This is a genomic window from Marinomonas fungiae (assembly GCF_001418205.1).
In the GTDB taxonomy this organism is placed as follows: domain Bacteria; phylum Pseudomonadota; class Gammaproteobacteria; order Pseudomonadales; family Marinomonadaceae; genus Marinomonas; species Marinomonas fungiae.
In genome coordinates, this window is the sequence record NZ_LIQF01000008.1 from 1 (window position 1) to 114,946 (window position 114,946).

Sequence of the window (114,946 nt, forward strand, 5' to 3'; positions counted from 1 at the left end):
ACATCAGAACGAACGCAAACCCGTTTGCTTGACGATCATAGAGGCGTTGAACCACCTGATCCCATCCCGAACTCAGAAGTGAAAAGCGCCATCGCCGATGGTAGTGTGGGAGATCCCATGTGAGAGTAGGTCGTCGTCAAGCTTTTAATTAAGAAGCCCTGATTGCTGATGCAGTCAGGGCTTTTTTACGTCTATCGAAAATGCCCGGCCTGATCCCATCCCGAATTCAGAAGTGACTCTTTACACGCCGCAGGCGCTCGCCATTATGCAAGGGGGCAGATCCCCCCTATGCGCACATCAATTTCCAACCGCTGTATTCAGCTGAGGGATCTGCTTCTAATTGCCCAGCATCATTCGATAAGGGCCTCCTAACCTAGAGGGGCTAAGTGCTTACTAACTACTTGCAGCTAAAACTAGCGGCTAAGTTTGTGTCACCCTTACCATTGTATTTAGCAACCGTAGGGTAAGGGCATAAAGGACGCTCTAAGCCTTCGAGGAAACTCTCAGGAAGCTCTTCGTTGGCACCACCTGGGTTATTTTTGCCTCGAACTGAAGCGATCACTTGTTCAGGTTGCTGACCTTTTTCGACCCAGTTAACGAGAGGGGTAAGCATGTCAAATTGATCGGTTGATGAGCCGCCACGACAGTGTCCCATACCTGGTATTGGGTAGAATTGAGCAAATTGATTGGCATGCCCTTGGTTATTTTCATTAAGTTGATCATACCAAGTTTGGGTATCATCAACGGAGAAAATTGCATCAGACACGCCGTGGTAGACCATGATTTTCCCGCCACGATCTCTTAAGGTGTCTAAGGATGTGGGAGACGGAGGTGCCATAAAGCCCATTCCTGACTCAGTGTATTGCTCTGCGATAGCGTAAACTTTGGCGACTAGATCATCAATATTGGACTGCCATACAAACTTTGCACCATCAAAGTTGCGAATGTTGAAATCTTTTAACCCAACGGGTGGTGTTTGAAAAATCATGGCGACGGCACCAGAATCTCGTTGTAATGGAGCATTGTATTCCCATGAAATATGACCGTCGCTGGCGATGCCTGTATCGTATGGGAAAGAGGCGTAAAACACTTTGCCATCACTTGTTGTTACGCCTGAAAAAATTTTCCCAATAGCTGTCTTCTGATCTGTTGTTAAGCAATTACCGTCACGCCCACTTTCACATGTTGGAATATCATTCTGTAAGCTGAAAGCGGTTTGGCAGGAACGATAGTCCTGCACTAAGCCATCTTCTAAGCCATCCAAGGCATCACACTTTTTAAGGATTGTATTAGTTACCATTAATCGCTCTTGTTTGGTAAAAGCGCTTTCTAGATTATTACGATCGGTTCCCGGAATACTGGCATAGGTTTGCGCTCCCGCAATACTTGCTGTCGCGGCAAGCGGTAAACGATAGCCAGGCGCTCCTACTAAAATGCCATCGTACTGGTCGCCGTATCGAGCTGCAGCCACCATGGCATGGCGTCCTCCATTTGAGCATCCAGCAAAGTAGCTGCGATCGGGTTGCTTACCATAACTTTGTTGAAGAATTGATTTTGCCATTGGGGTAAGTTTTGCCACGGCTTGATAGCCATAATCTAAGCGGGCCTGTGGATCATAGCCAAATGTTGGTAATGGCTTACTATGCCCCGCATCTGAGCTGATAACGGCAAAGCCTTTGCTTAATGCACTGGTTGTCGGACCTCCACCAGTATCGCCAAGGGCCGTTTTGACTTTACCATCTAAGCCGCCATTTGCTTGATACAAAAATCGACCATTCCAGCTTTTTGGTAAACGCATTTCAAAGCCGATAGCGTAGCGTTGACCATCTATCTCGGAAGTACGCGGATACATTTCTCCGATCACTAAACAATGTTCAGCGACATCTTGTCCAGCTAGCCTAAGTTCTCCTGATTGAATGGTTGATACAGCTTTGATTGTGAGATGTTCATAGGAAAGGGATTGTCCTAAAGCCTCACATTGCTTAGATAAATGAGCACTGCTTGCTGGAGAGAGCTGCGGGGGAGTTGCTTGCATAACTGAACTACAGCCTTGCAATGTAATAGCGGAAACCGCTAAAGCTAGAATGGATTTTTTCATACTAACGTCCTTTTTATTATCCGTGTTTTAAAGATATCCTCCTTAACGAGACTGAGTGTATTCAAAATTTGATAAAGCTATTTTATAAAGGCATAGCGAGAAACTGCCACGCCTTTATAAACCCATTACTAAAACGTCATTGTATCTAGCACGTCCCAACAGGCTCCCAATGTGTGATAATCCACTTTGCCCATTGGTGATTTTTCCTTGGTGATTTTGCTACCATCGCGCGCAACAATTCGAAACCAAGCTCCGTATTGATGATCAATTAAATGGTCCCAGCTGTATTGCCAAAGCTTGTCGTACCAGACCAAGTATTGCTTGTCACCAGTGACGTTATATAAGCGATAAGCGGCAGCAATGGCTTCGGCTTGTACCCAGAAGTATTTTTGACCATCGGCGAACTCTCCCGTTTCAGGAGCAAAGCCGTAGACTAAGCCACCAAATTCATTATCCCAGCCCTTAGTTACGGCTTGGTCAAATAGTGATTTAGCTCGTTCAATATACCAAGACTCCGGGCTAAGCTGATGAAGTTGAAGTAGCAACTTTGTCCATTCGACTTGGTGACCAGGCTGAAAGCCCCAAGGCTTGAATAGGTCATCTGGTTTATCAATATTGTATTGCCAGTCGGGTAGCCAATTTTCATCGTAATGCTCCCAAATCATACCGCCAGCGAGATCACAGAGTTCTCCTGCAAAGCGTTTCGCGAGCTGCTTTGCGCGATTAAGAAAGCGTCTGTCTTGAGTCGCTCGGTAAGCCGCGATAAACGCCTCGCACATATGCATATTGGCGTTCTGTCCACGATAAGGATCGAGAGCTGACAAATCTCCTGATCGTTCATCGGCGTAAGCATGAAATTCTGATTGATAGAAATACTGCTCTAGCCAATCAAATCGTTTAATGAGTTGAGCCTTAGCATCACAAACGCCTGCTAAGTGAGCATGAGCGTAGGCAAGAACGACAAATGCTTGGCCATAAGCCATGGCCGTTTTATCAACAGATTCACCTAACATCCAAGCATAATGATTGGTTTCACTGAGGTAATGCTTTTGCTCTAGGTGTTCTAATCCATGCCGTACCCAATCCCGGTAATGTTCTCCATAACCTCGGCGATAGGCCTCAGCATAGTTAAAGATAAAGCGAGTTGACGACACAAGATGTTTGCTCTGACGATCGAAAACTGAGCCATCATCCAAAAAATTCTGAAAAAAGCCCCCTTGTGAATCAAACACATTAGGCTCATAAAAATTGAGAATATCGAGAGTCTGCTGCTTTAGAAAGGCTGGCTGCTGAAACTTATGTTGCATGGAAATCCCTTATCTGGCTAAGACGATGTACAGAATAATAGATAATTATGTTCAGGCACTGTTATATATATGCAAGACTGATAAAGTAGTGCGTTAATAATTAAATGCGGCACTTGGTGTCAAAAAATATGCAGAGCACTCTATGAACTGGCTAGATACACTTTTTGCTACCGAAGTCGATCCATCACTTCTTATTGTTGGGCAGTATGACTCTTTGTTAGTGATTCTGTCTATTTTGGTGGCAAGCAGCGCATCTTTTTTTGCTTTGCGTATGGCTGAAACCGCACGCCATATCGTGATTGAGAAATATCGCCACATCGCCACTATCACTGGTTCTAGTATTCTTGCTGGTGGTATTTGGAGTATGCATTTTGTTGGAATGTTGGCCTTTGAAATGCCTTACCAGCATAGCTACAGTGTTGGACTTACCATCGCTTCCCTGCTGCCGGCGTTTGTCGCGAGCTTTATTGTTTTACGCTCTTTAATTTATGTTCAAGAAAAGGATACGCTCTCTCTTACTTCGACTCTTAAAAACGGTGTCATTGTTGGAGCGGGAATTGGCGGGATGCATTATTTGGGTATGGCTGCGATGGAGAGTCATTTTACGATTAAATATAATCCTTACTTATTCGTCCTTTCTATTTTTGTTGCCGTGGGCTTGGCTTGCGTTGCGTTGCTAGCGCGACGAGCAATGAAGTTGTCGTTTCCAACTATACCGACTATTCGAATAAAGATAGTGATTGCTATTATTATGGGCCTAGCTATTTCTGGTATGCACTATACTGGCATGTCAGCGGCTTACTTCATTGAATACTCACCAGATATGCTTATGCCGGTCGCTCAACCGAGTGATGCACTTTTAGGCTATTCAGTCTCTATTTTCTCTTTTCTAATCTTTATCTTAGCGGTAAATGTCAGTTCGCAGTTGCGCTATCGCCAGCTTCTCATGGAAAAAACGGCAAGTGAGGCTCGGACTCAAGCGATATTAGAAACGGCTACTGATGCCGTGGTTACTATGAATGCCAAAGGTCAGATAGAGGCGTTGAATAGTGCTGCTCAAGAAATCTTTGGTTGGCAGGAGTCTCAAGTCAAAGGGTTATCCGTTGCGGTACTGTTCCCTGAGCGCGAGGATGAGAATTACGATGGTTTCTTAGTAGACTATTTTGAAAAGCCTGAATACAGCATTATTGGCACTAACCGAGAGCTAATGGCTCGAGATAGCTCTGGTCGACTATTTCCGATTGAGCTTGGGATTGGCCGCATAAACTTGCCTAATGGTGATCTTTTATACGTTGGCTTTGCATCCGATATTTCGCAGCGCAAAGAAATGGAAGATCGCATTCGTGCCAGCGAGGATCGGCTAAGTTCCCTGATTCGAAATATTCCTGGTGTGTCGTTTCGTTGTTTGCTCGATGATAACTGGACTCCCTTATTTCTATCGGAAGCTATCGAAAGTTTGAACGGCTATAAAGCAGAGGATTACCTCGAAGGACGCCGCAGTTTTGGTTCTTGGCTACATCCTGAGGATCAAGAACAGGTGACTAACTTCTTCTCAGCAGCCATTGGTAAGCAGGACAAATACGATCTGGAATATCGTGTTACCCATAAAAATGGACAAACCTTATGGGTCCTAGAGAGTGGCACTATCGTTTACGACGAAAATGGCAATGCCAAATGGATCGATGGTGTCATGCTCGACATTACTTCCCGTAAAACAATGGAAGATGAATTACGTGAAGCAAAGTCCAAAGCAGAGTACGCTGCTGAGGCAAAAGCTTCTTTCCTCGCGAATATGAGCCATGAAATCCGTACGCCGATGAATGCTATCATTGGTTTTAGCAGTATCTTGTTAGATTCCTCTTTGCCAACTGAGACGCGTCGACATTTACAAACCATTAGTCAGTCAGCTCAATCCTTGTTGCATTTGCTGAATGATATTCTCGACAGTGCTAAGCTCGATAAAAACAAACTTGAATTGGAAATGGTTCCATTTAGACTCAATAGTTGTGTTGATACGGTTATTTCGACTCTGTGGTTGCAAGCGAAGAACAAGAATTTATCCCTAGAGTTTGAAGTCAGTCCGAAACTGCCAAAAGTGGTATCTGGCGCGGAAGATCGGATTCGACAAATTCTGATGAACCTTGTAGGCAATGGCATTAAGTTCACGGAAAAAGGTTCCGTAACTCTTAAGGTTGAGCCACTGGCCGCTCGTCCAAATTGGGTCCGTTTTGCTGTTCGTGATACCGGAATCGGAATCTCCCAAGATCGTATCAGCACGATATTTGAGGCATTTACGCAAGCAGATGCTTCCATGAGCCGTCGTTTCGGTGGCACAGGGCTTGGCACGACTATTTCCAAACAATTGGTTGAATTGATGGGTGGAGAGATACACCTAGAAAGTCAGCTCGGTGAGGGGAGCTGCTTCTACTTTGATATTCCATTGCCAGAGTCTCATGCAGAACTAGTGCTTGATAGTCAGAAAATATTGCAGCTTCCTCCTCTGCGCATATTGGTTGCAGACGATATTGAAGAGAATCTAACGTTACTGAAAATCATGCTAGGTAAGCTTGGGCATAGCGTGTTTGTGGCAAGCGATGGTGTTGAAGCCATCGAACAATTCAAAATGTTCCAACCTGACATCGTGCTGATGGATATCCAAATGCCAAGACTAGATGGTTTAGGCGCTTGCCAAGCCATCCGAGAATATGAACAAGCCTCTGGGCTGAAGACAACACCAGTAGTGGCACTGACAGCAAGTGTGTTGCTGGAGGATCGACTACAAGCGCAAGAGGCGGGTATGAGTGGCTTTGCCAACAAACCAGTCGACTTACCGGCACTCACACAAGAAATCGCTTCTGTACTGAATATCGATCCTGAAATATTGGCCTCTGTTACGACCAATAGCTCTTCGCAAGCGCATAAGCTTACCGTGGTGCATGTGAACCGAGGGCTTGAGCTTTGGGGGGATTACGCGGTTTACGTGTCTGAGTTGGTCAAGTTTTACAAGAAGAATCAAGCATTAGTCAGTACGCTTAAAGCCCATCTAGAGCAGCAAGAATGGGTGTTGCTGGCTGAGCGAGCGCATGCATTAAAAGGCTTAACGGGCAATCTAGCGTTGTTATCTCTGTATCAACATTTTGCGACACTGGAAAAAGCCAGCGATCATCGTCGTTTAAGCGATGCGACATCCGCGTTAGAGCACATTGATGAAGTATGGCGTGCACTGGAAGAAGATGTTGTAACCTTAGAATCCAATCTTGAACCACTTGCAGATGAACACGCAAAAGAAGGTAAGCTGAGTAATCAAACCCTCATTGAGTTACTGACGCAATGGCTGCACACTACCGAGTCTGGCGAGCTAGATGATGATCTGTCGAAAACGATTGTTGATGGTGCTTGTGAGGACATTTCTTCCGTGGTTTATCAGGCTGCGCAAGCGATTGATGACTTCGATTTCAAAGAAGCCGCCGAGCTGATTCACCAAGCTCGATCTGTACTTCGTAAGTAAAGGAGTATTTATGTCATTACTCAATAAAACCCTTCCTCGCATTCTCATTGTGGACGATGAACCAGCGAATTTAAAAGTGCTGCGTCAGGTTCTGCAAGACAGCTATCGACTGACCTTTGCACGTTCAGGTGCAGATGCCTTAGAGCTTCTTGAAAAGGAAGAGGTAAGCCTTATTCTTCTGGATATCATGATGCCTGACATGACTGGCTTTGAGGTGTGCGAACAAGTGAAAGCTCAGCCTCATACCGCCCATATTCCAGTGATCTTTGTGACTGCTTTAAAAGATACCATTGATGAAGAGACAGGCTTTAACCTAGGGGCAGTCGACTACATTACTAAGCCGATTGTGCCTGCTATTGTGAGGGCGCGAGTAAAGACTCATTTATCGTTGGTGCAAGCGGATGTCTTAAAAGCAACCCAAGTCGACTTAATCCAGCGCTTGGGGCGTGCGGCAGAGTACAAAGACAATGAAACTGGTATGCATGTGTTACGCATGAGTCATTATGCGCATGTCTTGGCTTTGGCAGCAGGTATTGATGCTGAGGCAGCAAATGAGTTACTGCTGGCGTCGCAAATGCACGACCTTGGTAAAATCGCAATTCCAGATAACATTTTGCTGAAACCTGGTCGTCTTAATGATGATGAATTCAAGCAAATGAAGGCACATACACTAATCGGCGCCGATATTCTATCTAACCCGCGCTCTCAGCTGGTGGCGCTGGCTTACTCAATTGCCATGACGCATCACGAGAAATGGGATGGTAGTGGCTATCCTAAAGGCTTAAAAGGCCTTGAGATTCCACTAGAAGGGCGTATTGCCGCGATCGCGGATGTCTTTGATGCGCTGACTAGCGAGCGTCCTTATAAGGCGGCTTGGCCTGTGGAGGAGGCGGTTAACCTACTTCAGCAAGAGTCTGGCAAGCATTTTGACCCTGATCTGGTGGGGTTATTTGTACAAGAGCTTCCCAAAATTCTCGACATTAAGCACCAATTTGCTGAGCAAATTATTAATAAAAATTAAGTGCGCTTAATAGGCGTTAATAAGAGGCTTTTCCAGGTGATTGGATTTGCTCAGCCGTTTTAATCCCAAGGTGATCAACGTTAAATCAGGTTTTATTACTAAAAAGTCACTAGCTGGTATTGGCGGCTCAAGCCGCGCTTGAGTTCAGTAAGAGAAAATATCTAACTCTATGATATGCTTTTGGAAATGGTACGCCCGAAAGGATTTGAACCTTCGACCTTGCCCTCCGGAGGGGCACGCTCTATCCAGCTGAGCTACGGGCGCATTGTGTAGGCGGCGAATTATAAGGGGTTGTGTGCCATCACTCAAGGATGATTGTTAAGATCAGGTTAAAACTTCCAGAATGTGTTTGCAGGACTTGGCTGGGAAGTAGCTTTTTGTATAAATTAAGGTCAATGTCACCTAGATATCGTATCCTCTTGTGCAAACTATGCCAGATATCGTACCAAGGAGTGATCTTATGCCTTATAGCAGTAAAGTTTTGCATTTAGCAGTGTTGCTGAGCGCTGTGTTAACAACAACCGCTACTCTAGCGGCTCCTACCTTATCTAAAGCTCCGACATCCGTGTGGGCGGTGGACGATCAACATATTCTTTTTAACGTACATCCTGAGCGTCCTTCAGACGTTTTAAGCTCTTTCCCTGTTACCGGCTTGTTAGAAGCGGATCGTATAATTGGCATCGATTTTAGAGTAGCGCGTGGCGTACTGTATGCGTTGGCTAATAGCGGACGTCTCTATCGTCTTGATACCCAGTCTGGTCAAGCCGAACTGGTTGAGGGCTCTGAGTCAATTACAGAAATGGCGGTCGGGCCTTACGGCTTCGATTTTAATCCGGCGGCAGATAAGTTACGTGTGGTTGGCAACCACAATAAAAATATGCGTTTAGACCCAGATAGTGGAGCGAGAGTAGATTTTGATAAACAACAGGCTGGTGTACAGACAGATCCTGACTTAGCGTTTTCAGAAACGGATTCGCAAGCGCTTACTAATCCAGATATCGTGGCGGCGGCATACACTTATAACAGTTCCGATAGTAAAATGACGACCAACTATGCCATTGATCGACGAACCGGCATGCTGCTAATACAGGGAACAAAAGAAGGGGTATCGCCTTCTGTGTCGCCTAACTTAGGGGTGCTTTATACTGTGGGGGCACTAGGCACTGGTCCTATCAAAGATGCGTCGTTTGATATTAGTGATATCAGTAATACAGCATTAGCAGCAATCTGGCCGATCGAGGGCCGTCAAACACAATTAATGAAGGTTGACTTAGAAACTGGACATGCGACAGCCATCGGCGTCTTAGGTAATGGTGGGCATGTGTCAGGGTTGGCGATTGAGCCTTAACTTAGTAGGAGTAGTAATAGCGTATGTTGAAATACGTAAAAAACGTGGTGCTGGCCGTTTGTAGTATGTGGTCAGCACTGGTTTGGTCGGATGTTGTGATTAAAGTGACGGACTCGAATAGTCGCCCCCTAGCCAATGCGGTGGTTTTTCTAAAGTCACCTGATTTAATAGCAAGCTCTAAGCCTCTAAATAAAGCTGAGATTGCCCAAAGTGATCGTACTTTTATCCCAGGTGTTCAGGTGGTCACAGTGGGCACGGCGGTGGACTTTCCGAATCGTGACGATGTACGTCACCATGTGTATTCATTTTCTCCTGCGAAGACTTTCGAATTAAAACTGTATACTGGTAAGCCCGAAGCCCCAATTGTGTTTGATAAAGTTGGCATCGTCGAGCTGGGCTGTAACATACACGATAGTATGCTGGGATGGGTGTTAGTAAACGATACCCCTGTTTATGGGCGTACTGATGAAACAGGGTATGTTCGTTTTGATGGCAATCCTTCTGATTCCTACAAAGTAGATGTCTGGCATCGAAGCTTTCCTTATGGTGCACCCTATGAAAGTTTTCCCTTAAATGATCAGGACGATTCGTCGGCATATTCTATTTCGTTGCAAACGCCTGGAGTCTCCTTGTAATGGGCGCGCTATCACGCATGATTCGTGGACGATTGTCATTCCGCTTTATCGTTATGACGTTAGCGCTCTTGGTGCTTATCCAAGCCATTGGTTTTGGCATTGTTCAGGCCTCTGTAGATCGCTATGTGCGTGAAGAGGTCAAGCACTCCATGACAGTAGCGGAGCGAGTTTGGAATAAGCTACTGGTGCAAAACCATCAGCGCTTAGAGGAAGGCGCAGAGTTGCTGGCTGCGGACTTTGGCTTCCGTTCGGCAGTCGCCTCTCGAGATGCTAATACGATTTCTTCTGCTTTGCTTAATAGTGCCAATCGAATAGGCGCTTCAGTTGCCGTTTTAGTGGATTCTCAATGGCAGGTAAAAGCTTCTTCAGAAGAAAGAATCTTAAATACCTCTAGTATTCAAGCCTTGATTAAAGACCTTGCGCAAACTCGCTCTCAAAAGGGCAATGATGTCTTTTTGACGGCTATTTACGAAGGAAACCCGACCCAGTTTGTGATTGTGCCAATTCTTGCACCACGGGTGATTGGCTATATCTTAATGGGCTTTGCAATTGAGCCGGACATCATCGCTGAAGCAAAAGATTTATCCGGCGTTGAGTTAGTGCTGATGTCGCGGAGTGCGTCTGATGTCGTACATGTGAATGCCAGTTCAGAAGCTTTGAAGCAACATTTCTTAGCGTACATTCCAGGAGAGTATTTCTTAAATGATTTGACGTTGGATATGCCAATTCATGAGGACACATATGTCACCATGATCCACGGTCAAGAGGTAGTAGGTGGCTACATCAGCCTAGCCTTAATGAAATCATTAAATGAAGCCAAGCAGCAATTTACCGAATTATTTAATCAATATCTCGTCATCACAATTATCGGCCTAGTCATCTTTGCTATCACCATTACTTGGTTATCCCGCCGAGTGGCTCGACCGCTAGAAATTCTGACCACTGCTACAGGTGCACTGCAGCAGGGGGATTATGATGTCGACATCAGCGGCACCAGTCGAGAAGATGAAGTGGGTCTACTGGCGCGAAGTTTTGATGGCATGCGTAAAAGCATTAAACAACAGCAAGAGACCATCACCAAGTTAGCCTATTACGATCCACTGACAGGTTTGCCAAACCGCTTAAGTTTTCGTAATAAGGTCGCGGATTTGATAGGAACCGGCGACTATTCGTCTGTAAGTGTTATTACTATTAATTTAGACCGATTCAAACAAGTGAACGATGTACTGGGCTATGAGATGGGAGATGAAATCCTCAAAGCGACGGCATCGCGTCTCTTAGGGATTAGTTGCTGTGATCATGATAAGTTGGCTCGTGTAAGTGGTGATGAGTTTTCTGTTTTAGTGCTGCCTGACGGTCAAGCGGCCATCGATGTGGCTCAATCGTTACTTGAGAAGTTAAATGAGCCATTAGAAATCGATAACACACTGATCGATTTAAGCGCGAGTATTGGTGTTGCCAGCTGGCCTGCGGACGCTGAGAGCAGCGATTCATTGATCAACGCCTCTCAGGTTGCGATGTATGCGGCGAAGAATCGCACCGAAGACATTATTCAATATAAACATGAATTGATGACCTCGACGCCAGAAAGCTTAAGCTTGCTATCAGAGCTACGACAGGCTGTGATTAATGACGAGTTACGAGTGTATTTGCAACCTAAGGTCACCACTAAAGATCAGCAAGTGATTGCAGCGGAAGCGCTTGTACGCTGGCAACACCCTGAAAAAGGCTTAGTTCCCCCATTCAAATTTGTACCTTTTGCCGAACAAACGGGCTTTGTTCGAGAATTAACTAAATGGATTATTCGTGCCGTGGCAAAACAATGGCACGATTTGCAAATGGATGGACAGACATTCCGTGTTTCTATTAATTTATCGACACGCGATCTACTCGCAGCAAGCTTCCCTGAGTTCTTAGCAAAAACCTTAAAAGAGTACAATGTTCCTGCTTCGGGTCTATGTTTGGAAATTACTGAAAGTGCCATTATGGACGATCCAGGCTTTGCTGAGCAGACCTTAGCCAAGCTGTCTAATATGGGATTTCGTTTGTCGATTGATGACTTTGGTACAGGATATTCTTCACTAGGATACTTAAAGCGTCTGCCTGTGAATGAATTGAAAGTCGATCAGTCGTTTGTCTTTGGTATGATTGAGAACAACAGTGATCGCATGATTGTTCAATCGACCATCGATCTGGCTCATAACCTCGGACTAGATGTGGTCGCTGAGGGAGTAGAGACCGAAGCAATGTACCAAATGCTAGCTGAGTTAGGCTGTGAAGAGGTACAAGGGTATCTGATAGGCAAACCGATGCCATTGGATGCTTTTATCACTTGGCGTGAGGAATGGAATGCTCGTTACGGCTCAAATTGAGTCAAATATGACGGTTATCTTGCAAAATTATGTAAATCTTATGGATAAGATTGCGAAATCTTGAAGTTGATGAGTGCTCGTTATTATAGTGCTCGCAATTGAAAACCATTGGAGTTTATATGGCTACGGAATTTGAAAAGCAATTTGTCAATAACATACAACGTGCCCATGTGCATGTGGCGTGGGTAGGAGATGAATCTTCAAATGTTCACGTTGTTATTTGGCCAACTTGGAGTGGCCTAAGCGACTTTGAAAAAAGCTTTGCAGAAGAAGTGGTCAGCTGGGGGCACACGGCCACAGCTGTAGATTTGTATGGGGTTGGTAACAATCCAACCGAGCAGCAAGATAAGGCAGATACCATGATGGCCTTAGTCAAAGACAAGGACTCGTTAACTGCTTTACAATCTGCCATTTGTCGGGAAATCGCAGAAGCGCATCCAAATAAAAAATTGGTGCATGTTGGCTTTTGCTTAGGTGGTCGCTTGTCTATCGAGGCTGGGCTACATATACCGAGCAGTAAAGGTGCTGCCAGCTTCCATGGATTGATGAATTTCCATCGTGCAGCGAGCCATGATGAGGCTAACCAAGCGGCAAAATTTATCATCTTTAATGGTTATCAAGATCCGATGGTGGATCCTGATTCTGCATCACAAGCTCGAGCTTATTTTGATGAGCTGGGCCTCGATTGGCAATTTGTCGATTTTGGGCGTACCAAGCACTCCTTCATGTTACCAGGCTCGAATGCCCCGCAAGAGGGTCATGCATTCAGTGCAACAGCGAGTGCGCGAGGACGCAATGCATTGCGCTTCTTCTTAAATGAAATAGCTGAGTAATCTCCGACGCTGATCCGAGTTATTTAAAACGCCTAGCGCATTCATGCTTATCTAGGCGTTTTTTGTGCGTGAAAACAATCCAGTTGCTTTACTGAAACGTATCTACTGAAAAGCATCAAGGAGGTTATCATGCTGGTCTTACATCACCTCGAAAATTCCAGATCGCAGCGGATTGCTTGGGCACTAGAGCTATTAGGTCTAGAGTACGACATCAAAACGTATCTTCGTACGCCAGAACAAACCGCTCCAGAAACATTAAAACGAATCCATCCTCTAGGCCACGCACCGATTTTACAAGACGGTGACTTGACCATTGCTGAGTCGGGAGCCATCTTGGAGTATCTCGCAGATGAGTACGATTCAAATCAAAAGCTCAAACCTTTGAGTAAAGTCGAGCGACGAGATTATCAATACTGGCTTCATTTTGCCGAGGGCTCCTTTATGCCTTTGTTGGTGATGATGCTGCTGTTTCGTAAGATACCCTCTCAACCAATGCCTTTTTTCGTTCGTCCCGTTGCCAAGACAATTTCAAACAAAGTGATTGAAAGCTTTATCGATCCGCGACTACGTGATGTGTTAAATCTCATCGAAGATCATTTACGACAAAAGCATTGGTTTGCAGGCGAGCATTTGAGTGGCGCCGACATGCAAATGAGTTTTCCACTATTAGCGCTAAGCAGTACTACTTCGTTAGAGGATTTTCCTCATATAGAGCGCTGGTTAGGCAACGTGCGTAAAGATCCTGCTTATCAACGAGCAGTGGCTAAAGTCGGTGAGTTTCAGGTGTTCTAATGCTTTAATCCAATTGTCCTGAGTCAAGTATTGGCGTAGTGTCTGGGTTTTATATCTGAGTCTCTAAAGGATTAACCATGTCTCAGCCAGTACGCTTGTTAAGTATCGCTGTAGCATTTGCTTGTGTATTACTTGCCTTAAACTTTGGCTTACGTTCTTCAATGGGCTTTTTCATGGCTCCGATTTCCGGTGAGTTCGGTTACGGTCGTGAAGTGTTTGCCTTTTCTTTAGCATTACAGAATTTATGGTGGGGCTTGTCCCAGCCGATTGCTGGTGCCTTATCGGATCGCTTTGGTACACTCAAAACCGTACTCGTCGGAGCGGTGCTGTACGCTTTAGGTCTTTATGTGACCGCCAATGCTGATGGGGCGATGACCTTACATATTGGTTCCGGTTTCTTGATGGGCATGGGGATCTCAGCGACAGGTTTTGGGGTTGTTTTGCCTGCTATGGCGCGTATGGTCGCCCCCGAAAAACGTGCATTTGCTTTAGGTCTTGGTAGTGCCGCAGGCTCAGCGGGGCAGTTGTTAGTAGTACCGGTGGCGCAGCAATTTTTATCTGCTTATGGATGGAGCTCCGCGCTGTTATTGCTCGCTTTATGTGCCCTGCTGATGATGCTGTTTGCTCTACCGTTAAACCAAGGCAATGGCAACAGTTCAGGTAGCAATGAGCAAAAAGGTCAAACAGTAAAAGAAGCCCTCAAAGAAGCAAGTGCTTACTCTCATTATTGGCTTTTAGTCGCAGGCTTCTTTGTTTGTGGTTTCCAGCTCGCATTCATTACGGTTCACATGCCGGCCTTTCTCTCTGATAAAGGCTTTCAGCCTGAAGTCGCGGTGATGTGTCTTGCCTTGATTGGCCTATTCAATATTTTCGGCTGCTTGCTGTCGGGCTCTTGGTCGGGCAAGTATTCGAAGAAAATGCTGTTGTCTTATATTTATGCTTTGCGAGCGATCGCGATTGCCCTGTTTATGTGGTGGCCCATGAGCACTACCAGTGTCTATCTGTTTGCCATTGTCACAGGTCTTCTTTGGTTGGCAACCGTGCCACCCACGTCGGGGCTGGTAGGGCAAATGTTTGGCTTAAAGCATATGGGGATGCTGTATGGCATAGTTTTCTTAAGTCACCAAGTCGGATCATTTTGTGGCGTATGGATGGGGGGCTATTTGTACGACACCACGGGCTCCTATGACGTGGTTTGGTGGGCCGCTTCGATCATTGCTTTGGCAACCGCCGTTATCCATGTGTTCATTGATGAGCGTCCTGTGGCACGAATACGAGACATGATAACTGCCTAATCAGTTATGTGAATATAGCGTCGAGAAACCACTAATTTTTGGGTTTCCATAGAAACTTCAGTCGTAATTAGTAAGCGCTAACGGGATTGCTAATGCTATATTACGGCTTTGATTTTTAAGGTCTGAGCTTGAAACCAAGCAGCCTTAGCCTTGTTGAGGAGTGAGTATGTCTACGATTATGATCCTAAATGGCCCGAACTTAAACTTGTTGGGGCAACGTGAGCCAGAACAATATGGTCATGAGACTTTGGCGGATGTTGAGGCAATGTGTAAAGTCGAAGCGGCGAAGCACGGTTATGACATTGATTTTCGCCAGTCGAATCATGAAGGTGTATTAGTAGACGCTATCCACGAGGCAGGCCAGTTAATTAAAGCGGGCAAGCTGCTGGGTGTGGTTTTTAATCCTGGTGCGTACACGCATACGTCTATCGCACTACACGATGCAATCAAAGGTGCAGAAGTGCCAGTGGTAGAAGTACATATTTCTAACGTTCATGCCCGCGAAGCTTTCCGACATCATTCCTACATTTCCCCTTGTGCTGTGGGCATTGTGATTGGTATGGGCGTTCAAGGTTACGTGCTGGGTATGCAGGGGTTAATTAACAAAGTTGCTAAATAACTTACCTGCAACAAGACTGAAACGCCGAACATTGTTCGGCGTTTCAGTGATTAGGTTGGTACCATGTTTAATGGTCTTCAGCTTTGTTAACGAGGTCTCCAATACTCTGATAAGCCTTGTTAGCGCCGTCTAGAATCTGATTGATGATGGTCTCTGCCTCATTGACCATGGTTTCGTTTAGCTTCACTTGAGACGTAGCCTGCTGCATATTGCCACGTACCTCGCTGACTAATTGAGTGTTTTTCTTTACCATATTGTTTATTTCGCTTGTGGAAACACTGGTTCTCGCTGCTAATGTGCGCACTTCATCAGCGACCACCGCAAAGCCACGGCCATTTTCCCCAGCACGAGCCGCTTCGATAGCAGCATTCAACGCCAATAGGTTAGTTTGATCCGCAATTCCGCCAATCGTGATGACGATCTTATTAATTTCTTCTGATTGTTTATTGAGACTCTCTATAAGCGCCTCTGAATGCATGACTTGTTCAAGAATAAGCCCTGAGCTATCAACTGTTTTACGTAACAGTTCAGCTCCTTTAGCGGATTCTTGTGCCGTTTTCTCTGTGGTTTCATAGGCAAGACCAGCGGCATTTTGAATCGTTTTCTGACGCTCAATTTGAGCCGTTACATCGGAAGCCACTTTGGCAATACGGACAACTTTTCCTTCGCTATCGAATACAGGGTTGTAAGTCGCTTCGATCCAGATATCTTGGCCAGTTCGACTTTTGCGAAGAAACAGCCCCGATTTGACTTCTCCTGAGGCCAGTTCCTCCCAGAAGTTTGGATGCTTAGCATAAAAATCGTTATAGCAAAAAATCTTATGATGTTTCCCCGTGATTTCTCTTACCGAGTTATAACCGAGCACCTTGAGAAAATTCTGGTTTGCCGTAATGACAGTCCCATCTGGCTCAAATTCTATGGTCGCATTCGAGCGATCGATTGCAGTGATAAAGGCTAGATGTGCTTGAGATTGAATTTTTTCTTCAGAAATGTCGTGGGCAATTTTGAACACCTTGGTTACGCGACCATCATGCATGACCGGAAAATAGGTGGCTTGTAACCAAACGAAAGAACCATCTTTTCGTAGGCGTTTGAATTGACCCTGTTGTGACTCACCAGAGCCCAGCTTTTTCCAAAATGCAGCGTATTCTATGGCGTTTCTATCCTGCTCGGAACAGAGAATTCGATGGTGTTTGCCTTGCAGTTGATCAAGTGAGTAGCCTACCGTTTCTAGAAAAAGAGAATTGGCATCGAGAATGGTTCCATCAGGTGTAAAGCTAATGGTGGCGCAGAATTGGTTTAGGGAATTAATAAAGTCGGCTTGTTCATCCTGCAGAAAAGTGACACTTAAGTCATTCTTTGCTTTGTTAAATCCGAACATGTCATTTCTCCACAGGAACTAAGTATGCCTTTGAGAATAAGCCTGTTCGTCAATGTTTGTCGTAATGTTTTGTGTGATTTATAGGCGGTTTTCATTACTGTTCTTTAACCGCTTGTATTGATAAAGGTCAGTAGGATTGGCAGGGTCAAAAAGCAAGCGATTGTCGTAATGAGTAGTGTGCTGGCACAAAATGAGCGATAGCCATATTGGCTGCCGATGATCGGATAAATGCTCATCATGGGGACTGCGGCTAAAATCACAGCTCCGACACGAAGGTGGTCATCAATACCAGGAATCAGCCACATGAACAGCGCCATACAGGCTGGATGAACAATGAGTTTACCAAAGGTAATAACGCTAATGTCTGTGACATTGCCACGCATGCTCGTACCCACTAAAGACCCTCCTAAGACCATTAAGGCTAAGGTCGCCGAGGCGCCAGACAGCATCATCAAAACGCGGTCAGCTACATTGGGTAGGGTTAAGTGAAACTGAGAGAAAAACATGCCACAGACCACGGCAATCACTAATGGGTTTTTCGCTAGACGTTTCAAAGTACCGACCAGTGTCTGTGTCAGGCTTAAACCTTGATCCTTTGCCGAAAAATAACCGAGCAAGGCAAAAATAGTGGGAAGTACGATGGCATTTTCCCCCATCAAGGTCATGGCAAAGGCTGCGGTTGGTGGATCATCAAAAACCAGCAGCATGACTGGATAACCAAAGAATCCAGAGTTTGAACAAGACATTCCGGCGCCTTTTAAGGTCGCTTGAAGGTTGTCTTTTTTCAGAGCCCAAGCGATTAGGACTATGCCGATGGTGAGTGATAGTAAGGAAGCCAAACTGAATGCCAATAAATACTGAGGTACAAAGACCTCGCTCGGATCCATTTTTGCCAAGGTACTGAAAATCAATGCAGGTAAGGTGAAGTACAAGACAATCTTAGCCATACCAGAGATGCTTTCATCACTGACTAGGCGAGAGCGAACCGCACAGAAGCCAAGCGCCATCAAGATAAAGATGGGCGCGGTGGTAAACAACATTTCAAACATGAATTAGCATCGCAGGCACAAGTAAGATACGACAGATAGCTATATTTAGGCGTTATCTGGATTGTAATAGCTGTCTAGATTCGCAGCCGTTTCTGTGACTGCCTTACTGAACAGTTGTAGCGCCATAGACGCTTTTGTGTCGGCGCGCACACTTAAGCCCACCGCACTCAGCGTTTCTTTGGTGTTCACTGGTAATTCTGCTAATTCACCGTCTGCAATTTCGCGGGCCACAACGCCACGGGAAATAATCCAAATGGCATCCGTATGGCGAATAAATTCCTTACCAAAACTGTCTGATACGGTATCGATGCGATCACGGATGTTGCTCACGCCCTCTGCTAATAAAAAGCGATCTACTGTCGGGCCGGTAATGGATTCTTCTGGTGGGTAAAGCACCGTGTATTGTGTGATTTCGTTTAGCTGGAAATCTGCTTTAGTGAGCAAGGGGTGCCCAGGGCGAACAGCAAAAACGACTTGCTCTGAATATAAATGTTGGAAGGAAATACCAGCCATGGCTTCAGGTACTCCTAAGCGACCTACAACTAAATCCAATTCGCCAACCCGTAGCTGGCTCATCAATAAGGAGTTAGGGCCAGAAACTAGGTGTAAGCGCACATCGACATTATTAGATCGGAAGCGTTTAACGGCTTCAGGCAGGACGCTGGTGGCAACGGTTGGTAGTACACCTATGCTCAACTTCTGTTGACCAGTGACAAGCGCTTGATTCACCCGTTCTGCACCTTCGCGGAGGGCTGCAACACTAGTACTGGCATGTTCTAAAAATAGATTGCCGTAATGTGTTAGTTCAATGCCTTTTTTACTGCGTTCGAGCAGACGAACACCGAGAATTTCTTCAAGCTCTTTTAGCTTTTTTGAAACCGCTGGTTGTGTCAGTGATAACACATCTGCTGCACGAACCACGCTGCCTTGACGAATGACTTCCAGGAAACATTCCAAATGACGATACTTTATGCGGTTTTCCATCATGATATTTGGACCTTTAACTCGACGCTCAAAGAAGCTGAGTATTACAACTCGCTTTGCGGAACATTAAAAGAAAAATATACAATTTTCGATATGCTTTTTGAGCTCAATAAAGACAAAGAACAAAATATCTCCCAAAACTTGTCTTTTAGCGACAGGTTTTGGGGTAAATTAGCATGTTAAAAAAGTAACATGCCAAAAACGGTATCTAAGCGTATTTTGCAAAAGCTTCTCGGGTAAGATTACGAACGCCTTCCACCCCTACCACAATATTATCTTCGATTCTTATCCCGCCATAGGGCAGCAAACGCTCAAGCTTCGTTAGATTGCATCCATGCTGAGGTTGTTCGGCCTTCAATTTTTCTAACAACATCGGGATAAAATACAGGCCGGGCTCAATCGTCACGACCATATTTTCATTAAGATGACGTGTCAGACGTAGAAATGGATGATCTGCAGGTGGATCGATGATATGCCCTTGATGATTGCCTTGTCGGCCACCAGCATCGTGTACTTGCAGGCCTAATAAATGTCCTAGACCATGTGGATAGAAATGATGGGGAACATGTTTGGCAAGTTGTTCTTCGATACTTAGTGAGCAGATGTCGTGCTTTTTAAGCAGTTCTGCTACACCGATTAAAGACTGGTCATGCAACGCTACAAACGGCATTCCAGCAACGGCTTGAGCCGCAATTGCCTGCTGCAATGAATCCATATCATCGACCAGCTCACTGAACTCATCCTGCAATGTGGTGGTGGTCCGAGTAATGTCACTGGCGTAGCCATTGTACTGGGCACCCGCATCGACTAATAAGGTCAAAGGTCGAAATGGGCGATGGTGAGTTTTTTGCTCATAATGCAGTACCGCAGCATGTTCATTAATCCCAACAATATTAGGGTAGGGCGTATTGATGGCATCTTGTGCGCTGGCTTTAAGGTAAGCCAGGTGTACTTCAAATTCACTAGCGCCGCTTAGAAAGGCTGCTTGCGCAGCCAAATGCCCCCTCACAGAGATATCCGTCGCTTCGGTCATGCAAGCAATCTCGTAGTCGGTCTTCACCGCACGGTCATAGTTGAGCCAGTCAAGCAGGGTGTTGTTGTGTCGTAGAGAGCCCAGATGATCTGGTCCGATTAACGCCACATTTTCAGGCAAAGATTTTAGCCAGTCATCATTAAGTGCAGGAGCAATATGCCAATGGCTTTGCCATTCGCCCTCAGGGATTGGCTTATCCATGTGCCAAAAATCTTGTTGGGCTGGCCAGATCAATTCCGGTTTATCGCGCTTAATCACGATATAGCAGCCTTCGGGCAAGGTAAAAGGCAGCCACTGTTGAGCTGCGGCAAAGGCTTTGTAAGGATGGGTATTGTCGTCTTCAAAGTAATAGCTCGACTGACCCGATGCGACCACGATGGCATCCAGTTTAAAGGCTGACATGGCAGCACAATAGCGCTTTAATAACGTCTCTAAGTGACGAACATATAAAGAGTTTTGCATTATTATTCCACCCTAGTTAGTTGCTGTGCGGAGCACAACGGAATGTCTTTAGTTTAGGACACAGGTAGGGTCGGCGTAAATTTTAGCAAAGCCGTAAATTTGTCAGCAGGCACTGGCGCAGAGTAGTAATAGCCTTGACCATAATGACATCCCAATTTATTTAATAATGTGGCTTGCTCTAGGTTTTCCACGCCTTCAGCGACCACTGTGCAATTGAACGCTTTCGCTAAATTCAAGGCGCTTGTAACAATAGATAAGTTACTACTATTAGTTTCTATGTCGCTAATAAATGAACGGTCGATCTTAATAGTATCGACGTTTAGATTACTGATATAGGCCAACGAGCTCATGCCAGTGCCAAAGTCATCGATGGAGATGCTAACCCCTATTTCTTTAAAGCGATTTAGACTCGCTGAAATGGTGTGCAAATGTAAGCTGGTGGCTGTTTCGGTCAGCTCGATCTCTAGCATATTGGGCGGGATGTCGGCCTTTTCACATAATTCCTGTGTATAGCTGACGATATCCGGGTCAAGAAGGTTATAGGGCGACAGATTGACGGCCACAGGCACCATAATACCTTGGGTTTTCCAGATACTGAGTTGTTTGATGGCATGACGAATAACATAGCGCCCGAACTCACGCACCTTACCGCTTTGCTCAATCAGTGGAATAAATAGCAAAGGTGGCAGCATACCATCGACAGGATGTTGCCAGCGGGCTAAAGCTTCAGCGGCGACGATCTTACCACTGGTTAGATTTACCTTGGGTTGGTAAAATAGCTTAATTTGTTGCTCTGCTAAGGCTTCACTGAGCTCACTACGATAGCGCAAGGTTTGCTGGCCTTTTTCATCGTTTGCGTGAGATTTATTAAACAACGCCCACTTGCTGCGTAGTTTTTTAGCCTCATGCATGGCGATGTCAGCACTGATGAGCAAGGTGTCAATATCAGAGCTGTGTTCGGGGCAAAGGGCAATACCAATGCTCGCTTCAAGGTGAATCGGTAGCTCATTCATACAGATAGGCTGCTGGAGCGACTCAACAATTTGTGCGGCAAAGGCTTCACATCCCTCAGCAGATATGTCCGGTGCCCAGATAAGAAACTCGTCGCCGCTGGAACGAAATAGGGTTTGCTCAGGGCTGAGCACTTGTGCCAGATTTTGGGCAAAGATCACCAGCAATTTATCGCCAGCGCTATGGCCTAGCGTATCATTAATCTCTTTGAATTTGTCCAAGTCGATGGTGAGCAAAGTTCCTTTTACCGATTTCTCAGCATGCTTTTGCTGTGTTTGCAGTAAGTCGACGAGGTACAGACGGTTAGGTAAACCCGTTAGCGAATCATGGCTAGCGAGGCGACGCAGTGCCTCGTTTTTGTCTTCAACTCGTTTGGCAATCCATGACGATAATGTCAGCGCTAGCCAAACAGCAATCCAAAATACCACGGCGGATGTGATGGCCAAGCGTTTGGCAATATGGCTCATAGAGTCGTTGATGCTATTGGAAACAATCACCATCAAAATGGCGTTATTGTCTAGGTTCTGAGCGCTCCAGAGGAAGTATTCATCCTGATATTTTATAAAACCTGAGTTTTTGCCTGCGACTTGTTTCTGCTGGATCTCATTTTTGATTATATCGAGGGTCTGTCCGGGGATGTCCGTGTTTAATTGCCAGCGATCGTGATGTCCTAAAACCTCAACATAAATCGGCTGAGGACCATCGCCTTCCGCATGTTGCATCATCCGTATAAGCTCTTTGATACGAAGTTGTGCTGCGTCGCCTTCTTCTTCGATCTCAGCCAACAAAAATAACGAACGTTTTTCTAAATAGCTTATCTCGGTATTGATGCCCATTTCACTACTCAAACGAAAGGCAACGACACTATAAATGATGGATACAATCACGGCGACGCTTAAGCAAATCAGAATCAATTTACGTCGCAGGGATCGATCAAGTTGTAAATCAAATAGTGTCGACATGTATGTATCACTACTTCTCTTTTGGACGAGAGCTAATACCGGCTATGGAATAAACAGGGCACCAGCCAGTGGCTAGGGAAATCAAGTTAAGCACACCAAAAAAAATCAGTAATCCTGCAATAATGTCATCTTCAATCATTCCGTTGTTGAACAGAACAAATGAAATCACGAATATGCCAATCAATCCACGTGCTAAACGATCCCAAATATGTAGGTTTTTTTTGATCATAAGCGCCCTCAAATACCGTTATTTAATAAATTAGCTAAGGCTAAATTTACTGTATTGGCATGTAGAGTACAGTAACAAATTGCAATTCGTCAGAAGTTTCTTTGGGCGAAACTTCATAAACCTCAATACTGCAACGCTGCTTGGCCTGTTTTTGGTGGTGTAAACGAAGGTTAGTCTTTAATACATGCCATGCTAACCACAAATGTTGGTAACTTCCTTGGTATCTTAGCCCAGCGTAATTGCCTTTGAAGGTAATCCTTTCTGGCTTAGCTTCACAGGGGCTTAAGTTTTGAATCGGGATCCCTAGCTTGCCGGTAAAGTAATGTTGACTAAGATCGGCTGCTTCAAACAGAGCAAAGCTTGGTCCCGCTGGACGGTTGTCTGGGCCAAGACTGATAATAAGATCTCGAAATCCTTGCTCCATCTGCATCGACATAGAATGATCACTGACGAGAAACGGACGGGTAATGGCGTCCACGTTGGCTAACGTGCGACTGTTCTGTCGTTCAAATGAGGTAACATATACATTGTCAGACTGCAAACGAGCACACAAGCGAATCAGCATAAGTCTCATATCTGCATGAATTTGCTTTAGCAACTGTGTTTGTTTGTAGCGATGCCAAAAATTCAGCTCGCTTTTGGCTATTACGTTCATCACTACTTGGTGATCTTCGGTTTCACTGAGTTCGATAAGAACGTGAATAGGGCTGGGATAAAAGCGATCGGTTTGAACTTGGAAGGTTAATCGCTTACTCGCTTGCAGCGATTCAATGTGACAGGACACCTTACCAAGTAACGGGCCTTTTAATTGAACCAAAGCGCCTTCTAAAGAAAGATTGGAGCGTTGATTTACTAGAACGGATGCATCGTCATCAAATAACGTCCATGGCAACCAACTTGACCAATACTCCAGTTGATTTAGTTCTGAAAATATTTCATCCGCCGAAGACGACATTAAGGAAGTATGATGTATATAGATATACCTTTGCGTGAATAGGGTATAGCCAGCTACGCAAAGTAAAATAGAGATGAGTATTATTAGCCCAATGATCACAGTATTGCGCTCCTTACTGCTTCGTAACTGCGAGCAGAAGTAAATCCATTTAGGTAGATAATGTCCCAAAAATGGAGAAAAAGGCAAATCCTAAGGTCAGTATAGTAATGGTCGTCGGCTTGAGACAAAGATAACGTTATTCGTTTTTGAGGGGAAATGGAAGATGCAAAAGGTATTGGTGTGGGACTGGCCTATCAGAATGCTGCATTGGAGCATGGTGCTGCTGTTTACGGGGTTGATTATCACTGGAAAAGGCGACGGTGATAATATGAATTGGCATTTCTACATGGGCTACGGTTTATCTGCAGTCATTGTGGCGCGGATTTTATATGGCTTTCTTGGTTCCGACTTTGCCAAATTTAAGCAGTTTATTTATCACCCAATTGAAATTATTCAATACAGCAAAGCTTTGTTGCTGGGGCGCGGCAAAGCGTATCTAGGTCATAACCCTGTGGGGGGAATAATGGTCATTGTGTTGCTGTTAGCAATGACGGCACAGTGGGTAACAGGGTTATTTACCAGTGATGAGATTTTCTGGTTTGGTCCTTTCTATGGCTCTGTTTCTGAAGAGCTAAGTGCCACGTTGGGTTCTGTACACCATACTCTGCCAAATGTCTTGCTGGCGCTTGTAGCACTGCACATCTTGGCAGTGCTGTACCATGAATTACGTTTTAAAGAACGCTTGGTTGCCGCCATGCTGCACGGTAAGAAAAAGCATCCTACCAAGCTTGAAAAGCACGCGAGCACTCCACGTGTCGGCGTGTTGCTATCGCTTGGTGGCGCATTGGCGTGGTTGGTATGGCTTTGGAATATTCCTGTATAAAAGGAAACAAGTGCGAAAGTGAGGTCGCCTAGGCGGCATCACTTTCTCCGTAGATCTCGTCCTTGTTGTAATCGATACTATCGTCACTGCTATAGTCGTCTGACGACTCCTCTAAATAAGAGGTTTCGTCTGGCTCAATGATCAGGTCGTCGACGAGGTCGCCGTTGGCCTGAGTGGCTTTGCTGTTGGTCTTTGTATTAGCTTTCTCTGGTGCTTTCTTAGCCATTTTTTTGCGCTTATTACCAAGCGCTTCAAGTAGCTCTTCTTTGTTCTCAGCTAAATACATCGCCAGTTTTGACGTCAGCTGATCATCCTCCATCACGCCGCTGCTTTGCAGTAAATCCTCAAGGTTTTCTGCTGTTTCCAGCAGTTTGTCATAGTGGTCTGCTTCCGCTTTAGAGGAAAAAGTCATTTTCTCAACACCATTGCGTTCAACAACATATTTAATTACGACAGGCATAAATCGCACCTCATTTATAATACTGTATAAATATACAGTTATGATTTTGCTCCTGTCCAGTATTTTATTTGCTATTCGCGACCACCTTGGTAAAGTGGCGCGAAAAGTCAGCTTTTGGGTTAGTTATGTCTGAATTTGAATGGTCGCAACTTAACGCGGCATTTTTTATGGAAAACTTTGAATACATTGCCACAATCGTCTGGATCCTTGGCATTGTTTTAATCCGTCGTTATTCAAAACGACTGCTACGAGCGAATGAAAAGCTCGATATGGATCGTAAACGCCGTCGTTTGAATACGGCTGATAACGTTTTTAACTTAGTTATGTTTGTTGGTCTGGTGCTGATTTGGGCAACAGAGCTACAGAACATCGCCATTTCCATTGCCGCCTTCATGGTGGCCTTAGTGATTGCTACTAAGGAGTTTATTTCTTGCATCGTCGGTGCGTTTTACAAAGCCAGCACTCGGCCGTACCAAGTCGGCGACTGGGTGCGCATTGGTCAATTTGAGGGGGAGGTGACCGACAGTGACTGGTTGTCGACCACGTTATTTGAAGTTGACTTTAAAGGTGGTAGCTACGCTTATACCGGACGTACTACGATAGTGCCAAACAGTGTCTTGCTGACCAACTCAGTGCAAAACTTAAACTACATGCGTCGTTATGTTGAGCATTCCTTTTCGATTTCTAGACTGACAGATGACGTAAATTTGTTTGAAATAAAAGAGCCTATTTTGGCCAAAATCCGTGAATACAGTGAGCACTTTCACGAAGTGGCGATTCGTTATAATAGTCTGATTGAAAAGCGCTTGGATATCAAAATAGCTGGCCCTGAGCCGACCGTTCGGGTACAGACAACGATCGAAGGCTACAATGTCTTTACCGTCTCGCTGTTCTGTCCAACCCACGAGGCTGCGGAAATTGAGCAGAAGGTCACCGAAGACTTTATGCGTATTTGGTATGAGAAAAAGCGTCAGTCTTAGGAGGCGCAGTATCAATGTTTAGAGAGAAGCTATTGAAAAATAAAATAATGTGGTTTGCCGGTGCAGCGGTTGCTGTGCTGCTATCGGGTTGCTCGTCGGATATGAGTGTCAGTGAAACTGAGCTCAATGCGGAAGTGGCTAAGCGTTTAGCAACCAACCAACCGGATATCATCCAGTTGAGTTTAGAAGAGTCAACTTTGAACCTTGATCTACTGATTAAGGAAGCCAATATAGACCTGACTGAGCGAGATGGCGGCTTGGTGATGGTCGATATGAAAACCGATATTCGAGGCACCTTAAATGTGTTTGGTCAAGAAATGACCATGAAAGCGCAGCTTGATCCTTCGTTTGAATCAGGTCTGCGTATTGAAGAAGATCGTGTTTACTTAGTCGGCGCCAAGCTGACGCAGATTTCGGTGCAAGGTAATAGCATCAGCGATGAGATGTTCCGTAATACCTTGGGATCATTACATGGTGATTTTGAGAAAGCGCTAGCGGATTATTTTAATACCCATCCGGTCTATGTATTGAACCACTCGATGACTGAAAAAGCCGCCGCTAGGATGGTGAAAAACATCGTGATCACCGATGATAGCATCGAATTTATGATTTTTTAGACGTGTAGGGGCCTGTTAGGTTAGCATGGCCCCGATTATTGAAATGAGGACAACATATGTCTATTGCAGACAACACAGTGGTGCAATTCCACTACACACTTCGTGAAGACGATACACTAATCGAAACTTCTGCAGGCAACGAGCCATTGGCTTACCTACACGGTCACGGCAACATTATTCCAGGTCTTGAGAAAGCTATGCTTGGCAAGTCAGCAGGGGATGAGTTTGAAGTGACAGTACCTTGCTCAGAAGGATACGGCGAGCGCCAAGAAGACAAAACTCAGCAGATCCCAGTGAAGCACCTACATGGTTCAAAAAAATGGAAACCAGGTATGGTGGCGAACGTTCGTACAGACCACGGCGTACGTCAAGTGACCATCGTTAAAGCGGGTTTAAAGCACGCTACAGTGGATCTTAACCACCCACTAGCGGGCAAAGAACTAACCTTCTCTGTGCAAATCGTAGATACGCGTGATGCAACAGAAGAAGAAGTCGCGCACGGCCATGCGCACGGCGTGGGTGGTCACCACCACTAATCATCGCCTTAAGCAATACGAAAAATTGCCGTCGATTTTTGATCGATGGCAATTTTTTTGTCCTTTCTAAACTCCTCTCTACTCTTTTATATCTAGCTTAAATACGTCGAAACGTGCAAATTAACGCTCAATTTTCGTTAAATTCGGTTATCTCAATGCATTTTCAAGCATTGTGTCCCAAGATAAACGAGCGAAATTTAAAAAACACATGCTTGACAAAGTAGGTGCCTGATGATTAATTGATAATTATTATCATTTGCATCAATGAGGCCTGCGTCATGACTTATCACATTGTTCCGTTCTCTGTTATTGAGCAAACCATTAAACGTGGTGTGGCATCCGATTCACCTAAAGTGCTGCATCAATACTTGGATACCAGCGAGGCTTACGCTGAGCGATTAGGGATTTCTGAAGCGTATGATCTCTACAAACGTGTCTTTCAAGTACTGCTCGAAACCGTGTGCGATGCCGCAGTGCCTATGCATTGGCGTGAACTGTGTTTGGATTCGATTTACCGTCCACTGATGCAACTAAAACGCTTTGTGATTACCGATCAAGATGCAGTGGAGTATTACCGTTTTGAGCATGAACTGCGTGCCTTGAGTCATTACTTTATGTCGAGCAAAATAATGGGAGTCAGCCAATGAAGACCCGAACAGAAGCCGACAGTATGGGACAGCTAGAAGTCCCTGAAAACGCCTTATACGGTGCGCAAACTCAGCGTGCCATCAATAACTTCCCTGTGAGTGGGCAATCACTTCCTGAGCCGTTTATCCGTGCCTTGATTAGCCTGAAACAAGCGGCGGCAAGAGCGAATCTACGCTTAGATTGCCTTAGTGAGCCAATGGCTAATGCCATCGATCAAGCTTGTACCGAGCTGCTGGATGATCCAGCTCTGATGCAACATTTTCCGGTGGATGTTTTCCAAACCGGATCCGGCACCAGTTCCAATATGAACGCCAATGAGGTGATTGCGACGCTTGCCAGCCGTCGTTTGGGAGAGGCGGTTGGAGCAAATGACCATGTTAATTTTGGTCAAAGCAGCAACGACATCGTTCCAAGCGCGATTCACACCAGCGCAGCCATCGAGGTGAGTAAGCATTTACTTCCCGCTTTAGAGCATTTGAAAGTAACGATTCAAGAAAAAGGCCAAGCCTTAAAAGGGCACACCAAAACGGGCCGAACTCATTTAATGGACGCTATGCCGGTACGTTTTGATCAGACTTTTAATGGTTGGGCGGCACAGCTGCAAGACAACATTGATAACCTCAATAGCATACTTGTCAAAGTCACCAAGCTAGCGCAAGGGGGCACGGCGGTCGGAACGGGAATTAACGCCCATCCAGATTTCTCCCAATTTATCTGTGAAGAGTTGTCCACTCTGACTAAGGTGACGTTCAGCCCAGCGGATGACTACTTTGCTTTGATCGGCTCTCAAGATACCGCCGTTGCCTTGTCTGGTGTATTAAAAACCACTGCTGTGACTTATATGAAAATCGCCAACGATTTACGTTGGATGAATTCCGGCCCACTGGCGGGGCTTGGAGAGATTACGTTGGAAGCCTTACAGCCAGGCTCATCCATTATGCCGGGCAAGGTCAATCCAGTGATTCCTGAAGCCACCGCTATGGCCGCCGCACAAGTGATCGGTAATGACGCGGCGATTACCATTGGTGGACAATCGGGTAACTTTGAGCTCAATGTGATGCTGCCAATGATTGCCCAAAATCTCTTAAATAGTATCCACTTACTAACGACTACAGGCACACTGATGGCAGATAAAGCCATTGCGACGCTGACAGTGAATGCAGAAAAATTGAATGAAGCCTTGGGCAAAAACCCAATATTAGTCACGGCGTTAAATCCAATTATTGGCTATCTCAAAGCCGCTGAAATTGCTAAAAAAGCCTACCAAGAAAAACGCCCAGTCATTGATGTGGCGTTAGAGGAAACCGACCTGAGTCGTGAAGAACTAGAAGCCCACTTAGATCCGGCCAAGCTCACCAAAGGCGGGTTGTAAACGAATACGGTAACGTAAAAGCGTTAATGGTGTTTCATCAAGGACGATGAAACGGGCTGGGGATGCAAGCCCCCCAGCCCACTTTTAAATCAACTAAACCCTCGTGAGCACTAAGCCCAAACTTGGCGAAGTTTTGGTATAGACAGAAGGACTAACCAGTCCACAACTAATACAACCGCCATGCCGACAGTCGCCATAGGGAACAGCAACGAGATGGGCAATAGTAACCACACCACATGTTGCCAACGCTTTAAATCCTTTGGCATAGGTGGCGCAGCAAACGCATTGGCTGGGCGGCGTTTCCACCACATCACCACTCCCGAGACGCTTAGAAAGATCACCGCCAAGCAGAACAGCGTACAAGCGACTAAGTTCCACACCCCAAATTGCCCCATATGCAAGGCAATGCCAAATGCCATCGACTTAGCAAACCAGTTGTAATCCATAAAGCCCACATCAGCAATCACTGCGCCAGAGTGGCGATCATAATGTACCGTACGATCATCTAAGGCATTGTGGATATCGCGGCCCATGGTGCTGGCTGTGGCAGTAAATACCCCGGTTTCACCGCGCGGGAAGTGCACTTGGAAACGGGTAAAGCCCATGTTCTTTGCATCAGAGACCACACGATCTAATGTGATGGTGCCATCACCAAAAGCGCTCATTGATGACTCAGGTAAGGGCGCTTGCTCAAGGTTCCACGGGATTTGTTTCAAGCCTTTTGGATTTAGGTCTTCATGGGTTAGTGTGGAAGACACATTCTTAGCACTTTGCTCAACAGGGAAGGTACTCCAAGCTTGTACTAACTTACCGCCCCAAACACTTGCCCATGCCAAACCTGAAATACAGAAAAATAACAGAATGACCGCGACCCAAACGCCAGTGACACTGTGGGCATTACGCCAAAAAGTACGACCTTTACCGCTTAACTGCGTGGCAGCTTTCCATTTGGATTGTCCTTTGCTTGGCCACCACATGTATACGCCAGTCAGAATCAACAAAATGGTAAAGCTGATAGCAATTTCAATCAGCCAGTCCCCAGTGAGTCCCATCATAAAAGTACCGTGCGTATCGTCCGCCCAAGTATAAAGAGAGTGGCTGATACTGATATCGCCCAACACTTTGCCTTGGTAAGGATCAACGAAAACAGAGCGGGTGTCATCGCCAACTGCTACTTGAAAACGTGTCGCATCGGTCGCTGAATCCGACACATACAAGCGCTTGATTGGGCTATCTGGGTAGGCATTGGCAACCACTTGATATTGCTGCTCGTAGGTCAGCGGCGCAGACGATGACTGCTCCACATAATACAAATCTGAATGCAGAGTACGTTCGATGATAGGGTCAAAAATCATCATCAGGCCGGTAACAGCCAACATAATTAAAAACGGAACAACATATAAGCCAGCAAAGAAGTGCCAGCGCCAAACGGAACGGTAAAAGTCTTTTGTGCCAAACATTAGAAATCCTGCAACTAATCGGGCATAAAAATAAGATGCCCCGACAGTGGTCAGGGCATCATGCTAGTTTTTGATCTTCACTAAACGCTAGCGTTGCAGGTGGCGCACGGGCTTGAGCGGTACGTGGAGTAGCCGTCAGCAAATCATTGCTAGGCGTTAAAGAATGATCCAACGCCTTAGAAGGAGCATGGAACGCCATCGCGGAGACGGCAATGTCCATAAAGAAGTGAGTACAAGGACAAGAGTGGGAACCACTGTGCTGGCTGGCTTTATCCTTATCGGATGCGTCGCCGCTGTAGACGTAATAACTCTCTACACCCAGTGTGGTACAAATCTCGATTCGTTGCGCGCCCGTCTGACCAATGCCATTCACTAGCGGTACAGCAAAGTACGCTAGCCAGCAGAGGATCAAAAAGATATGAGAGCGGCGTTTCATCGTAAATAAGAATCGGATTCGTTTAAAAGTGGCGCAACTTTACGAAAGCTTCTTTAAATGAGCAAGGGAAAAATAGCAGACACTTGCCGCAAATCAGACAGGATCAGTCCATATCATCAAAGCGGATTTGTACTTTGGGCTGTTTGGGTTTCGGTGCTTCCGGCAGTTTTAACGGCTCAACAATCTTCTCAAGACCATTCACTTTGACTTCCAACGCCAACTGCAACCAACGACCTAACTTACCCTCTGGCCAACCTTTATGGTTAAACCACAACAAATACTCCTCGGGTAAATCCACAATCAAACGCCCCTCATACTTGCCAAACGGCATCTTCTGACGGGCAATATCCAGCAAGTCTTGTTTTTCAATCATAACCACAACCACTCCCTAACAAGCCCCGCATACTACCACACATCTCTTGTGGGACCTCGCTGTGCGAGGGAAAAGGTTTCGTACGAGCCGCCTCCGTCCGGCGATTGGCTCTTCCTTGTAGGACCTCGGTTTCCGAGGGATTAACCTGCAAACTCGGCAGTTTCTCTAGGATGCTATTCATCTGCTTTGGCGCTTATCATCTCTTATGCAGGCACTCTCCCATGCCATTCAATTCGCTTGCGCACATCTCCGGTCGTGCCTCCCTTCGACCGTCAGCGCGAATCAAACACATGGGATACTGCTAATAAGCCAGCAAACTCTCTCGTACGAGCGGCCATTGCTTTGGCTGCTAGCGTTAGCATTTGGATAGATCAGACTATAAAACAGCTCATATCATAAGGTCTGAGAGAGGCGCTTGCCTCTCTAGCCAAATCGCGTTACAAAAGACCAAATAAAGAACCCATATGGCGGCGATTAAAGGTGATCTGATACGTCACAAACGCAGCAGAGTAACGCGTCTGAGAAGGGAGTGGTGGTGAATATCGAAGTAAATTTGGTTAGTTCATTTACGATAGATGGAAATGGCGGAAACCCTGCTGGTGTTGTCCTAAATGCAGATCATCTTTCTGATGAGCAAAAATTAAAAATAGCTCAAGCTGTAGGTTATTCAGAGACGGCTTTTGTTTCCTTTTGCGAAGATGCTGATTTTGAAGTTTCCTTTTTCACTCCGGCAGCAGAAGTCGACTTTTGTGGTCATGCCACTTTAGCGGCATTTTCTACGATGTATCAAAAACAGATCATTACTGTTGGTTCATATGTGCAAAAGACAAAAGCAGGAATGCTGTCGGTACACATAGAACCAAATGGTAAAGTTGTGATGGAGCAAAGGTTACCCCACAAAACTGCCATATTTTCCTATCAAGAAATATCAAATCTTATTGGTATAGAGTCTAGTGTATTAAAAAGTACCAATTTACCTATTGAGGTCATTTCAACAGGATTGCCCGATGTAATTATCCCTGTTCCTAGTGGGTTTTTGGATAAAATCGATCCTGATGATCAGCTTATTGCAGAGTTTTGTGAAAAACATAAGGTTGTGGGGTTTCATGTTTTTGAGCTTTGCGAGCAAGAAAGTATGTTTACGGCTAGTTGTCGTAACTTTGCGCCATTGTTTGGTATATCTGAAGAATCAGCGACCGGTAGCTCAAGTGGCGCATTAGCGTGTTACTTAGCTGAACATCTTGAGTTAGGGCATGATTACATCTTTGAGCAAGGAAGAGCGATGAATTGTGCTTCAATGATCATGGCATCAGTGGAGTTAGAACACTCAAGGATCGCAAAGGTAAAAGTTGGTGGTTTTGCGAGCAGTATCGGTACTGTTGAAATTTATATATAACAAACCAATTTGTATAAAGTCACACTTTATCTGAGTGTCAAATGACAGAACGGCTTCGTATCATGCTGTATGGGACAATAGCAGTTAGCGCTTAGTGAGGTCAATGCATAAAACGGATCAGATCAAAAGGCCTGAGTGAAGCGCTTGCCTTGCTTGTTGAATCACGCTACAAAAGAGCCAATAAAGAAACAACATAGCGGCGATCAAAGACGATCTCTGGTGTTCAGTGAGTTATTAAACAGGGAAGTCCCACCATAAAAAAGCAAATCCCCTATATAGACAACGCAGCCGTTCAACAGTGGGTTATAGCCGCAGCTACGCTGCAGTATAACCCCTAATTGTTAAAGGAGGCATCGTGACATTCGAGCAGGTCGCATTAGAACTTAGGCAATTGAACGAAAAAGTGCCGAAACCATTACGCTTGCCTAGTGAGCACGAAGTGGCAGGCGCAGAATCAAGATTAGGTGTTTCTTTTCACCCTGAGTTTCGACGCTATCTACTCGAGCTTTCAGACGTCGTATTCGGCCCGTTTGAGCCAGTCACACTCACAATCCCTGACTCACATACTCACTTGGACAGAGTTGCTAGTCACGCTTGGTCAGACTGGGGTGTCCCACGTGATTTGATTCCCATATGCCACGACAACGCCGATTTCTATTGTGTGACTAAAGACGGGGATGTCGTGTTCTGGTCCCATGACATGCACGATCTATCTGGAGAAAAATGGTCGTCAGTAAAACACTGGATCAAAGATGTCTGGATCGAGGAAACAAAATCCTTCTAACAATCACGGCGACGGCTACTACATTGCGGCTTCGCCTCTATTCCGCAGCCGCGCGCGCTGTTGGCGTTACATTTTAAACTAAGAACACTACAAGGATATAGTTATGTCAAACCACGTACTAATTGCCTTAGCAAAGAGAAAGCCATTCGTAGTCACTCCTGAAATGCCCGAGGGGTGTAGCTACGATTACGTCAGGGGCCTCTGGATGAAAGCAAATGATGTTTTGGTGTCGCATGGTTCTGAATTCGGTGTACAGGCCACCAAGAAATGCGACGTTGAAACTGGCGAGGATCAAAAAGGAGAATGAGTAAATTCTGTTTGGTTCTTTGTAGCAAGTATGATTTTTCCGTTGATCTTGTAATCCAAGAGTTAGAGGAAAGCGGTGTTGATTATATTCGTCTGAATAAGGAGGAGCTGTCTGACTATCTCATAAACATAGATCCTGTGAAGAGAGTTTTAGCGGTGAAGGGGCACGGGATAAATAGAGAGATACTGAATGTTACCTCTGTATGGTTTAGACAGCCAGTTTTTATAAGAAATACTCCTGGACATGCGCTTGCTTTAGAAGAACAGCTTTCTCGTTCTCAGTGGGCAGCATTTCTAAGAGGTCTAATTATATTTGAAAATGCTATATGGATGAACTGGCCAGCCAGTACTTATTCTGCTGAATCGAAACCATATCAGTTGATGCTAGCCTCAAAAATTGGTTTCAAAGTACCAGAAACAATGATTGGTAATGATTCAAACTATTTCGAAAAATTTGATACCGATATAATCGTAAAGTCGCTAGATACTGTGCTTTTGCGCGATGGCGAAGACTGTTTGTTTACATATACATCGAGTATTACTAGCAAAGAGTTGAACGAAGATAACACAAAGATAGCTCCATTGACGGTGCAGGAATACGTTTACCCGAAAACTGATATCAGAGTTACTGTTATCGGAGAAAAAGTCCATGCAGTCAGAATTACATCGGCTGGAAGCGGTATCGATGAAGACTGGAGGCTACTAAAAAAAGAAGAGATTGAGTATACGGATGTCAAATTACCGCCTGTTATCGTTGGTTATTGTAGAGAAATCGTTAGGGAAATGGGCTTGAGATTTGGAGCGATTGACCTGATAGAAAGCAATGAAATTTACTATTTCATCGAAATTAATCCTACCGGTGAGTGGGGGTGGCTTTCAACTGAGAATCGGCCAATTGAAAAAGATATTGCAAATATGTTGGCTGGATAGATCTAATGTGTTTTATTCATTTACTCCAAGAAGTATTCCCGTTCCTTCATTTAAAAGGAATATATGAGAGAAAACTACAGGACGCAGGTAAGGTATTTGACGATAGATATTCCTATTACTTTAAGCTTGAAGAAGAAACTGTATCTGATCGACTCAAAGAAGAGCATCAGCGGTCACAAAAAATAGATGACAAAACTTCGAAATTCACATTGGGGTTGAGTGTCTGCTTAACCGTCCTGGGTGTTGCTTCAACGGTGGTAGCGAAGCTGCTACCGGCACATGAGCTAAAACCGCTCGTTGTTATATTTCTCAGTATATGTTCACTATATATGCTGGCTGGGGGGATTGTCTCTTTGGGTGCATTCAAGCTAATGCCAACTTATGGTTATGGAACTCTTTACGAGTATCGGAAAGCAAATAATGGCCCATCTGAAATAGTTAAGGCGCTAATTGGCCAAGAGAACATGAACTTGGTTAAGCAAGTTAGGAATCAAGTTGCCTACATGTGCATTAGAAATGGATTTGTAATGCTTTTGTTCTCGTTACTCTTACTTTCAGCGATAATAACTCATAATGCGTATTTAAATATGTATCCGACAAAAGAAACAACAGAAGCTATTTCGAATGACAAGGGACTCTGCGTGGTAATCAAATGTAACAAGTCGTTGCATTTCGTTCCGCCTCTTCGGGGCTACACCGGACTGTCGCTTCGTTGCAGCGCCAGCCGATGATAGAGGCGTTCGCATCACAGGGCCCCATGCCAAAAGTAATACTAAAAGGCTTTATTTTAGTTCCGGAGTCGGAGCTTGAATTAGTAAAAAGAGAATTGGTAAACCATACACGCCTTACACTCGAAGAAGTGGGGTGTATCACGTTTAGTGTTATTCAAAATTCGGAGAATCCTCTTCGTTTTGATGTTTATGAAGAGTTCTTGGATAGAGAGTCTTTCGAATTACATCAAAGACGAGTCAAGGCATCGCATTGGGGGAAGGTGACCGTAAACGTTGAACGTCACTATGAAATACTAGGGTAATTAGATCATATGAATGTAACCGCAATCTAATCAATCGAGCCTATCTAAGCTTTGTTCAATAACTATGAAAAGCTTGTGTTAATCCATTGCATAGGGTTCCTAGCATCGGGCATGTTGTGATTTTCTATGTAACGTTATTTAAACATTCAGGAGGATGCAATGGAGTTGACGACGATATATGGAACGGCGTTCTGGGGGATTTTTATCATTCTTGTTACTTGGATGGTGCAGTGGTTTGTCGCGGCGGGGTCTAAAGCCAGAAAGGAAGGAGCAATACCTGGTAAAGTGGATGAATCCTTAGGGCATGAGTCGTTTTCCTTTCGAGCACACCGAACCTTTATGAATTCGATTGAAAATGTGCCAGCTATGTTAGGGGTCATCATGTTGGCTATTTTGATCGGTGCTGATGCATTTTGGGTGATGATCTGTATATGGAGTTTTGCAGTTGCACGTATCCTTCATATGTTGTTGTACTATGCGGTAGCGACGAATGAAAACCCTAGTCCACGTTCTTACTTTTTTTTAATGGGACTAGTGTCTAATATTGCGCTATTAATATTATGTGCCATTACAATGGTTAATTTTTAAAAAACAGGGAGTGTGGCTAGGGCTCTCAACTGGAAATTTGCCTAATAAAGCGTTTAAGAGGACTTGTTACGTGTGGCATTTTCAGTTTGCGGTAAGTTAAGGCGTCACTTTTGTATTGCGTACCTGTGCCCCCTTAACGTGGCGTTAACATTCAGAGTCTTACAACAAGGAGGTTTCATGTTTCCATTAGAGGTATTTGTTACTTATACATTAGCTTGTTTACTGCTGGTTATCTCACCCGGCCCGGATAACTTGCTTGCTATCGGCCGTGGTTTAAGTCAAGGACGATTGGCAGCCGTAATGTCAGGCATGTCTTCCGGGGCGGGTATCTTATTTCATGTTGTTGCAGCAACCTTCGGACTAACCCTTCTTATTCAAACCTCTGAAGTAGCGTTTTATGCAGTAAAACTGATTGGTGCAGCTTACCTAATTTGGCTAGGTGTGAAAGTACTTCGTACAAGAAACCTGTTCACACTCGAACCAGCGCAAAAACAGTCTCTGAAAGTGATCTTTTCTACTGGCTTTTTATCTGCGGCACTTAATCCGAAGCCCGGTATGTTTGTTCTTGCGTTTGTCCCGCAATTTGTAAACCCAAGCTTAGGCTCAGTGACAACTCAAATGATTGGCTATGGTGTATGGTTTGCGGTACTAACAGCAATTGGCTTTAGCTTAATGGGCGTTTTCTCGTCTCAGTTATCAGAGTGGTTCAGGAGAAAGCCTAAGCTAGTATCAGGGTTAAATATTGGTGCAGGTATTACATTCGTTTCTTCTGGGCTAGCAGTGGCGTTTATGAAGCAGCGATAACTAAGTGGTCACAAAGCATTAAGAGGCGTTCACAACGCTTGGCGATTTGGGTTTGAGTCAGCTTAAGCGTTTACGGCACGATAGTTCAGTTTGGGTGGAATACGTTGTTTACTCCTTAATGCGGCGTTTTGTACTTTCCTATAAAAAGGAGTTTCTGATGAAAATTTCCCATCTTGATCATTTAGTTCTGACTGTTGCAGATATTCCAATAACAGTAAACTTTTATGAAAAAGTATTGGGAATGAAAGTCGTTAGTTTTGGCGCTGGTCGGATTGCTCTAGAGTTTGGGCACCAGAAAATCAATCTTCTGAATAACAAGCCTCTGCACTCGGAAAATTTACGCCCTTCTCTCCTGAAATTATGGTGATTGGAGCGTTATTAAGGATGTCACAATGAATAATGAAAAAATAACTTTTAGCCTCGTTCAATATCCTTCAGTTAAAGGTGATATTCAAAAGAATCTGATAAATCATCTAGAAAATATTAAATTATCTGCTGATTATGGAGCTGATGTTGTCATTTTTCCTGAGTTATCCCTAACTGGCTATGAACTAGAAATAGCATCACAGCTTGCAATTGATGATACTTCCTCAATCATCAGTGAGCTATCACAAGCGGCTATTGACAATCATGTTGTTATTGTCTCAGGCGCTCCATTGATAAGTGGTAGTGACAAACCATATATTGGTGCTTTCATTTCCTATCCATCAGGAAAAACTGATTTCTACCGAAAACAATATTTGCACGCAGGCGAAGACAACTTCGTGTCTGCTGGTTCTGAAAACTATTGTTTTGAGATTAAGGGCAAAAAATTATTTTTGGGTATATGCGCTGATTTCACTTGTTCACAACACTGGCTTGATGCAAATTCTGCTCAGGCTGATATCTATTTATCGAGCGTTTTGATTTCCCAAAATGGATTCGAGCATGACAGCAAAATACTCAAACAAAAAGCCATAGAACATAATTTAAACATCGTCATGACCAACTATATTGGTGAGACAGGTGGTTGGTTTTCGAATGGTAACAGTCGGGTATGGGACAGCAACGGTAATGTTTGCATATCAGCTAATGACGCCGATCCCTGTCTCGTTCTGTGCACCATTAGTAACGATAATATTTCGGGTAGAATCATAAACATAACAAAAAATTTTACTCGTTGAGCCGCTCCAAAGGTAAAAGTGATATCGCAATAAAAACTCAGCAAGATTCGGGTCGGCAGTCATCATTTCTCCTCCTAATATGACATCTGTTTGGGCGTGCGCCCTTTACTTGTCGTCAAATCTAGGAGAAATGATCGATGAACATACTGGCCAACAAAGTTGCTATAGTTACTGGTGCCAGCACCGGTATTGGTTACGCAACGGCGAAGCTTTTTGCGAAAGAAGGTGCTGCTGTTGTGGTGGCTGCAAGGCGACAAGCGGAGCTTGATGAGCTTGTGGAGGCAATCAAAGCGGAAGGAGGGCTGGCGCTAGCACTAGCGGGAGACGTTGGTGATGAGGCTTTTGCCAAAGCTTTGGTTGATAAAGCAGTAAGTCATTTTGGTGGATTGGATATCGCTTTTAATAATGCCGCAATCTTGGGCGCTATGGGCCCGGTTCCGGAGATGTTGCAAGCGGATTGGAATCAGGTGATTACGACGAACTTAACCAGCGCATTTTTGGGAGCAAAGTATCAATTGCCTGCTATGGCTGCCAGAAAAGGAGGTTCGTTAATTTTCACTTCTACCTTTGTTGGTTACACCGCAGGTATGCCGGGCATGGCCGCCTACGCAGCCAGTAAGGCCGGCCTTATTGGGTTGACTCAAGTGCTGGCGTCAGAGCACGGACCTCAGAATATTCGGGTCAATGCTCTTCTGCCCGGTGGTACGGATACACCAGCGGGGCGTGAATTTGCCAATACGCCAGAAGCATTGGAGTTTGTGCATAATCTCCATGCACTCAAGCGTATGGCAACACCGGATGAAATTGCCCAATCCGCATTATTTTTAGCATCCGACGCCTCTAGTTTCACAACGGGTTCTGCGATGTTGGTCGATGGTGGTGTTTCTATAAACCGTGTCTGAGAGAGGGCGCGTCACTGGGGCGTTAGTCTAGGAGTCACAATGAGTCTGGTTGAGATAATAGCTCTATTTTTTGTAATGGTTATGTTATCGCTCGTTCCTAGCACTAGCGTCGCTTTGGTAGTCGCTCGATCTTCGATCTCTGGTTTCTTAAATGGCAGCGCCGTTGCGGCTGGAATTGTCGTTGGCGATCTCATTTTTGTTGTTCTAGCTATTTTGGGCATGGCTGCATTAGCGGAAGTGATGGGTAGCTTATTCTTGATTTTGAAGTATATGGCAGGGGGTTATCTAATCTGGTTTGGTATAAGCTTTCTAAAATCAAGGCCAGCGGTACGAGAAGAGGTAGCAGGCCCGTCAGCCTCTTCATTGTCAGCAAGTTTCTTGTCTGGATTGCTCCTCACTCTTGGTGATGTGAAGGCTATATTTTTCTATGCGAGCTTGTTTCCCTCTTTTGTCGATCTGGCTGCCATCACTACTACTGATATAGCAATAATTGTTATTTTGACCATAGTAGCGGTTGGTGGCGTTAAATTAGGCTATGCCTATTCTGCAATTAGAGTCGCATCATTTGCCAAAGGGTTCAAAGGAGAACGAGCGGTCAAAGTCGCTGCTGGTGGTTTCATGGTTGGCGCAGGCGTTTTCCTTATTGCCAAGGCTTAACAGTGCCAAGCATTGCAACAGCTTATGTATTGGGGCTTCACTCACACCCGATAAGTTAGTTTATCGCTACATAACAGCGATGCTAGACAAAGGGGAGACTAGCACCGTTGTTATGTGTTGTTTCAAGCGTTAAAAACTTTGGGATACTAACAACGCTGCGGTGTAGCCTTCAGTTCGATTTTTGGCATTGAACTCTTTGTAAGCATGGAATGAGACCAGTGGCAGACCCGGCTGGAAGAAGCTGAGTTCAGGCCCGATAGCCGTCACTTCCGCTCGGTTACCATTGATAATATTGCTGCTGGCAGGCCCTTTATCATCCGTTAGCTGTTTGTAGTAAAAGCCACCTAGTCCGAGTGTCCATTCATTAAACCGCTGTCCTACAGCAAATTCATGTCGGTATTCAATGCCGCTGGTGTAGTCGGTATCTTTGTTTTCGGTATTGATGTCGAGCTGAAAGCTGGAAGACACTTCAAAGCCTGAGTCGGTGGCATAGGTAAAGTTAAATGCCGGAGAAAAAGTCCAATGATTCAGACCTGTGGTGATGACATCGTTTTTATCATAGTGGCCCGTTGGTATTTGGATCTGTAGTTGCGTATTGGTTGCTAGGTTCTCCGAAGGGTGCCACTGAAGAATGTAAGGGATGACCTGAATATCAGCGATGCTGGCGTCGCTCCCTGCAATATTGATGGGGGTGTCTGGAATGGTACCGTTCAAATCCAAGTCGAGGAATGGAACGACGATACCATACCCGTAATTGGCACCTTGGAAGGTGTGTTCGGTCATTTTTAAATAGGTTAACGACAGCGATTTGACTGTTTGTGAGAAGTTAGACAAGTTGTCGCCGCCGTTACCATTCAGGTTTTTGTTGGCGTTGTAATACGCCCCGCGTACGGAAAAGGCGCCGTTTTCGGTTACGGGTGGCATAAATCCCGCGCCAAAGCCATAGATTCCTGGGGCAGTAGATGGCGCACCATTTTCAGTGGCAAGGGCCGTTTGCGATAATAAAAGACTGGTTCCAATAGTGATCAATGAGCTTTTGTTAAATGCTTTCATACATTCCTCTTCTACTTGTTTTTATTTTTGGGAGAGCATGTAGAAGAGCATCGCAAGATTATGATAGCGGCTCATATCCTATTTAGGATAGTTTTCATAAAAAATTGTTATCTCTTATAACAATCTATGCGTAATTTATGAATCCCTTTAGAAATCATTGGTAATTAAACCTAACAACGTATAATTCAGCGGTTTTTAGCACGTAAAAATAGGGATATTGATGAAGATACAGCCTTACTCGGAGAAATGGGCGTCACAAATTGCGGATGTGTTTTTCTGTGATCCAGCAAAATGAAGTACAGCGAAATGGTGTGACGCTTGTTAATTTTTTAATGGAACGTTATCTAGGTAACTAACGATTCACTATGTTCAAACAAGTTAGCGCCGTTAAGGATAGCGAGTGATTTTCAGGAGGTTTTGTGGCTTTTTCAGAGCAAGAAAGAGAGACGCTTTTAGCAGTGAAAGGAGTGGGTCCTACTGTGATTAAGCGATTTGAAGAAATAGGTATCGATAGTCTGGCGGATTTAGCATCACGACAGGCAGATGAGATCGCTGAGATGGTGGCTTCCATGCTGCGTTCTACCTGTTGGAAAAACAGCCCGCAAGCAAAGGCTGCTATTAATGCTGCGATCTTGCGAGCAAGAGAAAGCTTGTAATTGGAAATGCTGTGAAGGATTTAATAGAGAGTGCTCGCGAAATGCTTACTAAAAATGTGGCATTACCTTTTGCTGTGTATAGCTCTTTCAAAAAGCAAACTCTCTCAAACGTCCCGATTGCGAAGCCAGTGCTTATCTGTGTTCTTGAGGGAACGAAGTTCATCGGTGCTGATAATGATGTGCAATGTGATTCAGGTAGTTTTGTACTATTGCCTAATAGCCCAAGTATTCATTTACGCAATATTCCTCGAGGGACTGAGTATTTTGCATTACTGATTGAGTTTGAATTGTCGGATTTTGAGTGCTTGCCTAGTCTTGATGGCCCCACACCGGGGATATTACAAGCGGACATTAATGAAGCTCTGCAACAGTGTTTAATACAGTTTGTGAACTGCGCAAACTTTATTCCGAAACCGCTGTGGGCGTCACGCCGACAAGAAATTCTGTTGTTACTTCAGCATCAATACAATCACAATTTACGTAATATGGCGAGCCATCTAGAGCTTAGTCATCAAGTGCATCGATTGATCAGCGCGGATTTAAATGCGGAGATTAGTTCTCAATTATTGGCTGATAAACTCGCTTTAAGTGAATCAACGTTACGCAGAAAATTACGCGCAGAGGGTACCAGTGTTCAAGATATAAAAGATCGCGTGAAATTAGGTGTTGCCCTGCATATGATACAAACCAGCTTTACGCCAATAGGTGTGATTGCCGAACGCTGTGGTTATCAATCCCAGTCTCGTTTTACCGATAAATTTAAGCAGCGCTTTGGGTTGACCCCGACGGCATTGCGTAAAACGCGAATGCTCGATTAGGGCGAAATTATGACCGTTTTGGCGCTAACTCTCAGGATTTTCTAGTCCTATGATGTACTGATCCTAATGAGACAATCGAGGGTTAGCATGATGAATTTAAAAAACAGTTTAATCGGGTTATCACTTATGGCGGCTTGCAGTGTGTCGTATGCGGAGTCGTTCACTCTAACCAGCTCTGACATTGCTGATGGTAAACCCATGAGCCAACAGCAGGAATTTCAGGGCTTTGGTTGCCAAGGGGGCAATAAATCTCCCGCGCTGTCTTGGTCTGGGGCGCCAGAAGGTACTAAAGCTTATGCGGTTTTAGTGCATGACCCTGATGCACCGACAGGTGGTAGTGGCTGGTGGCATTGGCAGATGATCAATATTCCACAAAACGTGACGCACTTGGAAGCGGGTGCAGGTAATCCTGACAATGGACTTGCTCCGAAAAGTAGCCAGCAAATACGCAATGATTATGGCGTTGAAGGCTTTGGTGGAGCTTGTCCTCCTAAGGGAGATAAACCACATCGTTATCGATTCACAGTGTATGCTTTGTCTCAGCGTTTAGAGCTACCTGAAGCCCCATCAGCGGCATTGACGGGCTATATGGTGAATCATTTTAAGCTGGCTTCCAGCACCATCGAAGCTTTGTATCAGGTGGAGTAGTTACTTAATGGGCCACTCACCTCAAAAAGTGCTAGTGTGTTCGGCTCAATTAAAGTGAGTGCGGTCAATTGAAATGTATTTAAGCCGATTTCACTTCGCCGCATCAACTTGAAACTGTTCGTTGTGGCATGCGTTAGACCGCTGAACAATCAAGGATAGAATATGCGAAAATCAGATCGGTTATTTCAGTTAACCAATATTCTGCGTAGGCACCAGCCACTTACTGCTAAGCAGTTGGCTGAAAAGTTGATGGTGTCTGAAAGAACGATCTATCGCTATGTTGATGATTTGTCGTTGTCTGGAATACCTATTTATGGCGAGCCTGGTATTGGATACCGGTTGTCAGAGGGGTTCGAGTTGCCGCCTTTACAATTGTCTCCAGGCGAGTTGGAAGCACTGATCACCGGAGTGAGTTTTATTGCATCATTAACTGGACGAGACTTTGCTGCTTCTGCGCATTCTCTATTGTCTAAAATCGAAGCGGCATTACCGAATCGATCGGAAGTGCTTTCAAACGAAGATAGAGTGGTTAGAGTACCAGTACACCATCGTGAATCTGAGGCGTATCAGGTGTGGGGAATGCTTCATTCAGCGATAGAAAGAGGGTGTTGGCTCGCTATCAGCTATAACTCTCTTTCACAGGTTGAAACGTCGAGAACTATATTCCCTTTAGGGCTGTTCTATTGGGGTGGTATATGGACCTTAGGTAGTTGGTGTATGTTACGCCGTGACTATAGAGATTTTCGGGTGGATCGCATAAGCGAGCTAGAACTGTGTGCGTTTGAAGGTGTTTTACCCGAGGGAGTTTCTTTATCAGCATACATTGAGTTTAAAAGTACAAAAGCCGACTGACACAGTGCTGTCAGTAGTAAAGCCTTAGAGTTGGAATTCAACCAATAACTGAGGTTTTGACATGATAAAAAATAGTAGCATTGAGAGCATAGGTGGCATGGAGTTTGCGACCTTCAAGCTAAAAGACGGCGTAACAGAGGCAGAACTAATAGAACTCTCTAATCAAGTAGAGGTAGAGTTTCTAAGTCAGCAAAAGGAGCTAGTTCTTCATTTTCTCGTTCGTGGCACAGAAGGTATTTATGCAGACGTGGCGATGGCAAGTTCTCAGGAAAAAGCTGAGGAGTATTGCCTGCAGTGGTTAAGTAACAAAGTGGCACTGGAATACTTGGAGCTTATCGACAAAGAATCTGTGAGCATGACGTTTTGGACGAGAATTAACTAAAAAGCGCGAAAGAAACTGTATAGGATATCAAAAGTTTCGTTTTTGCTTCCTGTGAGCTTGGCGTCAGGCTCAGATACAGTTTAAATATCCACTATCAATCAATAATGATACCAACCAGATAATATCGTCGCGACTTTGTTGTCGACGGTATAAATCAGTCAGTGTCATTATTTCGGCGAAACCAGAATCCCGATAGGTTATCTTTCAAGGGTTCTGGTTTTCCCATCTCTTCCAAGTGTGGGCGCTTTATGTCCACAACAAGTTTGTTGGTTCACTTTAATGCTGTATTCTCTTGGGGTTGCGTGAGTTAGTAAAGTGGCTAAAGTTGTAAGAAGCACAATCTGGACGTTAGCTAATAAGACAGTAAATGATCCGGTGAAATTGGTTAAGAGAACGTTGCGAGTCTATAACTGGCGCTGTGACGCGTCCCGGAGATATTATGATCGAGAAAGTTTTCAGAAGCAGTCGCTTTATCGTGTGGGTGGCAATCATTATTTGTGCAGTGTCATCTTTGCTCTTGTATGTTGCCTCGGTAAACATAATCTTTAATACCGCGCTGGATATTGTGGGTGATATACCTACCTCTGCTGACTCCGGAAAAAATCTTGCGGTTAGTCTTCTGAAGCTGTTGGATCTTCTACTGATAGCGATCACTTTTCAGATCATGGCGCTTAGTCTGTACCGCTTGTTTATCCGTCGGATGTCTGTTGGTGAAGAGGGGTTTGAAGACTCTCTGGATATCAATAGCTTTCATGATTTGAAGATCACGGTAAGCCAAGTAGCTGTTTTGATTTTGGTGATTCGGTTCCTTGAGCAGGCGGTAGAGATTGGCGGTACAATCGAAACGCTATACCTTGGTGTTTCCATCAGTATCGTTGTTTTGGCGTCAGTATTCGCGTGGAAGAATATGAAACACTGACGTATAGCGTACGGTTTCGTCTGCTGTTCAACTATAAAACCACGCGTGTTGGCTGCATTAGGTCTCTGATTCAAATTGTTTCGCACTGATAGCGAAACTCATCAGTTCGCCGTGAAAAAAGAGGCCTAACTTTTCTTACCTCCACATGTAATAACCGGTTAATACCTTCTCCATGGTTTAAGCTGTTACAACTAGGCTCTGTTTGAAACACGATTGGAGGACACATCATGTCAGCGAAGAAAATCTTAATGATCACCGGTGATTTCACGGAAGATTATGAAACCATGGTTCCATTTCAAGCGTTGTTAAGTGTCGGTCATCAGGTGGATGCGGTGTGCCCTGATAAGAAAGCAGGCGATTCGGTGGCGACGGCGATCCATGATTTTGAGGGCGATCAAACTTACACTGAAAAGCCCGGTCACCGTTTTGCGTTGAATGCGACCTTTAGCGAAATCAAAGTAGAGGATTATGATGCTTTGGTGATCCCTGGTGGTCGTGCACCAGAGTATTTGCGTTTAAATAAAGAAGTGATTGCCATGGTGCAGCATTTCTTTGTGGCCAACAAGCCTGTTGCTGCGATCTGTCATGGCGCTCAGTTGTTGGCGGCGGCCGGTGTGCTAGAAGGTAAGCAGTGCTCGGCGTATCCAGCGTGTCAGCCTGAAGTCGAATTGGCCAAGGGCGTGTATGCGAATATTCCTGTGGACCAAGCAGTCACTGATGGCAATCTGGTAACCGCACCAGCCTGGCCTGCGCATCCAGCTTGGCTAGCGCAGTTTTATACGTTGTTAAATGTCTAATAGGCATGAGAAAGGTGCGTCTGTCTCATGACGTGCCTTCTTATTTTCTCCCCGATCTTAATTGTGTTTGGCGAATACTGCCTCTATATTGATAAGTCACGCGAAGCTAATCAGGAAGACAGCATGTGCCAACTCTTTGTAAGCGCCGATCCCAGTTTATGGCAAAACGTCACCCGCTCTATTCGTATTGATGGCATGGTGACCAGCATCCGTCTAGAAAATATCTTCTGGTTCACGCTTGAGGAAATTGCCCAACGCGATCAATTATCTCTGTCGCAGATGATTATAAGACTCAACCATGAAGCCCTTGAAGCGGGCCATGATCTAGATAACTTCACCTCGTTTTTACGTGTCTGTGCCATGCGTTATTTACACTTGCAAACTATTGGTGTGCTATCTAATTCACCTGAAGTTAGTCTGGCATCGCTAAACAGCGGCCGTATTTTGGAACAAGAAAAACGCTACTTTGAGAGGCATCAGTAATGGAAAATAGCGCAGCAGCCATGAATCTTCTCGATTTTTCGGAAAAAAGCGTTTTGTGCTGGTTGGCGACGGTGTCAGCGGAGGCGACGCCGAATGTTTCCCCAAAAGAGATTTTCACCTTTATCAATGAAGAATTGATGCTGATTGCCAATATTGCCTCACCTGAGAGTGAGCGCAATATCTTGGCGAATCCAAATGTCTGTGTGTCCTTTATCGATATCTTTGAGCAACGTGGCTTTAAGGTAAAAGGCACCGCACAGGTTATTACTGTTGAAGATGAGCACTGGTCAGAATATCTGGCAGCGTTGAAAGTGTTGGCAGGGGAGAGCTTCCCGATTAAGACTATTTTCGCGGTGATGGTCACTTCAACGGCTAAGATAATGGCCCCAAGTTATGGATTGTTTCCCGAGTCCACCACGCCAGCAAGCCAAATCGAAAGCGCCTTAAAAACCTATAACGTTAAGCGCCTGTAAGGCATTAAGTTGAAATAAGAATTATTATCAAATATGATCATCCTATGTTGAGCAATTACTGAGTAGCATCGATCTTATGTGTTGCTCAATGACTTTTATTACAAGGATGTCCCATCATGAAAAAAAAGAATTCTCTAGACGCTATAGATAGCCCTCTTCCCCGTCATTGCTTTGTAATCAATATGAAACCAGCCATCGTGATTTTTAGCCTGCTACTATTTTTTTCCAATGATTCTTTTGCAGAAAAGTATGGTGTATACGATCTAAAAAAAATTTTGATTACGGCTGAACCTGGAAGCGGAAATAAACACGCTTTGGACTTGATGTATATTGATGCAATGATTAAAGATTTAAATAATCATGCAAACGGCTATCCGCCACAATTTGATAACGATAATGACATGCAGCGCGCTAAAAATGACGCCAGAAGGCTGTCTGGTGCGTTAGATATGCTGGTAGATGACCCCAATGCACCGATAGAGCTTTTAAGACGCAGTAGTTTGTTAAATCGCCTCGCCTATAACCTTGATATTCCTGGCTCTGCACAGAAAGTCGACAGGGACTTTAAAAATTTACTGAGTCAGCGACCAGGTGACCCGGTTCTAAATCTATCTTACGGTGTATTCCTTTCGGGGGCGAATAAAAGCAGCCAAGCACTTCCTTTTTTGAAGGAGTCTGCAGAGGCTGGCTTTAAAGAGGCTTATTTACATCTTGGTATGGCGTACTTATATCTGAGAGACACTGAGCAGGCTTTGAATAACCTTGAAATTTACCGAAGTCATTATCCAAATAATGCAAAAATTGGAGAAATTATAGACGCCATTAAAAGTGGCAATATAAAGTATAATCGCCTTCAAAAAAGCTAATTGAAGATATTGGCAATCATACTCAATATTCTGACTATGATTGCCAGCCTAAAATGATACTCTGATTTAGGCTTTCACCACTTCTTCTACTGGCTCATTATAAAGCTGCTTCGCTAAGTCCCTTAGCGCCACACGTAGGCCTTCCTCAATATTAGGGTGATAAAACGGCAAGCGTAAAATCTCGGCCACTTCCACTTTGAGTTGATGCACCCACGCCAGCTGATGCAGTAAATGCTCACCTCGTGGTGCGATCATTTCCCCACCGACCAAGCATTTGCTGGTTTTGTCGGCATAGAGGCGAATCAAGCCTTCAAATTCCTGCATGACTCGTGGGCGACCAAGCATATTGAAGTTATAGCTACCTATGGCAATGTGGTTAGGATCAAGCTCTACAAAGCGTTTGCCAAAGAAGCCGATATTAGGGTGGGTAAACGCCATGCCCAGTTCAGTGCGTGCTTGGTAGTGTTTGGGTTCGCCTTGCTGTAGGGCTTGGATCACATTGTAGGCGGCAATGCGCCCTTCATCAGCGGCTTCGTGAAGAATGGCTTTTTGCCCTGTGGCATCGCCCGCCACATAGATATTGCTACTTTTAATCCGCATAGTGCTTAGGTCAATATCAGGCATTCCTCGTTCGTTTAACACAATGCCGGCGTTAGCAAGCTTTAGCGTGTCCAAATTAGGTCGGCGACCAAGAGCCGCAAGCACTTGATCGACTTCAATACTCTGCTCGCCAAAATTCACTTTAACGCCGTTTTCGGTTGACTCTAATTGTGCTGCTTGACCAAGGTAAAGCGGGAAGTCATGACCTATCAGTTCAAGAGCTTTGCTGCGCACTTCTGGGTCGCTAATACCAGCTAAGGTATCCGCCATTTCAATACCGACGACTTCGACGCCTAAACGAGCTATGGCTTGGCCAAGCTCTAGACCAATCACACCAAGGCCAATGACCGCGACTTTTTTCGGTAGGCTAGCCTGCTCAAAGAAGGTATCGGAAGTGACTACTCCCTCAATGTCTTGCCAAAGGGGGGGTAAAACTGGGCGGGAGCCGGGGGCTAAGATAATTTGTTTAGCTTGCACTTGCTCTGTACGGCCATCGGCATAAGTTATTTCTAGCGTATTCGTATCGATAAAAGCAGCGCGACCGTTGAGATTTTTGTCGGCTGGCAGCTTTTGCCAAGGGGTAATGGTTTTTTCGACAAAGCCGTCGCGCATGGTCTGCACACGCTTCATCACGGCTTCACCGTTTACTCGAGCCTGATCTACCCCCTCTATGCCTTCTACAGGCAGCTTTTTTAAGCGATCAAAATCATCGGCAATCTGAATCAGCACCTTCGACGGCATACAGCCCACTTTCGCACAAGTGGTGCCGTACCAGCCTTCATTGATCAACACAAAGCTATCCGTGTGCTGCTTGATTAAACCTAACGCGGTATAACCCGCAGACCCCGCTCCGACAATGGCAACATCTACTTGGCGCATTACTGTCCCTCTCACTATTTATTAGATTATACTAAAGTAATAAGCGTAGATTATTTCTGCAAGAGTGGATGGATTGAATAAAGACTTAGATCAATTCAAACAATATCTATGAAAAGGGGTCAGATCCCTTACCTGTGTGATGGTGTTGAATTGATAGACAATATCGCTGTAGAAGGGATCTGACCCCTTGAACATCTGCAGATTTTATAAGAACCCAAGATCCATTTTGCAGCGACTTCTAGAGCTTGCCCATAGAGCAAAAAGTGGATTTGGGTTCTGCTAACAAAAGACCTAAGGCCGCTTACTCCAACTACCAAAAATATCCTCCTTCTCAAAGCGCTCAATCAAATAATCACACACAGACTTTAATTTCGGTGATGGTTGTTGCGCCCGTGGATACACCAGCCACACCCCAGTATAAGGGTACTGATACTGGGGCAGCAGCGAGACTAACTTACCCGATGCCAAGTCATCTTTAACGTAATAATCCGGTAGCTGAGCAATGCCCAAGCCACGGCGAATAGCATCGAGCAGGGCTGGGCCAGAATTGCTGCGCCAGTGGCTAGAGACTTTCACCTCTTTGCGCTGACCGTTCTGGCTGAACACCCAATGAGTCTTTGAGCCCATCAAGCATTTGTGTTTGTTAAGCTCTGCCAATGTATGTGGCATGCCATTTTGATCGACATACTCTCGGGACGCACAAAGGTATTCCGCGCGGTCACACAAACGTCGTGAGAGTAGGCTAGAATCACGTAACGCCCCCATGCGAATCGCTAAGTCGTAGCCTTCTTCGATCAGATCCACTTCTCGATTGGTGAGGTGGAAATCTAGATCTACCTGAGGGTTTTGCAATAAGTAATCGTTCAGTAGTGGCGCTAAGTAGCGTTCACCAAAGGTCGTGGCGCAGGTAATGCGCAAGGTGCCCGTGGGCGCCTGGTTCAACGCGCTAACGGCTTCTTCGGCGGTGGCTAAGGTGTTGGGTAGGTCACGGCAGTGTTGGTAGAAGCGCTCGCCTGCTTCACTTAGGCGAATACTTCGGGTGGTACGAAAAAGTAGAGTGGTGTTTAAACGCTGTTCAAGGTGTGTAATAAGGCGGCTGACATGTGAAGCCGACACATCAAGGCGGCTGGCGGCTTTGGAAAAACTGCCTTGGTGAACCACTTCCACAAAGGCTTCCATTGCTTCCCATTGTTTCATGCGTGGTGAATCCTGATTGTTGCTGTATGACAATAATGATTTGTTAAAATAAGTATTATCGCAATAGTCATTTGATATTACACTACGCGTACTTGTTTCACTAACTGTTAAGTTAAAACGGAGTTCACAATGTTGAAATGTAAAGCGGCCGTAGCTTGGGGTCCAGGTCAACCTCTTAAAATCGAAGAAGTTGAAGTACAAGATCCACAAGCAGGTGAAGTACTTGTTCGCATGGTAGCAACAGGTGTTTGTCACACTGACGCATTCACGCTTTCTGGCGAAGACCCAGAAGGTATTTTCCCAGCGATTCTAGGTCACGAAGGTGCAGGTATCGTTGAAGCAGTTGGTGAAGGCGTAACATCTCTTAAAGTAGGCGATCACGTCATCCCACTTTACACTGCAGAATGTGGTGAGTGTAAATTCTGTAAATCTGGCAAAACTAACCTTTGTCAGGCAGTTCGTGCGACGCAAGGTAAAGGCCTTATGCCAGATGGCACGAGCCGTTTCAGCATCAACGGCGAACCTATCTTCCACTACATGGGCTGTTCTACTTTCTCTGAGTACAGCGTTGTACCTGAAATTTCTTTGGCGAAAGTTAACCCAGAAGCAGCAATGGACAAAATCTGTCTACTTGGCTGTGGCGTAACAACAGGTATCGGTGCGGTTCTAAACACGGCGAAAGTTGAAGAAGGCGCGACAGTGGCTATCTTCGGTCTAGGTGGTATCGGTCTATCTTGTATCCAAGGCGCGCGCATGGCGGGTGCATCTCGCATCATCGCGATCGACCTAAACGAATCTAAATTCGAAATGGCGCAGCAGTTCGGTGCCACAGACTGCATCAACCCAACTAAATTCGATAAGCCAATCCAAGAAGTAATCGTTGAGATGACTGACGGTGGTGTTGATTACTCTTTCGAGTGTATCGGTAACGTAAACGTTATGCGTGCTGCGCTTGAGTGCTGTCACAAAGGTTGGGGCGAGTCGATCATCATCGGTGTAGCCGGTGCCGGTCAAGAAATCTCTACTCGTCCATTCCAGCTTGTAACGGGGCGCGTATGGCGCGGTTCTGCGTTTGGTGGTGTGAAAGGTCGTTCTCAGCTTCCTGGTTACGTTGAAGACTACATGAGCGGTAAGATCGAAATCGATCCATTCGTAACGCACAAAATGAAGCTTGAAGACATCAACGAAGCTTTCCACTTGATGCACGAAGGTAAGAGTATCCGTACTGTTATCGAGTTTGACGCTAAGTAAGCGTTACTTGTAGCAAGAAGCCCATCTATAGGATGGGCTTTTTTTACTGATCTAAAGAGGGATATATGGAACTTTTATCGAGCACGAAAGTAAGCGGCGGTTGGCTCAAGCGTTACCGTCACGAAAGTTTGTCTGTAAAAGGTGACATGGTATTTGCCATCTTTTTGCCAGCCCAAGCAGAAAGCGCAAGCGTACCAGTGCTGTACTGGTTGTCAGGTCTGACTTGTACCGATGAGAACTTCTCACAAAAAGCCGGTGCGTTTAAAAAAGCGGCTGAGCTAGGTCTGGCAATCGTTATGCCTGACACCAGTCCTCGCGGCACAGACTACCCAGGTGAGCACGAAAGCTACGACTTCGGTTCTGGCGCGGGTTTCTACGTGAATGCAACCGTGGCACCGTACTCAAACACGTACCACATGTATGACTACGTGGTAAAAGAGCTACCAACATTGGTGGAAGAACATTTCCCAGTGACGGATAAGCGTTCTATCTCTGGTCACTCTATGGGTGGTCACGGCGCGCTGATTTGTGCGCTGAAGAATCCAGGCCGTTACCAGTCTGTGTCAGCGTTCGCGCCGATCACTAACCCAACGCAGTGTCCTTGGGGTGAGAAAGCGTTCACTGGTTACCTAGGTGACGATCGTGAAGTTTGGAAAGCTTGGGATACTTGTGAGTTGATTGCGACGGCATCTGAGCGTCTACCGCTATTGGTTGACCAAGGTGAAGCGGATAACTTCCTAGAAGAGCAACTTAAGCCTGAAGCGCTTGAGCAAGCCTGTGAAAAAGCAGGTCACGAACTAACGCTACGTCGTCAGTCTGGCTACGATCACAGTTACTTCTTTATCTCTAGCTTCATTGATGACCATTTGGCCCATCACGCGAAAGCACTAGGTTTATAAGTTAGACCTTTGTGAAGCCTATGAAAAAGGCGAGCTACGTTGAGTAGCTCGCCTTTTTATTGCGTGTTAGCAGCAATAGGTCACTTAATTAAAGCGGAACTTGTGAATCTGAGAGCGCAAAGAATCGGCCATATTGGCAATCATTTCAGAACCTTGCGCGACTTCTTCCGCTTCATGCAATACGCGCTCAGAGACTTCACGAATGCCCATTAGGTTGCTATTGATCTCTTCTGCGACTTGGCCCTGTTGCTCTGCCGCAGATGCAATCTGTACGCTGCTGTTAGATACTTCGTCTACCTGAGATAAGGTGCTGGCCAAGTTCTCCGATGCATGGCGCATACGCTCAGCGCTCAGTTCTGCTTGCTTCGTGCTGGCTGCCATGGAATTCGAAGCTTCCGAAGACTGCTGTTGTAGCTTTTCAATGATTTGGCGAATCTCAACAGTCGAACTCTGGGTGCGACCAGCGAGTGTTCGTACTTCATCCGCTACCACGGCAAAGCCTCGACCTTGTTCACCTGCACGAGCGGCCTCGATCGCAGCGTTTAACGCCAGCAAGTTGGTTTGTTCGGAAATATCGCCGATTACACCCAGTACCGATTCGATCTCTTTTGTTTGGCTGAGTAGCTCAATGATCACCTTATTCGCGCCTTCCACATTTTGCGTCAGGCTTTGAATGTTTTGGTTGGTTTCATTCAAATCAGTACTCGAACTGCGAGTGGTTTCTTGTACCAGTTGCGTCGCGTTAGCGGTATCTTTTGCATTGCCTGCAACGTCTCGGATGGAATAAGACATCTCGTTCATCGCCGCAGCCACTTTTTCTACTTCGCTAAATTGTGCATCCATACCTTGTTTGGTGTTGACCGTATTGGAGCGCATTTGCAATGAGACTGTTTGTAGCTCTTCAATGGCGTTTGCGACATTGCCAAGGGTGGCGCCCAAGGAACGAGACACTTGGTTAGCGGAATCGGCAAGAATACCTATCTCATCTTTACGATTCAGCTCAAGGTGAGTGGTCATATCACCACTGGCAACCACTTGTAAGTGATCCGTTACCGTTTTTAATGGGCGTACAATGCCGCGGACAGTAAAGCAACTAAGGGTAAGAGCTAGCAGAACCAAGATGCTTTCAATGGCCGCAGAAATTTTTACATCCGCCCAGAATGCTTGCTGAACATCGGTGTAAAACACGCCTGAACCAACGATCCAGCCCCAATCTTTCAAGCCTTTTACATAGGAGACTTTGTCTTCAGGCGTATCGACTTGTGGGCCCTTGTAGGTGTATTCAACGTAGCCTTCACCATTTTGCTTAACCACTGATACCATGGCTTGCCAGTGGAAATTGCCGCTGGCATCTTTCGTGTTTGTTACGTCTTTACCATTCAGCTGTGGCTTAAGTGGGTGCATCAGCAGGGTGTGTTGGTAATCATTAATCCAGAAATAGCCACCATCGCCATAACGTAGTGCTGCAAGGGCTTTTAGGGCTTGTTCTTTGGCTTGTGTCTCACCGATGACGGGTGCTTGATCATGGTAGTATTGAAGCAGTGAAAAGGCATTTTCAACTTGTTCTTTTACCTGAGCTTTGCGGTCATTTAAGGCACTTTGGTATTGACTATAGTAGGCATCAACCTCAAAAATCACGAGTAAACTTACCAAAATGGTAATCAAGCCCCATAGCTTGCGACTGACTTTAATGTTGGCGATATTCATAGCATCCTTCCTGATTTGCGATAAGCGTAGATTATGAATGCTAAAGAAAGGGAACATGCTGATTCAGGTCATTGGTTAACCATTAAAACAAATTATAGGGGGCTCTTTTTAAGCCTCGAAACAGATGTGAAACAAATACTAGGATGTGTAATGCAATACTCAATATTAATTACCGGATGCAGCTCTGGTATCGGTCTGCAGGCAGCTCAAACGTTGCAGAAACACAACTTTTTAGTGGTGGCGAGCTGCCGAAAGCAAGCGGATGTAGAGCAACTGCGTCGCAGCGGTATTAAGCATGTGGTGAAACTGGACCTAGCGGATCCTGTTTCCATTGAACAGGGGCTTAAAGATACTCTTGAAATTACTGGCGGTAAGCTCTTTGCTCTGTTTAATAATGGTGCCTACGGCCAGCCAGGAGCGGTGGAGGATTTGCCCGTAGAGGCGTTGCGTCAGCAGTTTGAAGTGAATCTCTTCGGTACACATGATCTTACTACTCGTGTCGTTAAACTGATGCTGGACCAAGGCTATGGCCGTATTGTGCAGAACAGTTCCGTTTTAGGTATGGTTGCAGCACCATTTCGCGGTGCTTATAACGCTAGCAAGTTTGCCCTAGAGGGCCTGACTGACACGATGCGTATGGAGCTGAGTGATACGCCCATTAAGGTGAGTTTAATTGAGCCGGGGCCAATCGTGAGTAAGTTTCGTGATAACGCGTTGCATGCGCTGCAAGACAATATTGACATGCCGGCGAGCCGTCATAAGCAAGGCTACGAGGCCGCGGTGGCACGTCTCACCAAAGTAGGGCCTGCTTCCAGTGGTACTCTGCCTGCGAGCGCGGTGGTCGATAAACTGCTGCACGCATTGGAATCGCCACGTCCGAAAGCCCGCTACTATGTAACTTGGCCTACCTACGCCGCGGCTATTATGCGTCGTCTTTTGCCAACGGCAATACTGGATCGTGTGATGCGTTCTAAAGGTAATTAATCGTTGGCTGTGAATGATTGATTTAGCAGCCACTGATCGATGGCTGCTAAATAGTTTGCCCGTATCGGCTGTGGCGACAGAAAAAGGTCGTGATAGCCGCCTTCGATCTTTACGCAGGTGAGCTCTGTAAAGGTTTTTTCTGCCGCAAGCGTCATGCTGTCAACATCGAGTACCCCGTCACCCTTACGAATATCTTCAATACCTAAGGCGGCTTTGGTCGTGATTGACGAGCGGCACATTAGGGTGGGAAGGGGGATTTTGGTTTGTTGAAGATCATACTGTTTCAGAATGATCTGCTTGAGCCAATGAAAAGACAAGGGAAATCCATGGGCCGGTTTCCAATCCAAGCGATAGTCCCATTCTCCGCCAAAGAGACGATGCAGCGTTTTGGCATAGAGGCTGATTTTTTTGGCTCGCAAAGAGTGAAAGGGAAGCAAAGATACAATGATTCGAATTGGCCAGCTTAAGCGTTTGAGTGCGTTTGGCGGAAACGGAAGCGCAAGGAAAGGGCTGTTCAAAATTAGGCCCTTTATTCTAGGTGTAGATGCGCAGCTAGTCCCCGGTTTTTGTCGATTTGCAATAAAGCTGGAAGCAATCAAGCCGCCTGTAGAGTGGGCCAGAATCACGACCTCTTCGATGCCGCGTTGATGGATTTCGTTTAGCGCGATCTCTATATCATCAAAGTACTGATCTAAGGATTCACACCAATTAGGGCGACTATTGGGGCGGATCGAGCGACCATAGCCTTGCATATCAATGGCAAAGAAACCAAACCCTTGCTCAGCAAAATGCTCGGCCAGTTCTTTTTGAAAAAAGTAATCGGTATAGCCATGCACGTATAAAATGGCACGTGTGACGACGGTCTGACGAGAATATTCAATCAGTGTAGTATCAACGCCCGTCACTGGACCTTTAAAGCGAAACGTATGGGCAATAAATGGTTTGCCGAGAATGTCTGTTTTGCTGTGCAGGTGCTGCCAAGATAACGTCATGACGCTCCTAGAAAATCTGCTCGCCCAGTTGGTCGATGGTGAGTTTTGCTTTACGAATGGTCAGTTCGATGCACTCATCACGATTTGCTACAAGGTCAGAGCGAATGAAGGTATGGGTCTTTTGTTGTTCACCCTCACCTTTAGTGATGATGGCGCTAACACGGTATTGGCCTTGGTCCGCTTGTGGAGTAGGTGTGATGACATAGTCTTTGTATTCGATGGGCTCAGCCGCCTCTGACTTTGAGGCGTTCGCTGGCGCTGAAAACAGCTTGGAGAGACTAGATAGGATACCCATGACAAGAAAGTCCTTAATAATACACAGTGACCTTCATTGTCATGGATTTTACTGAGGTGTCAAATAAAGCTGATAATTATCCCAATGAGGCGGGAGGATTAGCAATGATGACGGCTCGTTTTTGGCTCGACATTAAGGTGAACATGGCCAATAGAATCGCAGGAATCATTAAAAGATTAAGAATCTCCCAGCCAAAGATGGAATGCCAATAGCCTGATAATAGGCTAGCCGCGGCAGCACTTGAAAATACAATCAAATCATTTATGCCTTGAACTCGTGCTTTGTCAGCAGGCTCATACGATTTAGTTAGCAGAGCGGTGGCGCCAATAAAGGTGAAGTTCCAGCCGACTCCAAGTAATACCAAAGCACTGAAGAAGTGCCAATAACTAATGCCGAACTGATTCAGCATGACGCAGCCTAACAACAAAAAACATCCGAGCTGGATGACGCGGTAAGTGCCGTATCGAGCAATCAAACGTCCTGTAAAAAAGGATGGCAAAAACATACCCAGAACGTGCCACTGGATAATATTAGCGGTGCTGCCAAAATCAAAACCACAGGCTTGCATCGCAAGAGGCGTTGCAGTCATGACCAACACCATGACGGCATAGCCAATAGAGCCTGCAATGATGGCTCCGGATAGGCTCGGTTTTTTTAATAGTTCGCCGTAGGATTTTGGTTTACCTGACTTTTCTTGTGCCGTCGGAGCACGTAGTGGCAAGAAAGCAATCAACCCCGTATTAAACAGGTACAGTAAGATCAAGGCCGCAAAAGCACCTAGGTATTTTGTGGCAGCCCAATCTTCGAACCAAATAGCCATGTTAGGCCCCAGAATCGCCGCAACAACACCTGCACCCATAATCATGCTAATGGCTTGTGGAGCTTTGTCCGCCGGTGCATTTTCTGTGGCGGCAAAGCGGTATTGTTGGCCAACACCAATCGCCATGCCTAGTAAAAAGGTGCTCAGGCAGAACAATGGAAACAAGTTATGTTGAACGGCATAAAAGGCAAGTACGGCACCCGCAACTCCGATAAGATTGCCTATTAGAAAGCCTTTTTTACGCCCCAACCAACCCATCAATAAAGCGGCTGGCAGGGTGACTCCCATTAGACCTAGAAATTGTAGTGCGACTGGTAAGGTCGCTAAAGCGAAGCTCGGTGCTAAACTTTGGCCGATCAACGCTGTCACAGAAACAAGCAGAATATTACCCGTGACGAGTAATGCTTGTCCGAGGGCAAGTCCCCAAACTGTTATAGTAAGCATGCTAAATTCCTTTTTTAGCTGTCTGATTATGCAAGGTTCCCATGGGACAACTCCATTTGGGTAGTAGCCGATCAATTTGAACATTTATTGCATAAATATAGTGATCACCTGAACTAAGTTCAATTTGAATCGCGTAGAATAAGCAAATAAATATAAAAGGAGAGATGTGTGGATTTGCTGATGCCAACGCGAAGCGACCTATGGTTTTTGCCTTTGGGTGGAACTGGCGAGATAGGGATGAATCTCAATTTGTATGGCCATGATGGACAGTGGCTAATGGTCGACTGTGGGGTGTCATTCAACGAACCGATTGATGAAAACAGTGCGCGTACCCACGAGCTTGTGTGTGCCGACCCTGAATTTATTGCGCAACAACGTCACCGTCTAGCCGGGATCGTCATTACCCATGCCCACGAAGACCATGTGGGAGCGTTACCCTTTCTATGGCGCCGTTTCCAAGTTCCGGTTTATACCACACCCTTTACGGCTGAAATTTTGCGCCGAAAACTAGCGCAAGTCGGGTTGCTCGGAGAGGTAGAAATCCACGAGTTACCCATGGCAAGTCGCTTTAAAGTGGGTGTGTTTGATTTGCAGTGGATCACTTTGACTCATTCGATTCCTGAGCCTAGCGGTTTGATGATTGAGACCCCAGCAGGCAATGTGTTTCATACTGGTGATTGGAAGATCGATCACAGTCCAGTGATTGGCGAGCGCTTTTCGCCAGCGATTTTAACCACGCTACGAAAACGCGATGTCAAAGCCATGGTGTGTGATTCCACCAATGCGCTAAGAGCTGGTCATTCAGTTTCAGAGTTTGATTGCTATAAAGCGTTATTAGAAGTGATCAAAGATGAATCCGGTCGTGTAGTCATTGGCTGCTTCAGCAGTAATATTGCTCGGTTGGTCTCGTTAGCGCGAGTGGCGAAAGAAACCGATCGTTATTTAGCACTGTTAGGGCGTTCTTTGCAAAATATGGTCAGTGCCGCTAGAGCGTCAGGCTATTGGCCGGATGATTTGCCCGTGGTGGATCCAAGTCATTTAGGCTATTTGCCACCCAATGAAGTGCTAGCAGTCGCGACGGGTAGCCAAGGGGAGCCCCGTGCGATGTTAAATCGTCTGGCACGGGATGATTGCTTTGATTTGTCGCTCGAAAAAGGGGATTTGGTGCTCTTTAGTGCCATGATCATTCCTGGGAATGAATTAGCCATTGAGCGTTTGGTGAAGTCTTTCAAAGCTCAAGGCATCCGTACCCTGCAGAAACACGAAACCGAATTGCCGATTCATGTCAGCGGGCATCCTTGTCAAGATGAGCTAGCAGCCATGTACGATTGGGTGCGTCCGCAAGTGGCGATACCGACACATGGTGAACCTGAACACATGGCAGCCAATGCGCGTATTGCCAAAGAGGCTCACGTACCACGCCAGTTAACCGGATTGAACGGTGACTTATTTACCATTGCTCCAGAGGTTGGAGTGCACAAACATGCGATTAAAGCTAAGCGTATTGCTTTAGCCCGCTAATCCAAGTGATTATCAGAGACAAAAAAGAAAGCCCGTTGCACTACTGCAGCGGGCTTTCTTATTTCAGTCGAGCGAGTATGAGTTACAGAACTACTGCCACGTCTTCCGCAAAACCTAGCATCAAGTTTAGGTTTTGTACGGCTGCACCAGAAGCACCTTTGCCAAGGTTGTCCAGTTTCGCAGAAAGCACAACCGATTTACCATCTTCTGAGGCAAACACGGCCAATTCCACTTGGTTGGTATTTTCCAAACCGTGTGGCGTTAAGAACGGAGCATGGCTGTCTTTTACTTCATTAAATGGGTGAACCGTTACGAAGTCTTCTTCTTCGTAGGTTGCTGCCAAGGCTGCGTGCAGTTTTTCACCCGTCATGCTGCCAGAAAGTGTTACTGGAATGCTGATCAACATGCCTTGTGCGAAGTTGCCTACGCTTGGGATGAAGATTGGCGTATTGTCGAGCTGTGACCACTTTTGGATTTCAGGCAGGTGCTTGTGTTTGAAGTTCAAACCATAAGTACCGTAAGTCGCTGCGTCTGAGTTGCCTTCGTACTTTTCGATCAGTTGCTTGCCGCCGCCAGTGTAACCAGAGATTGCGTTTACTGTGTAGTGGCCATCTTTCGCTAACAAGCCTTGTTCAACTAATGGCTTAAGCAACAGGATGATACCTGTCGGGTAACAGCCAGGGTTTGAGACAAACTGAGCGTCTTGGATCTTTTCACGTTGACTAGCATCCAATTCGGCAAGACCGTATACCCAACCATCGGCTACGCGGTGAACGGAGCTTGCATCCAATACGCGGCAACCTTCGGCTTTCGCGATGGCAACCGTATCTTTAGCCGCTTCATCAGGTAGACATAGAACCGTTACATCCGCTTCCTTCATCAGCCGGCGCTTTTCTTCTACATCACGTTTTTTGGCTTCATCGATACTGATAACTTCAATCTCTGGGTGGTTTACGAGACGTTCACGTACCTGTAAACCAGTCGTGCCCGTTTCACCATCAATAAATACTTTTTTCATTCGTGTCTCCAAGCAACGGCTCAAGCGAAAGATGCGAGCCGTTGGCGATTCATGTTTTGGCCAATCATAGCACTGGCGCTAGCTAGAAAAAACAAAGCGCTGGCTCAGATAGGGAAAAATTTAAGCCAGCGTAGAGAGATTTTTTTAGCTTTTTTCGAATGTCTCTAATGATTCTTGGACCAGCTCTTCTGGAACATCAGCAATGGCTGCTTCGAAGGCTTTTAGACGTTTGTAAATAGAGAGTAACTCAACGATAGTGGTCCAAGAGTTGACTAGGAACTGGAAAGAACTCTCGACTTGATTAAAAGCATTGGAGATACGCTGCATTACCCCTAACGTAAATGCGCCAGCGACAATAGAGGGACCAAGGGCAATCAACGGAACGAGCACACCTGCCTGTAGGTAGCCATAGCGAACTACGTTGAAGTACAGGTAATGGAAGTACAATCGGAAATAGTTTTTACGCACGTTACTAAACAGTTCGGCAAGCTTAACCGGTTCCGCACGATCAGCATGATCTTCACCGTAGACCAGCTCTTTACGGTAAGCGGCTTCCACTTTTTGGTTCTTAAATTCTAAACCTGGTAGTTTAATACCTGCTGTAGCTAATAGCACAGTACCGACAATCGACCACATAATGGCGACGAATACCAATGCCTGCGGCACTTCACCAACTAATGGTAGTTCAGTGACATAGCCTGACAATCCCCATAGAACCGGCAAAAATGCTAAAAGTGTCATGATCGAATCAAGGAAACGAACCCCTAAACTTTCGACAATACTGGCAAAACGCATGGTGTCTTCTTGAATACGCTGAGAAGCACCTTCAATATGGCGTACTTTAGGCCACATGGCGGTGTAGTAGTTATTCATCGCTGTGCGCCAGCGGAACACATAATGGCTTACAAAGAAATTGTTAAAGACGGCCACCGTAATCGCTACTAAGGCAATCGTCGCGAAAGTCACCAATTGACCATAGAACTCGCCGAGGGTGATGGTATTTGGAGCCGTCAGTGCTTTTTGAATGAGGTCGTAAAAACTGCCGTACCATTCATTGATCATGACGCTGACTTGTACTTGGAACCAAGTGATAAAGACAATCAATGCTGAGCCCATAACGGACCACTTGCCCCATTTTTGTCCGCCATAGGCCATCCAAGCACCGACAAACAGGGCGTAGCACACCAGCATATATTGATAAAGCCAGACATCATTAGCGAAGCTGTATGCCTCTTGATAAGCCATCTGCGCAGCTTGATCAGCGCCCTCTGCAAGGGCTGTGGGGTAGTCCACGGCAAACAACTGACCTAGGCTCAAACTCGACCCCAGATCTTGTCCGAAGGTGTACCAGCTGATAACTGCAACAAATGCCCATAAGGCAAATGTCAAAAAGAAGAGTTTAGGCTTCGGGAAAAAGGATAAAAACACAGTTTATCTCTCTCTGTTAATAGGTGAGTGGATCGCAGCAGGGCATTGATCTCAATAAAAAAACGGCAATATAAACCGCTAGAGCTTAAACCAGCGCGAACGCTTCGACAACGAAGTCGTTTCAAGGATCTTGCAAATAAATAGACAAGCTAATGTTTGATGCTGGACTGTCATTGGAGCATTAACGTATGCGACGTGCGTGCCAGTAATGCTCTTTCCAATAGACATTATCGAGGTGTGAGATTATGACACCTCTTGAGGTAGAGGCATGGAGAAACTTGCCGTCCTCCATATAAATACCGACATGACGCACTTTAGAGCCTGTTTTAAAAAACACCAAGTCACCAGCCGCCAGTTCATCCTCATCAATGTGATAGCCTGTTTGGACTTGTTTTTCCGTGGTGCGCGGTAGATAAGCACCGAATTGATCACGTAAGGTGAGATAGACAAAGCCCGAGCAATCCACGCCACGCTTGCTCATGCCACCGTATGCATAGGGAGTGCCGCGCCAGTCTTGGTATTGACGATAAAGGTGCTGGGTAATTGTGCTTTCTTCGGCGCTGCTTAAATTGCCAGAATGGATACTGATAGTGTTGCTGGGGATAGAACTACAAGCCGTTAAAGTAATGGCGAGCAGTAGAGTAGCGAGTATCCGCATGAAGTATTGAGCATCTGGCATAGTCAAGTGTCCTTCTAAGCAATCGGTTTATCTTATGCTCTTTGACTATTCTTGACAAAAAATAGACGAAAATGGGTGTGTAAAGATTGTTTGGAGCAATAAAAAAGCCGTGCTTGGAATGCCAGCACGGCTTTGCAATCAAGACTTAATAGCTTATTAAGCGTCTTTTTTAAGGTCTGCTACGGTTTTAGCGACAGCGCGCTCAAAACGAGCAAAGCCTTCTTTGATATCCGCTTCAGGGATAATCAAAGACGGTGCAAAACGCACAACATTTGGACCTGCGACTAAAACGAATAGACCTTCGTCTGCCGCATGGCTTAGGAAGTCTTTCGCATGGCCAGCAAGTTCATCCGTTACTTCAGCTCCCATCAATAGACCCATACCACGGATGTCTTTAAACACATGGTATTTTTCGTTGATGGCAGTTAACTCGTCGACAAATAGTTGGTGACGCTTTTTCACGCCTTCCAATACTTCTGGTGTATCGACGATATCAATGACTGCTTCAGCAATGGCAGCAGCCATTGGGTTACCACCGTAAGTGCTACCGTGTGTGCCCACAGCCAAAGATTTTGCAACTTCGGCAGTGGTTAACATAGCCGATACTGGGAAGCCGTTACCCAATGCTTTAGCCGTTGTTAGGATATCCGGTGTTACGCCAGTTTGCTCGTAGGCGTACAGTGTACCTGTACGGCCAACACCTGATTGCACTTCATCGAATACAAGCAGGGCTTTGTGCTCGTCACACAGTGCGCGTACTTGTTTAGCGAACTCAGGGTCGGCTGGAATGATACCGCCTTCGCCTTGAATTGGCTCCATAACAACAGCACACGTTTTATCCGAAATCAGAGCTTTTAGGGCTTCGATATTGTTGTACTCACAGTGTGTGATACCTGCGGGTACTGGGGCAAAGCCTTCAGTGTATTTGGCCTGGCCACCAACTGATACGGTGAACAAAGTACGGCCGTGGAAAGATTGGTAGAACGAAATGATTTCGTTCTTTTCTGGCCCAAAGTGATCGAACGCGTAACGGCGCACAAGTTTGAAAGCGGCTTCATTGGCTTCTGCGCCACTATTGGCGAGAAAAACACGATCAGCAAAGGTCTTTTCAGTCAGTTTTTTCGCTAATCGAAGCGCAGGCTCATTGGTCATTACGTTAGATAAATGCCAAAGCTTGCCAGCTTGCTCACGCATGGTTTCAACCAAAGTCGGGTGGGAGTGACCCAATGCAGTAACGGCGATACCGCCTGCAAAGTCGATGTACTCTTTACCTTCCTGATCCCACACGCGAGAGCCTTCGCCACGAACCGGAATCATTGCTGCCGGCGCATAGTTAGGAGCCATTACTTCGTCAAACGTTGCTCTCGTTACTTGTTCAGTCACTGTATTAATACCTCATAAAATTAGAGCGGCTCAAAGCGAGCCGCTCACTGGGTTATATCAAATTTCTCAACTCACGAATAGCGACACTTACCATAGAAAGAGATAATTCTGTTTCCGCTTTTATCTCGTTAAATGTGCTGTGGTAGTGGTTGATATTGTCTTGGTTTAGCTCATGCCAATAAGCCAGACGTTTGTCCAGATCATTGATCTCAGTACTCGCCTGAATCACTTCTTGAGTCAGAGTGCGTAGGGCGTTATCGACCTCATCTCCAAGGCCTGCTTTTGCACGACGTTCCCACATATCATCCGCAGGCAATTTACGGATGCTTTGACGTAACCAGTACAAGCCAAGATCCATTTCCAACTCGAAGTAGGTCAGTGCAGTATCCAGCACTTCTTTACTTGTGTTGTCCGCCACACGAATGATGTCCAAACCGTAGAATAGTAGCGGTAACGCACTGATTTTATCTGCGATTTCGGCTGGAACATTTTGTGCCTGCAATTGCTGGCTAGTTTCAGCTAGGAAATCACTGGTTGGCTTGGTCAACACGGCATCCAAGTTGCTGCGAATAATGTCGATACCAGGTTTATAAGTATCACTTAGCTTCTGAATGGCTAGCGCTTCACGAGTGTTACGAATCAGCCAAAGAGTGGCTTTTTCCAATAAACTTTGAATTTGGATAAATAGTTGATTCTGTAAGTTGTTTTCAACTTTGAAGTCCAACGTATTGATCGCATCCCAAAGCGCTGGAATATCGAACATTTGTTCAGCGGCCATGTAGGCACGTAGCACGTTTAATGCTGAGGCACTGGTTTCTTCTTGCACGTAAGTGGTGAAGGTTGAGCCCATGCGGTTGCCAACATTATTGGTCACGTGCGCGGCAATGATTTCTTGCGCCAGCGGGTGATCAATCATGTGATCAGAGAAGCGTTCTACCAAAGGTTTCGGGAAGTAATCTTTGATTTGCGCACGCAAATCTAGATCTTCTCCGATGCCATCTTCTACTAACTGCTCAGCAAACTTGATCTTAGAGTAAGCCAACAACACAGAGATTTCTGGACGCGTTAGACCTTGTCCCTTACTCATGCGTTTCTTCATTTGTGCGTCAGTCGGTAAGAATTCGATTTCACGGTTCAAACGACCTTCACGTGCCAATGACATCATTAGGCGCCAGTGATCGGCGATGCGTTCAGGAGCACGAGAGTTGACTAGCGATAGCAAGTGACTTTGGCCGCGGTTGTGGCGCAGTACCAGTGATCCCACTTCGTCGGTCATTTCAGCCAACAACTTGTTGCGTTGCTTCTCAGTCATATCGCCATTTTCAACGATACGGTTTAATAGGATCTTGATGTTTACTTCATGGTCAGAGCTATCAACACCGGCAGAGTTATCGATCGCATCGGTACTAATCAGCCCGCCATTTTGAGCGAACTCAATACGGCCGCGTTGAGTAAAGCCAAGGTTGCCGCCTTCACCAATGATCTTACAGCGCAATTCTTTACCGTTAATACGCAGTGCATTGTTACCACTGTCGCCCACATCAGCGTGAGTTTCAGTTTCCGCTTTAACGTAGGTACCGATACCGCCGTTCCACAATAAATCCACTGGCGCTTTTAGAATGTGCGAAATCAATTCGGTTGGTGCTAGGGATTTCACATTGCCATCAATATCGAGCGCTTTACGAATGTCAGCGTTAATAGGGATAGACTTAGCGCTACGATTAAAGATGCCGCCGCCTTTTGAAATCAAATCCTTGTTGTAGTCTTCCCAAGATGAACGAGGCAAGCTGAACAAGCGTTGACGCTCTTCAAATGAGCTGGCTGCGTCTGGCGTTGGGTCGATAAAGATGTGCATGTGGTTAAAGGCTGCAATCAGACGAGTGTGCTTCGATAACAACATACCGTTACCGAATACGTCACCAGCCATGTCACCGATACCTACAGCTGTGAAGTCAGTTGTTTGACAGTCAATGCCTAACTCTTGGAATTGACGTTTTACCGACTCCCACGCACCACGGGCTGTGATGCCCATTTTCTTATGGTCGTAACCGTTTGAGCCACCGGATGCAAAGGCGTCACCGAGCCAGAAACCGTATTTCTCAGAAATGCTATTGGCTAGGTCAGAGAAGGTTGCAGTCCCTTTATCGGCAGCTACTACCAAGTATGGGTCGTCTTCGTCGTAACGTTTCACCGCTGTTGGTGGCACGAGTTCTTGTTTTACTAAGTTATCAGTGATATCTAGCAAGCCAGAGATAAACGTGGTGTAACAACGAACCACTTCCGCTTGAGTTTCTTCACGTGACCAGTGTTTCTTAAGCTGTTTGGCAACGAAGCCACCTTTTGCTCCAGACGGCACGATTACAGCGTTTTTAACCATTTGTGCTTTAACAAGGCCTAGTACCTCGGTACGGAAGTCTTCCATACGGTCTGACCAACGTAGACCACCACGAGCAACTTTACCGCCACGCATGTGTACGCCTTCTACCCATGGCGCGTAGACGAAAATCTCGAAACGCGGACGTGGTAGTGGCACGGCTGGGATCATGCTTGGATCCAGCTTAAAGGACACGTAATCTTTGCTTTCACCTTCCGCTGATGGTTGGTAGAAGTTGGTGCGCAGCATGGCTTGAATCACTGATAGGTAGTGTTTCAAGATACGGTCTTCATCTAGGTTTGCTACTTGGTCTAAAGCTTCTTCGATTTTTTCTAGCAGCTTGGCAACTTTTTCGTCACGTTTACTCTCAAGAGCGGGATCAAAACGCTGTTCAAACAATTGAACCATTAGACGGGCAATTGGCGCGTTCTTTTCAAGAGTTTGCTGCATGTACGGTAGCGAGAAAGGTACTTGCAGTTGCATTAGGTACTTGGTAATCGCGCGCAACATGGTGACTTGACGCCAAGTCAGAGAGGCATCCAGAACGAGTGCGTTGAAACGATCGTTTTCAATGCGACGTTTGAAGACCGCGTTAAACGCGTCTTGGAAATCATCTCGTTGTGCTTTCTTATCAAGGTTAACGCTTGGGTTAACACTAATAGCGAATTCTACCACCCAGGTGTTGGCTTGACCGTCACCGTTTTGATCCAACTCGTATGGACGTGCTTCGAGAACGCGAAGACCCATACATTCAAGAATTGGCAATACATCAGACAGTACTAGCGTGGTGCCAGCACCGTAGACTTTGAAGAAGTAGTTGTTCTTCGCTTGGCCAACTTGGCGGTACAGGTGTGTCGTGATATCGCCATCATTCACTAAACTACTGAGGCGCTCGATGTCCAATACTGCTGTGTTAGGCGAAAAGTCTTCACGGTAAGCCGCAGGGAAGTAGGGCGCGTATTCGTTGTAAAGTTTGTTACCGCTTTCTTCACCTTGGCTGGTATGCATTGCAGCCAAAAGTTTGTCGTCCCAAGACAGCGCCGCATCCTGCATCTTGCGTTGGATGTCATCAATGTCTAGCTCTGGACTATTTTCTGGGTCAGCGATCTGAATCGTAAAGTTAACGCGGGCTAGTACTTGTTGTGAGAACTGCACGTTGAATTCAGAGCTGGTGCCGTTACAAGCCTGCATTAAAATGTCTTGCATCTTGATACGCAGTTCCGTGTTGTAGCGGTCACGAGGTACGTAAACAAGCGCACTTAGGAAGCGGCCATAAATATCCTTACGTAAGAACACGCGAAGTTGACGGCGTTCTTGAATAGCTAAAATCCCTTCGATGGTGTGGAACAGTTCCTCCACTGGTGCCTGCAGCATTTCATCGCGTGGGTAGCTGTTAAGAATGTGTTTCAGGGTTTTGCCTTTGTGGCTGTAAGGGTCCACATTCATGCGCTCTACTAGCACATCTAGTTTCTTACGTAGTAGAGGCACGTCTTGTAGTCGTGCAACGTAGGCAGCAGAAGAATAGAGTCCGAAGAAGCGCCATTCGCCGATGACATTGCCTTTCTTATCAAAACGCTTGATACCTAGGTAATCAAGGTGAACAGGGCGGTGCACCGTCGAAATCGCGGTCGATTTGGTCAGTACCAGTAGGTTGTCTCTATCATAAGCCAGTTTGGCTAGGTGACTATTGAGAACAATGTCGTATTTTTCTTTCTTAGTTTTGCGGAATGTACCCAGCGCGGAGTTTTCAACGAATTTAAGGTGTGTCTCTTCGCCGACATTAACCAAGTCATACTCGCGGAAACCAACAAAGGTAAAGTGATCGCTTTCTACCCAGCGTAGGAAGGCGAGGTTTTCTTGATATTCTTCGTTGTTTTGAAGATGCGCGACTTGCTCCGAAGCCTTGATAACTTCGGCCAGTTTGGCTTTCATCGTCGGCCAGTCTTCTACCGATACTTTGACATCGCCAAGTGTGTCGAGCAGAGCGTCTTTAATTTGCTCCATTTTGCCAAGATCAGAAATGCGGTCGATCTCAAAGCGGATTAGGGCTTCTTGGGTGCCTTGCTGATGGCGATCATTGACTGCTTCTAGCTCGCCTTTGCTGTTACGCTGCGACGCAAGGATTGGATGTGCAGTGAAGTGAATCGTGTGGCCAATGCGCACAAGCGCCATGTTAAACGAGGAAACGATAAATGGCATATCATCGGTCAGCACTTCAATGACTGTGTGGGTAGATTGCCAGCTATGCTCTTCAAAGTTTGGGTTGTAGACACGCACTTTCGGTGTTTGAGTGCTGCGCTGCTGAATGAAGTCCCAAAGGCACAGAACCGTACCGTAAAGGTTGTCGATGCTCTCATGTTCCATGTCTTCAATCAGAAGATCTTGGAAGTAAATGTGAGCTAACTTGATGATGTCGTCAGCGATGTTAGAGCCAACGTTCTCTTTAATTTCGGCTTCAATACGAGTGATCAATTCACTCTTTTTAGTATTCGTCATGTTACTCATCCTTATGAGTGGTGTCTATTGAAGATCTAGTTATTGTTGTATTGCGCCATCTTCTCATCGCTTATTCGATTATTATGAAAAATAAGCAACTAAGAAAGTTGGCAACTTTTCAAAATGCGACGTATGCTTTTTCGCAAGCGATATACGCGTTAGAAAAAGCTTGATGTCGCTATCAAAAGTCTCTGTTATTCATTCTAAACGATATAAATCACTTTTGAATGTCCCCATCGTAGGATAATAATTTGTACAATACCGAATTTGCATCACGTGAAATCATGCATCCGAGTAAAAAGGTGCAAAAGTATGGCTTTTTACTCATGCCAAGCTTTTCCATGCTCGCATTCTCCTCTGCGATTGAAACGATACATATGGCCAATTGGGTCAGTGGTAAAGACCTCTATCAGTTTTGTACCATCGGCAAAAAAACGAAAGTCGTACTTTCGAATTCTGGTGTGGCAACCACAACCGACTATATGTTAGAGGATGTTCCTAAAGACCTTGATGCTATCTTTATTTGTGGCGCGTCCAGCGTCAGTCAAGACGCTGATTCTAGTTTAGACGCTTGGTTACTTTCTTGCTCAAAACGTGGCCAAGCATTAGGTGGAATTTGTACAGGTAGTCACATTTTGGCACGTGCTGGCCTATTAAATGGTTATCGAGCGACCATTCATTGGGGGGATATAGCCAGCTTGCGTGAAGCCTTCCCTAGCGTAATTGTGTCGAATCATCTGTTTGAAGTAGATAAAAGCCGCTTTACCTGTAGTGGCGGCACCGCGGCGATGGATATGATGTTGTTTTTGATCGGCAAACAGCATGGCATGACTCTTGCGAGTCATATCTCGGAACAGTTTGTATGCGAGCGGATTCGTACCAATCAAGAAGCGCAACGTATCCCATTGCAAGCGCGCATCGGTACAGGGCAACCAAAGTTGATAGAGGCCGTGCAATTAATGGAGGCGAACATACGTGAGCCGTTATCATCGGACGACATTGCCTATCATGTGGGGATCTCCCGTCGTCACTTAGAGCGTTTATTTAAGCAAAATCTGGAAACGGTGCCATCGCGCTATTATCTAGAACTACGCTTGAAACATGCCAAGCAGCTGATTACCCAAACTGATAAGTCGATTTTAGAGGTGGGGATGGCCTGTGGTTTTACCTCCGCGCCCCATTTTAGTACGACTTATAAGGGCTTTTTTGGCGTTTCTCCGAGAGATGAGCGTAAGAATTTGGCAATTAATTTAGATAATCCTGTCCATGCGGATAAGAAAACAAGACAACTTTGGCGAAAAAAGTTTTAGAATAGCGGGTTATGTAGTTGGCGTGATATTTGATGCGTTCTACCTGAACCTAAACATCGCTGCGTAAGTTTTGGCTTTATCGAGCCGATCCATTTCGCAAACGAGTCATCAATAAAAGGTAATAAGAATGTCTAAAGACCCTGCTTTAGAGCTAAAGGATATCCATAAGACCTTTGGGGATCATGAAGTATTAAAGGGAATTTCCTTAGAAGCACACGATGGAGATGTGATTTCAATCTTAGGTTCAAGTGGCTCCGGCAAGAGTACGTTCTTACGATGTATTAATCTACTGGAGAATCCTACGCGCGGTTCAATCCGATTCAATGGTGAAGAGTTATTGCTAAAGCCTAGTGACAGTGATTTGGTCGCGGCTGATATGAAGCAGTTAACTCGTATGCGCCAAAAAATTGGTTTCGTGTTCCAAAGCTTTAACTTGTGGCCGCATATGACGATTTTACAAAACGTCATGGAAGGGCCATTGCATGTGTTGAAGCGACCAAAGCAAGAAGTGCTGGAGTATGCGGAATACCTGCTTAACAAAGTCGGTATTGCGGATAAAAAGCATATGTACCCCAACCAATTGTCAGGTGGTCAGCAACAGCGTGTTGCCATTGCTCGTACCTTGGCAATGGATCCTCAGATTCTGCTGTTTGATGAACCGACCTCAGCCCTAGATCCTGAACTGGTTGGTGAAGTTCTGGGGGTTATGCGTGGTCTGGCTGAAGAAGGCCGTACCATGTTGATTGTGACCCATGAGATGAACTTTGCCCGTGAAGTATCCAGTGAAGTGGTGTTCTTACACCAAGGATTAGTTGAGGAAAAAGGCACACCTGAAAAAGTGTTTGGCTCACCAGATTCAGAGCGTTGTAAGGCTTTCCTATCCACCGTGTTTTAAGTGTGTGATTTACACGAAAACCATTCATCAGTATGGTGAAATTGGGTAGTGCGTACTATATAAAATCAATAACCTAGCAAAAGGACCATAGAATGAACTTAAAAAAATTAGCAATCAGCTCAGCAGTGCTTTTGACTGCGGCAGCTTCTTCTTTATCAGTCAATGCGGCGGATACGGTGCGTATCGCGACAGAGGGTGCTTGGGCACCTTTTAACTACATTGATGACAATGGTAAGCCACAAGGTTTCGATGTGGATATTGCTTGGGCATTGTGTGAGAAGATGGAAGCGGATTGTAAAGTGGTGACGCAGGATTGGGATGGTCTAATTCCTGGTCTGAAAGTGCGTAAATTTGACGCTATTATTGCTTCCATGTCGATCACGGAAGAGCGCCTGCGTCAGGTGGATTTCACCAACAAATATTACTCCGGTGGTTTGCGTTACCTAGCGCCAAAAGGCAAAGAGTTTGATCTAGAGAAGTTGGATGGCAAGGTGATCGGTGCTCAGCGCGCGACCTTGGCTGCACAGTACCTAGAAGATAACTTAGCGGACACGGCAACCCTTAAGTTCTACGACACGCAAGACAGTGTTTACCTTGACTTGGTGGCAGGTCGTTTAGACATCGTCCTGTCAGACGAGCTACCAACATACGACTGGTTGAAAACGTCGGGTAACGGCGATGCGTTTGAATTCAAAGGCAACTCTTTTAAGAAAGAGGACGAAATCGGTATCGCAGTGCGTAAAGGTGATGATCTAAAAGAGAAATTCAACAAAGCGTTGGATGAGATCATTGCTGACGGTACTTACCAGAAAATCAACGCTAAGTACTTCCCATTCTCCATCTATTAAGATGAAACCGAACGGCGCCCAGTCACTCTGAGGCGCCGTTTATTCAGACTGAGATATCTTTATGTTAGATCTTCACGGTTTTGGTGATCAGCTCTTACAAGGAGCGGGTATTACCATTCAACTAGCGCTGTGTTCCTTGGTAGTCGGGTTAATTCTCGGGCTGTTGGGAGCATCGGCGAAATTATCCCATATTAAGCCTTTGCAATGGATTGCGAATTTCTACACCACCATTATTCGTGGTGTGCCTGAGTTGCTTACGGTACTGATCATTTATTTTGGTGCGACGACCGTATTAATGGCCATTGCCGGTGTATTTGGTTATGAAGAATACATTGAGATAGGGCCTTTTGCGGCAGGCGTTACAGCACTTGGATTAACCTTTGGCGCTTACGCGACGGAAGTGTTTCGTGGTGCATTACAAGCCATCCCGAAAGGTCAACATGAAGCGGCAATCGCTTTGGGCATGCACCCCCGTCGTAAGTTCTTTCGTATTATCTTGCCGCAAGTGTGGCGCGTGGCGTTGCCGGGCATTGGTAACTTGTTTTTGGTATTGCTTAAAGACACGGCGTTGGTATCTGTCGTGGGTCTGGAAGACATCATGCGTAAAGCCAATGTGGCGGTAAGCAATACCAAAGAACCGTTCCTGTTCTATCTTGTGGCTGCTTTTATGTACCTAGCATTGACGATCGTTTCCATGGTGGTGGTGCATTACCTAGAAAAACGCGCAAGCCGCGGTCTGACACGAGGATAAGCCAGTGGAATTAGATTTTTCAGTTGTCATCGAGTACTTTCCACGCCTGCTAACCGGTACGTGGATGACCATCAAATTGGTGTTGTTGTCGATTGTCTTGGGAGCCATTGTGGCTTTGCCCATTGCACTCGCGCGAATTTCTAAAAACTGGTTCATCAGCGGTGTGCCGTTTGCGTTCATCTTTTTCTTCCGCGGTACGCCGCTTCTAGTGCAGATTTTCTTAGTGTATTACGGTGCATCGCAATTTGAAGCGGTACGTGAAAGCTTCCTGTGGCCAATGCTTCGAGAGCCATTTTGGTGCGCCATCATTGCCTTTACCTTAAATACTTCGGCTTATACCGCAGAGATTTTCCGTGGCGCGATTCAGGCGATCCCTGAAGGGGAAGTGGAGGCTTGCAAGGTGATGGGTATGACTAAAATGCAAATGTATCATCGTATTTTGCTGCCACGTGCCTTTGGTATCGTGCTTCCTGCATACGGCAACGAAATCATCTTAATGCTTAAAGCAAGTGCACTAGCGAGTACCATTACCTTGCTAGATTTGACCGGCATGGCGCGCACCATTATTGCAAGAACGTATACTCCGATTGAGATCTTCTTAGCGGCAGGGGCGATTTATCTGGTGATCAGTATTTTTGTGATTTACATCTTTAGATTGATTGAGAAACGCCAAAATCGTTATTTGGGAACCTTATCGATTAAGGTGCCAGATAAAGGTTAGTGATCTTGTTTCAACCAGCACAAAGTAAAAGAGGCGCATCCTAGGATGCGCCTCTTTTTTATCAGGTAAAGCAATGGCAAGACGATTAGATCGCGTCAGCGCCTGTCTCACCTGTACGGATACGGATTACTTGCTCTAGTGCTGTCACAAAGATTTTGCCGTCACCGATTTTACCCGTGTTCGCGCTCTTCTGAATGGCTTCGATGGCTACGTCTACTTGGTCATCATCGATCGCAAGTTCCAGTTTTACTTTCGGTAGAAAGTCCACTACGTATTCTGCGCCGCGGTATAGTTCGGTATGACCGCGCTGACGACCAAAGCCTTTTACTTCTGTAACAGTGATGCCGTTAATACCGATTTCAGACAAGGCTTCACGCACTTCATCTAATTTAAAAGGTTTAACTATGGCTGTTACTAATTTCATAGATTCTCTCCATTTAAGGCATTGTTTGCCTATAAATTACCATTCAAATGCGGGGCTCGCTACTAATTGCATGAAAATGTTCTACAGTTAATGCCGAACTTGAATAACCGCTGTGAGTAACGGAGGAGATAGACATGGATCAAAGAGCCTTGATGATGTTTGAAAAGGGCATGGATAAGTTCGTAAAGAGCCTAAAAAAGAGCCTACAGAAGCATGAACACGTAAGCGTCTCTCATCAGTCTATGCCGCAATGCTTGGAGAGCTTAAAAGTCACTGATGAAGAGGATAATGAGCATGTGTTACGTCTGGTGGTTGTCGGATGCACTGAGAAGACGTTGTTAGCGCGCTTATCTTGGCTAGATAAAATGGGCAAGGATCACGTATGTTGCTATCTCAATACGAAGTTTGAAGCGGTAAAGCGCAAGCACAATGGCTTGTGGGTCAAAGATAAGCACGAGCCAGCAGATATGTGTTTAAGAGTGTGGACCTGCCTTCATTCACCTATTTAGATCAATCAAGGCAGGTGCTGAATGAGATTACTCGACGTTGTTAAGTGCGTCTAAATCATCATATTGGGTTTCGTGATAAGGGCTGCTCAGTTCATGTACTGCATCGATGAGGTATTTTGGACGTTCAGGATCCACGAACTGGTGAATACCGTGACCGAGGTTAAAGACATGCCCTGAACCTTTGCCAAAGCCTTCTAATACCGCAGCAACTTCTCGCTCAATTACTTCTTTATCAGCATACAATACGCATGGGTCAAGGTTGCCTTGAAGTGCCACTTTGTCGCCTACGCGAGCGCGGGCTTCGGCCATATCCGTGGTCCAATCTAGGCCCAAAGCATCAGGACCAGTGGCCGCCATATTCTCGAGCCATTGCCCACCGTTCTTAGTAAACATGATGACAGGGATCTTACGACCTTCGTGTTCACGGATCAGACCGTCCATAATTTGGCGCATGTACATCAAGGAGAACTGTTGGTACATAGGACCGCTGAGTACGCCACCCCAAGTATCAAAAATTTGTACCGCCTGAGCACCCGCTTTGATCTGGCCGTTTAGGTAATCTGTCACAGAGATCGCCAGTTTGTTTAGTAGTGCGTGTAGCACTTCTGGCTGTGAGTACATCATGCCTTTGATGTGGCGGAAGTCTTTGCTCGAACCGCCTTCCACCATATAAGTTGCCAGCGTCCAAGGACTGCCCGAGAAACCAATCAGTGGCACACGACCGTTTAGCGCATGACGAATGGTGGTGACCGCTTTCATGACGTAATCAAGATCAGAGGCTTTCGCGATTGGTAGTGCATCAACGTCGGCAGCAGTACGAATCACATGCTTGAATTTCGGACCTTCGCCAGTCTCAAAATACAGCCCAAGACCCATGGCATCAGGTACGGTCAAGATATCTGAAAATAATATTGCCGCGTCTAGATCGTAGCGCTCAAGTGGTTGTAGCGTGACTTCGCAGGCAAACGCATCGTTTTTACATAGACTCAAAAAGTCCCCTGCAGTAGCACGGCTTTGGCGGTACTCTGGCAGGTAGCGGCCAGCTTGGCGCATCATCCATACCGGTGTTGTATCAACAGGCTCTTTAAGCAACGCGCGCAGAAAACGGTCGTTCTTGAGTTCTGGAAACATTCAATTTCTCCGATGAGTTTTCAAGTTGTTCGGCATTTTACCTAACTTGAACAAAAAAAAAGATGCAATAACCAGAATTTATGACTCTGGTTAAGAAAATGGCATTAAAACAGGAAGAAAAACTAGGCTAATCCCCTATGTGACTCTTAAGACTACCTACTTGCACCAGCTTGGCGGCGTCATCAATGATGCCCAAATAATAGAGGTCATTGATCACGGTAGGTAACAGTCGATCAACCTGCTCTGCACTCATACCTGCTTTTAGACGCGGTGAATAAAGTATTTTGAGTAAAATGTAATCTAGTGGTGATAGATAAATATCAGAGCTGACATCATTAAAGATGGAAGGGTAGACATTGTCCGAGTCATTGGGTAGTCCAAGCAACTGAGTGATCTCTTCGATAATGCAGTCAAGAAAACGAGCATTTTGGCGAGCATAATCGACTGGGATAATGATGACACCACGTTCAATAGCACCCCGTGAGTTAACGCCAAAGTTACCTAGACAAATGGCCTCGTCGAGAGCGACGCGAATGGATTCAGGGTCACCGATATAGCGTGCGACTTTCTCTTCAACTTGGTCCAATGTTGTAAACGAGGCAATGATATTGGCTCGCCTAATATCAGAAGTGAAGTCAATCGGCACCCCCGTAATCCTAGTTAAATGCCGAGTATGAATACGCAGTAGCTGCTCTTGTAAACTGGAATCTCCAGCCTCACTTTCAATGTACACAATAATTGGCTTTTCCCAGCGTACTAAACGAGGTGTTTGTGAAGGGTTGTATTCCCGCTGCAAGGCAATGGTGAGAAAACTATCATGGATGTAGTTCTCTTCTTGCCAGTGAGCATAGCCTTGAGCGTAAGCGCTGCTCGTCAACATGCTAAATAGCCATAGCATGAGAGCAGCAAACTTACCTGTAAGGCGATTAGGGCACATTGTTATAGACCTTAAGTTGGTTATTAACGTAGTGCAGTAGAGCATCAAACGAATCTGGCGTAAAAGGCAGCTGGTCAGGGTTATCCAAAATCTCTTGAACTGTCATTTCTCGAACTTCTGCGACTTCTTTCGCCTGTAGGGTCAGAGGCCCGTGTTGCACGGCATCATAATGACAAGTATAGACTTTGCCCCAGATTCTGAAGCCTTCACCTTCAGTGAAGAACATGCCTTCGATATTTAATGGCAAAATTAAGCCCAATTCTTCTTCAAGCTCACGTTGTGCACACAGGTCGTAGCTTTCACCTTTCGCCACTACGCCACCAGTGGTGACGCCATAGTAACCCGGACAAAATGCCTTGGTATCGGTACGCTTCTGTAACAGCAGTGTATCTGGGCCAGTAAAGACTAGAATAAAGGTGACACGATGGATGTCGTCTTGAAAGTTCATTAGGCGGCGTGGAATATCGCCAATCACTTGGTTGCTGCGATTAACGAGGGTAATGATTTCATCAGTATCAGACATAACGTGTACTTATTTTGAGCAAAAAAAGAAGGGTAACGATTTCGCCTTAGATTGCAAAGGGTTAATGGCTCTAAGAGTGAGATTAGACAATTTTCGTAAATGCGACACATACTTAAGTCGTGAATAGAACACAGTTCTGGATGTTATTTTTAGTGCGGGCGTTTGGGCTACTATGGCGCAAGTTTTAGATTTTGTAGGAGTGAACATGTCGATTCCAAATCATGATTTTTTGCGTTACACCTTAGCGTACCCTGATAAGGTGAATGCCACTCAGTTTCCCTTGCCCGATGGTATTGCCTACTTAGAGGGGGTTGGCATATTGCGCTTAGAGCCCCATCATCCCGTGCAGCACAGCGTGGTGTTATCTGCGGGCATTCATGGTAATGAAACTGCGCCAATTGAGCTGCTTAATGGCTTGGTGCGACAGTTGCTCACTGGGGAACTAGCCTTGTCGGTGCGGGTGTTAATTATTCTAGGGCATCCTCAGGCCATGATTGCGGCAGAACGCTTTTGCGATGTGAATCTGAATCGTTTGTTTTGTGGGGCTTGGCAACGTTACGACGGACTTGAGGTGGGTCGTGCACAAGAACTAGAGCAGGCGGTGGCTAAATTTTTTGGGCAGCATGAGCAGGGTGAAAAGTTGCACTACGATTTGCACACTGCGATTCGTGGTTCCCAATATGAAAAATTTGCTGTGCACCCCTTTTCGGATGGTAAGGCTTACCAGCATTCGCAATTTGCATTCTACGATGCGATTGGTTTGGAGGCGGTATTGTTATCTCATCAACCGACGACGACCTTTTCTTACCATTCTTACGCCAAGCATGGCGCTCAGGCGGCGACGATTGAATTGGGCCAAGTTAAGCCCTTTGGTGAAAATGACCTAACTAAGTTGGATTCTCTAAATGAGGCGCTTAAAGCATTGCTATCTGATGCAGCACTCACACAAGGGCAAGCTCGAAACGTGCACTTATTTGAAGTGATTGATGTGCTGACCAAAGATGCTGAAGACTATCGGCTAAACATTGCTTCTGATGAAAAGAACTTTACGGGCTATACACAAGGCTTCGAGTTGGCCACTTCGAGTGCTAGTCGTTATCTGGTCAAGCAAGAGGGCGATGCTTTAGTGTTCCCCAATACTAAACTTCCTATTGGGCAGCGCTCTGGCTTAGTTGTAAGAGCTCGAAGTTGGCAAACATTTAAGACAATTTGAGAGTTTGCGACATGGGGGATTGAGAAGCCCCGTTTAAGTTGTTATTGTTATGTTATAACATCTTTGGTTGACTGGATTCTATCTCATGTTGAAGTACGCATTACCTGCCTCTCTATTATTGTCTGTTTCTGCTTTCGCACAAACTCATGTTGTGACCTCGATTAAACCTGTCTCTATGGTGGTGTCTGCCATCGGTGGAGATCAAGTTAAGATTGAGCAATTGGTGAATAACCAAGCCTCGCCGCATGACTTTGCCATGCGTCCATCTGACCTGCGTAAATTGGATCAGGCGGATTTAGTCGTTTGGGTAGGTGAGAACCTTGAAACGTTTCTTGAAAAGCCGTTAGCTAACCTATCGGGCAAAAAAGACATCGAATGGATGGCGCTAAGCGGCACTTATTTACGTCAATTTAGTGAGACGGCTGATGAGCACCATCACGATGAGCATGAAGAACATGGCGATCATGATGGCCACGATCATGACGAGCACCACGAAGAACATGGTGATCATGATGGCCACGATCATGACGAGCATCACGAAGAACATGGTGATCATGATGGCCACGATCATGACGAGCACCACGAAGAGCATGAAGGCCATGATGAGCACGGCCACGAAGGTCACCATCACACAGGAACTGACCCACATGTGTGGTTAGATCCGGTTAACGCAAAAGTGCTAGCCCATGAAGTGATGGAAAAACTCAGCGCATTAGACCCTGCTCATAAACAGGCGTTTTCTGATAACTACAATACTTTTGTGCGAATGCTAGACGTTGCGGATAAGAAGGTTCGGGCCGAGCTTGAGCCTGTAAAAGACGTCCCTTATTTTGTCTTCCATGAAGCTTATGGGTACTTTGAAAATCATTACAAGTTAAACAACAAAGGTGCGATTACGCTAAGCCCAGAGCGCAAGCCTGGGGCGAAAACGGTGGCGGACATTCGTACGCAAATTGAACAGCACAATGTTGCTTGCGTATTCAGTGAACCGCAGTTTAGCCCTGCGATCGTCGATACGCTGATCGAAGGTACAGAGGTGAAAACAGCTGTGTTGGATCCGCTAGGTGTATCGTTGAAACTGTCTAGTAACAGCTACCCTGCATTTCTTGAAGCGCTTGCGGGTCAATACGCTGCTTGCTTGAAATAAAACAAAATCGAACGCCTACCGAGCTTTGGTAGGCGTTCTGCTTTTGCCTCTGTATAATGGCGCCACTATTTATGAATTCGAGTTGGCCCATGAGCGAAAACCTGTCTACTTTGTCTTGTGATTCACAAACACTGATCACCAGCGCTAAAACCACTCTTGCAACTCAAGCTCAAGCCCTGATGGGGCTGGCTGAACGAGTTGATACGCAATTCTCTCAAGCCGTGACCATGATGTTGAACTGCCATGGTCGTGTCATCATCTGTGGTATGGGGAAGTCGGGGATTGTTGGCAAAAAGATTGCGGCGACCCTTGCGTCTACTGGTACACCGTCCTTTTTTATGCACCCAGGCGAGGCCTTTCACGGTGATTTGGGGATGGTACACAAAGACGATCTGCTGATTTTGATCAGCTACTCTGGTGAGACGGAAGAGGTGATTCGTTTGCTTCCATCACTACAAAGCTTTGGTAACCAATCGATTGCGATTGTCGGTAATCCAAACTCGACCCTAGCTCAGCATTGTGACTGTGTACTGGACATCGCCATTGATCGTGAAGTGTGCCCGAACAATTTGGCACCAACGACTTCTACGACCATGACGATTGCCATGGGCGATGCCTTGGCGGTGGCCTTGATGCAATGCCGTGATTTCCAACCACAAGACTTTGCGCGCTTTCATCCAGGAGGCAGCTTAGGCCGTAAGTTGTTAACCCGTGTGCGTGATCTAATGCACAAAGACAACTTGCCGTTTTGTACGCCTGCAACCTCGCTACAAGAAGCGATCGCGGTGATGACCCAAGGTCGTCGCGGGGTGGTGCTGATCAAGGACGGCGAGCGCCTAGCGGGTATTTTTACCGATGGTGATTTACGTCGTGCCATGCTCAAAGACGCGGCGGGTATGCTCGCTAAAACCATGGCTGAATTAATGACGCCCAATCCGAAAACCATTTCTCAAGATACTATGATTGTCGAAGCAGAAGAGCGTATGCTGCGCGACAAAATCACCTTATTAGTAGCCGTTGACGACGATAAAAACGTAGTTGGCTTGCTAGAAATTTACGACCGTTAAGATTGATAGGACAGACACGATTATGTCAGAAAGCAGCAAAATCATCCGTATTGGTAATTCGATTGAGGTGGCCAACCACCTGCCGTTTGTCTTATTCAGCGGTGTGAACGTATTGGAGTCTCGTGATCTAGCGATGAAAGTCGCAGAAGATCACGTGAAGATTACGGAGAAGCTTGGTATTCCTTATGTCTTCAAGGGCTCATTTGATAAAGCGAACCGCTCATCGATCAATTCTTTCCGTGGTCCTGGTTTAGAAGAAGGTCTCAAGATTCTTCAGGAAATCAAAGACACCTTTGGTATCCCAGTGATCACCGATGTGCACGAAAACGATCAATGCGCACCGGTGGCAGAAGTGGCGGATGTGATCCAGTTGCCAGCGTTCTTGTCACGCCAAACAGATCTTGTGGTGGCCATGGCGAAAACGGGCGCGGTGATTAACATCAAGAAAGCTCAGTTCTTAGCACCCCACGAAATGAAACACATTCTGACGAAATGTGAAGAAGCTGGTAATAGCAACTTAATGCTGTGTGAGCGCGGCAGCATGTTTGGTTACAACAACTTAGTGGTGGACATGTTGGGCTTTGGGGAAATGAAGAAATTTGACTACCCAGTGATGTTTGACGTGACGCACTCACTACAACGTCCTGGTGGTCGTTCTGATTCTGCGGATGGCCGTCGTGCACAGGTTACAGAGCTTGCTCGTGCAGGGATGTCGTTGGGGCTTTCTAGTATGTTCCTAGAAACCCACCCAGATCCAAATAATGCTAAATGTGACGGCCCATGTGCTTTGCCATTAGATAAGCTTGAGCCATTCCTGAAGCAAATCAAGCAGCTGGATGAGCTGGTTAAAACGTTTGAAACATTGGATACGAGTGCCTAATGGACGTTGCTTTTTTAGAGCATTACCAAGAGCTGGTGAACGGTAATCTTCTGATGAAGAAGTTGCCGTTTTTGAAGTTGGTGATTTTTGATGTGGACGGTGTCCTAACCGATGGTGGCCTTTACTATGGTGCTGACGGCGAAGCGGTGAAACGTTTTAGCGTCAAAGACGGTGTGGCGCTGAAACTGCTACCAAAATGGGGCGTGGATGTGGCAGTGATTACCGCCAAAGATTCGGCGCCTTTGCATAAGCGTATGGACGATCTTGGTATCAAGCACTTCTATTATGGCTGTCATGATAAAGCGGCGGCGTTTGATGAGTTGATGCAAACGCTTAAACTTGAGCCTGAGCAAGTGGCATACGTTGGCGATGATGTGATTGATCTACAAGTGATGCCAAAAGTAGGCATTTCCTTATGTCCAGCTGACGCTCATACTCTGCTACTGCGTCACTGTGACATCATTTTGAAACGGTCCGCTGGGCAAGGTGTGGCTCGTGAAGTGGCCGATCTTGTGTTGGCAACACGTATGTCATTAGAAAGCGCTTATGAGTTAGCAAAGCGTCCAGAATTTGAGAAGAAAGATTCGTTATGAGTAACTTACCTGCGTTTCATATCGTCATTCCGGCGCGTTTCGCGTCCCAGCGCTTTCCGCAGAAAATGCTGGCAAATCTTGCTGGCAAACCGGTTGTGCAATGGGTTTATGAACTGGCGCTTAAAGCGGGGGCTGAGTCGGTGACGATTGCGACCGACCATGAAGATATTTTCAAAGCTGCTGAAGGCTTCGGTGCTGACGTGGTGATGACTCGTACCGACCATGAAAATGGCACTGAGCGCCTGGCAGAAGTGGCGACTATTAAAGGTTGGTCAGGCGATGAAATCGTCGTCAATGTGCAGGGTGATGAGCCATTGTTACCTATTGGTTTGATTCATAACGCCGTTCAAGCCCTCTCGGATGACAAAGAGTCGGAAATGGCCACGGTCGCGTGTCCGATTCATCGCGAGGAAGACATCTTTAACCCAAGTGTGGTCAAAGTGGTGTGTGATGCCAAAGGTCGTGCTTTGTACTTTAGTCGTGCCACCATGCCTTGGGATCGTGATGGATTTGCTCAATCGCCGCAGCAAATTGCAGAAGATTACCCAGCCCTACGTCACGTGGGTTTGTACGTTTACCGCGTGTCTTTGTTAGGTCGCTATGCGCAAATGCCCATGTCGCCACTTGAAAAGTGGGAGAAGCTAGAGCAGCTGCGTTTCCTTCATCAAGGTATTAAGGTCCAAGTGGCGCTTACTAAAGAGTTACCGCCACACGGCGTTGATACGCCAGAAGACCTTGAAGCTCTGACGAAAAAACTGATGGTTTAGCGGGTGATTTAGCATGGGCCGCAAGACCTACGCCGTATGTGTGATTTGGTTTATCTTGGTTGTCACATGCATTGTAGGAGCCTATGTGCCTCTGCACTATTGGTCAGCACAACTGCGCAGTCTGATGCCACAACAGGTTGCGTTGATGCGCGTGTCTGGCCACTGGTGGGCAGGGCAGGCACAACTGTCTGTGACGGGACTTTCTCAACCGTTGCAGTTATCTTGGTCGATGAAATCCTTGTTTGCGCCGATTGATTGGTATCTTAATCATCCTCAGATACTTGGTTATGGACAGGTCCAGCCGTCTTTCAGTACGGTATCTTTTTGGGTTAAGGGGCTAAGCCTCGATGCCGATCTACTCAATCCGTTGCTTACGCAGCAGGGCGTATACGTCACCGGATCTCCCCTTGAGGTCAGCGCTTGGTACAGTGTTTATGATATCCAAGAAAAGCAATTTCAAGCATTTCAAGCCCGTGCGAATTGGTCGAAAGGCCACATTCGTTATCAGCTTGAAGGGCTCACTAACGAAGCGAATATCGTAGATTTGCAACTGCAAGGCTATCTGACTGATGAGTCACATCCTAGACAGCCAATATTGGTTTTACAATCCCAACAAGGCAGCCCTCTGCTGGAAATGAAGCTGTTGCCTCAGTGGCACCTTGAGCTAACGGTGATGCCTGAATTAATTGAAACAATAGGGTTACGTTGGCCGGGGAAAAAAGAATATCCCGCCTTTGTTATGATTCAGCCGTTGAGGGAAATGTGGCCTTAATCACTGCTTAAATGTTCAAATAGATGCGATCTTCTTGCAATGTTTTATCGGTTTGTTGAAGATAGCCGTTTAGATTTTCGATATCTACTGATTAGGTTACGTTTGTGCATTGGAAAGCTGCTGAAAAAGTTGCGTTATGGCTGACGACATTTGGGGCGCTGACAGTGCTGGCTGTCGCCGTTGGCAATATTGTCGCTCGAAGCTGGTTTTCGGCCACTCAGGTGTCAGTCCCGATAACGCTCACCTTGCCTAGTAACGATGCTGTCGCGATCGCCACTCCGAGCTCTGATCTATTTGGTGTGACGCCGATTAACGCTCTATCATTGCAGCCTACGACTTTGAAAATTCACTTGCTAGGGGTTCTACCCAATACCGTTCCCGAGTTCGGCATGGCGGTCATTCGCCCAGAAAATCAAATCGAACAGACCTATATAGTGGGGCAGAATCTTGCTCCAGGGGTGACATTGAAAGCGGTATTTAGCGACCATGTAGTGCTCGAGCGTAACGGAGTGATGGAAATCTTGTTCTTTAGTCAAACCAGTGGTTCAGCCAACCAATCCTTATTTGTCCCCAGTGCGCCTGCCGCTTCTAATCCAAACTCAAGCCCGTCGACAAGCACGGCGATTAAAGTGCCGCAGACTGTAGAGCAAATCGCAGCCGCCTTTCATCAACATCCGCTAGCAATGCTGCAACAAGCGGGCGTCGAGCAAAAGGGCAATTCCTATCGTTTAACGGCTGACAGTCGTCTTACTCAATTTGGTTTGCAACCGGGCGATCAATTAGTTTCCCTGAATGGTATGGATCTAGATGCGCTACAGGGGGATGACAAGCTGCAAGCCCAATTGCTGCAATCGGAGTCCATTCGAGCCGAAATAGAGCGAGGCGGACAACGTCTCATTATTCATTTTTCCATTAAGTAAGGATGCTCCATGTTGTCGTTGCGTAAATTCATGGTGAACGGTTTATGTGTGTTGGCTTTGAGTGCCACACCTTGCATGGCACAAACGTGGCAGGTGAATTTGCAACAGGCCGACATCGGCGTTTTTATCCAGCAAGTCGCTAAGATGACGGGCAAAAGTTTTATCGTGGACCCAAGGGTAAAAGGTAAGGTCAGTGTCATCTCCAATGAAGCGCTCAATGAAGAGGCCGTTTATCGCTTGCTGCTGTCTGTACTGACAGTGCATGGCTACGCAGCATTAGAGACGGCTGATGGGATAAAAGTTGTACCACAGAATATAGCCAAGCAAAGTGGTGTGGATTTTGATAGTCAAGGAATTGCCGCAGGCGGTTTGTTGGTGACTCGCATGATTCCAGTAAAGCAAGCGACCGCATCAGAATTGGTGCCGATCCTACGCCCTTTAATTCCCCAGTATGGACACCTTGCTGCAGTGGACAGTGTTAATGCACTGATTATCAGTGATCATGCGGACAACATTCGCGAATTAGAATCTCTGATTGCTCGCCTTGATAATTCAAGTGAAGGGGTGGTTCGTGTGCTACCGCTTGAGCATGCTTGGGCAAATGATGTGTTAGGGCTGATTACCGAGTTAACTGGTGCATCAGCAACGAGCAATGGTTCTGCGAATACGCAGCCAGTTATGACCACGAAAGTGATTGCTGACGATCGTACCAACCGTATGGTCATTAAGGGCAAACTTGAAGATGTACAAAAAGTTGAGGCGTTAATTAAACAACTGGATTCCCCCACCAAAGTGGCCAGTCGTTTGTCTGTATTACCGCTGCGTTATGCGGATGCGCCAAAAACTGCAGAGTTAATCGGTGGTTTATTGGGCTCGACAGTAGCAACCGATACTGCCTCTGCTAACAGTACTATTGTCAAAGCCGATGAAGATTTGAATGCATTAGTGGTGCGTGCAGATCCGAGTGTGCTGGTGGATATCCAATCGGTTTTAAAAGAGCTCGATGTGCCGCGCGCTCAAGTATTGGTTGAGGCCATCATAGCCGAAGTCAATATGGATGATGCTGAAGCCTTTGGCTTCCAGTGGTTATTTGGAGACACGTCCGACTCTACTGTGCCAGCAATGGGCACGAATTTTACCGCCGCAGGTAATAGCATTACGGAAATCGCCACGGGCATTGCCACAGGGCGTCCGACATTAAGTAACGGCTTAACCGCCGCAGGGATTCGTTTTAATAGCAATGGAGATCTAAATCTTGCGGGGATCTTGCAAGCGATAGAAAGCAACTCCAATGCCAACCTGTTATCGACGCCTAAGATCATGACCTTGGATAATCAAACCTCGAAGATCTTAGTGGGAGAAACACGACCCTTTCAAACCGGTGGCTATGCAGACAGTAGCAGTAACGCTTTTGTTACCACGACTCGGGAAGACATTGGCTTAACCCTTGAAGTGACGCCACATATTAATGCGGGTGATGAAGTACGAATGGAAGTGCTACAGATAGTAGAGGCTGCTTCTTCCGAGCCAAGCTCACTTGGCACCATCACCACGAAGCGTGAAATCTCCACCACGGTTATTGCTGGTAATCGCCGCACGATTGTATTGGGGGGGTTAATCGAGGATAACGTGGTGGAAGTACAGCAAAAGGTGCCTCTGTTAGGGGATATTCCAGTGATTGGGGCTCTGTTCCGAAGTACTTCGCAAGAAAACCAAAAGCGTAACCTGTTAGTGTTTATTCGTCCGACCATCCTGCGTTCGGCGCAAGACGTCGCGGCGGTTACTAGTGAAAAATTTAGTGGATTTAGAAGTATCGAAATTTCCCAAGCGTTCACCCTACAGCGACCGCAAGCACTAGAAGAGCGCTTTGATCGCCCTTATGCCGCTCCTACGAAATAACGCTCAATTTAAATGAGTAATAACGCTCATATAGTCGTGGGATTATGTGTAAGATTTTGTATCTTATTAATGTTAGATTTGTAAGGTTAGTGTAAAGTGAGCCGGTGTTTTTCGGTGTCACAGGGAAGTGGCAGCAAGATTAGTGTGTTACTTCCCCCATTTAACTTTTCAAAATTGAGGTTAGTAATGCAAAAAGCGCTTATTATTGCAGGAAGCTTAGCGTGTGGTGCAGCGGTCGCAGCACCTGTCTCTCAGCCATTCGGCTCAAGTTTTACTTTAGGATCCAGTGCCAATCCAGCGTCATTGATGACTGCCATGGGTAACCCTGCTGCTGCTTACTTTATGGTGAACAGTGAAGAGGGCGATAACTTCCGTACAGGTATTCTTGGCCCTATTGGTGTTGGCTACGAAGTGGGCGAAGTCGACTCCCTAGAAGACAAAATCGATGAGTTAGACGATCTGTTGGATCAAGAAGTGACGACCATCGGCCAAGCGTTAAATATCCAATCTCGTGCCAACGATTTGCTAGCTCAAATGGGCGAAGACGCTAATCTTAAAGTGATGGTGGGGGCGCCAGTGCCTGTGTTCCCAATTATCTACAAAACCGACAGTGGCAGTGCCTTTATGCTGGATCTATCGGTTTCAGCGGTGGCAAAAGGCCACTTCTTAGATGATGAGATCGACATCGTACAAGAGACGAATGGTGATTACCGTTTAGATACTAACTCTTCTTTGTACGCTAAAGCAGGTGCGGCGGTGACCTTTGGGCTAGGTTACTCAACCGATGTTTACAGCAGTGATGCGGGGACTCTGGTATTGGGTACTAAGCTGAATGCCCACAGTGTGACACTGGGCAAGGCGTTGCAGCATCTAGAATCATCTGATGATGATACGTCAGATGCGTTTTCTGATGCGTTCTCTGATCAGCAAGAAACGACCACTGACTTTGGTCTAGACTTAGGTGCTATTTGGGCGGCTGAGCATTACCAATTGGGCTTTCAAGCAACCAACCTGAATGAGCCAAGTTTCGAATACGGCAAGCTGCCAAGCAACTGTGCGACTGAGTCTCCGATTGACCAGCCGAGCTGTAATGCGGCTCTTGAATTCGCTCAAAAAGGCGAAATTGAGCTAAACGAAGAATACACCATGGAGCGTCAATTCACGGTTGAAGCATTAACATTCGTATTTGATCGTCAGTTGTCCCTAGCGGCAAGCTACGAGCTAAACGAAGTTGCGGACTTGGTGGGAGATGAATACCAGTGGGCGACTGTTTCTACAGTCTACTACAGCAGCAGTTCCTTTATTCCAGCGCTTCGCCTAGGTTACAAAAAGAACATGGCAGGTTCAGAATTGAGCTACGCGATGGTGGGCGCAACCCTATTCAAACGCCTAAATCTGGACTTGGCTTACGGCCTTGAAAGTGTAGAAATCGATGGTGATGAACAACCACGTAGTTTGTACGTCAGCGCGAGCATTGAAAGTGCATTCTAATAAGATCCTCTAAGTTTTTCATTGTTCGATCCTTAAAAAACGCGCTATAACTATAGTGCGTTTTTTTATGGGCAATCGCCTGCAATCGGTTGTAGTGAGTTTGATGAATAAGCAATGGGTGGGAGCGCAAGGCTCTGGTGAAAATAGAATGATTCCCTGCAAGGGATGTGGGCTTCAAACACTTGTTCCTAGTCTAGAGCCGAATCAAACTGCTTATTGTCCACGCTGTGGTCACAAGCTTACCTCCTTGAAGCAGAACTGGGTCGACAAAGTTTTGGCGTTAGGCCTGTCAGCACTTTTATTGCTGTTATTGTCTATTTCCTTCAATTTTCTATCATTTTCTAGCAATGGATTAGAAACATCGATCACGTTGATATCTGAAGTGGAGACTCTGATAGCGCAAAACAATTTAAGCCTAGCCGCGGTCATATTGTTTGTTTGTATTCTCTTGCCAGCCTGTGTCTTATTATTGCTTTGTGCTTGGATGCTATCGATTAAATTTGGTATTGGTTTGCGAGCTACGAAGGCACAAATCGCTCTCTGCTTTAACTTTATTATTTGGTGTATGCCAGAAGTATTTATGGTCGGCGTGATCGTCAGTATGGTCAAGGTTACCTCGATGGCAGAGGTAAACTTTGGTCCGAGCTTCTATTTTTATATAGGTTTTATGGTGTTATACATTTTGACTTTGTTGCACCTTGACCGTTTTCAAGTAGAGCTGGCTTTTATAAAAGAGTCGAAGTTTACCGCGACCGTGCTTAACACTGATAAGCGTGTGCAATGGACTTGGGCGTTATTGTTTACTTCTGTCATATTGTACCTGCCGGCAAATTTATTGCCGATCATGACAACTCGATTTTTAGGCGTGGACTCACCTTCGACGATTGTAGGAGGGGTGATTACTTTGTGGCATCATGGCTCTTACATGATTGCGGCGGTCATCTTTATTGCCAGCATCTTAGTGCCTATGTTTAAAATGTTTGCGATAGGCTATTTAAATTATTCTGTGCAGACGAACAGTAATGTCAGCATCAAGCAGCGTTATACCTTATATCGAGTCACTGAAATGATGGGGCGCTGGTCGATGATTGATGTCTTTGTCGTCGCGATTTTAGCTGGGTTGGTGCAGCTTGGAAGCACTATGAGTGTCTACCCTGGTTCTGCTGTGATTGCATTTTGCGCTGTGGTTGTGCTGACAATGTTGGCCGCTATGTCATTTGATAGCAGAATGATTTGGGAAAATGAGCAATAAATATGAGTCTACCGTCAGATCAACACCGTAAAACATCGGGCACTGTTTCCGCTACGATAAAGTCAAACAATCGTATTTCGAAGATTTGGCTCATTCCTATTGTCACTCTGTTACTGAGTGCATGGTTTATTTTGCAAGAATTAAACGACAAAGGCCTTGAGATAGAGATTGAGTTCCAAACGGCGACTGGATTGGAAGCAGGAAAAACGCAAATCAAAATCCGTGATGTGGTCATCGGTCGAGTGGATTCTCTTGAATTGAAAGACGATTCTTCAGGAGTTCTAGTCACTGCTCTGTTGGACAAAAAAGCTGAGAAGTTTCTACGTACCGATACGCGCTTCTGGATCGTTTCCCCAAGAGTATCTCTTGAGGGGATTTCAGGCCTGCAAACTTTATTGTCAGGCTCTTACATTGATATGGCTCCTGGCCTTGATGTACAGACTTCACGCCATTTTACTGCCTTGAATGATCCGCCAGTGACGCCGATCGGGACCCCCGGTTTACGGGTCTTTTTAAACAGCGAAAAGTCATTTACCGCCAAAGTAGGGGATCAAGTCATTTATCGTGGGCTTGCTGTCGGCCGAATTGAAACGGTGGAATATGATTTAGAAAAGCGTTTGGCCAAATACAGTGCTTTTATTGAGGCGCCGTTTGATAAGCTAGTCACCTCCAACACTCGATTTTGGAATACCAGTGGCATTGAGTTGGAGCTAGGGGCTGATGGTGTGGGCGTTAGCACTCCGAATTTAGAATCACTCATTGCCGGCGGTATCACTTTCGATGAACCGGAAGGTATGCCGCCTAGTCACCCTTTTCAAAAAGATAAGGTCTTCGAAATTTACCCTTCTTACAAAAGTGCCATGGCGCACCGCTATGTTGAGAAAGTCTATTATCTGATTTTAATCGAAAGCTCTGTGCGTGGCCTGAAAGAAGGCGCACCAGTAGAGTATCGTGGTTTGCAAATTGGTCAGGTAGAAGACATCAATATTAAGCTGGATGACCATAAACTTCGTGTTGATGAAGACTCTTACAAGATTCCTGTGCTGATTTCTATTCAACCTGGACGGGCCAACTTGACCGATGATGCGGCAGGTAGAGAGCTTATCAGCAAGCAATTTAAGCTTTGGGTGGAAAAGGGATTAAGGGCGTCCCTCAAAACTGGCAGTTTGCTAACAGGAGCGGTATTTGTTGATCTTAAACATGATGATAAAGCAGACGCATACAAAACTGTGCTATTAGCGGGATATCCTGTCATTCCTACAGTACCAGATGAGATTGTCCAGTTTACTGATCAGTTGAGCACAACCTTGGATAAGATAAACGAATTACCTTTACAAGGTGTGGCTGATGATTTACGAGTCTTGCTGCAAGATCTATCTAGCAGTGCTAGCGCGTTTAATCAGGCGAGCGCTTCAATCAGTGATAAGTTAGACGAATTTGATATGGCAAACATGAACCAAACCCTATCGAGTTTGAACGATGTGTTAGAGAAATTTGCCACGGATGATAATGGTGTGTCATCGATCAACCAAACCATGATCGAAATTCAAAATGCCATGCGCGAGTTAACGCCATTGCTGCAGAAAATGAATACGGCTCCGAATAGTTTGATCTTTAAGAGTCAGGTAGCGCCGGATATCGAGCCTCGAGGAGCAAGGCGATGAAAGTAATATTGCTATTAATCAGTTTCCTAATGTTGGCGGGCTGTTCTTCACAAACATTGCAGCCGCCAAAATACTATGTTTTGAGTGGCTCTCCTGGGCAACTTACGCCTCACAAGACGCTGCACCCGGCAATCGAAGTGCATTCCATTGTGCTGTCGGATTATCTGCAAAGCTCGAATATTGTGTTGCAAGTCTCGGATCATGAGTTGTTCTTTTCAGCGAACCATCTCTGGGCAGAACCCTTGCAAGTAGGGATTGAAAAAGTACTGCTTAACCGATTCTCGAACACTCAAGACTTAACCACTAATGAGGCGTTACAGTTAGATCTTAACATTGATTATTTTCACATCGTAGATCGTGATGCAGTGATTTTGTCCGGTAGCTATTCAGTTGAAAACCGTGCTGGTGATACTTGGGTGCGTGAGCGTTTTGCTTTACGTGAGCCGTTAAACGACTCAGGTTATGAGTACGCCGTGTCGGTGATGTCCTCCATTCTTGGGGCGTTAAGTCAGGAAATAGCCGAAAAAGTGGCTGCTCACGACAGTAGCGCACTTTAGTGCTCGGGTTTTATAAGGTTTCCTTTTGTCAGCTCTAGCTTACTCTTTTGTCAAAGAATACGGCGTCTTACTGTATCCGTCTGCCGCTGGTTGGGTATTAGCCCACCGTGCTAGTACGGCCTTGTCAGCGTTAAATGAAGCGTTCCGTTTGTGCCCTGAAATGCCAAGATTAGAGGTCTTGTCTGATCAAGCGTTTGATGCTCAGGTGGTGCAGTATTATCAGCAGGCAGGTCAACAAACGCTGGCGAGCGTGAATGCTTTGGACGACGACTCTTATTTGCAAGGATTAGATCTAGAAAGCTTGGCAGAAGCCATACCTGAAAACGAAGATTTACTCGAACGAGAAGGGGATGCGCCAGTTATTCGCTTGATCAATGCGATCCTGAGTGAAGCTTTAAAAGAGGGTGCCTCTGACATTCATATTGAAACCTATGAACGCCAACTCAAAGTACGTTTTCGGGTGGACGGTCTTTTACGAGACGTTATTTCCCCTAAGCGAGCCTTAGCTCCTATGTTGATTTCCCGCATCAAAGTGATGGCAAAAATGGACATCGCGGAGAAGCGCTTGCCACAAGATGGCCGTATTTTATTGCGCGTTTCTGGTCAAGATACGGATGTACGAGTATCTACCTTACCGTCGACCTTTGGCGAGCGGGTGGTATTACGTTTACTTAATACATCGGTGGCACAGTTGGAGTTGGATCATCTTGGAATGAGTATCCAAGATCAAAACCGCTTACGCCAATTGATTGGGAAGCCAAACGGTATTGTATTAGTAACAGGCCCGACAGGCTCAGGTAAAACCACCACGCTGTACGCCGCATTGAATTATCTAAATCATGGGCGTAGCAACATTATGACCGTGGAAGATCCGGTGGAATACCAGCTTGATGGTGTGGCGCAAACCCAAGTGAATAGCAAAGCAGGCATGAGCTTTGCCAAAGGATTGCGAGCCATTCTGCGGCAAGATCCAGACGTAGTGATGGTGGGAGAAATTCGAGATTTGGAAACGGCTGAGATAGCGGTGCAGGCTTCTTTGACGGGGCACTTAGTGCTTTCTACATTGCACACGAACAGTGCCATTGCCGCTGTGACACGCCTACAAGATATGGGGATTGAGCCCTTTTTGCTGTCTTCTTCTTTAGTCGGCGTGGTAGCGCAACGCTTGGTGCGCCGATTATGTGATCATTGTAAGTTGACGCAGCCTATGGATCAGGCAACGGGGCGGTTGTTTGCTCAGGTTTCGATTTTACCTGAAAGTCTATATCGTGCCCATGATGAGGGCTGCGAACATTGTTATCAGGGCTATCGTGGTCGTTTAGGCATTTATGAAATGATTGAAATGGATTCGGTCTTACAACGCTTGATTCACGATCAAGCTTCGCAACAAACCTTGGCAGACTATGTGCAACAGCATTGTCCAAGTTTACGTATAGATGGTTTACAAAAAGCGGCTATGGGGCTGACGTCGATCGAAGAAGTATTGCGTGTAACTTCATATCTTGTTCGAGACGTATCCGATCAGCATTCTGCCAATGGGTTAGACTGATGGCGGTCTTTGAATATCGTGCGTTAACCGATGGCGGCCGCAAACGCAAGGGCGTGTTGGAAGCGGACAATGAACGTCATGCTCGCCAGCAGCTGCGTCAAAAAGGCTTGGTTCCGTTGCAGCTTAAAAGTGCCAAAGTCAGCCGTAAAACTTTCTTTCCTAGCAACTTATCGATCCGTGAACGAGCACTCGTCATACGTCAACTGGCGACCTTGATTGAGGCAGGGCTGCCGATTGATGACGCTTTATCAGGCGTGGCATCGCAATCAGGCAAAGGTCGTGTGCGTTCGATGTTGTTGGCGATTCGTGCTCGGGTGCTAGAAGGTTTTTCCTTGGCTCAAGCTCTTAGTGCGTATCCCAAAGCGTTTCCAACATTATTTCAGGCCAGTGTTCAGGCGGGTGAAGAGTCAGGCAAGCTACCAGCGGTATTATTAGCTTTAGCTGAGAGCTCTGAACGTGAACAAAGAACGCAGCAGAAGCTGCAGTCAGCGCTCCTTTATCCGGCATTGCTCACGCTGGTGGCCATTGCTATTGTCAGTTTCCTTCTAGGATCGGTGATGCCAGATATTGTCGCAGTATTTCAGCGACAGAATGCTCCATTGCCACCGCTAACCCAAGCTTTGATTGGGGTGAGTCATGGCTTGTCTGATTGGGGGATTTGGTGCCTGTTAGCGTTGTTGATGTGTTTAATGGGGCTGTCTCTTTCGAGACGAAATAGCGCCATACGGCTGAGCCAAGATCGCTTCTTGTTGAGGTTTCCTTGGCTTGGGCGACTGCTGGCTACGTTTGCCATAACGCGCTACGTGTCGACCTTGTCCATGCTAACTCGAAGTGGAGTGCCTCTGGTGTATGCTATGGAAATTTCCGCTAAAGTGATTGCAAACTTAGCATTGAAGCAGCGTTTTCAAACAGCGCAACAGCATGTTCGTGAGGGAATGTCGCTGTCACAAGCTCTATCAGACATGCCCCATGTGCCGCCCCTTATGCGTCAGCTTATTAGTAGCGGTGAACGTAGCGGTGATCTAGCTGGTATGCTGGATAAGGCGGCTCGCCAACAAAGCGAACTCAGCCAACATAGAATGAATAACTTCCTCACCCTGTTTGAGCCACTAATGCTGCTGGTGATGGGCTGTGCTGTTTTGCTGATCGTGATGGCGATATTGTTGCCGATTATGAATATGAACCAATTATTGCGTTAACTTGTTAAAGGAATTCTGTCATGGGACACCACTATGTGCCGCCTAAACGCGCCTCATTAAAACGTCAGCAGTCGGGCTTTACTCTACTTGAATTGATGGTGGTGGCGGCCATTTTGAGTTTGTTGGTGGCTTTGGTAGCGCCTAATTTGTTGGGGCGCTCAGACGATGCGAAAGTAGCGGTGGCGAAAACCCAGCTGCGCAATATTGTTTCAGCGCTAGATTTATATCGATTAGATAATGGTCATTACCCATCCACTGCACAAGGGCTACAAGCTTTGGTGTCGCGTCCGTCTAGCTACCCAGAAGCACGGAATTGGAAACAAGGGGGCTATCTACCATCGTTGCCTAAAGATCCTTGGCAATCAGAGTATTTGTATATCAGCCCTGGTGCGCAAGGGGCTTACGACCTTTTAACCCTAGGCTCCGATGGTCGAGAAGGGGGAGAAGGAGACGCTGCGGATATTTCTAGTCATGCCCTATAACACCGCGCCGCGTAACGCCGATGGCTTTACGCTGCTGGAGCTGTTGGTCGTGCTAAGTATCTTGGCTGTGATGGTGTCCCTAGTTGCCCCCAACTTAACTGGCTTGGTGGCGCAAGATAAGGCAAGACTTGAAGCCAATACATTGCGACAAGCTTTGCAAACCGTGATTGACCAAAGCTGGCTGGAAGGGCGTTCAAGTGTTATCGAGCTGCGCCAAAATGAGTTGCTTGTTTGGCGCCGACAAGGCGAGCAATGGCTATCGGAAGGGGCTGTGTATCGGCTACAAAGTGGGCTTGAATATCAACTCAGTACGCAAAATAAATACCTGAGTAACGCTCGGCAGAGTCTTAATTTTCCTGGCAACATGTCGTGGGTCACCTTGGCTAATGCCGAATATTTACCGTTTCGCTGGCGTATTCAAAGCCACAGTCACTCGTATATTTTAGTTGGAGATGGCATCAATGGTCTTCAGCTCGAGGAGTAGGCAAGGCTTTACCTTGATTGAAGTTTTGGTGGCTTTAGTTGTGCTCTCAGCCATAGGTGTTACCTTGCTGCAAACCAGTCATACGGGGACTGAGCATAGCCGTTACTTACAGCATAAGCTTTTTGCGAGTTGGATCGCTGAAGATCGAGCGACCGCTCTACGTTTAGCCATCCGTTTAGGGCAGCCGATCTCATTTGATGAAGTGGTGGTGAAACAAGGTGGGGAGCGTTTTGTGGCGCGGGTAACGGCGACCAAGCAAACCGATTTACTACAGCGTATTGAAATTCGGGTGTTTTATTGGAACGACGCTCAATCCTCGCAGCAAGCAAATCCTCTTTATCAGCTCGTCAGCTACTTGCCTCAAACAGCATTGTTGGAGAGTAATCAAGGGGTCAGTCATGTCCTCCCATAAACCTTTTTTGTCACCCTTAAACAGCACTGGCTTTACCCTAGTGGAGCTGTTGGTCGTGGTGTTGATCATGGCGATTATGGGAACCGCAGCTTATGACATGCTTGGCACGTCCATGCGCTTGGAAAGCCGCAGCGCAGAGCAGTCTCAAGAAATGGAGCAACTTACCCGAGCATTTTATTGGTTACAGCAAGATGCCGAGCAATACATCGACCGACCGATACGTGATGAGTTGGGGGAATTCGAGCCGAGCCTTGCTCTACAAGGTAAGTCTCTCAGTCTGACTCACTTAGGTTGGGCCAATCCTTTACAAGAGCAACGTTCGACAGTGCAACGGGTGACATACCAGTTAATCAATGGGGAATTGCGACGTATGAGCTGGCGAGTGCTGGATCGGACACAGGATTCTAAGCCGTTGCAGCAAATACTGCTTTCTTCAGTACAAGACATTGAGTTTGCGGTCTTATCAAATACCGGATGGCAACCCCTGTGGCCGCAAACTTCCTCGTTACCCGGTGCACAGGATGTTGCTAACTATCCTGTAGCCCTACGCATTCGTCTAACCTCCAGGCAATTTGGTACACTAGAGCGCCTATTTGAGTTACCCAGCCTTACCGCTGGAGACATACCATGAAAACGACTCAACAGCGTGGAGTCGTATTGTTGATGACGTTGATGGTCTTGGCCGTAGTGGCGACTTTATCTATGTATACTCTAAAGCATCTAGATCGCTCGGTGGCATTAGTCACTTTTCGTCAAGACGAGGCAATTATTCGGCAGCAACTGCTTGGTGGCGAAGCATGGGCAAGCGTTTGGTTTGCTCGTCATTATGATGCACTGGCCAATGTTAGCGTGCCTAAACTTGATCAGCCTTGGCATTTGTTGAGCCAAGAGTTTGCACTGGATCGCTCAACAGAGCACTTGCAGATTGATGTGGTGGAGCGACAAGCCTGTATCAATCTTAATCTGCTTGGCGATGCCGCTCGTGCGGCATTGACGGAGCAGCGCTTAGCGCGTTTATCTAATGCACTGTCACTAGATTCTACTTGGATTGCTGTGCTAAAAGATTGGATAGATAATGATCAGGATTTGACCAGTGCAGTCAGTCATGAAGACGAGTATTACCTAGGTCTTGAGCCGGCTTTTCGCAGTGCCGATAGTGCCTTGGTCGATGCCAGTGAACTGGCCTTATTGCCAATACCAGAGAGCGTATTTACACGCCTTGCTCCCTATACCTGTTGGCGACCAGAAGGTGATCAGATCAATTTAAATAGACTGAATGAGCCCTTAATCAAAGCCTATTTTCCTACCCTAGATGAGCAAAAGAGTGCTGCGTTGTTGGCGCGTTTGGCCTCGTCAGGATTTGATAGTGTAGAGGCTTTTTTAGCATGGCCAGACCTGTCTGATGAGGCATTGAACCCTACGGAGTGGCGTATGGAGAGTCGTTATATAGAAGTCTATGTGACCTTAAACGCGGAGCAAACAAAGCGCTTTTTACATAGCCGATTGAGGCGCTTAGATGATGGTCGGGTGGTGGCTTTTGCTCGCGCCTTTGAGCCCTTTGACGTACTATCTAACACCTTAACCCAGCGTAATATTGAGACCAATAGTCGGTAGGGAAGCTTGTGCAGAGATTGATAGTTCAATTGAGGGAAACAACCTCCTGCGATCATCTGGTCGCGGATTGGTGGTTCTTTGATGGTCTGCAGCTGACAAGCCAAGGCAATGCGATATCACCAGAGCAAATGGCTACCACGTGGCAGCATCTACAACAGCAAGCTGCGTTTGCTAAGCAAGGGAGGCTGGTTGAAGTGGTGTTGTTTGCTCCGGCCCATCGTGTGCACATGCGCTTGCTTAATGTGAGCAAAGGACAAGGTCGTCATCTAAATCGAGTTTTGCCTTATTTAATGGAGCCTTTCCTCGGTCAGAGTGTAGATGAAATGCACTTTGTAGCGGCTCCGGCTCAAGATGAGAAGGTTTGGGCGTTTGCTGTCGCGCATTCGCACATGCTTGCTTGGCAAATCTGGTCTGCGGTATTTACTGATTATCGCGTGTCACTATTCGCTTTGCCATGTTTGTTGTCGACCACTGCGACAGAGAAAGTGACCGAGTTGTTGGGAGAATGTTTTCAGTTCCAATGTGAACAATGGTGTTGGCTACCCAAAAATTTAATGCCACAGCAGGCGACCTCTGTTTTGGATGGGATCAGTGTCAACCAGATCCTGAATCAATCAAAAACTTGGGCGCGCTTTAATCTGCTACAAGCCCGTTATCAGGTTCGCTGCCAAAGAAATACGACACTTCAGCCTTGGCGTTGGGCAGCTGTATTGTCACTACTGGCGTTTTCCGCCTACAGTCTAAACACCTATCTCGATACCCAATCCCTTAATCAGCAAGCCCAGTATTGGGAAACGACGGCCAATCAGGCGTTTTTAAAATTGCTACCAGAAGAAGGTCGAGTGGTGAATCTGACACGTCAAATGGCCGCTCGATTGCAGCATGTGAGGGAGGTATCTGCCGAGCAGGTTGCTTCAGCCTATGAAGTACTTACGATGTTAGATTCGGTTCGAGACGATACAGCTAAGACGCAAGGGCTTCAAAGCATTGCTTGGCAGCCCCAAAGTTATCGCTTTGAATGGCGTACAAACTCACGAACGGAGCTAGAGCGCATTCAGCAAATCTTGTCGAGCAAGGGCGTCGAGTTAGAGCAAACGGTTCGCCAAGAACAAGGTTACTTAGGTGTATTTCGTGCGCAAGGAGTAGCTTTATGAAGGCTTGGTTAGCCAAACAATTTGAGCAAAGTGCTGGCATACAAAATGGGATACGCTGGTATCAGTCCTGCAGTAGGCGAGAGCGGGTGCTATTAAGCCTAGTGTTGCTCTTGCTAGCGGCTCTGCTCTTGTACAGTTTTATCTTAGCGCCACTACAGCAGCGACAAAGTCTTGCAGAAGCCCGTTTAGCTCAGGCGCAACAGCAGTACCAAGCGTTACAAATGAATGCCCAGAAGTTGCTCTCGACGCGTCAACAAGCTGGCCTTGAAGATCGCAGTAGTGATGCTTTGCGTCGCGTATTAAGCCAAACAGCTGCCGCGGCTCAGTTTAGCGCCGACAGAGTGCAAGTTGAAGGTGATAGCCGCTTACAAGTCTGGGCGTCAGAGGTGTCTTTTGCTGTGGTAGCGAAATGGTTAAACGGTTTGGCGAATGAGCGCGTAGCTATTGCTAACTTGCAAATAGAGCGCGTCGGCGAAGGCATGGTTAATCTTCGCCTAACGTTGGATTAGTAAAACAGCAGCATTAGCATTGAATGTGTCGGCTAGGCGTCAACATGCCACTTAGTGGCACATCCCAAGATTCAATAGGGAGCTGCTCAACTTCTTGGCAGTCATGGGCAAGGCCGATCAAGCGAGTGCGAGCTGCTTTATTTTCAAACGTACGATCATAAAAGCCACCGCCCATACCTAGGCGTCCGCCTTGAGCGTCAAAACCTACCAACGGCATTAATACCATATCCATTTCGGAGCCTTGAAGTGGTGCTGGATCAATTGGTTCAAGAATATTAAAGCTGTTCTTTTGCCATTCGCAGTTTTCGCTATAGTGTGCGAAGACCAAGGATTGACCTACTAAAACGGGTAGAAAGACGTTGATATCGTTTTGCCAGCACCATTGGCAAATTTCACTTGGTGAAATTTCACCATCGTTGGTCAGGTATAAGGCAAGGTTTGACTGAGGCTTAAGCGAAGAGGCTAGCGCATTTTGGAATTGCTCAAGCAATTGCAATGATGCCGTGTGCTGTTCAGCTTCGGTGAGTTGTTTGCGTTTTGCGCGCAATGTTTGTCGCAAGGTCTGACGATCTAAAGACATAAAAAAGAGTTTCCCAAGTTGCCGTTTCGACTATTGGCCTTGAACCCAGTGGTTCAAGGTGGAAATAGCTGAAGTTCTTTAGGCTTTCCGACGCACGGACATGCACACCGAACTTGCAGTATCTTTCCGGGGGTTTGCTCATAGGCTCAAGGGCGTTAAGCCGCTTCGAACAACCCAGGAAACACCGCCAGTATAAGGCAGAAGATGTGAAAAATCACCCTTGAAATCTTGGGGATGCTCGGGCTACTTGAAGAATTTTCGTGAGTAAAACCCTTGCTAAACGCCGAGAAACCAATTTTAAAAATTATTAACCCGCTTTGCTTTGATGGCCTAGGGCAGAGTCTAACTGAGAAGTTAGCTCGCGCAGCTGCTGTTCATTAGAGCGAGCATAACGGCGGCTTGATAACAAATCATAGGTAATGTTTAAAGCGGTAATAATGGCAATTTTTTCAAGTCCGACCGCTTTGCCACTTGCACGAAGCTCACGCATTTGAGTATTTAGATATTCTGCGGCTTCTTTTAATTCTGCCTCATGACCTTTTGGGCAGTTGATATTGAAAGACTTGCCCAGAATGTCGACAGCAACAGTTGGCTTTTCCATGGTATCTCCGACAGCTAGATAAGCGTTATATAAGGTGAATTTCCATTATTTTCGTAACGAATAACATTTTATGCCGCAGGTAAATTCGTTACAATTGCGGATTCGATAAATCCACTAAAATTTATAGCAAATTGACGCAAAAATGGAAATTAATCCGATCATTTCGAAGATAAAAGACCTTTCCGAACGAACACAAGTGCTTCGGGGGTATCTTTGACTACGAGTCAAAGAACGAACGACTAGAAGAAGTTAACCGTGAATTAGAAGATCCGAACGTTTGGAATGACCCTGACTACGCTCAGAAGTTAGGTCGTGAACGCTCTGCTTTGGAAACGGTAGTATCGACTATTGATAATATGGAATCGGGTGTTGAAGACGCTCAGGTACTATTGGATATGGCGGTTGAAGAGAATGACGAAGATTCTGTGGAAGCAGTTAAGCTAGAGCTTGAAGAGCTTGAAAAACAGCTGGCTGAACTAGAGTTTCGTCGCATGTTCTCTGGTGAAATGGACCCAAACTCTGCTTTCTTGGACATTCAGTCAGGCTCGGGTGGCACCGAAGCCCAAGATTGGGCCAACATTCTATTGCGTATGTACCTACGCTGGGGTGAAGACAAAGGCTTTAAGGTAGAGTTAGTCGAGGTGTCTGCAGGGGAAGTGGCAGGTATCAAGTCGGCGACGGTCCGCTTTGAAGGTGAATACGCTTTTGGCTGGTTACGTACGGAAACAGGTGTTCATCGTCTCGTTCGTAAGTCTCCATTTGATTCGGGGAATCGTCGTCATACGTCGTTTGCTTCGGTCTTCGTTTCGCCTGAGATTGATGACAATGTTGAGATCGACATCAATCCGGCGGATTTGAAAACCGACACATACCGCTCATCCGGTGCCGGTGGTCAGCACGTAAACACCACGGACTCGGCGGTACGTATTACCCACATTCCATCGGGTATTGTGGTGCAATGTCAAAACCAGCGTTCGCAACACGCGAACCGTGACTTTGCCATGAAACAATTACGTGCCAAGTTGTACGAAATGGAAATGCAGAAACGTACGGAAGCAGCTCAGGCTCTAGAAGATACTAAGTCTGATATCGGTTGGGGAAGTCAGATCCGTTCTTACGTATTGGATGCTTCTCGTATTAAGGATTTGCGTACTGGTGTGGAAAGTTCCAACACGGGCGCGGTGCTTGATGGCAACCTAGACCAATTTATTGTGGCGAGCCTTAAACAAGGCCTTTAATGCACTAAAACCTTTTGACAAGAGTAATGTACAAAATCATGTCTAACGAAACTCAAAACGAGACCAGCGTAACTTCTGAAGATAACCGTTTAGTTGCAGAGCGCCGCGCTAAGTTGGCTGCCATTCGTGAGCAGGGTAATGCGTTTCCAAATACGTTCCGTCGCGATGCATACGCAGCGGATCTACAAGAACAATTTGGCGAGCTTGAAAAAGCTGAGCTAGAAGAACAGAACAATGTCGTCAGTATTGCGGGTCGTATCGTACGTAACCGCGGTGCTTTCATGTTGCTACAAGACATGTCTGGCCAAATCCAAGCCTACGTTAACCGTAAAGCCTTGGACGAAGAAACCTTAAAGGACATCAAAACTTGGGACCTTGGTGACATCATCGGTGTAACTGGCCCTGTACACAAGTCTGGTAAAGGTGATCTTTACGTGGACATGCAGTCGGTTGAGTTGCTAACCAAATCGCTACGTCCACTGCCTGACAAGCACCATGGCTTGGCAGACATGGAAATGCGTTACCGTCAGCGTTACGTTGACCTAATCGTAAACCAAGAATCACGTAAAACGTTTGAAGTGCGTTCTAAAGTGATTTCTACGATTCGTCGTTTCTTAGAAGATCGTCGTTTTATGGAAGTAGAAACGCCAATGCTGCAAACCATCCCAGGTGGTGCATCGGCGCGTCCTTTCGTAACCCACCACAATGCCATGGACATGCAAATGTTCCTACGTATTGCGCCAGAGCTTTACTTGAAGCGTCTAGTGGTCGGCGGTTTTGAGCGTGTTTTCGAGATCAACCGTAATTTCCGTAACGAAGGTGTGTCAACGCGTCACAACCCAGAATTCACCATGATCGAATTCTACCAAGCGTACGCGGACTACAAAGATCTAATGGATCTAACGGAAGAAATGCTACGCACGGTATCTGAGCAAGTGTTGGGTACCACAAAAGTGCCTTACCAAGGTGAAGAGTTTGACTTTGGCGCGCCGTTCATTCGTATGACTATGTTGGAAGCGATCTTGCACTACAACCCAGAGCTAACTGAAGCGGATCTAGCAACCGTTGAGAGTGCGACGGCGGTAGCGAAGAAGCTACACATCGATGTTCAGCCAATCTGGGGTCTAGGTAAGCTTTGGACTGAGATTTTTGAAGAAACGGCGGAAAGCAAATTGATTCAACCGACGTTCATTACCGAATACCCTGCGGAAGTTTCTCCACTAGCACGTCGTAACGATCACAATGAATTTATTACGGACCGTTTTGAGTTCTTCATCGGTGGTCGTGAGATCGCTAACGGCTTCTCGGAGTTGAATGACTCTGAAGACCAAGCAGCGCGTTTCCGCCGTCAGGTAGAAGAGAAAGACGCAGGTGATGATGAAGCGATGCACTACGATGCAGACTACATCAATGCCCTAGAGTACGGTCTTCCACCAACAGCGGGTCAGGGTATCGGTATTGACCGTCTTGTAATGCTATTCACTGATTCACCATCGATCCGTGATGTATTGCTGTTCCCGCATATGCGCCCACAAGACTAATTGAGGCGTGATCGCGTAGCATACGTTTGATTTTATAAGGCCTCTTGATGAGGCCTTATTTTATTTTGGCTAGCTGTTTAAAGGGTATCGTTTCTAGGTATCTCCCTTTAAAAATAAAGCCCTTTGAACTTAATAAGCTTTTACAGAGAGAGTAATATGAGCCGTTTTTGGACCGATAAAATCGCTTCTCTTGACCCATATGTGCCAGGGGAGCAACCACAAGATAAGCAATACATTAAGCTTAATACCAACGAAAGCCCATACAGCCCATCGCCAAAAGCACTGGCTGCGATGCAAGAGCAGGTGAGTGAAAAGCTACGTCTTTACCCTGATCCAAACTGTCAGGTATTGAAGAGTGCCTTGGCTAACGCCTACGGTGTTGAGGCCAATCAAGTATTCGTAGGTAATGGCTCCGATGAAGTGCTAGCGTTGGCTTTCCAAGGCTACTTTGCGGGTGGTAAACCACTGGCGTTTGCGGACATCACTTACAGCTTCTACAAGGTTTACGCTAACTTATACGATATTAAGCCGCATATCATTCCGCTAACGGAAAACTTTGATATTGATCCGGCGGACTACGAAAACCTAGAGGTATCGGGGGTTGTGGTTACCAACCCAAATGCGCCAACCGGTAAGGCACTGCCACTTTCTGATATCGAGAAAGTACTCAAAGCAAACCCTGATGTGGTGGTGTTGGTCGATGAGGCTTATGTGGACTTTGGTGCGCAAAGCGCTGTGTCTTTGGTGAATCAATACCCGAACCTAATGGTGGTACAAACCTTCTCTAAATCTCGTGCACTAGCGGGTATTCGTGTCGGTTACGCGATTGCTCAACCTGAATTAATCGATGGCCTAGAGCGTCTGAAAAACTCATTCAACTCTTACCCAGTTGACCGTATTGCCCTTGCAGGTGCAACGGCTGCAGTAGAGGATGCGGACTACCTTAAAGAGATCTGCGACAAGACCATCGCTACCCGTGAGTGGACCGTTGTGGAACTTGAAAAGTTAGGTTTCTCAGTATTGCCATCGGCGACCAATTTCGTGTTTGCAACGCACCCAGATAAAGAAGCGGAAGCCTTGTACCTAAGCCTAAAAGAGCAGGGTATCTTAGTACGTTACTTTGGTAAGAAGCCACGAATCGGTGATTTCCTACGTATTACGATTGGTACGGATGCGGAAATGGCTGCTTTGATTGATGCGCTAAAAGCTTAGTTCTTATTTGTGTCGATAAAAGGCTAGGGTCATGAGGCTCTGGCCTTTTTTATTTTGAGTAACAATTTGATTAGAAAATAGACGATATTCAGCCTGTGGCCATTTTCTTAATGAGGAAAAATAAATGCGATAAATTACATTATCTCTAGCTAAAGGGTATAAATGAGAAAGATATGAGTAATGGCTATTTTGATGCTTGAGTATAATATAAAAAATTGAGTTTTATGTTGTCTAAATGCTTGATTTAAGATGTTTTTCTAATGGTTTTGGGGGCTTTTCGAATGTAATACTTTAGTCCAAATTACGACTCCCCATAAAGTTTCTATACTTGCCGCACTTTGATCTTTGTCACCAATATCCCTCCTTTTGAAAGCTTCTCAGCCAATAGAAATGCGTGTTGAAAGAGGCCTTATTGGTTCATTGATAAACAATAATAAAGAATAAAGGTTTTGGCATGCAGTTAGAGAGAATTAGAAACATCAGTTTACGCGATAAAGTCATGTCTGCTGAGCAGGCAAGCGAATTTATCAAAGATGGCATGACCGTTGGTATGAGTGGTTTTACGCGGGCAGGAGAAGCTAAAGCGGTACCGAAAGCCTTGGCCGAGCGCTGTAAACAACAGCCGATTAAGATCAATCTCATGACCGGCGCCTCATTAGGTAATGATCTGGATAAGATTCTAACGGAATCGGGCAGTCTAGCTCGTCGAATGCCCTTTCAGGTGGACACCACATTACGTAAAGCCATCAACAATGGTGAGGTCATGTTTATTGATCAGCATTTATCTGAAATGGTGGAGCAATTACGTAATCACCAATTAACACGCCCAGACGTGGCCATTATTGAAGCGGTTGCCATTACCGAAGAAGGGCATATCGTACCGACCACATCAGTGGGTAATTCTGCCAGCTTTGCGGTGTTTGCCGAAAAAGTCATCGTCGAAATCAATACTCTACACAGCGACAAGCTTGAAGGTTTGCACGATATTTACATTCCTTCTTATCGTCCATCTCGTACACCTTTGCCCTTAGAAAAGGTGGATGATCGTATTGGTTGTACGGCGATTCCAATCCCACCTGAAAAGATTGCTGGTATTGTCTTTACCAGCACACCGGATTCTTATTCAACAGTTTCTGGTCCTGATGTCGAAACAGCTGCGATTGCAGGTCATCTTGTCCGCTTCTTAAAGGATGAAGTAGCACAAGGGCGCTTGCCTAAGAATCTTGGTCCATTACAGGCTGGTATCGGTAATATTGCCAATGCTGTGATGATGGGGTTATTGGACTCTGATTTCGAAGACCTGACTATGTACTCAGAAGTACTGCAAGATTCGACGTTTGATTTGATCGATGCGGGTAAGCTGCGTTTTGCGTCAGGTTGTTCCGTGATCTTATCTGAGCGCATGAACTCAAAAGTATTCGACAATATTGAAGCGTACCAAGACAAACTGGTGCTTCGCCCGCAAGAAATGTCTAATCACCCTGAGATCGTACGCCGTTTAGGTATTATCGCGGTCAACACAGCTCTTGAGTTTGACCTATATGGTAACGTGAATTCTACCCACGTCTGTGGCACAAAAATGATGAATGGTATTGGCGGTTCCGGTGACTTTGCGCGTAATGCCAATATGTCGATTTTCGTGACCAAGTCGATTGCCAAAAACAGAGCGATTTCAAGTGTCGTACCTATGGTGAGCCATGTGGATCACACCGAACACGATGTGGACATTCTGGTTACCGATCAAGGTTTAGCGGATCTTCGTGGTCTAGCCCCACGTGAGCGTGCTGTGCGTGTCATTCAAAATTGTGTTCATCCAGATTATCGCCATCAGTTAATGAGCTACTTTGAGCGTGCCTGTGTTCGTGGCGGTCACACGCCGCATTTGATCGAAGAGGCATTTAGCTGGCATGTGAATTTAGAAAAACATGGCACTATGCATCTTGAGCACAAACAGAGTTGTGATTCACAGCAATAACAAGATCAAAGAACAGGGTGCGCAGTCATGGGCATCCTGTTCTGAGGCTTACACAAGCTAGTTTAGAATTTGATCGATAGGAGTTTCACCCCTAAACAGTTCGACGATTTTGATCTTGCTGTCATCGTTATCAATGCAGTAACAAATAGCATCCGCCACATCTGCACGGGAAATGTTCATTTGCTCGATGGTGTCAGGGCGTTGTGTTGTATAACCGCCAGTGGGCAAATCATTCGTTAACTTACCAGGTCTAAGGATTGTATAGGGTAGGCTGGTAATGGTTAGGTATTCATCGGTGATATGCTTAGCCACCATGTAAGGTTTCAAACTTTGATTTATCTCATCTGGGTCGTCGGCACCAAATGAGCTGAGTTGAATAAAGTGTTCAACACTTGGTTCTTCTTCGGCATAGTCTATGGCGCGTTTTGCCGCCCAAAGATCCACCAGTAACGTTTTATCACAGCCTGTAGAGCTACCTGAACCTGCGGCAAACACAACAGTGTTTACATTGTGAAAAGCATCACTGAAATCGTCTTCAAGGTTAACCTGATAAACCTCTAGATTCGGATGTGATAGTTCGCTGGCACGCTGTGTGTCTCGGACTAAGGCACGGACCTTATGTCCTCGATTGAGAAGGGTGTGACACACTTTTTGTCCGACTTGGCCGGTTGCGCCGATTACCAAAATAGTAGACATGGTTATTGGCCTCTGCTTTGAAATTTACTTAAGCTTAGCCAATAAGTGAGCAGTTAATGTGAAGGAATAGGTGCTTTCACAGTGTCTTGATAGTCTGTAGGAATTATTCAAAGGCGGTATAAGGCACCGCCTTTATATCTCAGATCAAACGCATCTGAGTGATGAGATATCACAGCTAAAACAATAACTGTGATAGCGATAGGCTGGTTATAAAGAGGCAAGTTTATTTTGGATACTTGCCAAAATGCCATCTGGGTCAAGGCCAATACGCTGAAGCATAGCACCATGGCTGGCGTGCTCTTCATAGCGGTCAGGTAAACCAAGATGAAGCACGGGGGGTGCGATGCCTTGACTTTGTAAAAACTCACTTACCGCAGAGCCAGCGCCACCCATAATGGCATTTTCTTCGATGGTGACAAACAGCTTAGCATCTTTTTGTGCAAGCAACGCTGCCTCATCAAGCGGCTTTACAAAACGCATGTCTAGCAAGGTGGCATCTAAGGTTTTCGCCGCCAAAAGAGCATCATACGTTGGTCGACCAAAGCCGCAAATTACGATGCCAGATTGACCTTGGTGTAACGTACGTGACTTACCAATCTCGATAGTCTCTAACGTGTTTTCAATCTTTACCCCGCGACCAGTTCCACGAGGATAGCGCACCGCAGCTGGCCCTTGATATTGATAACCAGTGTTTAGCAATTTACGGCACTCATTCTCATCAGAGGGAGCCATAATGATCATTTTGGGTACGCAGCGAAGGTAGCTTAAATCGTATGCCCCAGCGTGAGTTGGACCGTCTTCGCCAACGAGACCCGCGCGGTCTATAGCGAATAACACATCAAGATTTTGCAGGGCTACATCGTGAATGAGTTGATCGTAGGCGCGTTGTAAAAAGGTCGAGTAAATAGCGACGACTGGTTTTAAACCATCGCAGGCCATACCGGCCGCAAGGGTGACTGCGTGTTGCTCAGCAATGGCCACATCAAAGTAGCGATCAGGGTAGCTATCGGCAAATTCAATCAAATCCGAGCCTTCTTTCATGGCGGGGGTAATCGCGATGAGACGTGAATCTTGCTCTGCGGCATCACATATCCAGCGACCGAAGATATTGCTGTACTTCGGCAAAGAGGGTTGCTGTGATTCAGTAATTGGTTTTGGGTCCGGCTCAACTTTATTGATCGCGTGGTAGCCAATTGGATCGCCTTCGGCGGGCTCAAAGCCTTTGCCTTTTTTGGTGATCACGTGAAGAAACTGAGGGCCTTTGCGATCTTTCAAATTACTGAGGGTTTGCGTGAGCAGTTCAATGTCATGGCCGTCAATGGGGCCGATATAGTTGAAACCTAACTCTTCAAAGATGGTGCCAGGGGCCACCATGCCTTTCATGTGTTCTTCCGCTTTACGAGCAAGCTCTAAGGCCGATGGCATTCCTGAAAAAACCTTGCGGCCACCCTCGCGGATATTTTCATAGGTTTTACTGGCCCAGATGCGAGCTAGAGAGCTTGATAAGGCACCCGCAGGTTTGGAAATCGACATTTCATTGTCGTTCAAGACAACCAGCATGTCGGCTTCTACATCACCGGCATGATTGAGGGCTTCAAATGCCATACCGGCAGACATAGCACCATCGCCAATAATTGCGACGGCTTTACGATTCGTCTTAAGTTGACGAGCCGCGAGCGCCATGCCCAAAGCCGCGCCGATAGACGTACTTGAGTGTCCTACACCAAAGGTATCGAACTCACTTTCTTCGCGCTTAGGAAAACCAGAGATGCCGTTTTCTTGGCGTATTGTCAGTAACGCATCCCGACGACCGGTTAAGATTTTATGAGGATACGCTTGATGGCCTACATCCCACACTAAACGATCTTCAGGGGTATTGAATACATAATGCAGTGCTACGGTTAATTCAATAACACCTAAACCAGCACCAAAATGACCGCCTGTTTGCCCGACGCTGTAAAGCATGTAAGCACGCAGTTCTCTGACGAGCGTAGAAAGCTCTTTTTTAGTCAGCTTGCGCAAATCAGCCGGACTGTTAATCTGGTCTAATAGTGGCGTCAAAGGACGCGATGTTGGTATCGTTTCGAACATGGGCACCGGAAGGTCACTTATTCTGTCTTAAATATAGCGGGGCATTATATCAGTGGTTGCGGGCAATAATATAGTTAGCTAACTCGACTAATGGTGTCGCTTTTGGGCCAAACGACATTACTTGCTCAATTGCATCGTCATGAAGGCGTTTTGCCAGCGCTTGAGCGCCTTCTAGGCCGAGTAATTTGGGGTAGGTTGGCTTATTTGCATCGGCATCAGAAAATTGCGTTTTGCCCAGTGTTTGCGTATCACTGGTTATGTCTATGATGTCGTCTTGCACTTGGAACGCTAATCCAATAGCGGCCGCATAATTATCTAACGCCTGCAATTGGTCGGTATTGGTCACGCCAACGCTTTGAGCCCCCATTCTGACGGCTGCTCGAATAATTGCGCCAGTTTTATGACGATGCATTAACTCTAACTCTTCTAGAGTCATTTCTTTATTAACATTTGATAGATCAATCATTTGGCCTGTTACCATGCCCAAACGACCGGAAGCTTGTTGCAAGGTGTTAATCACCGCAAGCTGTGTGGAAGCTTGGTTTAGTTTTTCTTGGCACAAAAGTTCGAAAGCATAGGTTTGTAAAGCATCGCCGGCTAGGATTGCAGTGGCTTCGTCAAACTGGATATGACAGGTTGGTTTGCCGCGACGCAAATCATCGTCGTCCATGGCCGGTAGATCGTCATGAATCAATGAGTACGCATGGATCGATTCAACTGCCGCAGCACAAGCATCGGTAAGCTCATTAGGCTCATCGAATAGTTGTGCAACCGCATAAGTTAGCATTGGACGAACACGCTTACCGCCATTAAAAAGGCTGTAACGCATGGCTTCTTGGAGACCATTGGCTGGCGCATAGTCGGATAAGGTTTGATCTAAGTAGCGGTTAACGCGCTCGCAAGCATAGTGCGAAAATTGCTCAAGGTTCACTGTTCAGATTCCGGGTCAAAGTTTTCAAGGCGCTCGCCATCATTGGTTTCCAGTAGAATTTGGACTTTTTGCTCTGCTTGTGTCAGGACAGACTGGCAATCTTGGCTCAGCTTTACACCTTTCTCAAAGGCTTTGAGCGCATCTTCAAGGGATAATTGGTTAGATTCAAGTTGCGCAACAATGGTTTCGAGTTCTGTTAAATTTTCTTCGAAATGGCGCACGCTAGTTTTACGAGACATAATGACTTCTCTTTTGGTAACCTACAATTTGTAACAGAATTCCGCATAATTCACGAGTGATGTCACTCTAGAGTTACAAAATAGTAACGGCAGAATAAGACGCGCCGCTAGTATTTGTTTAAAATGGAAGAAGTTGAGTCGCATTATAGCTTTATTCGTAGGAGACGTGTGTGGATATCGCAACGTTATTAGGTCTGATAGGTTCGTTTGCAATCGTCCTGATGGCAATTTTGTTGGGTGGTTCCGCGGGGATGTTCCTTGACCCTGCATCGGTGTTGATCGTTTTGATTGGCTCGACCTTCGTTGTGTTAATGCAGTATCCCTTGGGGCAATTCCTTGGCGCAGGAAAATCTGCCGCCAAAGCCTTCATGTTCAAAAGTGTGCCGATGGATACTCTGATCGACGAAATCTATGGTTTAGCCGATGAGGCGCGTAAAGGCGGTTTGCTGTCTTTAGAGGGAAAAGAAGTGAGCCACCCATTCTTGTCGAAAGGCATTCAGATGCTGGTGGATGGTCATGATGGTTCTGTCGTTCGTGCTCAGCTTTCCAAGGATATGAACTTGGCTTTTGCGCGACATGATACTGGCGCTAAGGTGTTTAAAGCCTTTGGTGATGTTGGGCCTGCGATGGGCATGATCGGTACCCTTGTCGGTCTGGTGCAGATGCTGGCAAACATGGATGACCCAAAAGCGATCGGTCCGGCGATGGCCGTCGCCCTTCTAACGACCTTGTACGGTGCGATGTTGGCAAACATGGTGTGTTTGCCGATCCAAGCTAAATTATCCACTCGTGCTAATGAAGAATTGCTGTGTCAGCAATTAATTCTGGATGCTTTGCTTGCGATTCAAGCTGGTCAAAACCCTCGTGTGCTTGATGGTGCATTGAAAACTTACCTTGCTGAAGGCAAACGAACAGAACGTGAATAATGTTCTCCTTAGTGGTACTGGATGTTTGAATCATGAGTGATGAAGAAGAAAACGACTGCCCCGAATGTATAGAAGGCCTGCCGGCCTACATGGGGACGTTTGCCGACTTGATGTCGTTGCTGATGTGTTTCTTCGTATTGCTGCTGTCATTTGCCGAAATGGATGTTTTGAAATTTAAGCAATTGGCCGGTTCGATGCGAGAAGCTTTTGGTGTGCAAAAGCAAATTGAGGCTGAGTCGATCCCTATGGGGACTTCGATTATTGCCCAAGAGTTTAGTCCTGGTCGACCAGAGCCAACGCCGATTAATGAAGTGCGACAAAAAGCCGATGATAGGCCTGAGAATACGCTAGAGGTTATGTGTAAGCCGGATTCTGCTGAGTTAAATGAGCAGGAAGGTGCAGGTCAACCCTCACCCAGTACCGCGGTAGATATGACACAGGCTGATTTACAACGTCAGCAGCAAATTCAGCAAACGGAAGATAATGCTAAGCAAGTTGCTTCGGTAATGCGTGAGGAGATTTCAAAAGGTACGGTGGAAGTCGAAACCCAAGAAAGTACCATCACTATTCGTTTGAAAGATCGTGGTTCTTTCCAATCTGGTTCGGCGGAATTGAATTATGACTTTATTCCCATTATTGACATGGTGCGAGATGTGTTGGTGGGGTTAGAAGGCAATATCGCCGTGGAAGGGCATACGGATAATATTCCAATTGATAGCCCGCGCTTCCGGTCTAACTGGCAGCTTTCATCTGCTCGTGCCATTGCGGTAGCGGAGGAATTGTTTTCAACTGGCCAGCTAGATCAAAATCGTTTCTCTGTGACAGGATTCTCGGATACACGGCCTTTGGTGCCTAATGATACGCCGCAGAACCGCGCGACTAACCGACGGGTAGAAATTGTCATTCGTCAAAATGATTTGGCGCGAACCAATGTAATTGAGCCAGAATACCCACCTGGTATTGGCGGGGATCCTGCTACTGATGATTTATTCACCGAAGGCGACGGTGGATTCCGTTTGGACCCGAATGAGATTTTCTAATTTTTTAGCGTTAAAAAAAGCGACCATTTTGGTCGCTTTTTTCGTTCTAATAATGCGCTAGCAAGGGTTTTTTGCTATGGTTCTGGGCAAATTGTTTTGAGGAAAGAAATAATGCGTATTGCAGTAATCGGCGCCGCTGGCCGCATGGGTAAAACATTAATTCAAGCGATCACGGATGCAAACGGTGTAGAGCTCGGAGCAGCGATTGTTGAACCGACTAGTTCGCTCGTTGGTGTAGATGCTGGTGAAGTCGCCGGTGTCGGTAAACTGGGTGTGAGTATTGTTAGCGATATCAAAGATTGCGTAGCTGACTTTGATGTTTTGATCGACTTTACAACACCTGCTCTAAGCGTTGCGAATGCTGCGTACTGTGCCGATAACGGTAAGTCTATTGTTATTGGCACGACCGGTCTAAATGATGAGCAAAAGGCTTTGCTTGCAGAAGCCGGTAAGAAAACCTCTGTTGTTTTTGCTCCAAATATGAGTGTGGGTGTTAACTTAACGCTGAAGCTTCTGTCTCTCGCGGCACAAATTCTAGGCGATGACTACGATGTCGAAGTAGTTGAAGCGCATCACCGCCATAAAGTTGATTCTCCATCAGGTACGGCATTGCGTATGGGGGAAGTGGTTGCTGAAGCTCTAGGTCGTGATCTTAAAGAATGTGCGGTTTATGGTCGTGAAGGTCAAATTGGCCCACGTACTCAAAAAGAGATTGGTTTTGAAACGATCCGTGCTGGCGATGTTGTGGGCGAACACAGCGTTTGGTTTGCTACGGAAGGTGAGCGTATTGAGATCGTACATAAGGCAAGTAGCCGTATGACCTTTGCTAAAGGTGCGGTACGTGCGGCAGCATGGTTGAAAGATCAGCAAGCTGGTTTGTTTGATATGCAGGACGTATTGAACTTAAAGTGATTCTAAAATCGTTTAAATAAAAGAAGGCCGCATCATCATGCGGCCTTTTTTTATATTTCAAATATCTACGAAAGATAATTTGTTGTCTAATCAAAACGGCCTAAGCGCTTGGTGCACCAATATCCAGTAGCGGTGCGGCGTCAAGGTGTTCGGCATCCATCATCAAGGCTACACGCTGTAGTGAGGATAATATTTGCGTTTGCTCCCAGCTTGCTAAAGCATTGAACTCAGCAATAAATTTTTCATGCAACAAAGGCGGAGCTGTGAGAAGGACGTTGCTGCCTTCTTCAGTGAGACGAGCATTGACGATGCGCTTGTCTTTTTGAGCGCGTACACGTTCAACTAATTTGCGCTCCTCAAGTCGATTCAGAATTGTTGTTACCGTAGCTTGGCTCAAGGAGACATTATCTGAGATTTTGCGCACAGTGACATCGCCCAATTCTTCAATCGCACGCAGTACCATAATTTGAGGAATCGTAAGGCCGCAAGCCTTTACAATACGCTTAGATTGTAAGTCAGTCGCGCGAATAATGCGGCGCAGATGGACGAGGACGTCATGTAGATGTTGTGGTTCTGGCATAGCTATTATTAAAAAGTCTGCTTGGGGTCATTTGAGCGGGCATTATAGGCAGATATGCAAAGGGTATGAACCCCTGTGCAAAGGAATCTGCCATAAAATCTATTCATTAGACTTCAAAATAATAGCCTGATGTTGGAAAGTCAAACTGAGCCAGCTTTTCATACCAGGCATAAAAAGGCGTTTAGGCTCTATCCTTTAGGTTTTCAAATGCTGCAATGGCATGTCCACGCGCTTTCTTGTAGTCCACAATAGGTTCGACATAACCGCTTTGGTTTCGTATTGTGCTACTGGGATCATGTATTTGTTTACTGTTGATACTTTTTAGCTCAGGCACAAACTTTTTAATGAATAGACCATCAGGATCAAAGCGCTCGGATTGGCGCGTGGGATTGAACACGCGAAAGTAGGGGGCAGCATCGCAGCCAGTGGAAGCGCTCCATTGCCAACCGCCATTATTGGCAGAGAATTCACCATCGATGAGTTTTTCCATAAAGTACTTTTCCCCTTCACGCCAGTCGATCAACAGTAATTTAGTCAAAAAGCTGGCGGCAATCATGCGTAACCGGTTGTGCATCCAGCCTGTCTGATTGAGTTGTCGCATGGCGGCATCGACAATGGGGAAACCTGTGTTGCCTTCGCACCAAGCTTGAAAACCTTCTGGGTTGTGGTTCCATTGCACATACTGAGTTTCTGGTTTAAAGGGTAACGATTTAGATAACTCAGGAAAGAACCCCATCAGTTGTTTATAAAAGTCGCGCCAAGCAAGTTCTTTTAACCAGACGCTGTCTTGCCACTCTCGTTCTTGAGCACTGCAACTATGAATAATGGCTTCTAGGCATTCTCTTGGTCCAATGGCCCCTAGGGCAAGGTACGGTGATAGTGTGCTGGTGTAAGGTTTGGCCGGATAATCTCTAAGTTCGTCGTAATATTGCTCTTTATGGTGACAAAATTGCCAAAGTTTCTCGCGTATCACTTGGTAATCCGCAGGCCACAGATCATCACGATAGTGGCTATCGTAAAGTGCTGTAATAGTCTCTGGGAATGTGGTCTGACTGGATTGCTGCGTTGGTAAATCGTAAGGTGCGCTGATCTTATTTACCAAAGTGGTCAACCAACGTTTATAAAAAGGTGTGAAGACTTTAAACGGCTGCCCTTGTTGGTTTAAGACGGGTTCAGATACGATCAAATCTGGGGTAAAGCGCTGACATTTGATGCCGTTCTCAATTAGTTGCGTTTCTACTTTTTGATCACGCAGTGTTTCATGAACGGGTAATTCGTTTTGCCACCAAACTTGCTCGTAGCCATTTTGCTGACAAAGCTTGGTTAAAGCGTCAGCGCAATCTGAAAAGCGTTTTAATTTCAGCACATGACAAGGAATACCGAGTCCGTATGCTTGCTGCTGCAGTGCATAAATCAGTTGCTCGCGCAAAGCACACTTAGCGGAGGACTCATGATGCTCTTGCCACTGATCCGGCGTGAGACATATGGTCAAGGCAACATCGCCTTGTTGTTGAGCTGCGAATAGCGCTGGGTGA

113 protein-coding genes, 1 tRNA gene, 1 rRNA gene, 1 other RNA gene and 1 pseudogene (1 of these 117 cut by a window edge) are annotated in these 114,946 nt (G+C 46.0%); 76 read left to right on the forward strand and 41 right to left on the reverse strand.

From position 1 onward, the window contains the following. Positions 1–27: 27 nt before the first annotated feature. Positions 28–142, forward strand: a 5S ribosomal RNA gene (gene rrf, locus ASC49_RS12505). Between the two features lie 255 nt (positions 143–397). Here rrf and ASC49_RS12510 read toward each other — a convergent pair. Further along, positions 398–2,098, reverse strand: a complete 1,701-nt coding sequence (locus tag ASC49_RS12510) for a tannase/feruloyl esterase family alpha/beta hydrolase (protein ID WP_055463595.1) — start codon at positions 2,096–2,098, stop codon at positions 398–400. Positions 2,099–2,226: 128 nt separating this feature from the next. After that, positions 2,227–3,405, reverse strand: coding sequence for an AGE family epimerase/isomerase (locus tag ASC49_RS12515; protein WP_055463596.1), 1,179 nt, complete (start codon positions 3,403–3,405; stop codon positions 2,227–2,229). Positions 3,406–3,547: 142 nt separating this feature from the next. Here ASC49_RS12515 and ASC49_RS12520 point away from each other — a divergent pair, with 142 nt between their 5' ends. Together ASC49_RS12520 and ASC49_RS12525 are read left to right on the forward strand one after the other, a co-directional pair. Then, a complete protein-coding gene (locus ASC49_RS12520; protein WP_055463597.1) occupies positions 3,548–6,913 on the forward strand; it encodes a PAS domain S-box protein in 3,366 nt (1,121 codons plus the stop codon). A 10-nt stretch (positions 6,914–6,923) separates the two neighbouring features. Then, complete coding sequence (locus tag ASC49_RS12525) at positions 6,924–7,934, forward strand: response regulator (protein ID WP_055463598.1); 1,011 nt, start codon at positions 6,924–6,926, stop codon at positions 7,932–7,934. 187 nt (positions 7,935–8,121) lie between these two features. Here the strand turns inward: ASC49_RS12525 and ASC49_RS12530 are convergent. Further along, positions 8,122–8,198, reverse strand: a tRNA-Arg gene (locus ASC49_RS12530). 196 nt (positions 8,199–8,394) lie between these two features. Here ASC49_RS12530 and ASC49_RS12535 point away from each other — a divergent pair. The 7 genes from ASC49_RS12535 to aroQ all read left to right on the forward strand — a co-directional run bounded on the left by ASC49_RS12535 (position 8,395) and on the right by aroQ (position 15,828). Next, positions 8,395–9,282, forward strand: a complete 888-nt coding sequence (locus ASC49_RS12535) for a DUF4394 domain-containing protein (RefSeq protein WP_055463599.1) — start codon at positions 8,395–8,397, stop codon at positions 9,280–9,282. 23 nt (positions 9,283–9,305) lie between these two features. Continuing rightward, on the forward strand, positions 9,306–9,917 hold the full coding sequence (locus tag ASC49_RS12540) for a methylamine utilization protein (protein WP_072242108.1): 612 nt from the start codon (positions 9,306–9,308) through the stop codon (positions 9,915–9,917). Then, complete coding sequence (locus tag ASC49_RS12545; RefSeq protein WP_055463600.1) at positions 9,917–12,289, forward strand: bifunctional diguanylate cyclase/phosphodiesterase; 2,373 nt, start codon at positions 9,917–9,919, stop codon at positions 12,287–12,289. The genes ASC49_RS12540 and ASC49_RS12545 overlap by 1 nt, the downstream gene beginning before the upstream one ends. 119 nt (positions 12,290–12,408) lie before the next feature. Next, positions 12,409–13,122: a dienelactone hydrolase family protein gene (locus tag ASC49_RS12550; protein ID WP_055463601.1), complete on the forward strand. Its 714-nt coding sequence runs from the start codon at positions 12,409–12,411 to the stop codon at positions 13,120–13,122. 129 nt (positions 13,123–13,251) lie between these two features. After that, complete coding sequence (locus ASC49_RS12555) at positions 13,252–13,914, forward strand: glutathione S-transferase family protein (RefSeq protein ID WP_055463602.1); 663 nt, start codon at positions 13,252–13,254, stop codon at positions 13,912–13,914. Between the two features lie 77 nt (positions 13,915–13,991). Continuing rightward, positions 13,992–15,209, forward strand: coding sequence for an MFS transporter (locus tag ASC49_RS12560; RefSeq protein WP_055463603.1), 1,218 nt, complete (start codon positions 13,992–13,994; stop codon positions 15,207–15,209). 166 nt (positions 15,210–15,375) lie between these two features. Further along, a complete protein-coding gene (aroQ, locus tag ASC49_RS12565) occupies positions 15,376–15,828 on the forward strand; it encodes a type II 3-dehydroquinate dehydratase (RefSeq protein WP_055463604.1) in 453 nt (150 codons plus the stop codon). Between the two features lie 67 nt (positions 15,829–15,895). On the opposite strand, the gene ASC49_RS20365 is transcribed toward aroQ, so the two are convergent. The 8 genes and pseudogenes from ASC49_RS20365 to ASC49_RS12605 all read right to left on the reverse strand — a co-directional run bounded on the left by ASC49_RS20365 (position 15,896) and on the right by ASC49_RS12605 (position 23,894). Then, positions 15,896–16,306, reverse strand: a complete 411-nt coding sequence (locus tag ASC49_RS20365; protein WP_428838685.1) for a methyl-accepting chemotaxis protein — start codon at positions 16,304–16,306, stop codon at positions 15,896–15,898. 135 nt (positions 16,307–16,441) lie between these two features. Beyond that, a pseudogene (locus ASC49_RS20370) lies at positions 16,442–17,209 on the reverse strand (PAS domain-containing protein); the annotation flags it as partial. A gap of 104 nt (positions 17,210–17,313) precedes the next feature. After that, positions 17,314–18,258 carry an AEC family transporter gene (locus tag ASC49_RS12575; protein ID WP_055463606.1) on the reverse strand — a complete coding sequence of 315 codons (945 nt, stop codon included), beginning with the start codon at positions 18,256–18,258 and terminating at the stop codon, positions 17,314–17,316. Positions 18,259–18,303: 45 nt separating this feature from the next. Further along, positions 18,304–19,245: a pca operon transcription factor PcaQ gene (pcaQ, locus tag ASC49_RS12580; protein WP_055463607.1), complete on the reverse strand. Its 942-nt coding sequence runs from the start codon at positions 19,243–19,245 to the stop codon at positions 18,304–18,306. A gap of 205 nt (positions 19,246–19,450) precedes the next feature. After that, positions 19,451–20,737 carry a Xaa-Pro dipeptidase gene (pepQ, locus tag ASC49_RS12590; protein WP_055463609.1) on the reverse strand — a complete coding sequence of 429 codons (1,287 nt, stop codon included), beginning with the start codon at positions 20,735–20,737 and terminating at the stop codon, positions 19,451–19,453. A 53-nt stretch (positions 20,738–20,790) separates the two neighbouring features. After that, positions 20,791–22,710 (reverse strand): putative bifunctional diguanylate cyclase/phosphodiesterase, encoded by a 1,920-nt coding sequence (locus ASC49_RS12595; RefSeq protein ID WP_055463610.1) that lies wholly within the window; start codon positions 22,708–22,710, stop codon positions 20,791–20,793. 10 nt (positions 22,711–22,720) lie between these two features. Further along, complete coding sequence (locus ASC49_RS12600; protein WP_055463611.1) at positions 22,721–22,939, reverse strand: YgaP family membrane protein; 219 nt, start codon at positions 22,937–22,939, stop codon at positions 22,721–22,723. 46 nt (positions 22,940–22,985) lie between these two features. Continuing rightward, positions 22,986–23,894 carry a hypothetical protein gene (locus ASC49_RS12605; protein WP_055463612.1) on the reverse strand — a complete coding sequence of 303 codons (909 nt, stop codon included), beginning with the start codon at positions 23,892–23,894 and terminating at the stop codon, positions 22,986–22,988. A 262-nt stretch (positions 23,895–24,156) separates the two neighbouring features. On the opposite strand from ASC49_RS12605, the gene ASC49_RS12610 reads away from it, so the two are divergent. Then, entirely contained in the window at positions 24,157–24,816 is a 660-nt protein-coding gene (locus ASC49_RS12610; protein ID WP_055463613.1) for a cytochrome b/b6 domain-containing protein, read from the forward strand. A gap of 28 nt (positions 24,817–24,844) precedes the next feature. On the opposite strand, the gene ASC49_RS20260 is transcribed toward ASC49_RS12610, so the two are convergent. Continuing rightward, positions 24,845–25,276, reverse strand: a complete 432-nt coding sequence (locus tag ASC49_RS20260) for a YebG family protein (RefSeq protein WP_072242109.1) — start codon at positions 25,274–25,276, stop codon at positions 24,845–24,847. A 125-nt stretch (positions 25,277–25,401) separates the two neighbouring features. Here ASC49_RS20260 and ASC49_RS12620 point away from each other — a divergent pair, with 125 nt between their 5' ends. The 5 genes from ASC49_RS12620 to ASC49_RS12640 all read left to right on the forward strand — a co-directional run bounded on the left by ASC49_RS12620 (position 25,402) and on the right by ASC49_RS12640 (position 29,429). Then, entirely contained in the window at positions 25,402–26,256 is an 855-nt protein-coding gene (locus ASC49_RS12620) for a mechanosensitive ion channel family protein (protein ID WP_082443835.1), read from the forward strand. 32 nt (positions 26,257–26,288) lie between these two features. Next, on the forward strand, positions 26,289–26,873 hold the full coding sequence (locus ASC49_RS12625; protein WP_245624713.1) for a DUF1439 domain-containing protein: 585 nt from the start codon (positions 26,289–26,291) through the stop codon (positions 26,871–26,873). 56 nt (positions 26,874–26,929) lie between these two features. Further along, complete coding sequence (locus ASC49_RS12630; RefSeq protein WP_055463614.1) at positions 26,930–27,409, forward strand: FKBP-type peptidyl-prolyl cis-trans isomerase; 480 nt, start codon at positions 26,930–26,932, stop codon at positions 27,407–27,409. A gap of 278 nt (positions 27,410–27,687) precedes the next feature. Further along, positions 27,688–28,056 (forward strand): hypothetical protein, encoded by a 369-nt coding sequence (locus tag ASC49_RS12635; protein ID WP_055463615.1) that lies wholly within the window; start codon positions 27,688–27,690, stop codon positions 28,054–28,056. Further along, positions 28,053–29,429: a class II fumarate hydratase gene (locus tag ASC49_RS12640; protein ID WP_055463616.1), complete on the forward strand. Its 1,377-nt coding sequence runs from the start codon at positions 28,053–28,055 to the stop codon at positions 29,427–29,429. Before ASC49_RS12635 ends, ASC49_RS12640 begins: the two co-directional genes overlap by 4 nt. A gap of 110 nt (positions 29,430–29,539) precedes the next feature. Here the strand turns inward: ASC49_RS12640 and ASC49_RS12645 are convergent, their stop codons facing one another. From ASC49_RS12645 to ASC49_RS12655, 3 genes are all read right to left on the reverse strand, one after another. Further along, on the reverse strand, positions 29,540–30,889 hold the full coding sequence (locus tag ASC49_RS12645; protein ID WP_055463617.1) for a PepSY-associated TM helix domain-containing protein: 1,350 nt from the start codon (positions 30,887–30,889) through the stop codon (positions 29,540–29,542). A 58-nt stretch (positions 30,890–30,947) separates the two neighbouring features. Continuing rightward, the gene (locus ASC49_RS12650) at positions 30,948–31,325 is read right to left on the reverse strand and encodes a DUF2946 family protein (RefSeq protein ID WP_055463618.1); all 378 of its coding nucleotides are present in this window, start codon (positions 31,323–31,325) and stop codon (positions 30,948–30,950) included. Between the two features lie 103 nt (positions 31,326–31,428). Continuing rightward, positions 31,429–31,698, reverse strand: a complete 270-nt coding sequence (locus ASC49_RS12655; RefSeq protein ID WP_055463619.1) for a DUF3820 family protein — start codon at positions 31,696–31,698, stop codon at positions 31,429–31,431. A 535-nt stretch (positions 31,699–32,233) separates the two neighbouring features. Between ASC49_RS12655 and ASC49_RS12660 the strand changes: the two genes are divergently transcribed. From ASC49_RS12660 to ASC49_RS12715, 11 genes are all read left to right on the forward strand, one after another. Further along, the gene (locus ASC49_RS12660) at positions 32,234–33,094 is read left to right on the forward strand and encodes a PhzF family phenazine biosynthesis protein (RefSeq protein WP_055463620.1); all 861 of its coding nucleotides are present in this window, start codon (positions 32,234–32,236) and stop codon (positions 33,092–33,094) included. Between the two features lie 355 nt (positions 33,095–33,449). After that, positions 33,450–33,878 carry an SMI1/KNR4 family protein gene (locus ASC49_RS12665; RefSeq protein ID WP_055463621.1) on the forward strand — a complete coding sequence of 143 codons (429 nt, stop codon included), beginning with the start codon at positions 33,450–33,452 and terminating at the stop codon, positions 33,876–33,878. A 303-nt stretch (positions 33,879–34,181) separates the two neighbouring features. Next, entirely contained in the window at positions 34,182–35,114 is a 933-nt protein-coding gene (locus ASC49_RS12675) for a hypothetical protein (RefSeq protein ID WP_055463623.1), read from the forward strand. Positions 35,115–35,119: 5 nt separating this feature from the next. Continuing rightward, positions 35,120–35,845, forward strand: coding sequence for a hypothetical protein (locus ASC49_RS12680; protein WP_055463624.1), 726 nt, complete (start codon positions 35,120–35,122; stop codon positions 35,843–35,845). A gap of 26 nt (positions 35,846–35,871) precedes the next feature. Next, entirely contained in the window at positions 35,872–36,147 is a 276-nt protein-coding gene (locus ASC49_RS12685) for a putative quinol monooxygenase (protein ID WP_055463760.1), read from the forward strand. Positions 36,148–36,306: 159 nt separating this feature from the next. Beyond that, positions 36,307–36,735 carry an MAPEG family protein gene (locus tag ASC49_RS12690; RefSeq protein ID WP_055463625.1) on the forward strand — a complete coding sequence of 143 codons (429 nt, stop codon included), beginning with the start codon at positions 36,307–36,309 and terminating at the stop codon, positions 36,733–36,735. 177 nt (positions 36,736–36,912) lie between these two features. Continuing rightward, positions 36,913–37,539 carry a LysE family translocator gene (locus ASC49_RS12695; RefSeq protein ID WP_055463626.1) on the forward strand — a complete coding sequence of 209 codons (627 nt, stop codon included), beginning with the start codon at positions 36,913–36,915 and terminating at the stop codon, positions 37,537–37,539. Between the two features lie 157 nt (positions 37,540–37,696). Next, on the forward strand, positions 37,697–37,906 hold the full coding sequence (locus ASC49_RS12700; RefSeq protein WP_082443836.1) for a VOC family protein: 210 nt from the start codon (positions 37,697–37,699) through the stop codon (positions 37,904–37,906). Between the two features lie 25 nt (positions 37,907–37,931). Then, on the forward strand, positions 37,932–38,702 hold the full coding sequence (locus ASC49_RS12705; RefSeq protein ID WP_055463627.1) for a carbon-nitrogen hydrolase family protein: 771 nt from the start codon (positions 37,932–37,934) through the stop codon (positions 38,700–38,702). A gap of 137 nt (positions 38,703–38,839) precedes the next feature. After that, positions 38,840–39,604, forward strand: a complete 765-nt coding sequence (locus tag ASC49_RS12710) for an SDR family oxidoreductase (RefSeq protein WP_055463628.1) — start codon at positions 38,840–38,842, stop codon at positions 39,602–39,604. A gap of 39 nt (positions 39,605–39,643) precedes the next feature. Beyond that, entirely contained in the window at positions 39,644–40,261 is a 618-nt protein-coding gene (locus ASC49_RS12715) for a LysE family translocator (protein WP_055463629.1), read from the forward strand. 129 nt (positions 40,262–40,390) lie between these two features. On the opposite strand, the gene ASC49_RS12720 is transcribed toward ASC49_RS12715, so the two are convergent. After that, a complete protein-coding gene (locus ASC49_RS12720; RefSeq protein WP_055463630.1) occupies positions 40,391–41,314 on the reverse strand; it encodes a SphA family protein in 924 nt (307 codons plus the stop codon). A 419-nt stretch (positions 41,315–41,733) separates the two neighbouring features. Here ASC49_RS12720 and ASC49_RS12725 point away from each other — a divergent pair, with 419 nt between their 5' ends. The 5 genes from ASC49_RS12725 (at position 41,734) to ASC49_RS12745 (ending at position 44,670) form a co-directional block, all read left to right on the forward strand. After that, the gene (locus ASC49_RS12725) at positions 41,734–41,970 is read left to right on the forward strand and encodes a helix-hairpin-helix domain-containing protein (protein ID WP_055463631.1); all 237 of its coding nucleotides are present in this window, start codon (positions 41,734–41,736) and stop codon (positions 41,968–41,970) included. 11 nt (positions 41,971–41,981) lie between these two features. Next, positions 41,982–42,788: a helix-turn-helix transcriptional regulator gene (locus ASC49_RS12730; RefSeq protein WP_055463632.1), complete on the forward strand. Its 807-nt coding sequence runs from the start codon at positions 41,982–41,984 to the stop codon at positions 42,786–42,788. 87 nt (positions 42,789–42,875) lie between these two features. Next, positions 42,876–43,436: a YbhB/YbcL family Raf kinase inhibitor-like protein gene (locus ASC49_RS12735; RefSeq protein ID WP_342667541.1), complete on the forward strand. Its 561-nt coding sequence runs from the start codon at positions 42,876–42,878 to the stop codon at positions 43,434–43,436. A 162-nt stretch (positions 43,437–43,598) separates the two neighbouring features. Next, a complete protein-coding gene (locus tag ASC49_RS12740; RefSeq protein WP_055463633.1) occupies positions 43,599–44,288 on the forward strand; it encodes a helix-turn-helix transcriptional regulator in 690 nt (229 codons plus the stop codon). A 61-nt stretch (positions 44,289–44,349) separates the two neighbouring features. Further along, positions 44,350–44,670 (forward strand): hypothetical protein, encoded by a 321-nt coding sequence (locus ASC49_RS12745; RefSeq protein WP_055463634.1) that lies wholly within the window; start codon positions 44,350–44,352, stop codon positions 44,668–44,670. 154 nt (positions 44,671–44,824) lie between these two features. On the opposite strand, the gene ASC49_RS20065 is transcribed toward ASC49_RS12745, so the two are convergent. Next, positions 44,825–44,896: a type II toxin-antitoxin system RelE/ParE family toxin gene (locus tag ASC49_RS20065; RefSeq protein WP_245624718.1), complete on the reverse strand. Its 72-nt coding sequence runs from the start codon at positions 44,894–44,896 to the stop codon at positions 44,825–44,827. A gap of 213 nt (positions 44,897–45,109) precedes the next feature. On the opposite strand from ASC49_RS20065, the gene ASC49_RS12750 reads away from it, so the two are divergent. From ASC49_RS12750 to ASC49_RS12770, 5 genes are all read left to right on the forward strand, one after another. After that, positions 45,110–45,589, forward strand: coding sequence for a YqhA family protein (locus tag ASC49_RS12750; RefSeq protein WP_055463635.1), 480 nt, complete (start codon positions 45,110–45,112; stop codon positions 45,587–45,589). A 227-nt stretch (positions 45,590–45,816) separates the two neighbouring features. Next, positions 45,817–46,386, forward strand: coding sequence for a DJ-1/PfpI family protein (locus tag ASC49_RS12755; RefSeq protein ID WP_055463636.1), 570 nt, complete (start codon positions 45,817–45,819; stop codon positions 46,384–46,386). Positions 46,387–46,413: 27 nt separating this feature from the next. Next, positions 46,414–46,869: a ribbon-helix-helix domain-containing protein gene (locus tag ASC49_RS12760; protein ID WP_342667542.1), complete on the forward strand. Its 456-nt coding sequence runs from the start codon at positions 46,414–46,416 to the stop codon at positions 46,867–46,869. Then, positions 46,869–47,342 carry a pyridoxamine 5'-phosphate oxidase family protein gene (locus ASC49_RS12765; protein WP_245624714.1) on the forward strand — a complete coding sequence of 158 codons (474 nt, stop codon included), beginning with the start codon at positions 46,869–46,871 and terminating at the stop codon, positions 47,340–47,342. Before ASC49_RS12760 ends, ASC49_RS12765 begins: the two co-directional genes overlap by 1 nt. Before the next feature lie 116 nt (positions 47,343–47,458). Continuing rightward, positions 47,459–48,208, forward strand: a complete 750-nt coding sequence (locus ASC49_RS12770) for a tetratricopeptide repeat protein (RefSeq protein WP_055463637.1) — start codon at positions 47,459–47,461, stop codon at positions 48,206–48,208. A gap of 66 nt (positions 48,209–48,274) precedes the next feature. Here the strand turns inward: ASC49_RS12770 and ASC49_RS12775 are convergent, their stop codons facing one another. Both ASC49_RS12775 and ASC49_RS12780 read right to left on the reverse strand, forming a co-directional pair. Then, the gene (locus tag ASC49_RS12775; RefSeq protein ID WP_055463638.1) at positions 48,275–49,687 is read right to left on the reverse strand and encodes a dihydrolipoyl dehydrogenase; all 1,413 of its coding nucleotides are present in this window, start codon (positions 49,685–49,687) and stop codon (positions 48,275–48,277) included. A gap of 291 nt (positions 49,688–49,978) precedes the next feature. Then, on the reverse strand, positions 49,979–50,884 hold the full coding sequence (locus tag ASC49_RS12780; protein ID WP_055463639.1) for a LysR family transcriptional regulator: 906 nt from the start codon (positions 50,882–50,884) through the stop codon (positions 49,979–49,981). 132 nt (positions 50,885–51,016) lie between these two features. On the opposite strand from ASC49_RS12780, the gene ASC49_RS12785 reads away from it, so the two are divergent. Together ASC49_RS12785 and fghA are read left to right on the forward strand one after the other, a co-directional pair. Next, complete coding sequence (locus ASC49_RS12785; protein ID WP_055463764.1) at positions 51,017–52,135, forward strand: S-(hydroxymethyl)glutathione dehydrogenase/class III alcohol dehydrogenase; 1,119 nt, start codon at positions 51,017–51,019, stop codon at positions 52,133–52,135. Positions 52,136–52,200: 65 nt separating this feature from the next. Beyond that, positions 52,201–53,034, forward strand: a complete 834-nt coding sequence (fghA, locus tag ASC49_RS12790) for an S-formylglutathione hydrolase (RefSeq protein ID WP_055463640.1) — start codon at positions 52,201–52,203, stop codon at positions 53,032–53,034. Between the two features lie 84 nt (positions 53,035–53,118). Here fghA and ASC49_RS12795 read toward each other — a convergent pair whose 3' ends face one another. Next, positions 53,119–54,741, reverse strand: a complete 1,623-nt coding sequence (locus ASC49_RS12795; RefSeq protein ID WP_055463641.1) for a methyl-accepting chemotaxis protein — start codon at positions 54,739–54,741, stop codon at positions 53,119–53,121. Between the two features lie 150 nt (positions 54,742–54,891). Between ASC49_RS12795 and ASC49_RS12800 the strand changes: the two genes are divergently transcribed. Next, positions 54,892–55,725, forward strand: a complete 834-nt coding sequence (locus ASC49_RS12800) for an SDR family NAD(P)-dependent oxidoreductase (protein ID WP_055463642.1) — start codon at positions 54,892–54,894, stop codon at positions 55,723–55,725. Here ASC49_RS12800 and ASC49_RS12805 read toward each other — a convergent pair. The 3 genes from ASC49_RS12805 to ASC49_RS12815 all read right to left on the reverse strand — a co-directional run bounded on the left by ASC49_RS12805 (position 55,722) and on the right by ASC49_RS12815 (position 58,276). After that, complete coding sequence (locus ASC49_RS12805; protein ID WP_055463643.1) at positions 55,722–56,717, reverse strand: alpha/beta hydrolase; 996 nt, start codon at positions 56,715–56,717, stop codon at positions 55,722–55,724. The genes ASC49_RS12800 and ASC49_RS12805 overlap by 4 nt on opposite strands. Before the next feature lie 7 nt (positions 56,718–56,724). Beyond that, the gene (locus ASC49_RS12810; RefSeq protein ID WP_055463644.1) at positions 56,725–57,012 is read right to left on the reverse strand and encodes an HlyU family transcriptional regulator; all 288 of its coding nucleotides are present in this window, start codon (positions 57,010–57,012) and stop codon (positions 56,725–56,727) included. A 76-nt stretch (positions 57,013–57,088) separates the two neighbouring features. Beyond that, a complete protein-coding gene (locus tag ASC49_RS12815; protein WP_055463645.1) occupies positions 57,089–58,276 on the reverse strand; it encodes an MFS transporter in 1,188 nt (395 codons plus the stop codon). 168 nt (positions 58,277–58,444) lie between these two features. Here ASC49_RS12815 and ASC49_RS12820 point away from each other — a divergent pair, with 168 nt between their 5' ends. Next, a complete protein-coding gene (locus tag ASC49_RS12820) occupies positions 58,445–59,797 on the forward strand; it encodes a ribonuclease J (RefSeq protein WP_211262061.1) in 1,353 nt (450 codons plus the stop codon). 82 nt (positions 59,798–59,879) lie between these two features. Here the strand turns inward: ASC49_RS12820 and argC are convergent, their stop codons facing one another. The 5 genes from argC to ASC49_RS12845 all read right to left on the reverse strand — a co-directional run bounded on the left by argC (position 59,880) and on the right by ASC49_RS12845 (position 69,175). Further along, complete coding sequence (gene argC, locus ASC49_RS12825) at positions 59,880–60,815, reverse strand: N-acetyl-gamma-glutamyl-phosphate reductase (RefSeq protein WP_055463646.1); 936 nt, start codon at positions 60,813–60,815, stop codon at positions 59,880–59,882. Between the two features lie 144 nt (positions 60,816–60,959). Then, complete coding sequence (gene sbmA, locus ASC49_RS12830) at positions 60,960–62,243, reverse strand: peptide antibiotic transporter SbmA (RefSeq protein WP_055463647.1); 1,284 nt, start codon at positions 62,241–62,243, stop codon at positions 60,960–60,962. 181 nt (positions 62,244–62,424) lie between these two features. Further along, positions 62,425–62,922: an NlpC/P60 family protein gene (locus ASC49_RS12835; protein ID WP_342667543.1), complete on the reverse strand. Its 498-nt coding sequence runs from the start codon at positions 62,920–62,922 to the stop codon at positions 62,425–62,427. A 156-nt stretch (positions 62,923–63,078) separates the two neighbouring features. Beyond that, complete coding sequence (locus ASC49_RS12840) at positions 63,079–64,305, reverse strand: aspartate aminotransferase family protein (protein ID WP_055463648.1); 1,227 nt, start codon at positions 64,303–64,305, stop codon at positions 63,079–63,081. 52 nt (positions 64,306–64,357) lie between these two features. Continuing rightward, the gene (locus tag ASC49_RS12845) at positions 64,358–69,175 is read right to left on the reverse strand and encodes an NAD-glutamate dehydrogenase (protein ID WP_055463649.1); all 4,818 of its coding nucleotides are present in this window, start codon (positions 69,173–69,175) and stop codon (positions 64,358–64,360) included. Positions 69,176–69,426: 251 nt separating this feature from the next. On the opposite strand from ASC49_RS12845, the gene ASC49_RS12850 reads away from it, so the two are divergent. From ASC49_RS12850 to ASC49_RS12870, 5 genes are all read left to right on the forward strand, one after another. Next, entirely contained in the window at positions 69,427–70,485 is a 1,059-nt protein-coding gene (locus tag ASC49_RS12850) for a GlxA family transcriptional regulator (protein WP_342667544.1), read from the forward strand. A 127-nt stretch (positions 70,486–70,612) separates the two neighbouring features. Then, entirely contained in the window at positions 70,613–71,380 is a 768-nt protein-coding gene (locus ASC49_RS12855; RefSeq protein ID WP_055463650.1) for an ABC transporter ATP-binding protein, read from the forward strand. Positions 71,381–71,472: 92 nt separating this feature from the next. Further along, a complete protein-coding gene (locus ASC49_RS12860) occupies positions 71,473–72,228 on the forward strand; it encodes a transporter substrate-binding domain-containing protein (protein ID WP_055463651.1) in 756 nt (251 codons plus the stop codon). A gap of 61 nt (positions 72,229–72,289) precedes the next feature. Then, on the forward strand, positions 72,290–72,979 hold the full coding sequence (locus tag ASC49_RS12865; RefSeq protein ID WP_055463652.1) for an ABC transporter permease: 690 nt from the start codon (positions 72,290–72,292) through the stop codon (positions 72,977–72,979). Positions 72,980–72,983: 4 nt separating this feature from the next. Next, positions 72,984–73,700, forward strand: coding sequence for an ABC transporter permease (locus ASC49_RS12870; protein ID WP_072242111.1), 717 nt, complete (start codon positions 72,984–72,986; stop codon positions 73,698–73,700). A gap of 85 nt (positions 73,701–73,785) precedes the next feature. On the opposite strand, the gene glnK is transcribed toward ASC49_RS12870, so the two are convergent. Continuing rightward, entirely contained in the window at positions 73,786–74,124 is a 339-nt protein-coding gene (gene glnK, locus ASC49_RS12875) for a P-II family nitrogen regulator (protein ID WP_055463653.1), read from the reverse strand. 134 nt (positions 74,125–74,258) lie between these two features. Between glnK and ASC49_RS12880 the strand changes: the two genes are divergently transcribed. Continuing rightward, entirely contained in the window at positions 74,259–74,633 is a 375-nt protein-coding gene (locus ASC49_RS12880; protein ID WP_055463654.1) for a hypothetical protein, read from the forward strand. Positions 74,634–74,660: 27 nt separating this feature from the next. Here ASC49_RS12880 and hemE read toward each other — a convergent pair whose 3' ends face one another. From hemE to ASC49_RS12895, 3 genes are all read right to left on the reverse strand, one after another. Next, positions 74,661–75,764, reverse strand: a complete 1,104-nt coding sequence (hemE, locus tag ASC49_RS12885; protein WP_055463655.1) for a uroporphyrinogen decarboxylase — start codon at positions 75,762–75,764, stop codon at positions 74,661–74,663. 127 nt (positions 75,765–75,891) lie between these two features. Next, a complete protein-coding gene (locus tag ASC49_RS12890; protein ID WP_245624715.1) occupies positions 75,892–76,644 on the reverse strand; it encodes a DUF2927 domain-containing protein in 753 nt (250 codons plus the stop codon). 46 nt (positions 76,645–76,690) lie between these two features. Next, positions 76,691–77,224: an NUDIX hydrolase gene (locus ASC49_RS12895; RefSeq protein WP_055463657.1), complete on the reverse strand. Its 534-nt coding sequence runs from the start codon at positions 77,222–77,224 to the stop codon at positions 76,691–76,693. Between the two features lie 205 nt (positions 77,225–77,429). Between ASC49_RS12895 and astE the strand changes: the two genes are divergently transcribed. The 22 genes from astE to gspM all read left to right on the forward strand — a co-directional run bounded on the left by astE (position 77,430) and on the right by gspM (position 98,849). After that, complete coding sequence (gene astE / locus ASC49_RS12900) at positions 77,430–78,437, forward strand: succinylglutamate desuccinylase (RefSeq protein ID WP_055463658.1); 1,008 nt, start codon at positions 77,430–77,432, stop codon at positions 78,435–78,437. Between the two features lie 85 nt (positions 78,438–78,522). Beyond that, on the forward strand, positions 78,523–79,584 hold the full coding sequence (locus ASC49_RS12905; RefSeq protein ID WP_055463659.1) for a zinc ABC transporter substrate-binding protein ZnuA: 1,062 nt from the start codon (positions 78,523–78,525) through the stop codon (positions 79,582–79,584). 89 nt (positions 79,585–79,673) lie between these two features. Next, on the forward strand, positions 79,674–80,651 hold the full coding sequence (locus tag ASC49_RS12910) for a KpsF/GutQ family sugar-phosphate isomerase (protein WP_055463769.1): 978 nt from the start codon (positions 79,674–79,676) through the stop codon (positions 80,649–80,651). A 22-nt stretch (positions 80,652–80,673) separates the two neighbouring features. Further along, positions 80,674–81,531: a 3-deoxy-8-phosphooctulonate synthase gene (gene kdsA, locus ASC49_RS12915; RefSeq protein WP_055463660.1), complete on the forward strand. Its 858-nt coding sequence runs from the start codon at positions 80,674–80,676 to the stop codon at positions 81,529–81,531. After that, positions 81,531–82,124: a KdsC family phosphatase gene (locus ASC49_RS12920; protein ID WP_055463661.1), complete on the forward strand. Its 594-nt coding sequence runs from the start codon at positions 81,531–81,533 to the stop codon at positions 82,122–82,124. Before kdsA ends, ASC49_RS12920 begins: the two co-directional genes overlap by 1 nt. Then, positions 82,121–82,891, forward strand: coding sequence for a 3-deoxy-manno-octulosonate cytidylyltransferase (gene kdsB, locus ASC49_RS12925; RefSeq protein ID WP_055463662.1), 771 nt, complete (start codon positions 82,121–82,123; stop codon positions 82,889–82,891). The genes ASC49_RS12920 and kdsB overlap by 4 nt, the downstream gene beginning before the upstream one ends. Positions 82,892–82,904: 13 nt before the next feature. After that, a complete protein-coding gene (locus ASC49_RS12930) occupies positions 82,905–83,663 on the forward strand; it encodes a type II secretion system protein N (RefSeq protein WP_141656849.1) in 759 nt (252 codons plus the stop codon). A 104-nt stretch (positions 83,664–83,767) separates the two neighbouring features. Beyond that, positions 83,768–84,583: a type II secretion system protein N gene (locus ASC49_RS12935; protein ID WP_055463664.1), complete on the forward strand. Its 816-nt coding sequence runs from the start codon at positions 83,768–83,770 to the stop codon at positions 84,581–84,583. Between the two features lie 9 nt (positions 84,584–84,592). Continuing rightward, positions 84,593–86,482, forward strand: a complete 1,890-nt coding sequence (gene gspD, locus ASC49_RS12940) for a type II secretion system secretin GspD (protein ID WP_055463665.1) — start codon at positions 84,593–84,595, stop codon at positions 86,480–86,482. Positions 86,483–86,668: 186 nt separating this feature from the next. Then, positions 86,669–87,973 (forward strand): conjugal transfer protein TraF, encoded by a 1,305-nt coding sequence (locus ASC49_RS12945; RefSeq protein WP_055463666.1) that lies wholly within the window; start codon positions 86,669–86,671, stop codon positions 87,971–87,973. A 103-nt stretch (positions 87,974–88,076) separates the two neighbouring features. Beyond that, positions 88,077–89,225 (forward strand): paraquat-inducible protein A, encoded by a 1,149-nt coding sequence (locus ASC49_RS12950; protein ID WP_162265213.1) that lies wholly within the window; start codon positions 88,077–88,079, stop codon positions 89,223–89,225. A gap of 2 nt (positions 89,226–89,227) precedes the next feature. Beyond that, entirely contained in the window at positions 89,228–90,889 is a 1,662-nt protein-coding gene (pqiB, locus tag ASC49_RS12955; RefSeq protein WP_055463668.1) for an intermembrane transport protein PqiB, read from the forward strand. Next, on the forward strand, positions 90,886–91,446 hold the full coding sequence (locus ASC49_RS12960) for a PqiC family protein (RefSeq protein WP_055463669.1): 561 nt from the start codon (positions 90,886–90,888) through the stop codon (positions 91,444–91,446). The genes pqiB and ASC49_RS12960 overlap by 4 nt, the downstream gene beginning before the upstream one ends. Before the next feature lie 25 nt (positions 91,447–91,471). After that, a complete protein-coding gene (gene gspE, locus ASC49_RS12965) occupies positions 91,472–92,995 on the forward strand; it encodes a type II secretion system ATPase GspE (protein WP_055463670.1) in 1,524 nt (507 codons plus the stop codon). Next, positions 92,995–94,194 (forward strand): type II secretion system inner membrane protein GspF, encoded by a 1,200-nt coding sequence (gene gspF, locus ASC49_RS12970; RefSeq protein ID WP_055463671.1) that lies wholly within the window; start codon positions 92,995–92,997, stop codon positions 94,192–94,194. Before gspE ends, gspF begins: the two co-directional genes overlap by 1 nt. 20 nt (positions 94,195–94,214) lie before the next feature. Beyond that, the gene (gene gspG, locus ASC49_RS12975) at positions 94,215–94,676 is read left to right on the forward strand and encodes a type II secretion system major pseudopilin GspG (protein WP_055463672.1); all 462 of its coding nucleotides are present in this window, start codon (positions 94,215–94,217) and stop codon (positions 94,674–94,676) included. Continuing rightward, on the forward strand, positions 94,666–95,160 hold the full coding sequence (locus ASC49_RS12980; RefSeq protein ID WP_055463673.1) for a pilus assembly FimT family protein: 495 nt from the start codon (positions 94,666–94,668) through the stop codon (positions 95,158–95,160). The genes gspG and ASC49_RS12980 overlap by 11 nt, the downstream gene beginning before the upstream one ends. Continuing rightward, on the forward strand, positions 95,138–95,572 hold the full coding sequence (gene gspI, locus ASC49_RS12985; protein ID WP_055463674.1) for a type II secretion system minor pseudopilin GspI: 435 nt from the start codon (positions 95,138–95,140) through the stop codon (positions 95,570–95,572). Before ASC49_RS12980 ends, gspI begins: the two co-directional genes overlap by 23 nt. Then, entirely contained in the window at positions 95,559–96,203 is a 645-nt protein-coding gene (gene gspJ / locus ASC49_RS12990; RefSeq protein ID WP_055463675.1) for a type II secretion system minor pseudopilin GspJ, read from the forward strand. Before gspI ends, gspJ begins: the two co-directional genes overlap by 14 nt. Then, positions 96,200–97,186 (forward strand): type II secretion system minor pseudopilin GspK, encoded by a 987-nt coding sequence (gene gspK, locus ASC49_RS12995; RefSeq protein ID WP_055463676.1) that lies wholly within the window; start codon positions 96,200–96,202, stop codon positions 97,184–97,186. The genes gspJ and gspK overlap by 4 nt, the downstream gene beginning before the upstream one ends. Positions 97,187–97,194: 8 nt before the next feature. Further along, positions 97,195–98,340 (forward strand): type II secretion system protein GspL, encoded by a 1,146-nt coding sequence (gspL, locus tag ASC49_RS13000; RefSeq protein ID WP_141656850.1) that lies wholly within the window; start codon positions 97,195–97,197, stop codon positions 98,338–98,340. Further along, a complete protein-coding gene (gspM, locus tag ASC49_RS13005) occupies positions 98,337–98,849 on the forward strand; it encodes a type II secretion system protein GspM (RefSeq protein ID WP_055463678.1) in 513 nt (170 codons plus the stop codon). Before gspL ends, gspM begins: the two co-directional genes overlap by 4 nt. A 13-nt stretch (positions 98,850–98,862) precedes the next feature. Here gspM and ASC49_RS13010 read toward each other — a convergent pair whose 3' ends face one another. From ASC49_RS13010 to ASC49_RS13015, 3 genes are all read right to left on the reverse strand, one after another. Then, positions 98,863–99,429: a 5-formyltetrahydrofolate cyclo-ligase gene (locus ASC49_RS13010; protein ID WP_055463679.1), complete on the reverse strand. Its 567-nt coding sequence runs from the start codon at positions 99,427–99,429 to the stop codon at positions 98,863–98,865. Positions 99,430–99,435: 6 nt separating this feature from the next. Then, positions 99,436–99,613: non-coding RNA, 6S RNA (gene ssrS / locus ASC49_RS19635), on the reverse strand. 123 nt (positions 99,614–99,736) lie between these two features. Continuing rightward, positions 99,737–100,030 (reverse strand): cell division protein ZapA, encoded by a 294-nt coding sequence (locus ASC49_RS13015; protein ID WP_055463680.1) that lies wholly within the window; start codon positions 100,028–100,030, stop codon positions 99,737–99,739. Positions 100,031–100,172: 142 nt separating this feature from the next. Here ASC49_RS13015 and prfB point away from each other — a divergent pair. From prfB to ASC49_RS13035, 4 genes are all read left to right on the forward strand, one after another. Continuing rightward, positions 100,173–101,268 (forward strand): peptide chain release factor 2 gene (gene prfB / locus ASC49_RS13020; RefSeq protein WP_141656851.1). Its coding sequence is split into 2 segments (ribosomal slippage): positions 100,173–100,244 and positions 100,246–101,268, totalling 1,095 coding nucleotides; the frame shifts between segments, so codons are not numbered across the junction. Between the two features lie 38 nt (positions 101,269–101,306). Then, complete coding sequence (gene lysS / locus ASC49_RS13025) at positions 101,307–102,809, forward strand: lysine--tRNA ligase (protein ID WP_055463770.1); 1,503 nt, start codon at positions 101,307–101,309, stop codon at positions 102,807–102,809. A 156-nt stretch (positions 102,810–102,965) separates the two neighbouring features. Continuing rightward, positions 102,966–104,021: a histidinol-phosphate transaminase gene (gene hisC / locus ASC49_RS13030; protein ID WP_055463682.1), complete on the forward strand. Its 1,056-nt coding sequence runs from the start codon at positions 102,966–102,968 to the stop codon at positions 104,019–104,021. 454 nt (positions 104,022–104,475) lie between these two features. Further along, positions 104,476–105,996 (forward strand): acetyl-CoA hydrolase/transferase family protein, encoded by a 1,521-nt coding sequence (locus tag ASC49_RS13035; RefSeq protein WP_055463683.1) that lies wholly within the window; start codon positions 104,476–104,478, stop codon positions 105,994–105,996. 57 nt (positions 105,997–106,053) lie between these two features. Here the strand turns inward: ASC49_RS13035 and ASC49_RS13040 are convergent, their stop codons facing one another. The 4 genes from ASC49_RS13040 to ASC49_RS13055 form a co-directional block, all read right to left on the reverse strand. Beyond that, positions 106,054–106,692 (reverse strand): SDR family oxidoreductase, encoded by a 639-nt coding sequence (locus ASC49_RS13040; protein WP_055463684.1) that lies wholly within the window; start codon positions 106,690–106,692, stop codon positions 106,054–106,056. Positions 106,693–106,899: 207 nt separating this feature from the next. Next, positions 106,900–108,783: a 1-deoxy-D-xylulose-5-phosphate synthase gene (dxs, locus tag ASC49_RS13045; RefSeq protein WP_055463685.1), complete on the reverse strand. Its 1,884-nt coding sequence runs from the start codon at positions 108,781–108,783 to the stop codon at positions 106,900–106,902. A 49-nt stretch (positions 108,784–108,832) separates the two neighbouring features. After that, positions 108,833–109,714 carry a (2E,6E)-farnesyl diphosphate synthase gene (gene ispA, locus ASC49_RS13050; RefSeq protein ID WP_055463686.1) on the reverse strand — a complete coding sequence of 294 codons (882 nt, stop codon included), beginning with the start codon at positions 109,712–109,714 and terminating at the stop codon, positions 108,833–108,835. After that, the gene (locus tag ASC49_RS13055) at positions 109,711–109,953 is read right to left on the reverse strand and encodes an exodeoxyribonuclease VII small subunit (RefSeq protein ID WP_055463687.1); all 243 of its coding nucleotides are present in this window, start codon (positions 109,951–109,953) and stop codon (positions 109,711–109,713) included. The genes ispA and ASC49_RS13055 overlap by 4 nt, the downstream gene beginning before the upstream one ends. A 170-nt stretch (positions 109,954–110,123) precedes the next feature. Between ASC49_RS13055 and pomA the strand changes: the two genes are divergently transcribed. The 3 genes from pomA (at position 110,124) to dapB (ending at position 112,831) form a co-directional block, all read left to right on the forward strand. Beyond that, positions 110,124–110,879, forward strand: coding sequence for a flagellar motor protein PomA (gene pomA / locus ASC49_RS13060; RefSeq protein WP_055463688.1), 756 nt, complete (start codon positions 110,124–110,126; stop codon positions 110,877–110,879). A 32-nt stretch (positions 110,880–110,911) separates the two neighbouring features. Beyond that, a complete protein-coding gene (locus ASC49_RS13065; RefSeq protein WP_055463689.1) occupies positions 110,912–111,919 on the forward strand; it encodes a flagellar motor protein MotB in 1,008 nt (335 codons plus the stop codon). A gap of 111 nt (positions 111,920–112,030) precedes the next feature. Continuing rightward, entirely contained in the window at positions 112,031–112,831 is an 801-nt protein-coding gene (dapB, locus tag ASC49_RS13070; protein ID WP_055463690.1) for a 4-hydroxy-tetrahydrodipicolinate reductase, read from the forward strand. A 100-nt stretch (positions 112,832–112,931) separates the two neighbouring features. Here dapB and ASC49_RS13075 read toward each other — a convergent pair whose 3' ends face one another. After that, on the reverse strand, positions 112,932–113,411 hold the full coding sequence (locus ASC49_RS13075) for a MarR family winged helix-turn-helix transcriptional regulator (protein ID WP_055463691.1): 480 nt from the start codon (positions 113,409–113,411) through the stop codon (positions 112,932–112,934). A gap of 181 nt (positions 113,412–113,592) precedes the next feature. Next, a protein-coding gene (locus ASC49_RS13080; RefSeq protein ID WP_055463692.1) for a cryptochrome/photolyase family protein crosses the window boundary here: on the reverse strand, positions 113,593–114,946 show its 3' portion. It continues 50 nt past the right edge of the window; 1,354 of the gene's 1,404 nt are visible here — the last part of the coding sequence; the start codon falls outside the window, past its right edge; it ends in the stop codon at positions 113,593–113,595.

Excerpts from the sequence above, each read along its gene's own strand:
- ASC49_RS12510 (WP_055463595.1), bottom strand. The coding sequence starts at position 2,098 with ATGAAAAAATCCATTCTAGCTTTAGCGGTTTCCGCTATTACATTGCAA.
- ASC49_RS12515 (WP_055463596.1), bottom strand. The coding sequence starts at position 3,405 with ATGCAACATAAGTTTCAGCAGCCAGCCTTTCTAAAGCAGCAGACTCTC.
- ASC49_RS12520 (WP_055463597.1), top strand. The coding sequence starts at position 3,548 with ATGAACTGGCTAGATACACTTTTTGCTACCGAAGTCGATCCATCACTT.
- ASC49_RS12525 (WP_055463598.1), top strand. The coding sequence starts at position 6,924 with ATGTCATTACTCAATAAAACCCTTCCTCGCATTCTCATTGTGGACGAT.
- ASC49_RS12535 (WP_055463599.1), top strand. The coding sequence starts at position 8,395 with ATGCCTTATAGCAGTAAAGTTTTGCATTTAGCAGTGTTGCTGAGCGCT.
- ASC49_RS12540 (WP_072242108.1), top strand. The coding sequence starts at position 9,306 with ATGTTGAAATACGTAAAAAACGTGGTGCTGGCCGTTTGTAGTATGTGG.
- ASC49_RS12545 (WP_055463600.1), top strand. The coding sequence starts at position 9,917 with ATGGGCGCGCTATCACGCATGATTCGTGGACGATTGTCATTCCGCTTT.
- ASC49_RS12550 (WP_055463601.1), top strand. The coding sequence starts at position 12,409 with ATGGCTACGGAATTTGAAAAGCAATTTGTCAATAACATACAACGTGCC.
- ASC49_RS12555 (WP_055463602.1), top strand. The coding sequence starts at position 13,252 with ATGCTGGTCTTACATCACCTCGAAAATTCCAGATCGCAGCGGATTGCT.
- ASC49_RS12560 (WP_055463603.1), top strand. The coding sequence starts at position 13,992 with ATGTCTCAGCCAGTACGCTTGTTAAGTATCGCTGTAGCATTTGCTTGT.
- aroQ (WP_055463604.1), top strand. The coding sequence starts at position 15,376 with ATGTCTACGATTATGATCCTAAATGGCCCGAACTTAAACTTGTTGGGG.
- ASC49_RS20365 (WP_428838685.1), bottom strand. The coding sequence starts at position 16,306 with ATGCATTCAGAGGCGCTTATAGAGAGTCTCAATAAACAATCAGAAGAA.
- ASC49_RS12575 (WP_055463606.1), bottom strand. The coding sequence starts at position 18,258 with ATGTTTGAAATGTTGTTTACCACCGCGCCCATCTTTATCTTGATGGCG.
- pcaQ (WP_055463607.1), bottom strand. The coding sequence starts at position 19,245 with ATGATGGAAAACCGCATAAAGTATCGTCATTTGGAATGTTTCCTGGAA.
- pepQ (WP_055463609.1), bottom strand. The coding sequence starts at position 20,737 with ATGCAAAACTCTTTATATGTTCGTCACTTAGAGACGTTATTAAAGCGC.
- ASC49_RS12595 (WP_055463610.1), bottom strand. The coding sequence starts at position 22,710 with ATGTCGACACTATTTGATTTACAACTTGATCGATCCCTGCGACGTAAA.
- ASC49_RS12600 (WP_055463611.1), bottom strand. The coding sequence starts at position 22,939 with ATGATCAAAAAAAACCTACATATTTGGGATCGTTTAGCACGTGGATTG.
- ASC49_RS12605 (WP_055463612.1), bottom strand. The coding sequence starts at position 23,894 with ATGTCGTCTTCGGCGGATGAAATATTTTCAGAACTAAATCAACTGGAG.
- ASC49_RS12610 (WP_055463613.1), top strand. The coding sequence starts at position 24,157 with ATGCAAAAGGTATTGGTGTGGGACTGGCCTATCAGAATGCTGCATTGG.
- ASC49_RS20260 (WP_072242109.1), bottom strand. The coding sequence starts at position 25,276 with ATGCCTGTCGTAATTAAATATGTTGTTGAACGCAATGGTGTTGAGAAA.
- ASC49_RS12620 (WP_082443835.1), top strand. The coding sequence starts at position 25,402 with ATGTCTGAATTTGAATGGTCGCAACTTAACGCGGCATTTTTTATGGAA.
- ASC49_RS12630 (WP_055463614.1), top strand. The coding sequence starts at position 26,930 with ATGTCTATTGCAGACAACACAGTGGTGCAATTCCACTACACACTTCGT.
- ASC49_RS12635 (WP_055463615.1), top strand. The coding sequence starts at position 27,688 with ATGACTTATCACATTGTTCCGTTCTCTGTTATTGAGCAAACCATTAAA.
- ASC49_RS12640 (WP_055463616.1), top strand. The coding sequence starts at position 28,053 with ATGAAGACCCGAACAGAAGCCGACAGTATGGGACAGCTAGAAGTCCCT.
- ASC49_RS12645 (WP_055463617.1), bottom strand. The coding sequence starts at position 30,889 with ATGTTTGGCACAAAAGACTTTTACCGTTCCGTTTGGCGCTGGCACTTC.
- ASC49_RS12650 (WP_055463618.1), bottom strand. The coding sequence starts at position 31,325 with ATGAAACGCCGCTCTCATATCTTTTTGATCCTCTGCTGGCTAGCGTAC.
- ASC49_RS12655 (WP_055463619.1), bottom strand. The coding sequence starts at position 31,698 with ATGATTGAAAAACAAGACTTGCTGGATATTGCCCGTCAGAAGATGCCG.
- ASC49_RS12675 (WP_055463623.1), top strand. The coding sequence starts at position 34,182 with ATGAGTAAATTCTGTTTGGTTCTTTGTAGCAAGTATGATTTTTCCGTT.
- ASC49_RS12680 (WP_055463624.1), top strand. The coding sequence starts at position 35,120 with ATGTGTTTTATTCATTTACTCCAAGAAGTATTCCCGTTCCTTCATTTA.
- ASC49_RS12685 (WP_055463760.1), top strand. The coding sequence starts at position 35,872 with ATGCCAAAAGTAATACTAAAAGGCTTTATTTTAGTTCCGGAGTCGGAG.
- ASC49_RS12690 (WP_055463625.1), top strand. The coding sequence starts at position 36,307 with ATGGAGTTGACGACGATATATGGAACGGCGTTCTGGGGGATTTTTATC.
- ASC49_RS12695 (WP_055463626.1), top strand. The coding sequence starts at position 36,913 with ATGTTTCCATTAGAGGTATTTGTTACTTATACATTAGCTTGTTTACTG.
- ASC49_RS12700 (WP_082443836.1), top strand. The coding sequence starts at position 37,697 with ATGAAAATTTCCCATCTTGATCATTTAGTTCTGACTGTTGCAGATATT.
- ASC49_RS12705 (WP_055463627.1), top strand. The coding sequence starts at position 37,932 with ATGAATAATGAAAAAATAACTTTTAGCCTCGTTCAATATCCTTCAGTT.
- ASC49_RS12710 (WP_055463628.1), top strand. The coding sequence starts at position 38,840 with ATGAACATACTGGCCAACAAAGTTGCTATAGTTACTGGTGCCAGCACC.
- ASC49_RS12715 (WP_055463629.1), top strand. The coding sequence starts at position 39,644 with ATGAGTCTGGTTGAGATAATAGCTCTATTTTTTGTAATGGTTATGTTA.
- ASC49_RS12720 (WP_055463630.1), bottom strand. The coding sequence starts at position 41,314 with ATGAAAGCATTTAACAAAAGCTCATTGATCACTATTGGAACCAGTCTT.
- ASC49_RS12735 (WP_342667541.1), top strand. The coding sequence starts at position 42,876 with ATGATGAATTTAAAAAACAGTTTAATCGGGTTATCACTTATGGCGGCT.
- ASC49_RS12740 (WP_055463633.1), top strand. The coding sequence starts at position 43,599 with ATGCGAAAATCAGATCGGTTATTTCAGTTAACCAATATTCTGCGTAGG.
- ASC49_RS12745 (WP_055463634.1), top strand. The coding sequence starts at position 44,350 with ATGATAAAAAATAGTAGCATTGAGAGCATAGGTGGCATGGAGTTTGCG.
- ASC49_RS12750 (WP_055463635.1), top strand. The coding sequence starts at position 45,110 with ATGATCGAGAAAGTTTTCAGAAGCAGTCGCTTTATCGTGTGGGTGGCA.
- ASC49_RS12755 (WP_055463636.1), top strand. The coding sequence starts at position 45,817 with ATGTCAGCGAAGAAAATCTTAATGATCACCGGTGATTTCACGGAAGAT.
- ASC49_RS12760 (WP_342667542.1), top strand. The coding sequence starts at position 46,414 with ATGACGTGCCTTCTTATTTTCTCCCCGATCTTAATTGTGTTTGGCGAA.
- ASC49_RS12765 (WP_245624714.1), top strand. The coding sequence starts at position 46,869 with ATGGAAAATAGCGCAGCAGCCATGAATCTTCTCGATTTTTCGGAAAAA.
- ASC49_RS12770 (WP_055463637.1), top strand. The coding sequence starts at position 47,459 with ATGAAAAAAAAGAATTCTCTAGACGCTATAGATAGCCCTCTTCCCCGT.
- ASC49_RS12775 (WP_055463638.1), bottom strand. The coding sequence starts at position 49,687 with ATGCGCCAAGTAGATGTTGCCATTGTCGGAGCGGGGTCTGCGGGTTAT.
- ASC49_RS12780 (WP_055463639.1), bottom strand. The coding sequence starts at position 50,884 with ATGAAACAATGGGAAGCAATGGAAGCCTTTGTGGAAGTGGTTCACCAA.
- fghA (WP_055463640.1), top strand. The coding sequence starts at position 52,201 with ATGGAACTTTTATCGAGCACGAAAGTAAGCGGCGGTTGGCTCAAGCGT.
- ASC49_RS12795 (WP_055463641.1), bottom strand. The coding sequence starts at position 54,741 with ATGAATATCGCCAACATTAAAGTCAGTCGCAAGCTATGGGGCTTGATT.
- ASC49_RS12800 (WP_055463642.1), top strand. The coding sequence starts at position 54,892 with ATGCAATACTCAATATTAATTACCGGATGCAGCTCTGGTATCGGTCTG.
- ASC49_RS12805 (WP_055463643.1), bottom strand. The coding sequence starts at position 56,717 with ATGACGTTATCTTGGCAGCACCTGCACAGCAAAACAGACATTCTCGGC.
- ASC49_RS12810 (WP_055463644.1), bottom strand. The coding sequence starts at position 57,012 with ATGGGTATCCTATCTAGTCTCTCCAAGCTGTTTTCAGCGCCAGCGAAC.
- ASC49_RS12815 (WP_055463645.1), bottom strand. The coding sequence starts at position 58,276 with ATGCTTACTATAACAGTTTGGGGACTTGCCCTCGGACAAGCATTACTC.
- argC (WP_055463646.1), bottom strand. The coding sequence starts at position 60,815 with ATGAAAAAAGTATTTATTGATGGTGAAACGGGCACGACTGGTTTACAG.
- ASC49_RS12835 (WP_342667543.1), bottom strand. The coding sequence starts at position 62,922 with ATGCCAGATGCTCAATACTTCATGCGGATACTCGCTACTCTACTGCTC.
- ASC49_RS12845 (WP_055463649.1), bottom strand. The coding sequence starts at position 69,175 with ATGACGAATACTAAAAAGAGTGAATTGATCACTCGTATTGAAGCCGAA.
- ASC49_RS12855 (WP_055463650.1), top strand. The coding sequence starts at position 70,613 with ATGTCTAAAGACCCTGCTTTAGAGCTAAAGGATATCCATAAGACCTTT.
- ASC49_RS12860 (WP_055463651.1), top strand. The coding sequence starts at position 71,473 with ATGAACTTAAAAAAATTAGCAATCAGCTCAGCAGTGCTTTTGACTGCG.
- ASC49_RS12865 (WP_055463652.1), top strand. The coding sequence starts at position 72,290 with ATGTTAGATCTTCACGGTTTTGGTGATCAGCTCTTACAAGGAGCGGGT.
- glnK (WP_055463653.1), bottom strand. The coding sequence starts at position 74,124 with ATGAAATTAGTAACAGCCATAGTTAAACCTTTTAAATTAGATGAAGTG.
- ASC49_RS12880 (WP_055463654.1), top strand. The coding sequence starts at position 74,259 with ATGGATCAAAGAGCCTTGATGATGTTTGAAAAGGGCATGGATAAGTTC.
- hemE (WP_055463655.1), bottom strand. The coding sequence starts at position 75,764 with ATGTTTCCAGAACTCAAGAACGACCGTTTTCTGCGCGCGTTGCTTAAA.
- ASC49_RS12890 (WP_245624715.1), bottom strand. The coding sequence starts at position 76,644 with ATGTTGACGAGCAGCGCTTACGCTCAAGGCTATGCTCACTGGCAAGAA.
- ASC49_RS12895 (WP_055463657.1), bottom strand. The coding sequence starts at position 77,224 with ATGTCTGATACTGATGAAATCATTACCCTCGTTAATCGCAGCAACCAA.
- astE (WP_055463658.1), top strand. The coding sequence starts at position 77,430 with ATGTCGATTCCAAATCATGATTTTTTGCGTTACACCTTAGCGTACCCT.
- ASC49_RS12905 (WP_055463659.1), top strand. The coding sequence starts at position 78,523 with ATGTTGAAGTACGCATTACCTGCCTCTCTATTATTGTCTGTTTCTGCT.
- ASC49_RS12910 (WP_055463769.1), top strand. The coding sequence starts at position 79,674 with ATGAGCGAAAACCTGTCTACTTTGTCTTGTGATTCACAAACACTGATC.
- kdsA (WP_055463660.1), top strand. The coding sequence starts at position 80,674 with ATGTCAGAAAGCAGCAAAATCATCCGTATTGGTAATTCGATTGAGGTG.
- ASC49_RS12920 (WP_055463661.1), top strand. The coding sequence starts at position 81,531 with ATGGACGTTGCTTTTTTAGAGCATTACCAAGAGCTGGTGAACGGTAAT.
- kdsB (WP_055463662.1), top strand. The coding sequence starts at position 82,121 with ATGAGTAACTTACCTGCGTTTCATATCGTCATTCCGGCGCGTTTCGCG.
- ASC49_RS12930 (WP_141656849.1), top strand. The coding sequence starts at position 82,905 with ATGGGCCGCAAGACCTACGCCGTATGTGTGATTTGGTTTATCTTGGTT.
- gspD (WP_055463665.1), top strand. The coding sequence starts at position 84,593 with ATGTTGTCGTTGCGTAAATTCATGGTGAACGGTTTATGTGTGTTGGCT.
- ASC49_RS12945 (WP_055463666.1), top strand. The coding sequence starts at position 86,669 with ATGCAAAAAGCGCTTATTATTGCAGGAAGCTTAGCGTGTGGTGCAGCG.
- ASC49_RS12950 (WP_162265213.1), top strand. The coding sequence starts at position 88,077 with ATGAATAAGCAATGGGTGGGAGCGCAAGGCTCTGGTGAAAATAGAATG.
- pqiB (WP_055463668.1), top strand. The coding sequence starts at position 89,228 with ATGAGTCTACCGTCAGATCAACACCGTAAAACATCGGGCACTGTTTCC.
- ASC49_RS12960 (WP_055463669.1), top strand. The coding sequence starts at position 90,886 with ATGAAAGTAATATTGCTATTAATCAGTTTCCTAATGTTGGCGGGCTGT.
- gspF (WP_055463671.1), top strand. The coding sequence starts at position 92,995 with ATGGCGGTCTTTGAATATCGTGCGTTAACCGATGGCGGCCGCAAACGC.
- gspG (WP_055463672.1), top strand. The coding sequence starts at position 94,215 with ATGGGACACCACTATGTGCCGCCTAAACGCGCCTCATTAAAACGTCAG.
- ASC49_RS12980 (WP_055463673.1), top strand. The coding sequence starts at position 94,666 with ATGCCCTATAACACCGCGCCGCGTAACGCCGATGGCTTTACGCTGCTG.
- gspI (WP_055463674.1), top strand. The coding sequence starts at position 95,138 with ATGGTCTTCAGCTCGAGGAGTAGGCAAGGCTTTACCTTGATTGAAGTT.
- gspJ (WP_055463675.1), top strand. The coding sequence starts at position 95,559 with ATGTCCTCCCATAAACCTTTTTTGTCACCCTTAAACAGCACTGGCTTT.
- gspK (WP_055463676.1), top strand. The coding sequence starts at position 96,200 with ATGAAAACGACTCAACAGCGTGGAGTCGTATTGTTGATGACGTTGATG.
- gspM (WP_055463678.1), top strand. The coding sequence starts at position 98,337 with ATGAAGGCTTGGTTAGCCAAACAATTTGAGCAAAGTGCTGGCATACAA.
- ASC49_RS13010 (WP_055463679.1), bottom strand. The coding sequence starts at position 99,429 with ATGTCTTTAGATCGTCAGACCTTGCGACAAACATTGCGCGCAAAACGC.
- ASC49_RS13015 (WP_055463680.1), bottom strand. The coding sequence starts at position 100,030 with ATGGAAAAGCCAACTGTTGCTGTCGACATTCTGGGCAAGTCTTTCAAT.
- lysS (WP_055463770.1), top strand. The coding sequence starts at position 101,307 with ATGTCTAACGAAACTCAAAACGAGACCAGCGTAACTTCTGAAGATAAC.
- hisC (WP_055463682.1), top strand. The coding sequence starts at position 102,966 with ATGAGCCGTTTTTGGACCGATAAAATCGCTTCTCTTGACCCATATGTG.
- ASC49_RS13035 (WP_055463683.1), top strand. The coding sequence starts at position 104,476 with ATGCAGTTAGAGAGAATTAGAAACATCAGTTTACGCGATAAAGTCATG.
- ASC49_RS13040 (WP_055463684.1), bottom strand. The coding sequence starts at position 106,692 with ATGTCTACTATTTTGGTAATCGGCGCAACCGGCCAAGTCGGACAAAAA.
- dxs (WP_055463685.1), bottom strand. The coding sequence starts at position 108,783 with ATGTTCGAAACGATACCAACATCGCGTCCTTTGACGCCACTATTAGAC.
- ASC49_RS13055 (WP_055463687.1), bottom strand. The coding sequence starts at position 109,953 with ATGTCTCGTAAAACTAGCGTGCGCCATTTCGAAGAAAATTTAACAGAA.
- ASC49_RS13065 (WP_055463689.1), top strand. The coding sequence starts at position 110,912 with ATGAGTGATGAAGAAGAAAACGACTGCCCCGAATGTATAGAAGGCCTG.
- dapB (WP_055463690.1), top strand. The coding sequence starts at position 112,031 with ATGCGTATTGCAGTAATCGGCGCCGCTGGCCGCATGGGTAAAACATTA.
- ASC49_RS13075 (WP_055463691.1), bottom strand. The coding sequence starts at position 113,411 with ATGCCAGAACCACAACATCTACATGACGTCCTCGTCCATCTGCGCCGC.